We start from the raw sequence: 113135 nt of genomic DNA, 5'->3' as shown, positions 1-113135 counted from the left end.
ATGAACAGCCCGCAGCCCGCCCATCGTTCAACGGCCGCCGTGGTGGTGCAGAGCCTGATGTGGCTCTGGCTGATCGGCCTCAGTGTCCTCGTTGCCCTGGGTTACCAGGCGATGAACGACCAGGCCGACCAGGAGCGCCTCGATTCCCGCCTGCAACGCCTCGAAGCGCAGGCAACAGGCCTGGCCGAGACCATCGAGGCCATCCAGCAGCGTCCGGCCGTCGCAACGGCGGCGGATCTCAAAGACATCCGCCAATTCCTGGAAGCTCGTGCAGCCCAGGTCGAGAAAACGCTGAGCGCCTATGCCGCTGCCGACGACCTTCAGGCGCTGCGCGCCGAAGTCGAGCAGGTCAAGGCGCGGCAGACCGCTGCGCGCGCCGCTACACCCGCCCAGCCGCGCACCAGGAACAAGCCCACCGCCAAGCCCGAACCACCGCCGCTCCCGTTCCGCATCGTCGGGGCCGAACTGCGTGCCGGCGAGCGCAGCGTGTCCGTCGCGCCAAGCAATGGCGACTTCACGCCCGACCAGCTTCAGGTGCTGCTACCCGGCGATGCGGTCGGCCCGTGGCGCTTGCAGGCCGTCGAGGGCAACACCGCCGTGTTCCAGGCCGGCGACCAGACCCGCCGCGTGGCGATCCCCTGACCGGAGCAGATCGCATGAAGCCATCGATCATCCTTTCCGCGCTCTTGCTGGCGTCCACCCAGTGGCCCGCCTGGGCGCAGCAGCCCGCCACAGCCCCCGCCCGCAATGCGCAAAGCCAGGAGCGCCCGCTGGTCGCTCGCGTTCTGGATGACCGGGTGGCGAGCGACTGGGGCCTGCAACCGCAGGAGTGGGCGCGCTACCGCGAACTGATGGACGGGCCGCTGGGCATCTACTCGCCCAACCTGGACCCGCTGTCGGCCCTGGGCATCGAGGCCCGCACCGACGAGGAACGGCGCCGCTACGCAGAGCTGCAGGTGCAGGTCGAAGCGCGCCGCGTGGAGAAGCTGCTTGCCTATCAGCGCGCCTACGACGAGGCCTGGCAGCGCCTGAACCCCGGCATGCAGCGAGTGAACCTGCCGGACGACAAGCCGGTCGCCGGAGCCACGCGCGGCTCCGGCCGCACAGCGGTGTTCGTCAAGGACGGCTGCGATGCCTGCGGCCAGCTCGTGCAGCGCCTGCAATCGGCGGGCACCGAATTCGATCTGTACATGGTCGGCAGCCGCCAGGACGACGGGCGCATCCGCGACTGGGCCAAGCGCGCGAACGTCGATCCGGCGCGCGTGCGCCGCGGCACCATCACGCTCAACCACGACGGCGGTCGCTGGCTGTCGCTGGGCCTGCCCGGCGACTTGCCCGCAGTCGTGCGCGAGGTGAACGGCCAATGGCAGCGCCAGCCGTAGTCGCCACCTCTGTTTCGCAGTTCTTGCGCGCACTGACGCTCGCCGCCGGCCTGTGCGCCTGCGTCGCCCAGGCCCAGGCCCAGGAGGTTCCGCCGCCGGCCTACCAGCTCGCCGCGCAGCGCGCAGGCATCCCCTCGACGGTGCTCTACGCCGTGGCCTTGCAGGAGAGCGGCATCCGCCGCAATGGGCGCATCGTCCCGTGGCCGTGGTCGCTCAACGTCGCCGGCCAGTCGCGCCGCTATGCGACCCGCGCCGACGCCTGCGCGGGCTTGCAGCGGGCGATGCGCTCCACGCCGCACACGCGCATCGACGCGGGTCTGGGCCAGATCAACCTCGGCTACCACCAGCAGCGCTACGCCACCGCGTGCGACCTGCTGGACCCGTACCGCAACCTCGCCATCGCCGCCGAGATCCTGCGCGAGCAGCACACCCCCGGCGAGGACTGGTTGCTCGCGATCGGCCGCTATCACCGTCCTGCGGGCGGTGAGCCCGCCGCCCGCTATCGCCGCAGCGTGTCGCGCCACCTTGCCCGCGTACAGGGCGCGCGCGCAACCGCCGCGGTTCTCGCCGCACGCCAGGAGACATCCCCATGACGACATCCCATCTGGCCTTGCGGGGCCTGCTCGTACTGCTGGCAGGCTTGCCGCTGGCCTCGCTTGCCGGCGAGCCGCTGATCGTGGTCGAAGACCGCGGCGGCGCGTCGGCGCTGCCGTACTACGAAGCCCTGAACCTCCAGCCGCGTGCCAACGCGCCGGCCCGGCCGCCGATCCCGACACCCCAGGTTCCCGCCACGCCGGCGGACGAGGCCGCGATGCTGCCGGTGCGCAGCGCCAAGCTCACGCCCGGCACCGTCGCGCGGCGGGTCATCGAGGCCCCGGGCCTGCGTCCTTTCGTGGTCGTCGGCGACGACGAGGCGTCCCATGCCTGGCTTCGCCGCCAGGCGACCGCGCTGCGCGAGCGTGGCGCGGTCGGCCTGGTGGTCAACGTCGAGACCATGCAGGGCCTGGCGCGGCTGCGCGCACTGGTGCCCGGTGTACCCCTCGCGCCCGCGTCCGGCGACGACCTGGCCGAGCGCCTCGGCTTGCGGCACTACCCGGCGCTGATCACGGCCACCGGCATCGAGCAATGAAGCCATGTCGGGGAAACAGCCGGTCGAGGTACTGCTTCGCCCAGCGGTGGAGCTATACACCGTTGCCGCATGCGCGGGCGCCGCGTTTCTGTCCCTGGTGGCCCCATGGTCGCTCGCGCTGAGCCCGTCCATGGGCGTCGGCAGCGCGCTGGCGTTCGGCGCCTACGGCGCGATCCGCTACCGCGATGCCCGCGTCATCCTGCGCTACCGGCGCAACATCCGCCGCCTGCCGCGCTACGTGATGACCAGCAAGGACGTGCCGGTCAGCCAGCAGCGGCTGTTCGTGGGGCGCGGTTTCCTGTGGGAGCAGAAGCACACCCATAGGCTGATGCAGACGTACCGGCCGGAGTTCCGCCGCTACGTCGAGCCGACGCCGGCCTACCGGCTGGCTCGACGGCTGGAAGAACGATTGGAGTTCGCGCCGTTCCCGCTGTCTGGGCTGTCCGCGCTTACCGGCTGGGACGTGCCTTTCAACCCGGTGCAGCCGCTTCCGCCCGTGGGCGGCTTGCCCCGTCTGCACGGCATCGAGCCCGACGAGGTGGACGTCAGCTTGCCGCTCGGCGAGCGCGTCGGTCACTCGCTGGTGCTGGGCACCACGCGCGTCGGCAAGACCCGGCTGGCCGAACTGTTCGTGACCCAGGACATCCGGCGCGTGAACGCCGCGGGCGAGCACGAGGTGGTGATCGTCATTGACCCCAAGGGCGATGCCGATCTCCTGAAGAGGATGTACGTCGAGGCCAAGCGCGCGGGCCGCGAAGGCGAGTTCTACGTCTTTCATTTGGGCTGGCCGGACATTTCCGCGCGCTACAACGCCGTGGGGCGCTTCGGCCGCATCAGCGAGGTGGCCACCCGCGTCGCGGGGCAGCTTTCCGGCGAAGGCAACAGCGCGGCGTTCCGCGAGTTCGCCTGGCGCTTCGTCAACATCATCGCGCGCGCCCTGGTGGAACTGGGACAGCGACCGGACTACATGCTGATCCAGCGGCACGTCATCAACATCGACGCGCTGTTCATCGAGTACGCCCAGCATTACTTCGCCAAGACCGAGCCCAAGGCCTGGGAGGTGATCGTCCAGATCGAGGCCAAGCTCAACGAGAAGAACATTCCGCGCAACATGATCGGGCGCGAGAAGCGCGTGGTGGCGCTGGAGCAGTACCTCTCGCAGGCACGCAACTATGACCCGGTGCTGGATGGTCTGCGCTCTGCTGTCCGATACGACAAGACCTATTTCGACAAGATCGTCGCCAGCCTCTTGCCGCTGCTGGAGAAGCTCACCAGCGGCAAGATCGCGCAGCTCCTGGCCCCGAACTACTCCGACCTGGCCGACCCGCGCCCGATCTTCGATTGGATGCAGATCATCCGTAAGAGGGCCATCGTCTATGTGGGCCTGGATGCACTCTCCGACGCCGAGGTCGCCGCAGCGGTCGGCAACTCGATGTTCAGCGATCTCGTGTCGGTCGCCGGGCATATCTACAAGCACGGGATCGACGACGGCCTGCCGGGCGCATCGGCCGGTGCGCGCGTGCCCATCAATGTCCACGCCGACGAATTCAACGAGTTGATGGGCGACGAGTTCATTCCATTGATCAACAAGGGGGGTGGCGCAGGCCTCCAGGTCACCGCGTACACGCAGACCCTCTCGGACATCGAGGCCCGCATCGGCAACCGCGCCAAGGCCGGTCAGGTGATCGGCAACTTCAACAACCTGTTCATGCTGCGTGTGCGCGAAACCGCGACCGCTGAACTGCTGACTCGGCAACTGCCGAAGGTCGAGGTCTATACCACCACCATCGTCAGCGGCGCGACCGACAGCTCCGACATTCGCGGGGCGACGGATTTCACGTCGAACACCCAGGACCGCATCAGCATGTCCAGCGTGCCGATGATCGAGCCGTCGCACGTCGTCGGCCTGCCCAAGGGCCAGTGCTTCGCGCTGCTGCAGGGCGGCCAGCTTTGGAAAGTGCGCATGCCGCTGCCGGCCCCGGACCCGGACGAGGTGATGCCGGCAGACTTGCAGCAACTGGCCGGGTACATGCGCCAGAGCTACAGCGAAGCGACGCAGTGGTGGGAGTTCACCAGCGCCCCGGCATTGCAGGACGCAGCCTTGCCTGATGATCTGCTGGATGACGCCGCGCTAGCCGAACCGGCCGCCTTTGGCGCAGGCGATACGGATAGCGACGAGGCAGCGCCATGAGCGACGCGGCCAGCACCACCCAGCGAGAGCAGAACCGCCGTCGGGGTTTGATTATCGGCACGATAACGCTGCCATTTCGGCTGCTCGGGGTGCTGATCGGCTCGCTGCTGTTCTCGATCGTGATGGAGTGCGTCGGCATGCACCTGTTCTGGAAGGATCAGGGCTGGCGCCATTCCCAGCAGATGTTGCAGTACGAGCTGGGGCATCTGTCCAGCCACTTCACGCGCAGCGTCGTCGTACAGGAGCCGGGCCGCACGGCGCACGAACTGGTGGATACCGGCTACGAATGGGTTTTCGTGCGCTCGGGGCTGCTGGAGCGTATGAGCCAGACTGCCGAGCGTGCGCGCACGCCCAGCCAGGGGCAGACGCTCAATTTCCGCTACTACATCAGTCAGGTCTATGTCTGGGCCGAGAACTACCTGATTGCCGCGGCCTTCACCACCCTCACGTTCCTGGTGCGCCTGCTGGTTCTGGTGCTCACGCTGCCGCTGATCTTCACCGCGGCGTTCGTCGGCCTGATCGACGGTCTTGTGCGGCGGGACGTGCGCCGGTTCGGCGCGGGCCGGGAATCCGGCTTCATCTACCACCGCGCGAAGGCGAGCCTGATGCCGCTGGCCGTGCTGCCGTGGATCACGTACCTGGCCTTGCCGATCTCGGTGCATCCACTGCTGATCCTGCTGCCCAGCGCCGCCTTGCTGGGACTGGCCGTGAGCCTGACTGCGGGTAGCTTCAAGAAGTACTTATAACCACACACAGCACCGAATATCGACGTTCGGTGCATATTTAGAACCGAAAGAGATCAAGAGCTCTCCGTCCGGAGCAGCCACTCAATCTGTCGCCGTGCTGTGGAGATGATCTGTCCAAAGATTCGCTCCTCAACATCCGGCTCACGATTTCCAGTAGGAAAGTCGGCAGACCTGCCTCCACCGACCAACAAAACCTGAACAGCAGAGCCAACGTACTTTGTCAGTTCATGCCTATAGCCGATTGCCTGTACGTAATCACCGTGATTCAGCGCGTGGCTTGGCCGTTTGAATTCGATCAATAAGTACTTGCCGCTCAGATTCTCGTTGAGAAGCAGGTCAGGACGTTTGTCGGCCTTGTCTCCCGTATAGACCTTCCCAAGAACATCTTCCACTTGTCGCCGCAATGTGCTGTTTGAGCTGAACAGGGAATACTCCGGACCAAACACCCACAAGTTACGTTCCAGGGCTTTGTGCAAGACGGCCTCGGTAGTTGTTGCGTCACGAACAAGCAGTTCCAGTTGATCAAGAAAAACTTGGCGCGCTGCGGCTTGCTGAACCAGGAATGCCATCTCTGCCAAGCCAAACTCATCCAGCCGCTCGGCCACCACTGCAACGTCGCTCGAAGTTGCTTCCGCAATGTGCTCAAGAAGAATACGGTAATCGGATCGTTCCATTGCCTCCAGCAACACATTCACCACCGGCTCGACCTTGCTCTCCGGTTCGCCGTAATACTTGTCGAGGATTTTCTTGATCGCCCGATCTGCAAAAACCCTTTTGTGTTCCGGCAGCGCTGAGAGTCGAGTAAGGATCGCTTTTTGCAGTCGAGCCTGTGCAAGCTGGATCTCTTGCCGGTACTGCTGCTCATACGCCTCCCGGAGAATGGGCTGGACGTATGCCTCAACCTCCTTCAAAAGTTCACTATTCTCAACGGCAGCATCCCAACCAGCAGTGATGTGATCGCGCAGTCCGTCCGCCTCGACTTCGCCGTAGAGCTTGCGAAGTAACTTGCGCGGGAAGTCATCCCGTTGATCCAAGCCAAAGAATCCTGGCCGCCCCACGGCCTTGCCATCCACGCGCAAGGTAATGCCAGGCTGACGCAATCCTGACTTGCCATCGCTGATAGAGAACCGCAGTTTCACCTTGCCCACATTTGGCAAGGACTGATCCTGCTCTGCATAACGCCCTGATACGTCGTCAACATCCAGACGCTTGTCGTCAACCGTGATCGCGAAGTCATCCTGCCGACCGTAATCCTGTAACAGGATCTGGCGTAGGCGGTTGGCATCCGGGTAAGCCAAACCCTGGTGCAAGTCGTTGAGCGTAATGGTTGTCCCGTGGAGTTCGGGCGCGCACGGTTCGCTGTGCAAGCTGATATCCAACTGCTCGATATCTTCAACGCGCGCAAGGTCATCCAAGCGCAGCGAAATCCGGCACAGGCGGCCGCGCGCACGCGTTTCGAGCATCATGGTGGCCGCCGCCATGAGGCCAGAAAACTTGCCGATGCCTTTTCTGCCCTTGACCGGGCGGCTCTTCCCGGCGGTACGTTCTCCGCGCCGTGAGCGGCGATCGGATGCAATGGCCAAATAATGCCGCCGCAGCTCCTCTTCGGTCATACCGCTTCCATCGTCCTCAATGACGATGGAGCCACCGCTCAGTGGCTTCGGGAGAGTGACAGATACGTGCTCGGCGTCGGCATCCCACGCGTTATCGACGAGCTCCTTCAACGCCCGCTCTGATGACGGGTATTCCTGACTCAGCAATGTGGCGAGTCGGGAATCAACCTGAAAACGCAGCTGGGCACGGCTCATATCAACGCTCCTTCAAATCAGTCCTTCACTTCGAACCGCAGGAAATCGGCCAGCCGCTTCGACTCTGCGATTTCATCGTGTGGCACCAGGATGTATTTCCACGGCTTGCCACCGACGTTTCTGGCGTGATCTGAAGCGTATTTGCACCAGCGCAATGCCGCCGCAGCCTTGGCGACGACTTCATCCGATTTCAGATCGTCGCGCTTCTTGGTCTCGGCCAGCAGGATGAACGCATCCATTTCCACCACGAAATCCGGCACGTACTCCGGCTGCTCGGTGCCGAGCTTGTAGTAGATCTGGAACTGTCCCTTCGCGGGCTTGAACCACTTGTTCGCGTCGCGTTCGAGGATGACGGCGAAGCGGCGCTCGGTGTCCGAGTCGAACTTTTGCAATGGGTAAAGGCACTTGGTGAACCCGCCGAACAGCATCTGCTTGATGCGGCCCACGTCCTCCACCGTTTCGCGGAAATGGCGCGGGGCTTGTCCCGCCGTAGCGGTGTAGTTGCAGGCTTTCAGTTCCGTGAAGCCGCGACTGACCTGCACCTCGAACTCGGTCGCTTCCTCGAAGAAGTGCGCCATCATCTGCGAGTGGATTTCCTTTGCGATGGTCTTGCGCTGCCCATTCAGCACGTTGACCGCCTCGGATTCCGAGAGGTAGCTCTGCAGGTGCCGCACCATCTGGCCCGCCAGGTCATAGAGCAGGTCGGCGTGGGTGAAGTAGTCGATGTCGTCGAAGTCCACCAGCGCGTGGACGATGTAGTCCTCCGGGCGCTGTTCTTTCAGGCCGATTTCCGCCGCCAGCGCAAATTGTTCGTTGGTGCGCAGCATCTGGCCGACGATCTCGCGCTCGCCCGGTTGCAGGCGAAGCTGGCTCACGTCCAGCAAGAACGGGCGAAAGCCGGTCGTGACCTCACCCTTGGGTACAACGGCAATGCGCGGGATGTCGATAGTCTGTTGCACCACGATCTCGGTGGTCTTGGCTACCACTTTGGTCAGATCAATCACCGGTGCCGCATCGTCCGCGCCTGCCAGCAGGTTGCCCTGCATCGGCTTCAGGCGTTCTGCCACCTCCGCTTGAATGACCTTCTGCACCTCGGGCGTGAGCAGTGCGCCACTGGTCGGCACTAGATCACGCTGCGTCTCCAGCTTGCCGATGACTTCGATCACCACGCGCGCCGCTTGCTTCTCGGCCTCGGTGGTGAACACCGGCGTCGGCGCGGGTTTTGCCTCGCCACCATCCGAGTCAGAGTAGGCAGCCGCCGAGGCTGGATCAACTGCGGGCGCGGCATCCGCCAGTCCAAGCCGCGCTGCAGCACCGGAGCCGACCTGCACGCTTACCTTCTTGTCGTCGGCACTGGGCACGTCGAGGATGATCTGCTTCAGGCGAATCGGCGAATCGCCACGGTTGGCCTCGTCGATGATCTCCTGAAACTTGTCGTGGGCAACGATGTTCAGGCGATCCACCGCCGCCACGCCGGTGCGCTTGCCATAAGGCAGGCGCAGGCCGCGCCCGATGCTCTGCTCGATCAGCGTGCGCGCGTTGGCGGCGCGCAGCGGCACGATGGTGTAGAGGTTGGTCACGTCCCAGCCCTCCTTGAGCATGTTGACGTGAATCACGATCTCGGTCGGCTCGTCCACACTCTCCACAGCCAGCAGGCGCGAAATCATCTCTTCCTCTTCCGCGCCGGTGCGGCTGGAATCGACCTGGATCACCTTGCCCGCGTAACGCCCTTCGTAGAAGGCTTCCGATTCCAGAAGTGCCAAAAGACTCGCAGCGTGCGTGGTGTCGCGTGCGATGACGAGCATGAAGGGCTTCACCGGCTTGACACCGTTCTCGCGGGCATAAGTGAGCAGCTCGACCTTCGTGGTTTCGTGCAAGCGCACGCCGTCTTCCAGCTTGGTCTTCTCCACTTCTTCCGGCGTGTGGTCGCTGGCCTTGAAGTTGCGTTGGGTGACAACCGCAGGCTCCTTGACGAAACCATCCTCCATCGCCCGCGCCAGCGGGTAGTCCATCACCACGTTCTTGAACGGCACCGGCCCCTTGCTGCTTTCGACGAACGGCGTCGCCGTTACTTCCAGGCCGAACAGCGGCTTCAGCTCGTTGATGGCACGCACGCCCGCGCTGGCGCGGTAGCGGTGCGATTCGTCCATCAACAGCACCAGATCGGGCAGGTTCGCCAAGTGGTTGAAGTAGCTGTCGCCCAGCACTTCCTTCATCCGCTTGATGCGCGGCTCCTTGCCGCCGCGCACTTCGGAGTTGATCTTGGAGATGTTGAAGATGTTGACGCGCACGTCGTGGGCGAAACCCTGCGGTTGGTCGTCCACCGCTGCGCCAGTCTGGTCGTAGTTGTCACCGGTGATGATCAGCGGTGGCTGCTGCGCAAACTCGGCAATGCCCTTGAACACGTACTTCGGCGTGTTGCGTGTGAAGTCCGTGATCAGCTTGTTGTAGATGGTCAGGTTGGGCGCGAGCACGAAGAAGTTGTTGATGCCATGCGCCAGATGCAAATAGGCGATGAACGCGCCCATCAACCGCGTCTTGCCGACGCCCGTGGCCAGCGCGAAGCACAGCGAGGGAAACTCGCGCTCAAAGTCCTCCAGCGTGGGGAACTCGGCCTTCAGCGTGGAAAGAACGGCGGCGATATCCCGCTCATGGCCCAAGAGGTCAGGCGAGGTTTCGAGCGCGCGAACCAAGCGTTTGAGAGATTCCTCCTGCGGCGGGCGCAGCGACAGACGACCGGTGACGGCGTGCAGGACACGGCTGTTCATTACTCGTTCTCCCCAAACAGACCGCCCTGATTCAAATGCGCAGCGGGCACTTTCCTGCTCTTGGTTTTCTTGTTCGCTCCGGCGGCTGCCGAGGCATCAACGGGATCGGGCTTGGCCATCGGCAGGTTCGCCACGTTGAGGCTGTAGTCGTCGTGGCCCCATTCGCAGCGGGCCAGCACCATCTTCGGAATCTTCTTCAAGGTCAGGTTCGGCCAGCGTTCTGCCGCCTTCGCCGCTGTCACGCCTCGGAAGGCAGAGCAGCAGACCAGCAGGCTCCGGTCGGAACCCACTTCGTCGGAGAGTGCCTGCAACTGGTCGGCAGACAAGTTCTGCGTGGTAACGTAGATGAAGTCGCGCTCGCTGGAGTGGCCGTGCTGCCACCACTGCACCTCGGAGGGTGCGTAGGTAAAACCTTCCACTTTCGCCAGCGCTTCGGCTAGTTGCGCGGCGTTGTATTCAGGATTGATGACCGGGTTGCCCCAGCGGTCGTTGACGATCAGGCTGGGCGCGAGGCTGTAGTAGCGGAAGCCGCCTCCGCCTTGCCAGTTCACGCTTTCCGTGACGCCGCCTTTGTCTTCACCGGCGATGACTTTCTGCAGGCGCGGAATGATGTGCGTGTGACAGTGCTCTCCCAGTTCCACCATGATCCAGCGAAGGCCCATCTTGTGCGCGACCGCGCCAGTGGTTCCAGAGCCAGCAAAGGAATCGAGGACAAGATCCCCGGGGTTAGTAGACATATCAAAAATGCGCTTCAGCATGTCTTCTGGCTTTGGAGTATCAAAAACATCTTCTCCAAACAATGTCTTTTGATGCGCCTTGGTTTGCCGTGTTGTGTCGAGGTCATTCCATATCGTTGGATAAGGCCGCGATGGACTATCCGGTGCAAACTCTCGGGTATACGGAATCCAGCCGGTTTCGCGCTTTTTCCAAATCAACTCGTTTTTTTCAATCAAATCCTCAACAGAGGTTTTCCCCATTGCCCATCGTGCCTCCCTGCCATCATCGTGAATCGGCAGTACTTCCGTTCCGTCAGGAGCGGTTAATGGAAAGAACATCGACGGACGGTCAGAGCGAAGGCTATTCTTGCCGTTCTTTTTCAAGAGACGGTCGCGATACGGTCTGTCAGATTCGGCATCTGGCTTACGGTACGCCGCCAATATCGAATCATCGTATTTCTGTCTGAATGGGCGAGATCCAGGAGTTTTCGTAAAACACAACAAATACTCGTGATCTGGCGTGATTGGTACTTTGTTATCGTTCGGGCTATCTACCTTTTTCCAGATAAACGTCGTGACGAAACAAGCTCGTCCAAACACCTCATCGCACAGCACCTTCAGGTATTGCGCTTCGTTGTCGTCAATAGTGATCCACAGCGAACCATCATCTGCTAGCAATCGCCGAATGATCTCCAGCCGGTCGCGCATCAGCCCCAGCCAAATGGAGTGTTCTAATCCATCGTCGTACTGCTTGAACGCGCTGCCTGTGTTGTAAGGCGGGTCAATGAACACGCACTTCACCTTCCCCGAGAAATCTTGCTCGAGAGCCTTCAGCGCCAGCAGGTTATCTCCGAAGATCAGCCTGTTATCGAAGATATCGTTCTCTGTAACGCGATGCTGGGCGTGGTACGACTTGTCCGGGTCTTCGAGCAGAATGCGCGGCTCCAGCTTGGGGCGCTTTTCCTTGCCGATCCATGTCAGTTCTAGTTTTTGCTTGCTCATGGCATCGCTCTCATAGTTGGGGGGCCTTGCCCGACAAGTAGTCGAGCAGGCGCTTGCGCGGATAGGCATCCGCCGCAGTATCGATATTGCGCAGAGTGGGTAGCGTTGGATCGGCGGTCAGCGCGAAATGCGTTTCCATCAGGTCGGCCATGAACGAGGCGACGCTGCCCTGATTGCGGAAGTAGGCCAGTGGCCCCTCGCCGAGCAGGCGTTGCCGCCCGAGGTCGAAGGTCTGCTGCCGCAACTCGTCGAGCGGCTGGCTGATCAAGCCGGGAATTGCTGCGGCGTCCATGACCGTCGCCGCGCCGATGCGTTGGCGCAGGCGCTTCATCATCACAGCCGTGATGACATGAGTGGCGTGGCGGTAGATCAGCTTTTCTTGGCTGCGCGCCGCCGCCTTCTGCTCGTAGTCGACCACCAGCGTGCGGATGGCCCGGTGGCACAGCACGGCGTTGAGCAGGGCCACGCCGGTCAGGGTGGCCGGGAACAGCGCCTGGTATTCGGCGGATTCCGGATTGGCCAGCCGCGCCGGTTCGCTTTTGAGCCAGACCGCGTAGCGCGGATCGTCCTGGCGCGAGGCGAGCGCGCGCAGCGCCTCGTCGAGCGAAATAGCCTGGAGGCCGGTGGCCGAGGCTTCCGGACGGTAGTGGTAGGCGAAGCCGAGATGCGCGATTTCTTGCCGCAACCGCTCCTGGTTTTCGTCCAGCGAAGCGAAGTTCGCTGTCTGCACTGGGTTCTGGTGGTTGCGCGCCTTGGTGACGCGCTTACCGAACGGGCCGTCCGCCGGGGCCTTGATCAAGGTGAGCATCACCTTGGCATCGTCGATGTTGCTGCCTGGATGCTGGGCCACGAACTCGGCGGCGGACGCGACCGTCTGCGCGCCGTTGATGATCGACAGGCCACGAACCTTGAACTTCCGGAACCCACTGCTGGGGTTCTTTCCCTTCAACTCAATCTCGTCGCAGACCGCCGTCACGCCGTTGTTGAGGTAGAAGAAGCTGCCGGGATCGTCGCGCAGGGTCGTCTTGATGGCCTTGTTGACGTCGGATCGGCTGCTGCCGAGGAAGTAGCGGATGTTGCGCTCGTACAGCGCCTTGCCCTTGTCCTTGTGCAGCGCGACCAGGTCGGTCAAACGGGCGATGCCGTAGTACGTCGTGCGCGGGTTCTCGACCTTCGCGTGCTTCTGCAAGGCGATGTCGGTATGAACCGGCGGATAGGCTTGCTCCGCCAGCAGGTCGCGGGTGATGTCGACTGCCGCGTAGTAGTCCACCTGCTTGTCGAGCCGCTCTTCGTCGAGATCATCGTCGTCCAGCAGCACTTGCAGCGCATCGATGGCCGACTGCGACACACCGTCCCCAGTGTAGGGCACGACCAGTTTGATGCGACTGCACGCATCGAGCGCGCCTTCGATCTCGGCCTTGCGGTTGTGGACGTTCCCATTGAACCCGGTGAAATCCTGCTTCAGCAGCAGCCGGATGCCGGTGCAGAACGATTGTGCTTCATCCTGCTTGAACTGCTCGGATTCCTTCAGCTTGGTTTGCAGGAGGTAGAGCGTTTCCGTGGGGGCGTGGTAGTGGATCGCATCCAGCCCCTTGTCGTTGAAATCGTCCACCACGGAAGCGGCGGCGTCCTTTGGCGTGATGTTGAGCAGCTTGTTCAGGGCGAAGGCGCTGAAGGCACGCGAGAGCTGCTTGGCAGCCTGATCCTCCGGCTTCGCCGCACCCAGGAGGGGCGGAAGGAACGGCACGAAGCGCTCCGCCAGAATCTTCTTCAGGACGGTCATGTGCTGTGGTTCAAGGGCCGCCATGTCAGTGGTACTTCCCGTAGCGGTTCTCGAATGCGGGTTTCGTCCCCTCCAAGATGGTCACGACAGCTTCGTTCAGCCCCGTGTTCTCGATGGCTCCCGATTCGTAGCGGATAGTGGAGTCCGATGCGCGGTCGAATCTTGCGTGGATGATTTGTTCGGCGTCGCACACAACCGCCAAATTGGGGTTGTGCGTGACCATGATGATCTGCCGCTGCTTTTTGGCTTCGGAGAGAACGGGAACGAGCAGACGGAACACCGTCTCGTTGTCAAGATTCTCTTCCGGCTGATCAAGAATGATGGGGGTTTTTCCCTTGTCCACCAGCAAGTAGAAGATCAGCAAGAGCGCGCCACGTTGACCAGGGGACAGTTGCTCGATCTGCGTGTCCTGGAAGAGGAGCGAGTAGCGAGGCTCAAGGAAGTTCAAGCCAAAGATGAGGTCATAGACGGCCGCGGCCGGCTGCCCCTTCTTCAGCAAACTGAATATCCCGGCATCCGAGCCGGAGGCCTTCGCCGCTGCCAAAACCTTCTCCTGCAAGGAGGCAATGAAGGCTAGCGCCCCATCCTTGCTGTTCAGGTCATGGCCATCGAACAATCTTCTGATGGTCGCCGGTGCTTCGTCCTGCCCGCGAAAGTCACCTGCGGTCTGCTTGATCAGAGCAAACAACTGGTCGGCGATGGCGTCGGCGGATGCCGCCAGCGTTGCCTGGAACTGCAGCCTGTAGTCCTCGCGTATCAGGACATTTTTCTGAATCAGGTCTTGCACCGGCTTGAACAGTTCCGCACGTGCACGCCGCTGTGCATCGAGGGTATCGAAGATTTCCCCGGACAACTGCAAACGCCTCGCTTCCAAAACCTTGAGCTGCTGCGGAAGCTCCTCGATCTGCTCGATTCTGGTTTCCAAGCCGACCTTGGTCTCAGGGTCGGTGATTGAGCCGATGAGTTCGTCGCGCTTCGTGTTCCATTCCGCAAGCTGGCGCTGGTAGGCCTCATATTGCTGTTGCGGCGCGTTCAACTTTGCGGTGAAACCTTGCTGGGTTGCAGTGGCGGAATTGAGGACTTCCGCCAGTTTTTCAGCCTCGATCTTTATCTCGCCTTGCTTCGTCGCCAACTCGGTCGATTTTTCTTCCAGAACGGCGGTCTTGATGTCGATGGCGGCAAGATCGGACCAAGCGAAGCCAAGAAGATTGAGATCGTCGGAGACGGTTTTTTCGGCTTGATCGAAAGCACGTTGCAGCAATCTCAACTGCTCACGAATATTTCCTATGGCCTTTTGACGTTTGGCCAGTTCAGTGGTCTCGCCAGCGATCTCTTGGCTGCGCTTTCTGGCAGCGTCCACCTGTTGACTTGCTGCCGCCAAGCCTTCAGCCGCTTGTTTCTGCTCGGGGCTCATAGCTTCGGTCGGCACCGCAACCTCCGCAGGCTTCAGCTTGTCGTGTTCCTCGATCTGCTTGCTCTTCAGCAGGAGCAGATCAGTGAGTTTTTTCAGTTCAATGGGTTGAAGCTGCTCCTCGATGCGAACGATGGTTGCGTTGGTCGATGTCAGTTCCTTGCGGTATTCACCCAATCGGTTCCTGAGCGATTGCTCCTGCTGCTCGGTCAACTGATCGAAGTCGAGTGCGCCAAGCCTCATTTCTTCGCTCGCATGGGAGAAGATCACTGACCTCAGCTCTTTCTCAAATGCGTTCGACTTACCCGATACGTGCTCATTGCAAAGCTCTTCGAAATAGCCCTGCGGGATGTAGCGAACAAGCTCGGCCTTCTCCTCTGAAGGTGACTCATTCAACGGCCTGGACTCGGTGCTTTCGTCTCGCCAGGTTAGCGTTCCGGTGAAGTGGCGAGCGGGCTCGCCGGTCTTGCCCCAAAAGCGATCCCTCTTCAAGAAGCTGAAGTGCTTGGACTGCTTGGAGTTGCCGAGCGTCGCGATGACATCCGCCAATGCACTCTTGCCACTTCCCTTGTTCCCAATAACGGCGACAAGATCGGGGTTCAGCAGGATGTCACAGCCATGCAGCCACCGCCCAACGCCAGCCTTGTCCCCTGTTTTGGTGATCTCGATCGACTCGATGTAGAAGGTCTTGTTGGACTCGACTTCTTGAACCTTGGGCGGCTTGTCACCAATGAAGGAGCGTTTCGCTGGCTCAAGAATGGCTTGCTTGAGGCCGTGGAACGTCGGGTCGGCTTTGATCCACGTCCTTTTCCCGGAGGGGAAGTCGCCATAGCCCCGCTTGTTGTTGTCGCCAGGTGTTCCAACGAAGCAGTGGGCGTCGCTTCCTGAGACTGCCAAGCGCGGAATATTATTCAGACCTGCTTGAAAATTCTTGAACCACTTGGCGTTGCCGGCTGTCTGCTCGCCAACAAATGCGCCACGCAGGTCGGTGTCTCGTGTCTCGAAGATCGGAGAAGTTTGAAAGAGGTTCATGGCATAGGCGTAGTGCTCTTGCCACCCAACCTCGGCCAGTCCGTCATTCGTATCAAACGGCATAAGGCCAATCGCGTGCTCGTTCGGGACCTTCCGAATCGCTTCCCTGTATGAGTCAGCGTTGATCTCCGCAATCACCGCCCCAGCAAGCAGAGCCTTCTCGTCGGAAGCATCTACATCGGCCTTTTTGAAGCCGTGATGCTTCAACTTGTCCTCGCCGACCTTCCTGGCAAGCTCTCTCAACGCAGGCTCGGAAAGTGGCCTGTCCACTAACTCAATGCGCAAGGCAGATATGAAATCCCTGAGCACCTGTTCATCGACCTCGTTCGAGAACAGTACGTGTGCATTCAGTCGCCCCTTCATTGGCGCGGCAAGCCGAAGTTCGATCCCTGGAAGGACGGTTTTTTTCAGGACGGGGGCGTCCTCGTCCTTGAGGCGCTTTCGTAGTGCAAGCCAGCCGTCAAAGGTCCAGTAATCCATGATCGCGAACACAGCCGGTTCTGCCTTGTTCATGGCTTCGATCATTTCATCGACCAGCTTCTTGCTCTTTGCAGAAGAGAGATCGACATCGAACCTATCTCCCGACCAATGAAACGATGCTGGTGTATGGACATGCAGATCCCACTGCCGCCAAATTGCACCCCGAGAAATATCTCTTTTTGTAATCATGTCAGCCCCCACTCGATAGTGAACAGCGTGCGCTCTTCCACCCGTTGATGGAGCTGCACCTCCAACTGACTGATCAAGTCGTTGCGCTGCGCTTCGACCTCATCCTGCCGATTGAACAGTTCCCGCCGCAGCTTGCTGCGCTTGCCTTCCAGTTCGCGCTGCTTCTTCTGCCATGACAGTTTTTCTTCCAGCGTGGGCGAGGTGGCTGCCGTGCGGCGAACTTCCTTGATCTCGCGGTCGATCTCCTTGATTTCTTGCTCAAGGCCGAGTTTCAGGTCATCGGCCCAGGCGTCCAACTTCTGCACTTCCTGCTCGAAGTAGCCAAGGTTGCGTTGGTTGATGTCGCGCAGCAGCTCCGTCTTGCGGGTTGCCACGTTGGCTACCAGCGTGGCGTCGCCTGCGTTATTGAACAGGCTCGCTGCCTGCGTGGTCGCGGGCAGGCGCAGCAGCTTCTCCGGGTCTTCTTCGTCCAGCGACACGCCGTCAGTAGTGGTGGCTGCAACCAAGAGATGCTGCTCCTGATTGCCCAGGGCTTCGACGACAAGCAGCTTGAGCGTGAGCCAACCAGCCTTGCCGCGATACGGCTCCAGGGTGCTGACCTTGCTGCCATAGCCTTCATAATCGAACACCAGCTTGGCCCCATCGAGCGTGCGGGTCTTGGCCTGCTGCGCGATCCACAGCGCCAGCGGATGATTGATGCGGTACAGGTGCGCGTCACCGGAGCGGCGTGGCAGTTCGTAGCGCCCCAGTTCGATGCCTTCAATGCTGCTGCCTTCGATGCCATCCGGCGCGCGCCACAGGTGAAAGCCGTCGTCATCGAAGCTGGCGCAATCGCCCAACTCTGCCCGACTCAAGTCCATCAGCATCCGCTCGAAGCGGCTGCGGGCGCTGCGGCTGTCCTCGGCGCGGACGCGGAGTTTGTCCTGCACTTCCTCATCGAAGTTCTCCAGCAAAATCTGTCGGGTCTTGACCATCGCTTCGCTGATCTCGCCGGAGAGGTCGAGTTGGAGCTGTTCGAAGCTGGCCTTGATTTCGCTCGGGTTGCGGCAGTTCTGATAGATGTCAGCGATGCGGCGTTCAAAGTCCACGCCGGAGCCAATCGTGCCCAGCACTTCATCGCTGGCCCCGAACACGCCGTCGAACAGTTGGAATTTCTGCTCCAGCAGTTCGTACACGCGGGCGTCGGCCTCGTTGCTGCGATCCACGAAGTTGACCACTACCACGTCGTGCTTCTGCCCATAGCGGTGGCAGCGCCCAATGCGCTGCTCAATGCGCTGCGGGTTCCACGGCAGGTCGTAGTTGATGACCAGTGAGCAGAACTGCAGGTTGATGCCTTCCGCGCCCGCTTCGGTGGCAATCATCACCGTGCCGCGTTCCTTGAAGTGCTCGACCAGTGCGGCGCGCGTGTCGGCGGTCTTGGAGCCGGTGATGTGGTCAGTGCCTTCGTGGCGTTTGAGCCAGTCCTTGTAGATGGCCTGCGCGCGGGCGTCGCTGTTGGTGCCGTTGAAGAGGACGATGCCGTCGCCGTAGGACGTGTCCGCCAGCAGGCTCAGTAGGTAATCCTGCGTGCGCCTGGATTCGGTGAAGATGATGGCCTTCTTGGCCGCGCCCAGCCGATTCAGTTCGGCGAATGCTTTGTCCAAGGCCGTGAGTAGCGCCTTGCCTTTGGCGTTGTCGCGGATACTGGTGGCCAGCGTTTTGAAGTGGCGCAGCTCGTCGATCTCGTTGGAGATGGCGGTGCGCTCCTCTTGGCTAGGCCCGGCCGCATCCGCTGCCGGGTCGTCCTCGCCGTCGGCGAAATCCTCTGCGCCGCTTTCGTCAGCAACCTCATCGAGCGACTCGTAGTCCTCGTCCAGCTCGTCCGTCAGATCGACCACCGGCGATGCATCGAGCACGCCTTGCAGGCGCTTGGCCATCGTTTCCAGCGCGCCCGCAATGGCGTGCGTGCTGGACGCGAGCAGCTTCCACAAGACGAGGGAGATCAGTTGCCGCTGGCTTTGCGGCAGCGCTTGCAGGTTGGGGCGGCGCAGGTAGTCGGCGACGAGGCGGGACAGTTCCTGCTCCTCGTTTGACGGGGTGAATTCCTGCACGATGGCCTTGCGCGCCGTGTAGGAGACGTAAGGCTGCACCTGCTTGCGCAGGGTGCGTTTGCAGACGGTGGCCAGCCGTTCGCGCAATGCTCCGAAGGCTTGATCGCGCCCGCTGGAGGTGAATTGCGCGCGGAAGCTGTCAAGGTCGCCGAATACACGATCATCGATAATGCTGACGAGACCATAGAGTTCCACCAGCGAGTTCTGCAAGGGTGTGGCCGTGAGCAGCACCTTGGAATGGACGTGCGCCATTGCGTCCTTGAGCGTCTTGGCGATGACGTTGCTGGTCTTGTAGACGTTGCGCAGGCGATGGGCCTCGTCCAAGACGACCAAGTCCCACTCGATTTCCTTGATATCTTTGGCCTTGGCCTTGGCGAACTGATAGGAGCAGATGATCGGGCCGGATTCCGACAGAAAGGGGGCCTGCTGCCCCTGTTTGCGGGCCGCGTTGTAACTCTTGGCTTCGAGGATTAGCCCCTGCAGACTGAACTTGTCCTGCAGTTCCTGATGCCACTGCTTGCGCAGGTTGGCCGGGACGATGATGAGCACCTTGCGCCGTCTCTCCGCCCAGCGCTGTGAAATCACCAAGCCTGCCTCGATGGTTTTGCCAAGACCCACTTCGTCGGCCAGTATGACGCCACGCGAAAGCGGGTTGCGGCAGGCAAAAAGGGCGGCGTCAACCTGATGCGGGTTGAGATCGACCTGCGAATCGACCAGTGTCGAGGCCAGCGATTCAACGGTGTCGCCCGCCGCGCGACGGGTGAGCAGCCACGCGACGTACTGGCTTTGATACGGCGTCAAAGGTTGCTGCGTCGTCAACGGTGATTCTCCCCTTGTCCTGTCCCGGACTTGATGTGGTGGCAAGTGTGGCAAAAACTCACTCAAGCCCCCGGCTTCTGCTTGTTGGTGCTTTCGGCAATCCAGCGCTCAAGATCAGAACGACAGAAGCGCCAGGTTCCCCCCAGCTTGAACGCGGGAATCTCTCCCTTTTGAGCCAGGCGATAGACCGTCCTTTTTCCTGCTTTGAGGTAAACCGCCACCTCTTCAAGTGTGAGGATTTCGTTTTCGGCATCAGTCATCTGCAAACCTTCTCGGTTGGTCTTTCATAGCCTTAGTTTGCCAAGTCTGCTCAATTCTACTAACGAACACTTGTTGCAGGCCACTATTCAGTTGGCGAGTTTCGAAGCTCTCGATAACCCGGTTACCGCGCAGTTCCTATTGTTTGCAGCATGAAGTCGCCCTGATCTCCACGATCAAGCCATTGCTGATCACACAGGAATGGCGCGATGTTGGCTCCGGTCTGGCAGCGCGCCGCGCATCGCGGCGTGCCCATTTTTCTCGTGACGGCCCTGCTGCTGGGTCAGTCCCCGATGGCGTTGGCCGAGTCCCCCGCACAGCGCCAGGAGCTGGTCGCCGCGCTGCGCCAGCTCGATGCGCTGGAGCGCACCGTAGCCGACAGCGCCGCGCGTGCCCCCATCCAGCCGGGCGAGCGCTACCACTTCGATTACCCGCGGCTGCTGGCTGACCTGGCGCGCGTGCGCGCCGGCATCCAGGCCCATCTCACACCGTCGCGTGCCCAGCCGCGCGACCCCTCCGAACTGGCCGGCGACTACCGCACCGAGCGGGCCGCCTCGCCATCGCCGACGACTACGGAAGCCAAGCAATGAACGGCGCCCAGGTCTCGGCATTTCAAGCCAACAGCGGCATCGCACCTTCGGCGATGGCGACCGTCCTGGTCGGCGTCGTGTTCGCGGTCCTGCTCGTGTGGGGCGTCTGGGCCATCCGAACGGCCTACGTGGGGTGGTCCGAGAGCCGCCTCAACCAACGCCAGTTCCTCGGAGTCTGCATCCGCTTCGTCGCGATGTACCTCGTCCTGAGCTTCTTCCTCCTCTCCTGACCTGAAAGGCACGACCATGCAAAACCGCATCCTCCATTCCCGTCTTGCCCAGCGCGCCGCTGTGGCACTGGGCGCCGCCGCGCTGCCCGCGCTGTCGTTTGCGCAAGGCTTGCCGCAGTTGGAGAACCCGACCCGCGGCACCGGCAACGGCATCATGGAAACGATCAGGAACTACGGCTACGACATCATCATGCTCGTGGCGCTCCTGGTCGTGGCGTCGATGTTTATCGGCGTCTGCTACCACGCCTACGGGACCTACGCGGAAATCCACACCGGCCGCAAGACCTGGGGCCAGTTCGGCCTCACCGTCGCGATCGGTGCCGTGCTGCTCGTGATCGGCATCTGGTTGCTCACCGAAGCCACCGGCATCCTGTAAGGCGAGGCCGGTATGTCCGAGCAGCAGCACGTCCGTGCGGACGGGACGGTCACGTTCCTTCCGCACCGGCTCAACCGCCATCCCGTTGTTGTGCGCGGCCTGACCGCCGACGAGCTGTGGATCTGCTGCGGCCTGTCCGGCGCCGCCGGCCTGCTGGTCGGCGCGCCGCTGTCCTGGGCGTTCCGCACGATCGCCATCGCGCCGACGTTCGTCGTCCTGGGTGTGGCCCTGGGCGTCTTCATCGGCGGCGGCATCCTGCGCCGGCTCAAGCGCGGGCGTCCCGACACCTGGCTGTACCGGCAACTGCAATGGCGCATCGCCACGCGCCATCCGCTGATGGCGGGCTGGGTGAGCGGCCACGTGCTGATCTCGCGCTCCGGCTTCTGGACCACCCGAAGGTCTGCCTCAAGGGGGACACGATGAGCCGCTTCAAGAACGAGATCACCCACCTGCAGGCGCACATCAAGACGCTTCGCCTGGGTGCTGGCGCGCTTGTCATCGTCGCCCTAGTCATGGGCGGTGGATGGTGGAGCGCGCCGCGCGACCTGACCATCCACGTCCCGCCCGACCTGCGCTCCGGCAGTACCCGCAAGTGGTGGGAAGTGCCGCCCGAATCGGTCTATGCGTTCACGTTCTACGTGTTCCAGACCCTCAATCGCTGGCCGACGAACGGCGAAGAGGACTACCCGCGCAACCTCCATACGCTCTCGCCGTATCTCACCCCGTCCTGCCAGGCCTTCCTGCGCGCGGACTACGACTACCGCCGCAGCACGGGCGAACTGCGCCAGCGCGTGCGCGGGATTTATGAAATCCCCGGCCGCGGCTACGGCGACGACCCCACGGCGCGCGTGCGCGTGGTCTCTGACCGCGACTGGGTGGTGACGCTCGACATCACCGCCGACGAGTACTACGGCGCCGAGCAGGTCAAGCGCGCGCTCGTGCGCTACCCGGTGAAGGTCACGCGGGTGGACGTCGATCCCGCCCGCAACCCGTTCGGCCTGGCGCTGGACTGCTACGACGGTGCGCCCCAGCGCATCAGCGCCCCGGAGCCGACGCGCCCGGCGCCTGGCGGCCTGTCTCCGCAAGCGCCCCAAGGAGGAAACACCCCATGAAGCATCCTGTACTCGTGCTGCTGGGGCTGCTGGCCGCGGCCGCGGCACCCGTCTCCCATGCTGTGGAGATTCTGCGCTGGGAGCGCATGCCGCTGGCGGTGCCGCTGAAGGTCGGCCAGGAGCGCATCGTGTTCATCGACCGGAACGTCCGCGTGGGCGTGCCTGCGGGCGTGGGCGAACGCCTGCGCGTGCAGAGCGCGGGTGGCGCGGTGTACCTGCGGGCCAGCGAGCCGATCGAGCCCACACGGCTGCAATTGCAGGACGCCGACACGGGCGCGCTGATCCTGCTCGACATCGCGGCCGAGCCGCCCAAGGACGGCGAAGCCGAGCTGGAGCCGGTGCGCATCGTCGAGGGCAGCAGCACCCTGACGCGCTATGGCGATCAGGCAGGCGGTGCCGATGAGGCCCCGGCGCGCGCCCAGGGCCAGGCAGTCGCTCGGGCTGCGCGGCGCGAGACGCCGATTCCGGTCGTCCTGACGCGCTTCGCTGCGCAGAACCTCTACGCGCCCCTGCGCACCGTGGAGCCGCTGCCCGGCGTCATGCGGGTGAACCTGCGCCGCGACCTCGACCTCGGCACGCTGATCCCGACGCTGCCGGTGCGCGCGGTCGCGCTCGCGTCGTGGCGTCTGGAAGACCAGTGGGTCACCGCCGTGCGTCTGATCAACAGCAGCAGCGGCTGGGTCACGCTCGACCCGCGCGTTCTGCAAGGCGATTTCCTCACCGCCACCTTCCAGCACGAAGCGCTCGGCCCCCGCGGGACGCCCGAGGACACGACCGTCCTGTACCTGGTGACGCGCGGGCGCGGCCTGGCGCAGTCAGTGCTGCCGGCGATCCACCGCTTCGACCCGGCTGCGCACCTGCCACAGCCGGAAGCTGAAGCCGGCGACGGCAAGGAGACCCGCCATGCGCAGTAACGGCTTGCTCAAGTGGCTGATGATCCCGGTCGCCTTGCTGGTGCTGTTCGTTGCCATCCGGCTGTTCTCCGGCGGAAGCACGTCGGCACCGCCCGCCGCGGATGCCGGCTCCAAGCTCACGCCGGAGGAAATGAAGGCGTTGGGCATCGAAGGCGATACCCCCCGCGATACCGTGGCAACGCTCGTCGCCCAGGTGAAGCAGTTGCGCACCGAGCTTCAGACCGCGCTGACCGACAACAAGTCGCAGCGCGAGGAAAACCAGCGGCTGCGCCAGCGCGAGAATTCCATCGATCAGCGCATCAATTCGGCCCTCGAATCCGAGCGCTCCAACCTGCGCCGCGACCAGGAACAGGCGGCCAGTGCGCGCCAGCAGACCGAAGGGCTGCTCGCCGACCTGCAGCGGCGTCTGGACAGCATCGGTGGGCGCGGCGGCGGCCATGCCGATCTGCCCGTGGGCCTGGGGCTGCGCGATGGCGACGAGGCCGGCATGGAAGGCGGCATGCGCTGGGTCGAACCGGATGATGCGAAGAAGGCCGAGGGCCGCAACAACGGTCGTGGCGCGGGCAGCGGCATGAGCTTCCCGACGAGCTTCGGCCCGGCGCAAAGCACGCTGGAAACCACCGCGGAAACCGTGGCGAACGCCGGCGCACGTACGGCAGGCGTCAAGAGCGCCAAGCCGGTCTATACCGTGCCGACCAACTCGACACTGATGGGGTCGGTCGCGATGACGGCGCTGATCGGCCGCGTGCCGATCGACGGGACGGTGAACGATCCGTACCCCTTCAAGGTGCTGGTCGGGCCGGACAACCTCACGGCCAATGGCATCGACATTCCCGACGTGGCCGGTGCCGTGTTCAGCGGAACCGCCTCGGGCGACTGGACGCTTTCATGCGTGCGCGGTCAGGTGCGGAGCATCACCTTCGTCTTCCACGACGGCACGATCCGCACGATCCCCGAAGACCGCGAAGGCAATCAGCAGAACAACCAGCAGCGCGACGGCCTGGGCTGGATCAGCGACCCGCACGGCATCCCCTGCGTCAGCGGCGAGCGGCGCAGCAACGCCCAGCAGTACCTCGGCTCCCAGGCCCTGATCACCGCGGCCGGCGCCGGCGTGGCCTCGCTCATCGAAAGCGACAGCGGCCGCATGTCCTACGTCGGCCCGGACGGCGCCATCGGCACCGTGGGCATCAGCGGCCAGGAAGCAGTCGGCCAGATCCTCGCGGGCGGCGTGCGGGACATGTCGGCCTGGGTCAACAAGCTCTATGGCCAGGCCTTCGCCGCCGTGTATGTGCAGCCTGGCGCCAAGGTCGCCGTCCACCTCGAAAAGCCGCTCGCCATCGATCACGACCCCGAAGGCAGGCGCGTCGATCACCGTGCAGGAGAAAGCCATGCGCTCGAACTCGATTAAGGGCCTCGCGCTGGCCCTCGCCGTCGTCGTGCTCGGCGGCTGCGCCACCAGCAAGGAAGAGCTGCTGACCCATAGCGACCGCACCATGATGGACGTCTGGCAGCAGGAAACGGGTGGCGGCGGCAGTGGCACCGGCCAGGTCGCCCGCCGGCAGTTGCTCGACGCGCGCCAGAGCCTGCGCCGGCCGCTGACCGACGCCAATGTGCAGGCCGCGCCCGCCGAGCAGATGCGCTACACGCGCACGGCGCAGAGCGAGGTCTATCGCCAGTTCCAGCGCCTGCCCAATCCCGATCTCGTCATGTACGTGTACCCGCACCTGGCGGGCACGGACCCCGTGCCGGTTCCGGGCTACACGACGGTCTTCCCGCTGTACCAGCGCGTGCAGTACGCCATGCCCGGTGAACGGCTGGAGGACTATTGATGCGCTGGAAACTTCCCTGGCCGAAGCTGGCCGCATCCGGCACCGGCGACGAAGAGAAGCCGGACGGCTGGCAGCGCCACGTCGAGGCCTTGCGCCAGGCCGGCGTCCCCGAACCCGGTGCAGCGGTCCAGGGCCGCAGGCCGGCGACGGTAGCCGACGAGCAGGCGCTGTACGACGTCGCACCGTCGTTCGCGGAACTGCTGCCTTGGGTGGAGTTCCTGCCGCAGTCGAAGTCCATGCTGCTGGAGGATGGGCAGTCGGTCGCTGCCTTCTACGAGCTGGTGCCGCTGGGCACCGAGGGCCGGGAACCCGGCTGGCTCGCGCATGCCCGCGACGCCTTGGAGAACGCGCTCCAGGACTCATTCGATGAGCTGGACGAAAACCCCTGGGTGCTCCAGCTCTACGCCCAGGACGAGCCCAGCTTCGACCAGTACATGCAGACCCTGCGCGACTACGTGCAGCCGCGCGCCCGCGATACCGCGTTCACCGAGTTCTACCTGCGCTTCTTCGGCCACCACCTGCGCGCGGTCGCCAAGCCGGGCGGCCTGTTCGAGGACACGGTGGTCACGCGGCTGCGCTGGCGCGGCCAGACGCGGCGGGTGCGCATGGTGATCTATCGCCGTGCCACCGGGCAGGCAAGCCGCCGCGGCCAGACGCCCGAGCAGATGCTGAACATCGTTTGCGACCGCCTGTGCGGCGGCCTGGCGAACGCCGGCATCCAGGCACGGCGCATGGTCGCAGCCGACGTCCACGACTGGCTGCTGCGCTGGTTCAATCCGCGCCCCGCGATGCTCGGGCCGAGTGCAGAGGACCGGGAGCGCTTCTACGCGCTGGCGCGCTACCCCGACGAGGCCGAGGACGGCGAAATCGAGCTGGCGAGCGGGCGGGATTTCAGCCAACGCCTGTTCTTCGGCCAGCCGCGCTCCGACGTGGCGCACGGCACCTGGTACTTCGACGGCATGCCGCACCGGGTTCTGATCACCGACCGTTTGCGCATGCCGCCTGGCACCGGACACCTGACCGGTGAGACCCGCAAAGGCGATGCCATCAACACGCTGTTCGACCAGATGCCAGAAGACACCTTGATGTGTCTTACCATGGTCGCCACGCCGCAGGATGTGCTGGAAGCGGATCTCAACCACCTGGCGAAGAAGGCCGTGGGCGAGACGCTGGCGTCGGAACAGACGCTCAAGGACGTGCAGGAAGCTCGCTCGCTGATCGGCAGCGCGCACAAGCTCTACCGCGGGACGCTGGCGTTCTACTTGCGGGGGCGTGACGAAGCCGAGCTAGACCGGCGCGGCCTGGACCTGGCGAACGTGATGCTCAACGCCGGCTTGCAGCCGGTGCGCGAGGACGACGAGGTGGCGCCGCTCAACAGCTACCTGCGCTGGCTGCCGTGCTGCTACAACCCCGGCCAGGACCGGCGCAAGTGGTACACCCAACTGATGTTTGCCCAGCACGCGGCGAACCTGGCGCCGGTGTGGGGCCGTGCCCAGGGCACGGGGCACCCCGGCATCACGATGTTCAATCGCGGTGGCGGGCCGATCACCTTCGACCCGCTCAACCGCCTGGACCGGCAGATGAACGCCCATCTGTTCCTGTTCGGCCCTACCGGCTCGGGCAAGTCAGCGACCCTCAACAACCTCTTGAACCAGGTCACGGCCATCTACCGGCCGCGGCTGTTCATCGTGGAGGCCGGGAACTCCTTCGGCCTGTTCGCAGACTTCGCCCGGCGCCTGGGCCTGACCGTGAACCGCGTCAAGCTGGCTCCTGGCTCGGGCATCAGCCTCGCGCCATTCGCCGATGCGCGCCGGCTGATCGAAACGCCGAGCGACGTGCAGACCCTCGATGCCGATGCGCTGGACGAGGACCTGCCGCCGGATGCTTCGGCCATGGAGGCGGACGAGCAGCGCGACGTGCTCGGCGAACTGGAGATCACGGCACGGCTGATGATCACCGGAGGCGAGGACAAGGAAGAAGCCCGGATGACGCGCGCAGACCGCTCGCTGATCCGCCAGTGCATCCTCGACGCCGCCGAGCACTGCGTGGCCGAGAAGCGCACGGTGCTCACGCGCGACGTGCGCAACGCGCTGCGCGCTCGGGGCCAGGACCCGACGCTACCCGAGATGCGCCGCGTACGGCTGATGGAGATGGCGGACGCGATGGACATGTTCTGCCAAGGCACCGACGGCGAGATGTTCGACCGCGATGGCTCTCCGTGGCCCGAGGCAGACATCACCCTGGTCGATCTGGCGACCTACGCGCGGGAGGGCTACAACGCGCAGCTCTCCATCGCATACATCAGCCTGATCAGCACGGTGAACAACATCGCCGAACGAGACCAGTACCTGGGCCGGCCTATCGTCAACGTCACAGACGAAGGACACATCATCACCAAAAATCCATTGCTTGCGCCCTACGTGGTCAAGATCACAAAAATGTGGCGCAAGCTCGGGGCCTGGTACTGGCTGGCTACACAAAATATCGACGATCTGCCGCGCGCTGCAGAGCCCATGCTCAACATGATCGAGTGGTGGATCTGTCTCAGCATGCCCCCCGATGAGGTCGAGAAGATCGCGCGGTTCCGCGAACTTTCGCCCGCGCAGAAGGCGCTGATGCTGTCGGCACGCAAAGAAGCGGGGAAATTCACCGAGGGCGTCATCCTCTCCAAGAGCATGGAAGTGCTGTTCCGCGCCGTGCCGCCGAGCCTGTACCTCGCGCTCGCGCAGACCGAACCCGAAGAGAAGGCCGAGCGATACCAGCTCATGCAGCAGTACGGCTGCACCGAACTCGAAGCCGCCTTCCGGGTCGCCGAGAGGATCGACCAAGCGCGCGGCATCGAGTCGCCGGCCTTGGAACTGTCGTAAGCCGGAGAGTGCCATGGAGCAGAAACGTCCTTCCATCCCGATGCAGGTCCAAGCGTTCCGTCGCCGCCACGTGCGGCCCCGCTGGCCTTGGGCCTTGGCCGCTGCACTGGTCGCGCTGCTGCTGATCTGGGGCGTGTCCCGGTCGCCCGACGAATCCTCGCCGCAGCCGTCCACGCCGGTCAGCACGGCCCAGGTCGCCGGGCCGCCCTGGCAGATGGGCAACGCCGAAGGCCGCTTCACGCTGACGCTTTATGCCGACCTGGAATGTCCGTTCTGCCGGGAGTACTTCCCGCAGCTCAAGCGCTGGGTCGGCAACAACACCGACGTGGCACTGCAATGGCACCACCAGCCGCTGGCCGCGCACGAGCCCGCCGCGTCGGCCGAGGCGCGCCTGGTCGAGTGCGCCGCCGAAGCGGGCGGACATGCCGCGTTCTGGCAAGCCGTCGAGTGGGTCTATGCCCACACGCGCAGCGATGGCCAGGGCCTGCCCGATGGCCTGCGCTACCCCGAATCGACGCCGGCCGTCGAGCAGTGCCTGGCGAGCGAGCGGGCCGATGCGCTCATCCGCGCCCAGGCCGCGGAAGCCACCAAGAGCGGCGTGAACGCCACGCCGTCGCTGCGGCTGCTCGATCGCCAGACGGGTCAGGCCATCCTGCTGCAGGGGCCGATCGAGGGCGATGCCTTGCTCTCGGCCATGGACATGCTGGCAGCCGAGGACCCGACCAGTGACGTGGCGGCCTCGCCCGCCACCCCCACATCCGAAATGCCTGCCGACGCTGTCGGCGACATGCCCAGGTAGCCCTCGGTCTTGGAGGCTACGGCGCGGCTTGCCACGCTGACCGCGACCCGTTCGCTTCGCATCCTGGCTGCGGACAATCACCGCTGCGCGGTGGTGGATGCACCTTGTTCCGCTATTTCCATCCCCAGGAGGGCTTGCCCTCCCAGGGGGGGCGCCCTCCGTTCACATTCTGGAGGTTTGCCCATGTCTCTCGTCGCCAATGACTCCTGCGTGGAGCCACGTTTTGCACCAGCGTCCCAATCCGATGACTGGATCATCCGGCAAGCCATCGCGCTGCTGGAGCAGCGTGTCTTCAAGAAGGGGCCATCCCTCGAACGGCCCGCCGCCGTCAAGGACTACTTGAACCTGAAGCTGGCAGCCGAGCCCAACGAAGTCTTCGCCATCGTGTTCCTCAACAGCATGCACGAAGTGCTGGCCTACGAACCGATGTTCAAGGGCACGGTCCATTCGACCACGGTGCATGCGCGCCCGATCCTGCAGCGCGCCTTGGAACTGAACGCCGCCGCGGTCATTCTTTCGCACCAACACCCTTCGGGCTGCACGGAGCCGTCAAGCGCGGACCGCGCGTTGACCCAAACGCTGAGGGCTGCGTTGTCGCTGATCGACGTGAGGGTGCTGGATCACCTCATCGTCGGCCAAGGCACGCCGTACTCGTTCGCGGAATCCGGCCTGCTGTAGCAACGGCATCGGCTCCTTGATCCACGCGGAGGCTTCGGCCTCCGCTTTTTCATGGGCGCGAGACAAGCAGGTATGCGGGCGGTGCGCGATGCGCATTGTTTGTTGGGGCCGCATCGGCTTCGCGTTTGACTACTGCTCTGATCAACTTCAAGGGCGCGCGACATGCCAGCATCTCTTTCCAGGTTCGCGTCAGGCTGGCGAACTCTCGGCCTGGCCGTTGCGCTGCCGGCCGCGCTGGCCGTTTTCAGCCCGGCCGCCTTCGCCGCAGACGTGGTGGTCGTCACCGACAGCCGCCACCCGTTCAAGACCATGGGTGGCGAGCGGCTGATCGAGCTGGACGAGCCCCACCGGATTGAAGCGGAGCTTTCAGCGGAGCTGCCCAACGACCCCGAGCAGGCGACGGCCATCGTCAAGCGCCGGCTGTCCAGCGGCGGCACCGACCTCCAGCGCCGCCTCGCTTCCGCGTACCAGGGCGTCACAGACGCTTGGAGCCTGGGCATCACCAGCCTCCCGGCCGTCGTGGTGGACCAGCGCTACGTGGTCTATGGCGAGCCGGACGTGGCCCGCGCCGTCGCGCGCATCGAACAGCACCGGAGGCCTCAGCCATGATCCGAGCATTCGACCTGATGCGCCGCCTGCGCGCTGGCGTGGCGTCCGTGCTGCTGCTCAGTGCCACCGGCAGCTACGCCCTCAACACCGCCACCATCGTCGGCTCGGTGGCGTCGCCCGACTGCCTCGAATACCGCGTCGTCGGCATCTGCTACTGGCTCTACTGCACCTGGACCGGCTGCACGGTGCGCACATCCATCAAGGTGCGCCACTACATCCCCGATGCGGTGGTGTCGTCGTACTCGAACACCGGCGAAAACCCCTGGGTCGAAGTCCGGGCGATGAGCACGCCCAACCCGTCTGCCCAGGCGGGCGGCGACGGGACGACGAACGAGGACCACGAAAACAACCTCGCCAAGTTCAAGAACGCCGACGTGATCGGCCACCCTGGTGTCGAGGTGTTCAACCAGTTTGTCTCATCGTCGGGCTACTTCTGCGAGGGCGCGGGTACGGCGTTCATGCCGTACTTGCTCAGCACCTTGGACACGCTGGCCTGGCGCTACAACGTGCCCGAGATGGCCTACCCGGAAGCGCTGATTCCGGGGCTGCGCGAGGTCGGCGCACGTACCACGATGAACCTCTGGGGCAATGTGTATCCGCGTGGCGGCTTCCTGCACCAGACCGACGACCACAAGGCCGGTGCAGTCGTCGCCCAGCGTGCGGGTGATGTCGTCACGCGCCGCGGGCAGATCCACGTCTATCAGCCGCTGCTCGCCAACTCGCGGCCCGGCTACTGGCCGGCCGGCGCGCTGATGGAAGGCGATGCCTCGACAGGCAAGTGGCAGGAACTCACGCCCGTCCTGTCTTCCTCCTGCACGGTCTTCCCACGCAGCGGCTTCCTGACACAGGCCCAACAAGGCGACTACGCCTGGGCGTTGTGGCGGCCCTATGCGTGCTGCGAACGCCGCGGCCAGGTGTTCCTCGGCAGCGTCGATTTCTATTGAGGGTACGGCAATGAAACGTCCAGAACTGATGAACCTCCCCGCCCAAGCTCGTCGTCTGCTGCGTCCGACAGCGCTGGCCGGGGCGCTCACCTTGGGCTGCGGCCTCGCATGGGCGCAGGCTGGATTCCAGACCAGCGGCCCCATCCTCGGCGACGAGGTGATGTATTCGATCGGCGGCGGCAGCGCGGTGTCGATGGGGCGTGCGGCCGGCATGCGCTCGATCGGTGTCGGCGTTGGCTGGAACAGCAACCTGATCTGCGGCGACATGAGCATCCAGACGACGTTGCGCAACCAGCTCAACGGCATCACCAACGGCTTTCAGCAGATCATGAGCAACGTGATCCAGAGCGCCACAAGCGCCGTGGCGTCGCTTCCCGCACTGATCATCCAGCGGGCCGATCCCGGCCTCTACAACCTGCTCACCAATGGCGTGCTGCAGGCACGGCTGGACTTCGACCGCTCCAAGCTGGCGTGCCGCGCCATGGCCGAGAAGATGGCCGACATGGCAGGTGGCCAGTTGGGCTGGAGCCAGATGGCTGAGGGCATGGCGCTGCGCGACGCGGTGTCGAGCACTGACGCCGTGTCGGCGATCGAACAGGCCGAGACGCGGCGCGGCAACGACGGCGTGCCCTGGGTGGGCGGCAGCAATGCCGGCGGCGCGGGCCAGCGTGCGATCCGGGTGGTCGGTGACGTGACCCGCGCCGGCTACAACCTTGTCAACGGCCGCGGCGTGACGGACACGTCGTCCATCGCGCCAGCCAGTTGCGCAAGCCTGTCCTGCCAGACCTGGACGTCGCCCCAGCAAGCGGTTGAATGGGCGACGCGGGTGCTCGGGGAACAGGAGCAGCGCACCTGCGATTCCTGCACAAAGACCGAGACGGTGCCCGGGGTCGGGCTGACGCCGCTGATCCAGGAGGAATACGAGACGAAGCTGGAAGCCCTTCAGGAGCTGATCTCGGGGACGCGCAACACCACGTTCGAGAACCTGCGCGCGGCCGGCAGCGCGTCGCTGCCCATCACGCGCGGCGTCATCGAGGCGCTGCGCGACGAACCGGATCAGGACCTGCTGGCACGCCGCCTGGCGTCGGAGGTCGCACTGTCGTCCGTCTTGGAGAAGGCATTGCTGCTCCAGCGGACCCTGTTGACCGGGAAGAAGGAACCCAACGTGGCGGCGAACCAGTTGGCGGTCGATGCGGTGAACCACGAGAGCGACACGCTCGACCAGGAGATCCGCAACCTCAAGACCGAACTGGAGTTGCGGCGCGAGTTGGCGAACAACTCGCCGATGGCCATCATCCAGCGCCACGGCACGCGTGCGGCGGGCTCGCGCGGCATCTACGAGGGCGATCCGGTTCCCGACCGCCTCGACCGGCTCCAGAGGGGCAATCCGGGAGGCAACCCATGACCCCGGTGAGTTCCAGTTGGCTGCGGCCGCGCTGGCTGTTCAGCCGGCGCGCGGCGAAGACGCTGCTGTGGACGGCGGTACTCGTTGCCGCTGCCGTGGGCGCCAACATCGTCGGCATCTATCTCGTCGGCAGCGTGGCCGGCTGGGAGCAGTGGCTGGCGGCCGCGTCGGGCTACTTCCTGGTATGGCGGCTGTGCTTGTACGGCGCGACGGCCTGCGGATGGATGTGGATGCGCCGCCGGCTCCTGGCGCGCGAGGGCGACGACGCCCAGGCACGGCGCCGTCTGGTGCGCAGCGAGATCGCCGGCGGCGTCGCCATCGTGGCGCTGGAAATCAGCCTGCTGATGCAGGGCTGAGGGGAGATTGGTGCCATGACGCTTTTTACGACCGACTACCTGGAGTACTACCTGACCCTCGTGTCCTGGATCGTCAACAACGGCATCTGGGCGGTGCTGGTGTCCAGCGGGGTATTCGCGCTGCCTTTCGTCGCCATCATCGTGCAGGAGTGGCTGAAGGCCCGTGCGGAAGGTGCCGACGAAGGCAACAAGGGCTTGCTCTCGGCCGTCCGCATCGAGAACCGGGTCTTCGTCGCCATCGTGGTGGTGATGTTCGCGGGCATTCCGTTCATCGACGTGGACCTCAACACCATCCAGTACGACAGCTCGCGCTCGGCCCAGTGCCAGGTCAGCGTGCCACAGCCCACGGATACCGGCTGGTCACAGTCCTTCAGCACCATCAACAACCAGTCCGCGAAGGTGCCGGTCTGGTGGGCCTTCATGCACGCGCTCTCGCGCGCTGTCACGAGCGCCTCGGTGGCGGCGATCCCATGTGGTACGGACCTGCGGCAAATGCGCATGGAGATCGACGCGACCCGCATTGACGACCCGGTGCTGGCCCAGGAAGTGGCGGACTTCTCGCGGGATTGCTATGGGCCTGCGCGGGCCAAACTGTTCATGCAGCGCCCTCAGCTCGATGAGCAGCAGATGCACGACGTGACCTGGATCGGATCGAGGTTCTTCACCGACACCAACGGCTACTACGACACGTACCGTTCCAGCACGCCGCGCGACGACTGGCCCTACGACAGCAACCGCGATGCCGGGCTTGCGCAGGTGGCCAGCGGCGGCGGCTATCCGAACTGTAGGCAGTGGTGGGCCGATGGCAGCAACGGCCTGCGGGCACGCCTGCTGGGACAGGTGGACCCGAGCCTGCTGAATCGCCTGGCGGGCTGGGCCGGGTTCCTGAGCCGGGCCGAGGTGGACGACTCGGTGATCCGCGCCATCGCCTCCCCGCGGCAGCAGAAGTTGAACCAGGGCAGCGTCTATACGGACTACGGCGGCCAGATCGACAAGACCCTGCCGAACATCGTGACGCGCGCCACGGGCGACGTCGGCATGGCAGTCGGCGCGATTGCCGCGTTTCCTGCCATGGACGTCGTGAGACAGGCTCTGCCCATGGTCCTCGCCTTGCTCAAGATGGCGCTGGTCATCTGCATCCCGCTCGTGCTGGTCATCGGCACCTATGACCTGAAAACGGTCGTCACCGTCAGCGTCGTGCAGTTCGCGCTGTTCTTCGTGGACTTCTGGTTCCAGCTCGCCCGCTGGATCGACAGCACCATCCTCGATGCGCTTTACGGCTGGGGCTTCGGGTGGAATCGGCCGCACACCAACTTCGACCCGCTGGTGGGATTGAACAATGCCTTTGGCGACATGCTTCTGATGTTCGTCATGGGCACCATGTTCATCGTCCTGCCTACGTTCTGGATTGGCGCACTCACCTGGGTCGGTGTACGTGCCGGTGCAATCGCCAACACCTTCGCCACTGCCACAAAGGATGCAGGAAGCGCTGGCGGCAAAGGAGCAGGTGCTGTCTCAGGCGGCAAGCTCAAATGATCGAATGACCTTCGGCGTCAGTCGTCTTGGTACATCTCGTGGGAGGTATCGTTGTACAGGTTGGGATCGTAGCCAGGCGTGGCCCGCAGTTCCTCAATGGTTGGGTACTGCAGTTCAAACCCTTCTTCATCGGGATGGTGCTGATTCATAGCCCATCCTGCCACCACCACGCCCAGCAGCACGAGTGCGAACCAGAAAGCAACGTAGAGCAGCACCCCGAGCACAGCCAGCTTGAAGACCCACACAAGTGCGGTAGCACCAGCTCGCGGCACACCCCTGAATACCAGCCAATTCGACGCCCGCCGTTCGCCGCGCGCATAGGCGCGCCATCCGCGGCCAAAGGCGCGGCCGAGGCGTTCTGCGGTGCTGGTGCGGGTCGTCGTGTTCATGGTCGTATCCTGCTGTTAAGGAATGCCTATTCCAGTTTGCTCCACTTCATTCGGTTTGCGGCTTCAATGTGTTTTCTTGCTGCTTCAGGACGCTTCGTCATCCGGCCCCACCGGGCCGGGGTCAGGTTCAACGCCGATGCGGTAGGTGGCAACAAAATGCGGCCAGTCCACGTGGTCCACCAGGTCGATGTCCTCGATGACGCCAACCTTCGCTCCCGCACGCTCGAACAGGGCGATGCTCTTAGCGGGATAGTTGTTGCGCGACGGATAGAGCACCCCGTCGAACAGCGCCTGGCCGTCATCTGCGAGCATCGCATGCACCTGGGCGGACACCTGCTGCGTGTGCGTGTAGTCGCGGCTGGCCAACTGCTCTAGGTTCAGGCCGAAGTAGCCCGCCATGACGCCCGGCGTCGTGATATCGGCCAGAAGCACGTCGTCCATCACGCCTACTGCGCGCACCATCCGGGCTTGGACTTCTTTCAGCGCGATCGAGCGTTGCGTGTCCGCAAGCCACTGGTGCTTGTGAAACACCGACTCCATCAGCGCCGTGGGCAGGTCGCGCCCCAGGTAGAGCACGCCGTAGGCCCCCGCCGGGTCATCGTAGCGATTCGTGCTGCTGCGGCCATAGTACAGCGGGCTGCCCCGATAGACGACGCGGCTCACATGCTGGAGCAGTTCACCGTCATCGATCAGGAACGAAGGCAGCTCGTGGCTCATGGCGATCTCGCTTCAATGCACCTGGACGCCCAGCACGTTGAACACGGCCTCGGCCACGTCATCGATCGTGCCATGCGTCACCGCATCCACCGGCGAGCGACCGCCCAAGCCTTCGAGCGGCTCGGACAGCGCGCTGTAGATCGTCCAGTGGTCGATGCCCTCGACCTCCTGGAGCACGGTTTGGGTCAACTGCTGCTTCACCGGGTCGAGCTGCCAGTCGGGCAGCTTCTGGCCGCGCGGCCCCACGTTCAGCGCCAGTAGCCGACGGGCGAGGATGTCCTTGTAGATTTGCTGGCGCGACTTGTCCGCCAGCTTGGCGAACTCGGCAGGCGGCAGGTTGTCCGGCTGATTGAAGGCTTCCAGCAGCACGGCGCGGCCTCTCTGGACGTCGGTTTCAGTCGGTGCCCAGCGCGTGTCGGAGCGCAACGCGGCCGCCTTGCGCTGCAAGGCCTGCGCCACCGTTTCACCTTCCAGGTTAGCGGGCAGCGTCACAGCCTCCACGCGCTCGTGGATGAACGCCTGCAACTCGGCCGCGAAAGCCGGGGCATCCCGGATTTCGACGGTATCGGCGAAGCGTCGCACATCCTCCACCGTGACGCGCGGCAGCCGGTCGGCAATGAATTCGATCGCAGTGGGCATGGTCAACTCCCAGGTAGGTTTGAGACAAGACTCACTCTAGTCGCCTTTGTCGCCTTTGTCAACTTGATCGCCTGAGTGGGAGCCCACCTGGCGGTGTAGCGTCCCGGCAGCATAGGCCGGGGCCAGCGCCAATTCGCCGTCCAATCCATTCGTGCGGGTTCCGCATTGACGCTGGAGCCGCAACTCAGGCCCAGCTATACCGAAACGGTGAAAGGCCAAAGGGTCGAAACGGCAAGGGAATGGGATGCAAGGGGAAAGGCCCTATCCCGAAAAGGCAAAAAGGCCTCCCGCCCGGCCCGCTATCAGGACATCGACATGCTCTCCCTGTTCCAGCGAAAACGGCCCCCGGTCGCTGCCGCGCCGTCGCCAGCACCCGCCACCGACCTCCCGAAAGGGTTGATGCGGCCGGAGTCGGCCGCATCGTTGCTCGCCACCCCGCGCCGGCAGAAGCTGCTGGAACACATCTGGCAGCGCACCTCGCTTTCGCGCAAGCAGTTCGCCTCCCTGTACCGCGCGCCGCTGGAGCGCTACGCCGAGCTGGTCCAGGCCTTCCCGGCTTCCGAAGCGCATCACCATGCCTACCCGGGCGGCATGCTCGACCATGGCCTCGAAATCGTCGCCTACAGCCTAAAGCTGCGGCAGTCCCATCTGCTGCCCATCGGGGCCAGCCCCGAAGACCAGGCGGCGCAGGCCGAAGCCTGGACTGCGGCCGTCGCCTATGCCGCACTGCTCCATGACATCGGCAAGGTGGCCGTCGATCTGCACGTCGAGCTGGCCGACGGCAGCACCTGGCACCCATGGCACGGCCCGCTGCGCCAACCGTACCGCTTCCGCTACCGCGACGACCGCGAGTACCGGCTTCATAGCGCCGCGACAGGCTTGCTGTACCAGCAATTGCTCAATCGCGATCTGCTGGACTGGCTCAGTGGCTATCCATCCTTGTGGGCGCCGCTGCTCTACGTCTTGGCTGGGCAGTACGAGCACGCCGGGGTTCTGGGCGAGCTTGTCGTGCAGGCCGACCGCGCCTCCGTCGCCCAGGAGCTGGGCGGCGATCCCGCGCGCGCCATGGCCGCGCCCAAGCACTCGCTCCAACGCAAGCTGGTCAACGGGCTGCGCTACCTGCTCAAGGAAGAGCTGAAACTGAACCAGCCGGAGGCCTCCGATGGCTGGCTCACCGAGGACGCGCTGTGGCTGGTGAGCAAGACAGTCTCGGACAAGCTGCGCGCGCACCTGCTGTCCCAGGGGGTCGATGGCATCCCCGCGAACAACACGGCCGTGTTCAACGTGCTACAGGATCATGCCATGTTGCAGCCCACCGCCTCCGGCAAGGCCATCTGGCGCGCAACTATTACCAGTGAGAGTGGCTGGTCCCATGCCTTCACGCTCCTGCGCCTGGCCCCGGCGCTGATCTGGGAGCCCTCGGAGCGACCCAGCCCATTTGCGGGAACCGTGACCGTGGACAACGCCGGCGAGGCCGAGGACGGGCCGCGCCCGTCCGCACCCGACGCTGCATTGCTACCTGGAGCAGCGGTGGCAACGGAGAAGGAGCCCGCAGCAAGCAGCCGTCCAGATCAGTCGGGCGGAAGTCACGCCATACCTCCCAGCACGCAGCGCAATCCGGCCGACCCACTGGAAAGCATGCTGGCGATGTTCGAGACAACGCCTGAGCCGGAGCAGTCCGTCGAAGCCCCGCCAGAGGGTGCCGACGATGCAGCGGTGCCGCTCGACCCTCCCGCATCGGCCCCAGGTCCTTCGGCGCCGACCGCCGCGCCTGCGCCGCACGATTTCGCCTCATTTACCGGGCGGCCATCGGGCGAGCATTTCATGGCCTGGCTGAAACAGGCCGTCCAGACCCGCAAGCTCATCATCAATGACGCCAAGGCCCTGGTACATACCGTGTCCGACACGGTTTACCTGATCAGCCCTGGTGTTTTCCAGCGCTACGCACAAGAGCATCCAACCATTGGGCCGCTTGCGAAGGACGCGGCCCTGCAGGACTGGCAGTGGGTGCAGAAGCGCTTTGAAAAACTCGGACTCCACAGGAAACAGCCATCGGGTCTGAACATCAGGACGTGCGAGGTCATGGGACCGCGCAAAACGCGCCAGGTGCATGGCTATTTGCTCGAAGACCCATCGCACATATTCGATGCCGTTCCACCGAACAATCCTTATCTGTCGCTCAAATAGCCGACTAAGAGGGGAAGTGCCACACGTTCTGTTTGAACGGGTGGCAAGCTTCAGTCGATCCGAAGAGGCTCGAACGACTTGACGAGTTGGTCCACCGCCTTGACCTGCCGCAGCAGCGGTTCGAGCGTGTCCAGTGGCAGAGCGCTGGGTCCGTCACAACGTGCATGCGCCGGGTCGGCGTGTGCTTCGAGGAACAAACCGCCAATGCCGACCGCCATGCCGGCCCGCGCGAGTTCGGGCAACTGTTGGCGACGCCCACCCGAAGCCAACGCATCCGCTTCTCGCCGCTGCAGGCTATGGGTTACGTCGAACACCAGTGGCAGGCCACTGCTGGCAACGCTCATTTCGCGGAAGCCCAACATGTCCACGACGAGATTGTCGTAGCCGAACTGCGTGCCACGCTCGCACAGCAGGACGCGCGGGTTGCCAGCCTCGTGCAGTTTGTGGACGACATGCCTGATCTGGCCCGGGCTGAGGAACTGCGGCTTCTTGACATTCACTACCCGACCGGTGCGGGCAATGGCGGCCACCAGATCGGTCTGCCGGGCCAGGAAGGCCGGAACTTGCAGTACGTCGGCAACGGCAGCGACCTGCATGGCCTGCTCAACCTCATGCACGTCGGTCAAGACTGGGCATCCGAACCGCGACTTGACCGCATCGAGGACCCGCAGCCCTTCCTCCAGGCCGACACCTCGGAAAGAATGGATCGACGAGCGATTGGCCTTGTCGAACGACGCCTTGAAAACGAAGGGTATCCCCAGCTTGCGCGTCACCTCCGCGAAGTGCTCAGCCGCAGCCAGGGTCGTATCGAGATCCTCGATGACGTTGATGCCGCCGAACAGCACGAACGGCAGGTCGTTGGCGACTGTGATGCCCTCGGAAATGGCGACGTGCAGGGAGGTGGCTGATGATGTCGATCGCATAAAAATTCCTCTCGTGATGTCAACGACCGCAGGCGAAAGCGCCGAGCGTCGTCGGCGAAGAATGCCTCACGGTCTTGAGCTTTGCGTGCAGACGCGTCCACAACAGCGCTTACAGGGTCCGACCGGGGTCCGCACCGGCGACTCCGCCCGTGACCACGGTCTTCCTTCAGCGGCTCACTGAAGACCGAGCGCCTTCATCAGCCTCGGCTTCTGGCTCGCGAAGGTGCCATAGAAGACCTCGTCGCCGACGATCGTGATCGGGGCCACGCGCACGCCGGTTCGTGACTTGGCCTCCGCGGAAATCTTCGGGTCGGTCAGGTCGCGCTCTTCAAACGCGATGCCCTGCTGGGACAACCACTCCTTTAGTGCCCGGCAGTCCGGGCAAGTTGGAGTGCTATAGATGAGGATGCGCGGGGTGTTGGCTTGGTTCATGGTCGTGCCTTCACTTGCCCCGAGCGACAAGCCAACTCTTCATCATGGCGATCTCGCCTTCCTGCGCGGAGATGACCTCCTGAGCCAACTTGCGGACCTCCGGGTTCTTGCCGTACTGCAGCGCCACCTTGGCCATGTCGATCGCACCCTGGTGGTGCGGGATCATGCCGCGCATGAAGTCCACATCGGCGTCGCCGCTGAAGTCGATCATCATGTCCGCATGCATGCGGTCGTTGCCGGCACGGTAGGCGGCCGTCGAGGCATCGCCCGAGCTGCCGGCCGCCGCCTGCTGGCCGTTGTCGCCCAGCCACTTGTTCATCATGGCGATCTCGCCTTCCTGCACGGTGATGACCTCCTGGGCCAGCTTGTGAACCTCCGGGTCCTTGCCGTACTGCAGCGCCACCTTGGCCATGTCGATCGCGCCCTGGTGGTGCGGGATCATGCCACGCATGAAATCGACGTCGGCGTTGCCAGTGAACTGCGCTCCCATCCCGGCGTGCATCTGGTCGTTCACGGCGCGATACGCGGTCGTGGAAGGACTGTCATTGGCCGAGGCGCTGGAGGGCATCGCGTGCCCTTGGTGACCTCCGCCCGCACTGGCCTGCATCGCTTCACCCGACGGGACGACCACCTTCTTCTGGACGGCCATCAGGCCGGCGGCGACCACGACGGCGCCCGCAATGAACAAGAGGCTGAACTTGTTGACCTTCATGAAAAAACTCCTTGAATGAGGTTGATGGGTTCACTGTAGGGCCTCCCATTGTTGGAAGGTCAAGCCCTTATTTCGCCCGTCACTTGGCGCTGCACGGCGGTGTGCCCATGCCCATTTCAGTTGCAAGTAATTCTCAACAAAGGTAGGATGTTAGGACGTTAATAGCGAGAGTCCAGGATCATGTCCCAGCAACCGAAAGTTCACGACACCAGCGATTTCCCCATCGTCCGCTTCGACGGCGCAAGCATCTACAACGGATACAGCAGCGCCTGGTGCGCGGAAATGGATGAACTCGTCGCCTGCGGAAAGCCCTTCGTGCTTATCTACGTCGCGGGAGGGCCAGAAGAGACTCTCGACGATCGCGCTCAGCGCGGCGTCTGGCTGAAGACTCACAAGGAGACGCTTGGCGGCACATTGCTCGCGCTCATCCACGTCGAACCGGATTCGGATAAGCGAGCCCAGTTGGAGGCCATGCTGCCAAAGCTCGTCCAGGCTTTCGGTACACCGCAGTCCACCCGGGCCACCCACGCCGATGCCGAGGCGCTGGCCCGGTATGTCCTGGCGGGTGGTCGCGTCGAAGATTCGATATGAACAGCACCGTCCGGTCGCTGTAGCGCACCAAGGGCCTATCCATGAGGACCGGCTACCGCGTGCTCTCCGGGAAACAACCCGCGTTCCGATCAACGGGGCCGGCGACCGGCTGCTCGATGGAAAGCGGCATTGCCAGCGCGGGAGTCGCGCTCGGATCAACCCGATTTCTCAAGTGCCGCAATCAGCGGAGCGACCACGTTCCGCACAGCCGCCGCAGCTGCTTCTCCATCCTGGCGCTCGATAGCATCCACGATCGCCTCATGGGTCGCGAGACCCGGCTCGGGCAGTTCCTTGTCCTTCAGCGCAGTCAGCGTGTTCATGCGGACCGAGTTCGCGAAGTAGCGGTACAGCTCAGCCAGCGCGCCGTTGCCGCACATCCCGGCGATCGCGCAGTGGAAAGCCGTATCGGCCTCGGCAAAGGCCGCGCTCGATGCGTGTTGCTCCTGCTCGCCGCGGGCCTTCAACAGTCGGCGCAGCAGCCCAACGTCCGCCTTGGACCGATGCACCGCGGCCAACCTGGCCGCCTCGGTTTCCAGCATGCAGCGCAACGCGAAGTGCTCTCGCAAGCCGGAACGCCCGACACGGCGCATGACCTCGGCCGGATCGATATTGGTTCGCACGTAGGTGCCATCACCCTGGCGGACTTCCAGGACCTGGCCGTGCGAGAGCACGCGAATGGCTTCCCGCACCGTGTTGCGGCCAACCTCCAGCATCTCGGCCAGTTCCTGCTCCCTGGGGATGCGCTCGCCGACCTTCCAGGCGCCTCCCTCGATCTGGCCGCGGATCAGCTCAATCGTCGAATCGACGAGCGAACGCCGCGGCGCCTGTGGGAGTGTGAAGCGGTTATTCATCGCGGTTCTCAAATGACGTAGAGACGGGAGCCCATCGGACCTCGATTGTAGCAACTCAGGCCTTATACATAGGATGATTCTATGTATTTGACAAAAGAGCAATTGCCGACGGCCTGTGCTTCGTTGCGCGCGACATGCGATTTTCCACCACGCCCGTGCGAGCGGGATTTTTTTCAACACCTTTTGGAGTATTTCGACCATGAACAACATGCAGCACGCCCTGTCATTCAGGCCCCTTCGTTCTTCAGACGGCTTGCGCTGCCGTCCGGTGCAGGCTTTGGGAGCGATATTCCTCGGGCTGGCTTCACTCGCCTATAGCGTCACGTCGCAGGCGGCAGATGAGCCAGAGAACGTGAAGGTGGTCCGGCAATACCTTGACGCCTGGAATGGCGGGCGAACCGACGCGATGGAAAAAGTGCTCGATTCCAACGTCGTCTATTTCAATACCAGCAATGAAGCGTCCCGCACTGGGCCTCAAGCCATTACCGAAGTCTCGCAGTTTCTGATGAAAATCCTGCCCGACCGAAAAATGAAAATCCGTTCGCAGCCGGTTGCCTCCGGCGATGGTGTGGCGATCGAGTGGGAATTCACCGCCACCAAGAACAGCAATGGCGGGACGTCGCCCTCCAGTTCGACCATCAGTTATTTCGGCGCGAGCTTCTTCCGTGTTTCGAACGGAAAGATTGTCTATGCCAGCGACTACTACAACCACAACACCATGCAGAAGCAGCTTCAGCAGTAACGTAAATCCGCAAACAGGAAATCACCGACATGTCCCGCTTCATCATGCACAAGCCCTCGGCGCCGCCAGCGCAGCGGTGAGGCAAGCGCTTTTCCTCAATCCAAGGTAATTGCGCTGGTGACTTGATGAATATCTGACACGCCGGTTATCGAGCCTTGTCTCGATGAAATAGAAATCCCGAATGAAACTACCAACCACGAAGCAGGAACTCCTTGACAAGGTTCGCGCCAGCCACCGAAAGCTCGGGGTAGAAGCTGCCACCATTCCCGCCAGCCACTACCGGCACACGGCCATGATCTGGCAGGAGCCGCGCCTGCATACCAACGCTGCGATGGTCCTGGTGGACGTCATCGTCTGGAACACGATGATCCTGCAGTTCGCGCATGATCGGACGCCTGGACCTTCGGCGTCCTTTTACTCGCCGAGTGCGATGGCGCAGCGGGCCGAGCGTCTTTCTGCCGGCTTCCAGCGCCGTTTCGCGGGCAGAGACCTTCGCGAGCTGGAAGCCATGCTCACGGAGGGACAGGACCGGGTGCTCGACTGCGTGGCGCACCATTCGAACGCCTCGCTTTTCGATCCCGCGTTGAGCCCGATGAAGACCCTCGGGCGCAAGATCCAGTTCTTCACCTCCACCGCCTACGACGACGCGCTGTCGAGGCTGCGCCAGTGGAAGCAGGTGCTGTAGCGGCCGAGGCGACCCACTGCGCGGAGCGCCTCTTGCACCGCTCCGATCAGACCGGAGCTGGCAGCGCCGGCTTTCGCGCGGCCTGCCACAGCAGCGGCACCAGGATCAGCGCCAGGGCCGGGAAGATCATCCAGTTGACCGCCTGCCAGCCCGAGCTGTGCAGGATCGATCCCGCGAGGAACGACACGGCCGCCGTGGCGGCGAAGACGAAGAAATCGTTCATGCCCTGCGCCTTGCTGCGCTCGGCCGGGGTGTGGCAATCGGTGACCATCGCCGTCGCGCCGATGAAGCTGAAGTTCCAGCCGATGCCCAGCAGCGCCAGCGAGCCCCAGAAGTGGGACAGGCCGAGCCCGCCCAGGGCCACCACCCCGGAGGCGGCGAGCAGCACCATGCCGACGGCGGTCACGCGCTCCTTGCCGTAGCGCACCATCAGTCGTCCTGTGAAAAAGCTCGGCCCGAACATCGCCAGCAGGTGCCACTGTATTCCTAGGGCGGCGTTGTCCACCGAATGCCCGTGGTTGACCATCGCCACCGGCGCGGCCGTCATCACGAACGCCATCACCCCATAGGACACCACGCCCGCAGCCACGGCCAGCAGATAGCGCGGCATCGCCAAGAGCTGCAGCACCGTCCGACCGCTATCGGCGACTGCTTCGGCCTGGGTCTGGCTCGGCGTGCGCAGCATCAGCAGGATCGGCAAGGCGATCAGCGGCAGCAGCGCCTGGCTGAGGAAGCTGCCAACGTAGGGCGTGCCCGCTACCGCATCGCGCGTGAAGATCACCAACTGCGGCCCGATGATGGCGCCCGCGAGACCGCCCACCATGACCCAGGAAATGGCCTTGGCCTTAAGCGCGTCCTCGGCGGTGTCGGCGGCTGCGAAGCGGTAGCTCTGCACATACGCGCCGTAGAAGCCCGCCAGGAAGGTGCCGGCGCAGAAGATCCAGAACGAGGCCAGCATGATGCCCAACGCGGCGATCAGGCCCGAGGCCACGCCGAAGCCGACCCCCACCACGTATCCGTTGCGGCGGCCATGGTGCCGCATGATGAAGGCGGCAGGCAAGGTGCCGATGGCAAGACCCAGGCCGAACAGACTCACGGGCAAGGTGATCCAGGCCGAATTCTTGGCAAGCTGCTGGCCGACCAGCCCACCCAGCGACATCACGATGGGCGCGCTGGCGCCGCCGAGCGCCTGCGCGGCGGTGAGAACGCCGATGTTTCGGCGCGTGATGCTCTGGTCGGTCATGGGCGTCTTTCTTATTCGTTTGTCTGGCCGGAAATATTACACGCATGAATATATATTCAGTTATATGGACATGCGATGCTCACGAACCATCGCGAGCCGGTCCATCCTCGGAAGCCCCGGCGGAAGCAGCACCGTGCAGGGCCAATGCGAGCAGGTGCTCTTTCACCTGGATCAGTTGCTCCATGCGTTCCTCAACACAGGCGAGATGGCCTTGGACAGCCTGCCTTAGCAGCTCAGGTTCCAGGAACCCCTCATGTGCCCAACCCAGTAGGCGGCGCACGTCATCCAGGCCGATTCCCGAGGCACGGTAGTTGCGAATCAGGTGAAGCCGTTCGACATGGGCCGGGCCATAGCGCCGATAGTTGTTGCGTGACCGCTCCGGGGCTTGCAACAGGCCCTCCCGCTCGTAGAACCGAATGTTCTCCGGGGGGGTGCCCGTCAAGCGCGCAAGTTCACCGATCCTCATCCGGTTCTCCGTGCGCAACGATGGGGAACGCCGCCGTTGCGCATAGCCCTTATCCCGGCGACCGGGCGGATGGTTGCCCGGTGGCGCCCGATTGCACCGTGTGCTCAGTCCAGCCGCCACCCAGCGCCTTGTAGAGGTGGATGAGGTTGTTCAGCCGCGTCAGGCGCGTGCGCACCAGGGTCTGCTGCGCACCGTACTGTGTGCGTTGCGCATCGAGCAAGGTGAGGTTGTCGTCCACGCCTTCCTGGAAGCGTTGCTCGGCTAGTTGGTAGGCTTTCTGGCTAGCCGCTACCAGGAGCTGCTCCGAGCGGATCTGCTCATCAAGCGTGCGCTTGCCCGCCAAGCCGTCAGCCACCTCAGCAAAGGCCGCCTGGATAGACTTCTCGTAGTTGGCGATTTCGATCCTCTTTTGTACCTGTGCCACGTCCAGATTGGCTCGCAACGCGCCGCCGCGGAAGATGGGCAGCGTGATCTGCGGCAGGAAGCTCCAGGCCCGCGAGCCCGAATCGAACAGGCCGTCCAGCGAAGCGCTGGCCGTGCCCGCCGAGCCCGTGAGGCTAATCGTCGGGAAGAACGCGGCCCGCGCCGCGCCGATGTTGGCGTTGGCGCCGATCAGCATCTGCTCGGCGGCGCGGATGTCCGGCCGACGCGCGAGCAGTTCGGACGGCAGGCCGCTCGGCAGGTCGGTCGGCACGATGTCGTCCGGCAGCGCCACGGCCTCGTCAAGCTGCCGGGACAGCTCCGGCGTCAGCGGCTGGCCCAGCAGCAGCACCAGCGCGTTGCGGTCCTTGGCCGCCTGCCGCGTGTAGGCGGCGCGGTTGGCCTCGGCGGTGCGCAGCGCGATCTCCGCGCGGCGCAGGTCGAGCTGCGTGGAATTTCCCGCTTCCACCAGTTGGGTGGTCAGGTCATAGGAGCGCTTCTGTGTGGCGAGGGTGTCGCTCGTCAGGCGCAGCAGTTCCTGGTCGGCGCGCAGCGTGAGGTAGGCGCTGGCCACCTCGGACACCAGGCTCATCTGCGTGGCGATGCGGGTCTCGTCGAGGGCCAGGTAGGACGCCAGCGCCCGGTCGTTGAGGCTGCGGATGCGGCCCCACAGGTCCAGCTCCCAGGCGGCCGTCACCCCGGCCACGTCGTAGCGCCGGAGCACGTCGCTTTGCCCCGTGGTACTGAGGTCGGCCGGTACGCGCTCTGACGCGCCGCGGGCGGAAACGCCCAGGTTCGGCAGCATCTCGGCACGCTGGATACGGTACAGCGCCTGAGCCGCCTCCACGTTGAGCGCGGCCTTGCGCATGTCGCGGTTGTTCTCCAGTGAAATGCCGATCAACTGCTGCAGCAGCGGGTCGCGGAAGAAGTCCCGCCAGCCGATCTCGGCCGTGATCGCGTCGTCGGGCGTCGCGGCCGCCGGTTCCACATAGGCCGCGCCCAAGGGATAAGCCGTGTCGATCGGCGCTGCGGGCCGGTCATACTTCGGTGCCATGGAGCAGCCAGTCAACGCCGCCGCGAGGGCGAGCGGCGCCAGCGTCCTGGCGGGTCGTGTGAATGCGAAAGATGTTTTCATGTCGTATGTCCTCCTGGCCGTCATGCGTGCTGGTCGGTCATGCCGCCACGGGCATGGCGCGCTTCGCGGCGCAGCGCCAGCTTGCGCACCACAACGTAGAACACCGGCGTCAGCACCAGGCCGAATACCGTCACGCCCAGCATGCCGGCGAACACCGCGATGCCCATGGCGTGGCGCATCTCGGCGCCCGCACCGCTGGCCAGCACCAGCGGCACCACGCCAGCGATGAAGGCGAACGACGTCATCAAGATCGGGCGCAGCCGCAAGCGCGCGGCTTCGAGCACGGCTGCCAGCGGATCGGCCCCTTCGCTTTCCTTCGCGCGGGCGAACTCCACGATCAGGATCGCGTTCTTGGCAGCCAGGCCGACCAGCACCACGAAACCGATCTGCGTGAAGATGTTGTTGTCGCCCCCAGAGAGCCAGACGCCGGCGATCGCCGAGAGCAGCGCCATGGGTGCAATCAGCAGCACAGCGAACGGCAGCGACCAACTGTTGTACTGGGCCGCCAGGAACAGGAAGGCGAGCAGCACCGCCAGCGCGAAGATGTAGATCGCCGTGTTGCCAACCCGTTTTTCCTGGAAAGTCAGGTCCGTCCATTCGTAGGTCATACCGTCCGGCAGCGATTCGCTCACGATCTTCTCAATCGCGGCGGTGGCCTGGCCGGACGAGTAGCCCGGCGCTGGCCCGCCGCTGATGTCGGCCGAGGGAAAGCCGTTGTAATGCATCACCCGGTCGGGGCCGGAACTGCGCTCGATGGTCGCGATCGCGCTCAGCGGGATCATGTCGCCCGCTGCATTGCGCACCTTGAGCATGCCTATGTCCTCAGCCTGCATGCGGAACTGCGCATCGGCCTGGGCCATGACCCGGTAGGTGCGACCGAAGCGGTTGAAGTCGTTGACGTAGAGCGAGCCAAGGTTGACCTGCAGGGTGTCGAACACCTCGGTCAGCGATACGCCCTGCGACTTGGCCTTCACCCGGTCGATGTCCACCTGCAACTGCGGCGCATTGGTCTGGAAGCTGGCGAGCATGTTCGCCAGCTCGGGCGCCTGCATGGCCTTGCCCATGATCTGGCCCTGTGCCTGCGCAAGCGCCTCGGGACCCAGGCCCGCCCGGTCCTCGATCTGCAGCTTGAAGCCGCCCATCGAACCCAGGCCCGGCACCGGCGGCGGCGGGAAGATGCCAACGAAGCCGTCCGGGATCTGGCTGAACTTGCCCATGAGCTTGCCCTGGATGGCGAAGGCCGACAGCGACGGGTCCTTGCGCTCATCGAAGGGCTTGAGCATGGCGAACATCAGCGCGGTGTTCGGCTGGTTCACCGGTCCATTGACCGACAGGCCCGGGAAGGCCACCACGCTCTCGACGCCCGGCTCAGCCAGTGCGATCTTGGTCATCTCCTTGACGACCGCCTCGGTGCGATCCAGCGAGGCGCCGGTCGGAAGCTGGGCGATGCCCACGAGATAGTACTTGTCCTGGGCCGGCACGAAGCCCGCAGGCACCTTGTGGAAGCCCAGCCAGGTCAGGCCCAGGAAGCCGACGTAGAGCAGCAGCACGATGGCGCTGCCGCGCACCGCGCGGCGCACGCCCCCGACGTAGGAATTCGAGGCGCGATCGAAGAAGCGGTTGAAGCGGCGGAAGAAGCCGCCGAACACGCCGTCGATGATGCGCGTGAGACGATCGGGCTTGGCCGCGCCGTGGTGCGGCTTGAGCAGGATGGCGGCCAGCGCTGGCGACAGCGTAAGCGAGTTGATCGCCGACAGGATGGTCGAGAACGCGATGGTCAGCGCGAACTGGCGATAGAACTCGCCCTGCAGCCCCGACAGGAACGCCGAGGGGATGAAGACCGCTGCCAGCACCGAGGTGATGGCCAGGATCGGGCCAGTCACTTCATCCATCGCCTTGCGCGCCGCATCCTTGGGCGATTCGCCCAGCGCCATGTGGCGCTCCACGTTCTCCACCACCACGATGGCGTCATCCACCACGATGCCGATGGAGAGCACGAGGCCAAACAGCGACAGCGTGTTCAGCGAGAAGCCGAACATGTGCATCACCGCGAACGTGCCGACCAGCGAGACCGGCACGGCGATCAGTGGAATGATCGACGCGCGCCAAGATTGCAGGAACAGCACCACCACGATCACCACCAGGAGGATGGCCTCCAGCAGCGTGACGGCGACGGACTGGAGCGAGGCGCGCACGAAGACTGTGGGGTCGTAGGCGATCTTGTACTCGATGCCTTCGGGGAACTTGGCCTGCAGCCGCTCCATCGTCGCGCGCACCGCGCTGGACGTGTCCAGGGCATTGGAGCCGGGCGTCATCAGGATTTGCAGGCCGACCGCGTTCTCGCCGTCGAGCTGGCCGCGCATGGTGTAGTTGTCCGAGCCCAGTTCCAGGCGTGCGACGTCGCGCAGGCGGGTCACCTGGCCGTTGGCGCCGGCCTTGATCACGATGTCGCCGAACTGCTCTTCGGTGGTCAGGCGCCCCAGCGCATTGACGCTGACCTGGAAGGCGGCCGACGCATTCGGCTGCTGGCCGATCGAGCCGGCTGCGACCTGCACGTTCTGCTCGCGGATGGCGGCGACCACATCGCTGGCGGTCATGCCCCGCGATGCGACCTTCTCGGGGTCGAGCCAGACGCGCATTGCGTACTCGCCTTCACCGCCGATGATCACGTTGGCGATGCCCGGCAGGCGCGCCAGTTCGTCGCGCACGTTGAGCATCGCGTAGTTGGACACGTACAGCGGGTCGTAGCGGTCCCCCGGCGAGAGCATATGCACCACCATGAGAATATCGGGCGCGGTCTTGTCGGTGACCACGCCGATGCGCTGGACCTCGGGCGGCAACCGGGGCAGCGCGCGTGAGACGCGGTTCTGCACCTGGATCTGCGCGACGTCGGGGTCGATGTGCTGCTCGAACGAGATGGTCAGCACCATCCGCCCGTCCGTGGACATCTGGGACTGCATGTACATCATGCCTTCCACGCCGTTGACCGCCTGCTCCAGCGGCGATGCCACGGTGTCGGCGATCACCTGCGGGTTGGCGCCGGGATAGCTGGCGGTGACCTGCACCGTCGGCGGCGTGACCTGGGGGTACTCGCTCAGGGGGAGCTGGAAATAGCTGATCGCGCCCGCGATCAGCATCAGCACCGACAGGACGATGGCGAAGATCGGCCGGTTGATGAAGAAGCGGGGGAAATTCATTTGCGGGCCTCCGCCGAGCCGGCCGCGCCGTCAGCCTTGGCGGGGTCCGCGCCACCGGCCTTGGCAGGCGCCGCAGCGGGAGCCGGAGCGTTTGCCGCAGCCTTGGTCGCGCCGGTCGCGCCGGCGGCCGGTGCCGCGGGCGCCTGCATGGGCACCATGCGCGGCGTGACCGCCATGCCGGGGCGCACGAGGCCCTTGATGATGATCTTCTCACCGGCCTGCAGGCCGCCGTTGATGACGCGCAGCCCGTCCACCACCGGCCCCAGTTCGATGGGCCGGTACTGGGCCTGGTTGTTCTCGCCCACGACCAGCACGTAGTTGCGCCCTTGGTCGGTGCCCACGGCCTGATCGTCGATCAGGACGGCCTCGCGCGCCGCGCCGGTGGACAGCTTGGCCCGGGCGAACATGCCGGGTGCCATGCGCCCATCCGGGTTGGGCACAACGGCGCGCGCGCGGATCGTGCCGGTGCTTCGGTCAATGGTGTTGCCCACGAAGTCGAGCGCGCCCCTGTGCGGGAAACCCTTGTCCGTGGTCAGCCCGACCTGCACGGGCAGCGAAGCCTTGCTACCGGCGCCCGCAGCGGGCCGCGAGCGGCTGACGACGTTGAGATAGGTGGCCTCATCAATGTCGAAGTACACGTGCAACGGGTCGATGGATACGATCGTGGTCAGCAGCGTGGCCGCGCCGGCGCCGCCACCGCTGACCAAGTTGCCCTCGGTCACGAGCACGCGGTCGACGCGCCCGGCGATGGGCGCAGTGACGCGGGCGTAGGACAGGTCCAGCTGAGCCGCAGCAACGGCGGCCTTAGCCGCCTGCACCTGAGCCTGGCGCGCGTTGCGTGCGGAGGCGGCATCGTCATAGGTCTTGCGCGCGACGGCGCCGGTCGCCACCAGGCGCTCGGCGCGGTCAAAGTCGGCCTGGGCCTGGCTGGCCAGCACCTCGGCCTGACGCAGTTGCGCCACGGCCGTGTCGAGCGCAACCTGGAACGGCCTCGGGTCGATCTGGAACAGCAGTTGGCCCTTGCGCACGAGGCTACCTTCGGGAACGCTCACCGCATCGACGGCGCCGCCGACCCGCGAGCGCAGCTCGACGGTCTTGGGCGCGGCCAGGAAGCCGGTGTACTCGGCCGATGGCGCGACCGTGCGGGTAATGACCTCGGCCACGGGCACCTGCGGCGCCATCGGCGCGCCCGCCGGGGGCGCCGCGGCCTTGCCCTCGTCCTTGGCGTCGCGGGCAGCGATCGCTATCCCCCCGACGGCTGCGATGACGCCTGCCACCACAATGATTCTGATTTTTTTACGCATGGAAGTGACCCTTTCTTGGATGCAGGACTCCGGCCCTTCCGAAGCGCTCTGCAGACATTTGTGTGGAGGCTAGGCGTTACAACGACGGCAAGGTCAAGCCCTCTTGTTGCCTCAGCGGGCAGACGGCACGGACAAGGTGGTGGGACGCCCGGCGTCGTCGCCGTGGTTGGCCTCCGGCGCGCCCTTGAAGCGCAGCAGGCGCAGTGCGTTCAGCGTGACCAGGGCCGTGGCGCCGGTGTCGGCCAGCACGGCAACCCACAAGCCGGTGATACCCAACACGGTGGTGACCAGGAACAAGCCCTTGAGGCCAATGGCGAATACGACGTTTTGGTGAATGTTGGCCATCGTCGCCCGCGACAGGGCCACCAGGTGGGCCACGTCCGTGACGCGGCTCTTGAGCAGCGCGGCATCGGCGGTTTCCAGCGCCACGTCCGTGCCGCCGCCCATGGCGATACCCACGTCGGCGGTCGCCAGGGCCGGCGCGTCGTTGATGCCGTCGCCGACCATCGCCACCTTGGCATCACGCTTCATCTCGTTGACCAAGCGCAGCTTGTCCTGCGGCAGCAGCTCGGCCTCCCACTCGATGCCCAGCTTGCCGGCGATCGCCTGCGCGGTGCGGCGGTTGTCGCCGGTCAGCATGACCGAGCGCACGCCCATGGCGTTGAGCTGGGCCACGCCTTCGCGCGCGTCGCGGCGGGGCTCGTCGCGCAGGGCCAGCAGGCCCAGAACGTTCTTGCTGGCTTCGTCGAACAGGACCACCACGGTCTTGCCGCCATCCTCCAGCTTGTCGATTTCCCTGCGGTGCGCGGCTGTCAGCGTGGCCGTCTGTTCCGCATGGGCGGGCGATCCGACAGCGAGCGCACTGCCGTTCACGGTGGCGCGCACCGCCTTGCCGGCAATGGCCGATGCGCCCGTGGCCTGGGGAATCGCCACGTCCAGGCTCTTGGCATGGGCGACAATGGCCTTCGCCAAGGGATGGTTTGAGCCGGACTCGACAGCGGCGGCAAGCGCAAGGACCTGTTGATGCTTGAACAGCCCGAAGGGCAGGACCTCGGTGATGCGCGGCTTGCCCTCGGTCAGCGTGCCAGTCTTGTCGAAGGCAATGGCGCGCACGCGGCCGATGGTTTCCAACGCGTTGCCACCCTTGATCAGCAGGCCCCGTCGCGTGGCCACCGCAAGGCCCGAGGCGATGGCCGCCGGTGTGGAGAGCACCAGCGCACATGGGCAGGCAATCAACAGCAGTGCGAGGCCGCGGTACAGCCAGGTACCCCAGTCGCCACCCATGGCAAGTGGCGGAACCACCACGATCAACGCCGCGATGGCCATGACGGCAGGGGTGTAGTAGCGGCTGAACTTTTCGATGAAGCGAGCCGTGGGCGCCTTGGAGGACTGCGCCTGCTCCACCAGTTGGATGATGCGAGAAATGGTGTTGTCCGATGCCGTCTTCTCGACTTGTACTTCGAGCACGCCATCGACGTTGATGGAGCCGGCGAACACGTCGGCACCGATAGCCTTTTGACGCGGTACGGACTCGCCGGTGATAGGCGACTCGTCCAGGCTGCTTTCACCGCGGAGGATCTTGCCGTCCGCAGGCACCCGGTCACCAGGGCGCACCAGCACGCGGTCGCTCACGCGCAGGGAAGCGGCGGGCACTTCGCGCTGCCCGCCCGCGGCATCGAGCAGTACCGCCGTCTTAGGCACCAGGGAGGCCAGCGCCTTGATGCCGGCGCGCGCGCGGCCGGCGGCCACGCTTTCCAGCAGCTCGCCGATCGCGAACAGGAACACCACGGCAGCAGCTTCCTCGGCCTCGCCTATCACGAGCGCGCCCAGCGAGGCGACGACCATCAGCGTTTCGATAGAGAACGGCGAGCCTGACACAGCCAGCGCGAAGGCTTTGCGAGCGAACGGCAGCACGCCCGCGATCACCGCAGCGGCGAAGATCCATTCAGCGTAGCCAGGAACGAACTGCGCGATCGCGTAGGCCGAGCCCATCAGGCCGCCCAGGCCCAGCACGTGCTTGCCTTTCTTCGTCTGCCACCAGCGCTGATGGCGCGCCGTCGATGCTGCTGCTGGGGCCGCGGGTGCTGAGCCATCATGGCGGCGCACGTCGGAGACGCCGAAGCCCAGGCTCTTGATGGTCTTCTCGATGTGGCCGAGCTGCGTGGGGCCGCCAGACGCGAGCGTCAATTCCAGCGTTTCTGCGGTGAAGTTTATGCGGGCATCGGACACGCCATCCATGCGAGCGAGCGCCGTTTCGATCTTGCCGACGCAACTGGCGCAGTCCATGCCCTCGACGCGCATGGACACGTTGGGGGGCGTGCTGGGTGCTCCACGGGAGGCAGAGGCCGGCGCATGGTCATGCCCGCTGCAGGCCCCGTGATCGTGACCGTGGTCATGGGCATGGGCATGGCCGTGAGCATGGCCATGCCCATGGTCATCACCGCACGCTTTGCCGTGCGAATGATCGTGCCCGTGGTCGTGGGCATGCCCATGGTCATGGTGGCCGCCGCAGCCGGCGTGGTCATGCGCGTGGGCCGCATGGCACGGTGCAGGTGCTGCGGACATTTCGGACGCGGGCAGTGCCTGCACGTCGAAGCCCAGGGACCGGATTTTCTTGGCAATGTCGCGTGCAGTATTTCGGCTACTTGTGCTGCGCGTCAACGTCAGCGTCTCATTTGTAAAATTAACCTGTACATTTGATACGCCATCAATTCGACCAAGCGCTGTTTCAATCTTGCCGACGCAACTGGCGCAATCCATACCTTCGACCCGAAAGCCCAGTTGTTCGTCCTGCGCTCCTGTGCCGTCCAATGTTTCCAAAGACATATCAATCTCCTGGTTCTCTGAGTAATCGCCGTGGCAGGACGCACAAATCAGCGATCGGAATGTTATGCAAACAAATGAACACTTGTTTGTATGTTTATTCAAAAAAAAGAAAGAATCTCTTTCTGGCTGAACCATCCGACCGCTGCTTTATGCAGCTGCCATTAAGTCATTTTTTGTTGCGCAGCATCTGGTAGGTTTCAAATGCGGTGCGGTAGGCATCACTATAGGTATCAGGCGTCTGCTCACCAGCCCAGAATCCAGCCATTCCCGCAACCTGCCAATCTGCCAAATCACTCTTTACTTGAGCACGAGTCAATGCCACCGGAGCCTTGTAAGCCGCACCCAGCTTGAGCTGGAGATAGCTCTCGTAGGCTTGTTGGTAGGCTTGGGTGTGCGAAGCGGTGGTGATTCCGCGCGAGGTGAACGCGTGCATGCCGGAGATTTTCCACAGTTCCAAATCAGCCATCACTTCAGCACGAGTCTTTCCTGCTGAGGGCGCCTGATACATATCACCTTGGGTCAATTGCAAGTAGCGCTGAAAGGCAGCCTGGTATTGAGGGCTGAACGTATCCGGGCCGCTTTCGCCGCGAGACAACGCTTCCAACCCAGATTGCCTCCAAGCAGCCAGATCCTCCTGGACCTGTTGCCGTGTCATATCTGCGGCGAACGGTTGAGCGTTTACTCCAGCAGCAAAAAGTGCGGAAAGCAGAACAGCAAAGCGAATTTTCTTGGACATGGTCAATACTCCTTGACGTTAAAAATAATGGCGTGGTCCTTACGCCTTTCGGATACCCCGTAGACAAATAATAACACACATGAAGATATGTTCAAGTGTTTATTTTTAGAGTGCTTTTTGCTTGGGGTCTTCTAGGCATTCAGCAAGGCGCGCCGGTGTCTCTCTAGATTAATAGCCAAAAAAAGCCTACCCCTTGAAGGCGTAGGCCGGCGCGCACTCACATGTTCAGTCAATCGTCGTGTCTGTCCTCCGAAATGTGAACCGCCATGTCCTGGAGTACCTGGCTGACGTGCTGGTCGGCAATGCCGTAGAAGATGTGCTTGGCTTGGCGCTCGCCGCGCACGAGGCGCGCGCCGCGCAACAGGCGCAGGTGATGGCTGACCAAGGACTGCGACAGGTCTAGCGAGCCAGCAATGTCGCCCACTGCGACCGATCCGCGCATGCACTGCAACAGGATTTTCAATCGCGATTGGTCGCCCAGCAGGCGGAAGGTCTCTGCCAGAACAGCGACGTCACTTTGCGATAGTGCGAGGACATCAGTGGTCGTGCCGTGGTTAGAGGTCGAACATTGCACAATAGCGGCGCTGGTGGTTTTGCGGGATGTCATGGATTCAAACCCTCAAGTGAACTGCGAACCGTCTAGCACGGCCTCAATGCTTGTGACCGGGAGCGGAGTGGTCATGGTCATGATTGTGCTCACTGTGGTCGTGGCCGCTGTGGTCCTGACGGCCTGTCGTGGGTTGCAGGCTGCAGATGTTCTCGTCAGCCTCCGAGTTCCAGTCGATTCCGACTGTGGCGTGTTCGATGCTGAACTGCTCTCGCAGCACCGCCTCGACGCGCTTGACCACAGCTCGCGCCTCCTCGTCCACGTTGGGTCGAACGTGTAGCGTGGCCATCGTGCGACCGGAAGTGAGTTGCCACACGTGAACATGGCTGACAGCCGCCAGGCCGGGCACAGTGCTCATCAGGCCTTGTTCCACCTTTTCCGGCGAAGCGTCCTCTGGCGCACCCTCCAACAGGATATGGATCGACTTGGCCAGGAGCTTCCAGGCGCTGCGCAGAATCAACGCCGCTACTAGAACCGACAGGATGGGGTCGATCGGAGTCCAGCCGGTGAAGTAGATGACGATCGCTGCAACGATGGCGCCGACAGAGCCGAGCAGGTCACCCATCACGTGGAGGATGGCACCTTTCACATTGACGTGATCGGTTTCGCCGCGGGTCATGATCCACAGCACGAGGACGTTGATCAGTAAGCCGAGCACGGCGACGATCATCATCGGGCCGGCGAGGATGACGGGCGGCGCCTGCAGCCGCTCCCACGCCTCGTAGGCGATCCATGCGACGATCGCGAACAGGGTCACGGCGTTCAGGAAGCCGGCGATGACCTCGAAGCGCAGGTAACCGAATGTGCGTTTGCTGTCGGCTGCGCGGCGACCGAATCGGAAGGCAGCGTAAGCCAGGGCAAGTGCCACGGCGTCGGTCAGCATGTGGCCAGCATCGGCAAGTAGGGCTAGCGAGCCCGACAGCACGCCGCCGACAGCTTCCACGAGCATGAAGCCGAAGATCAGGAAGAAGGAAACCAGAACCTTGCGCTCGTTGGCGCTCGTCACTGTGGGGGTGTGGTCGTGATCATGGTCGTGACCATGGTCATGTGCATTGGATTGGGACATGGGCGCCTCTGCTGGTTGAGTGTTTGACTATGGCGAAATATAACACATGAATATGTGTTCATGTGATATATTTTCGCTCACCCTTCTCAGCCTCCGAAGCCATGCGTTGTGATGCCGCAACGAGAAAATGTGCCTATCCTTTCGGCCAGATACGGTGCAGGTCATCCAGAATCAGCTGGTGATGGTGCCTGCCTTGGTCTGCGTGTGTGCGTAAATGAGGGTGATCCGGCGGCAAGCTGGGGTGGTCATGCGCCACGTCAGAAGGGTCGCTGGCCGGCCACAGCCAGAGCGTCAGCGCCACGCCGGCCAAGCCGACCAGGGACATGACAATGAAGGTCGATGGCAAGCCCATGACCGCGCCGAAGCGGCCGGCAAGTGGGTAGCAGATGAGCCAACAGGCGTGCGACAGCGCGAAGTGTGCCGCGAAGATCGCAGGACGGTCCTCGGCATGGGCCGAGCGGCGCAGAAGACGGCCGGATGGCGTTTGCGCCACGCTGTAGCCAAAGCCGATGATCAACCACAGCGGCAGCAACAATGCATAGCTCGGCAGCAGTGCGCCGATCCCCGTGCCCACGACCAGTACGGTAGCGCCGGTGAGCATCGCGGTTCGGTCGGCCACCTTTTCCAGTAAGGATGGCAGAACGAAGGCTGCCACCATCGAACCGCCTCCGAATGCCGCCAGTGCCGACGCCACTTCGACCTCGCCTAGGCCAAAGCGCGCCTTCACGAGAACCACCGTGTTCACGATCACCATGGCGCCCGCCGCCGAGACGGCCAAGCTGATCGCCAGCAGGCCCCGCAGGCGTGGCGTAGCGAGATAGATGCGTGTGCCGCGGGTCGTGCGATCCCAAATGCCGCGGCGCGGTCCGGGAATAGTTGTGGGCAACCGCACGCTGACCACGAGCGCGGCTGAAACGAGGAAACCGAGCACTGTTCCCGCGAACAGGTTGTGAAAGCTGATGACGGTCAGCAGCGCAGCAGCCAGCATCGGGGAAATCAGGCTTTCCAGGTCATAGGCCAGCCGGGACAGCGACAGCGCCTTCGTGTAGTCCTCTTCATCGGGAAGGATGTCCGGGATAGTGGCTTGGAAAGTCGGCGTGAAGCCGGCGGATGCCGCTTGCAGGACAAAGATCAGCAGATAGATCTGCCAGACCTCGGTGACAAAGGGCAAACAGATCGCGACAACCGCTCGTACCAGGTCCAGCGCTACGAGCAATGACCGTCGCGGGAACTGGTCGGCGAAGGCCTGTGCGACTGGAGCGACTCCCACATAGGCCAGCATCTTGATAGCCAGCGCCGACCCGAGCACCGCACCTGCATCGGCCCCGGCCAGCTCGTAGGCAAGTAGGCCGAGCGCTACCGTCATCAGGCCTGTGCCGACGAGTGCGATCACCTGCGCGGTGAACAGGTGGCGGTAGGTGCGGTTCTTTAGGACGGAGAGCATCGAGAGACCTCAGAGCAGTCTGGTTAGCGCCTTCATTTCGGCTAGAACGGAGTCCTCATCATGAGATAGGCAGTGGTCGATGTGGTCATGGATCAGGACGCGCTTGGCCGCTGTGACGGCGCTCTCCACCGCAGCGAGCTGGCGAGCGATGTCCAGGCAGGTTTCTTCTCCTTCGATCATCCCGATGACGTGTCGCAGATGACCCTCGGCGCGCTTGAGCCGTTTCACGAGATCTGGGTGGCTGGTGTGCTTGTGCATCTCTTTCATGCAGCAATCATATCCCCCCCCGGGGGATATGCTCAAGGAGTCTGCATAGCTGTTTGCGCAGTGGATTAGCCCCACCTCGCCTCTCGATGTCTTGCGCCCGACGCCCTCTCTAAGGCGATTGGTGCTCAAAGGATGTAAGGTTTTCTTTCCCATTCATATGAATAGATATACAATTGTTCATATCTAAGCCAGTGAACAGTGGCTTTTCAACGACAAGCACTTGCTCGGAAAGAGAACACCCAGCCGGGGGTAAGTACTGATGCAACACCGATGGAGAATTGAATGCTTCGCAAAGACATACGCAAGGGATGGATATGGGCGGTATCCACGCTTTGGGCCGGCACCGTGCTAGCCCAGCCAGTAGCCGCCCCTCACGTCCCATCCAGACCAGACAGCCACATGGTCGCCCAATTGTGGGAGTCAGCTTGGCAGCGGCAGCCAGAAGCCGCTGGAGAAGGCGCCTGGCAGCAGGCCGCCCAAGCACGCCAAGAGACGGCCGGCAGTTGGGTGGCAGGTCCGATGGCGCTGGAAGCCTCCACCAAAACTGATCGGTTCAACAACCGCAACGGACAGCGCGAATATGAAGTCGGGGTGGCTATTCCCCTTTGGATGCCTGGTGAGCGCGCCTCGTCGGCACGCTGGGCGGACGCGGAAAGCCTCGCGCTATCCAGCCGGATGCTGGCCGCCAAGCTACGCACGGCCGGACAGGTTCGCCAGGCATGGTGGGCATGGCAGCGTGCCCAGGCCGAATTGGTGGCGGCGCAGGATCGCACCCGCAGCGCGGACGAGTTGGCGCAAGATGTGGCTCGCCGGGTTCGCGCGGGCGACCTGGCGCAAGCCGACAGAAACCAGGCCGATGGCGCCTTGGCGTCGGCTCGTAGTGCCCTGGCCATTGCTCAGGCCGAAGAAATCACGCAGCGCGAGGCGTTGTTGGCACTGACCGGCATCGAGAGTATCCCGTCGCAGGCCGATTCCGCGCAGCCGGAGCAGTCAGGTGTCCGAGTTCAACCGGCATCGGCACAGCCGTCCGGCGCGTTGTTGGGTAACCACCCTGCGCTGCTGGAACTGCAGCACAAGGCGCTGGCGGCCCGCCGCTCTGCGGAACTGGTGTCCCATCAGAAGTACGCCAACCCCGAACTGACCCTGGCGACCACGCGGGATCGGGGCGGCTACGGCGAACGCTACAACCAGACGATCACGGTGGGTGTGCGCATTCCCTTCGGTACGGGTAGCCGTCATACCGAGCAATTGTCCAGCGCCAATGCGCAGGCACTGGAGGCTGAGTCGGCACTCGCGGCCCAGCGCACCCGGCTACTCTCGGAAATTCGAACTGCCCAATCGCGCGAACTGGCAACCAGCACCCAGATGCAGGCCGCTTCGGAGCGCCAGCGACTAGCCCAACAAACGCGCACCTTCTACCAAAAGTCGTTCGCGATGGGCGAGACGGACATGCCGACACGCCTTCGCATCGAGCAGGAGGCCACCGAGGCCGAGCGCGCGGCGCTGCTCGCCAAGGTGGAGCATGCCGCGGCCATCTCGTCCCTGTTGCAGGCACAAGGCACGCTGCCGCAGCCGACCGAGACTTTCACTGACATCTCCGGCACGCGCTGATCGGCGCGCGCTCAACCATCCTGGAACCTTAGAAATGTCGCAATCCTCTTTCTGGCGTGCAGCTGCCTTGTCCAGCCTCCTGCTTGGCAGTAGCGCAACGTGGGCCGGCGACGGCCATGACCATGGCGAAGCCGCTCCTGCCCCCGCAGCGGCCGCGCTTCCGCGCTTTGCCGCAGTTTCCGATGACTTCGAACTGGTGGGTGTGCTGAACGGCCAGCGTCTCACACTCTACCTCGACCATGCTGCCGACAACCGGCCGGTGACCGATGGCGAGCTGACCCTCGAGCTGGGTGGTCAACAGGTAAAGGTCAGCTCACACGGGGTTGGAGAGTTCGAGGCCGATCTGACTGAGCCGCTATCCGATGGCGAGACCTCAATCATGGCCACTATTACTGCGCAGGGCCAATCGGACCTGTTGACGGGCGTTCTCGATGTTCATAGCGAAGACGCCGAACACGAGCATGCCGTCGCATCCGGCCGTGTGGTCGTACTAGGTGGCGGTGCCGCAGTCCTCGGCGTCGGTGTCCTAGCGTGGGCGCTGCGCAGACGTACACGCACCAACGGTGCACTGCGAGGTGCAGCATGAAGCGCAACTTCCGTTTCCTAATGACGACGGCCATGGCGGCTGCATTGGCTCTGGCTGCTCCCGCGTTCGCTCACGACGGCCATGACCACGGCGACGAAGCGCCGGCTGCGTCTTCCAATGGCCCCCAGCGCCAGCCTGATGGCAGCGTGTTTCTTCCGAAACCGTCGCAACGTCAGATCGGTGTACGCACCCAGCTGATCAAGCAGGAGCCCTTGGCCCGCAGCCATGAACTGGCTGGCAAAGTAATCATGGACCCGACGACAGGCGGCAAGGTCCAGGCAATGGTAATGGGCCGGCTGGTGCCCGGGCCGGATGGTCTGCCGCAGATCGGCCAATCCGTGCGCAAGGGCCAGGTGCTGGCTTACATCGAACCGGCCAGCGGTGTGCTGGAGCGCTCAGGCCAGATGGCCCAGGTTGCCGAGCTGCGTGCGGGCCAAGCGCTCGCGCAGAAGCGCTTGGCCCGGCTGCGCGAGCTGTCGGAGACCGTGCCCCGCAAGGAGATCGAAGCAGCCGAAAGCGAAGTGAACAGCCTGACCGAACGCGCCCGCGCCTTGAGCGGGGGCCTCGCCGGCAGGGACGTACTGAAGGCCCCAGTCAGCGGCGTCATCGCATCCAGCCCCGCAGTTGCCGGGCAGGTCGTGGATGCGCGCGAACTGGTGTTTGAGGTGGTCGATCCGACCCAACTGCGCATCGAGGCGCTTGCCTACGATCCGGCAATGGCACAGAACCTGGCCGGTGCTGCACTCGCAGTAGGCGGTCAGAAGGTGCCGCTGAGCTTCGTCGGTGCCGCCAGCAGCCTGCGCGAGCAGGCCCTGCCCATGCTGTTCAAGGGCACCAGCGAAAGCCTCTCGCGCTTGGCGGTCGGTATGCCGGTGGTGGTCTTCGTGCAAGAGGCGACGACGGTACCTGGCTACCGCGTGCCTTCCGGTGCGCTGATGAAGAACCCTGCCAACCAGAACATCGTCTGGGTCAAAGACCAGGCCGAGCGCTTCGAGCCGCGTGTCGTGAACATCACTCCTTTGGATGGTGCATCCATCGCTGTCACTTCGGGCCTGGCGGACGGCGACCGCGTGGTTGTCGAGGGCGCGTCCCTGATCAATCAAGTTCGTTGAGGGGCACCATTCCATGTTCAAGTGGCTTCTCGAAAATAGCTTACGAAACCGGCTCCTGGTCATCATCGGGGCGCTGGTGCTGATGGCGTATGGCGCGTTCACCCTGACGCGCACGCCGGTAGATGTCTTTCCCGATCTCAACAAGCCGACCGTCACTCTCATGACGGAGGCTGGCGGCATGGCTGCCGAAGAAGTCGAGCAACTCATCACGTTCCCGCTCGAAACGGCCATGAACGGCCTGCCCAGCGTCGAAAGCGTGCGCTCGGTCTCCAGCGCCGGGCTTTCCTTCATCTACGTGACATTTGACTGGAAGACCGACATCTTCCGGGCGCGCCAGATGGTCTCCGAACGCCTGACGTCCATGGAGGAAGGGCTAGCCCCGGGCGTGACGCCCACTATGGGGCCAATCAGCTCAGTGATGGGCGAGATCATGCAGATTGCAATCCCCATCGGTGCCAAGCCCTCAGGGCAGAAGAACGCAGCCCCGCCGCTGTCGGCCATGGACACTCGCGAGTACGCGGACTGGGTGCTACGCCCCCGGCTGATGGCCATACCTGGTGTTGCCCAAGTCATCCCGATCGGAGGCGAGGTCCGTCAGTTCCAGGTCCAGCCCAACACCACGCGAATGTCAGAGCTGGGCGTGACTGCGTCCGATCTGGATGCGGCTCTCAAGGGCTTCTCCGCGAACACTTCCGGCGGCTTCCTGGAGATCAATGGCCGCGAGTACCTGATCCGCAACCTGGGCCGCACGTCCCGACTCGACGACCTGCGTAACCTGCCTCTCGCGGTGCGTGCGGGCCAACCCATCCTGCTCCACCAGGTCGCCGATGTTCAGTTTGCGCCAGCCATCAAGCGCGGCGATGCGGGCTTCGAGGGCCTGCCAGCCGTGATCCTGGGCATCCAAAAGCAGCCCACGGCCGATACGATTGCACTGACCCGCTCGATCGAGTCAGCGTTGGCGGACATGAAGGGCTCACTGCCGGCTGGCATGGCCGAGCCACAGGTGACCTTCCGACAAGCCAACTTCATCGAGGCGTCCATCAGCACGCTGCAAGGCAAGCTCATCGGCGCATCGGTCTTCGTGGCGGTGATCCTGTTCTTCTTCCTGGGCACTTTGCGCCCCCTGGTGATCGCGTTGACCGCGATTCCTGCCTCGATCTTCGTGACCGGGCTGGTGTTCCACTATTTCGGCCTATCAATCAACACCATGACGCTCGGTGGGCTGGCGATCGCCATCGGCGGTCTCGTGGACGATGCTGTGGTCGATGTGGAGAACATCATGCGGCGGCTCAAGGAGGACCGCACCCGCCACCCTGAGAACCGGCTGACGCCCCTGGTCATCGTTGCCAGGGCCTCGATGGAGGTTCGCTCGGCGATTCTCTACGCCACGATGATCATTGTGCTGGTGTTCCTGCCCCTGTTCGCGCTGCCGGGGATGGAGGGGCGCTTGTTCGTGCCGCTGGGCATCGCCTTCATCGTCTCCACGCTGGCCTCGCTGCTGGTCTCTGTGACGGTCACTCCGGTGCTTTCGTACTACCTGCTGCCCAAGATGAGGACGCTGGACCATGGCGACACTCGGCTTCTAGCCTGGTTGAAGACGCGCTATCAGGGCGGCCTGCAGCGGGTCTTGCAGCGGCCGCGTGCCGCCCTTGGCATGGCCGCTGTGGCTGTCACACTGGCTGTCGCCGCGGTGCCATTCTTCCCGACCACGTTCCTGCCCCCGTTCAATGAAGGAACGTTGCTGGTGGGCCTGCGCCTGAATCCCGGTGTGACGCTGGCCGAATCTTCGGCGCTTGCCCAGCAAGCCGAGCTGCTGGTCGCGCAGGTGCCAGAGGTGCAGCACGTGGGCCGGCGCAGCGGACGGGCCGAGCTGGACGAGCATGCCGAAGGCGTGCATGTCAGCGAGCTGGACGTGGGCCTGCTGCCCGCCTCGGAGCTAAAGCGCTCGATGGAGGAGATCACCGCCGACATCCGTTCGCGTCTGGCTCACTTGCCCGGCTCCATCGGCATTGGCCAGCCGATCTCGCACCGCATCGACCACATGTTGTCGGGGGTGCGCTCGCAGATCGCCATCAAGGTGTTCGGCGAGGACCTGGACGTCCTGCGCGGGCAGGCGGATCTGCTGCGCGCCAAGCTGGCCGGAATTCCGGGGCTTGCTGACCTGGAGATCGAAAAGCAGGTCCTAGCGCCGCAGATCAAAATCCGCGTGGATTATGCGGCGGCGGGACGCTACGGCGTGGCCGCACCGCAAATTCTGTCCACGCTGCAAAGCCTGGTCGAAGGCGAAAAGATCACCGAGGTCATCGAGGGCAACCGCCGCTTCGCGCTGGTGGTTCGCCTGCCCGAGCAGGCGCGGTCGATTGAGGGCTTGAGCCGCATCCTCATCGACACGCCCATGGGTCGGGTCCCGTTGTCGCGCCTTGCCACCATCGAAGACAGCGACGGCCCCAACCAGGTCAGCCGCGACGATGGCCGTCGACGCATAGTTTTGTCGGCCAACGCTCAGGGACGGCCGCTGTCCGAAGTAGTGGCCGACATACGCAGCGTCGTCCAAGAAGTGCGCTTGCCCGAAGGCTACTTCATCACGCTGGGCGGCCAGTTCCAGGCACAAGAGGAAGCCTCGCGACTGGTGGGCCTGCTGTCCATCGTCTCCCTGACGCTCATGTTCGTGGTGTTGTACACGCGCTACAAGTCGGTCGTCCTATCAGCGCTCATCATGGTGAACATTCCATTGGCCCTGGTCGGCGCCGTGTTGGGGCTGTGGCTGTCTGGCCAGCCGTTGTCCGTGGCCGCCCTGGTCGGCTTCATCACGCTCGCGGGTATTTCTGTGCGCAACGGCATCCTGAAGGTGAGCCACTACCTCAACCTCATGCGCATGGAGGGCGAGGACTTCGACCAGAAGATGATCGTGCGTGGCTCGCTCGAACGGCTTTCCCCGGTTCTGATGACCGCGCTGGTCACGGCCTTCGCGCTGGCCCCGCTGCTGTTCGAGGCGTCCCGACCCGGTACTGAGATCCTGCACCCCGTCGCGGTGGTGATCTTCTCGGGGCTGGTCAGCTCCACGCTGCTAGACACCTTCCTTACACCCGCCATGTTCTGGCTGTTCGGCCGCAAGCCTGCCGAACGCCTGCTGGACGACCGCGACGCGGAGGCATTCTGATGCAACGCCTTCTGTCACCCGATTTCAACCACCGTAACCCTATAGGAGCTTTCATGTCTGTTCGATTTCGTTCCCTCACGGCCGGCACCGCCCTCGCCCTGGCATCCGTCACCGCCTTCGCCGCAGGCGACCATGACCACGCGCATGACCACAAGCCGCTGCATGGTGGCGTCGTGACCGAAGTCCGGGACGTGGACTACGAGTTGGTCGTTCAGCCCGCAGCAGCGCAACTCTACCTGCGCGACCACGGCAAGCAGGTCAATGTAAGCAACACCAAAGCCAAGCTCACACTGTTGACCGGCTCACAAAAGCAGGAGGTGCAACTCACGCCTGCCGCGGACGGAAGCCGCCTCGAAGGCAGCGGGACCTTCGCCGCAGCCAAGGGCACGAAGGCCGTCGTCCAAGTCGAACGTGGGGGCAATACCGCGAGCGCCCGGTTCGTTCTGCCGTAGTGTTCAACGTGATCGTCAGGGAACGAGCTGTAATCTGGCGACCACCTGACAAAAGGCGCGACATAGGCGCTCACTATTTCCTCAAAAACTTTGGAGATGTAAATCATGGAAATGCATTTCGACGTCATTGTTATCGGTGCCGGCCCAGGCGGATACATCGCGGCCATTCGCGCTGCCCAATTAGGCATGAAGGTCGCTTGTGTAGATGCCTGGAAGAACAAGGACGGAAAGCCAGCACCTGGCGGCACCTGCAACAACATCGGTTGTATCCCTTCGAAAGCGCTACTGCAGTCGTCAGAGAACTTTGAACAAGCCAAGCACCACTTTGGCACGCACGGCATCTCCACGGGTGATCTGCGCATGGATGTGACCACGATGTTGGAACGTAAGAATCAGGTCGTGAAGTCCAGCAACGAAGGCATCCTTTATCTGTTCCGCAAAAACAAGGTCCAGTTTTTCAACGGCCTGGCGTCTTTCACCAGGACTGTCGATGGTGGCTTCGAGGTGAGCGTCGCCGCCGATGAGGCTGTTACCTTGGTGGGCAAGCAGATCATCGTTGCCACAGGCTCCAACGTGCGGCCACTCCCCAACCTACCGTTCGATGAGCGGGTCGTGCTCTCCAACGACGGCGCGCTGGACATCGCGGCCGTGCCCGATCGGTTGGCCGTCATCGGTGCCGGCGTGATCGGCCTGGAGCTGGGCTCCGTTTGGCGCCGCCTGGGGGCGGATGTCACGATCCTCGAAGGCTTGCCCAGCTTCCTGCCAATCGTCGACCAAGCCATCGCCAAGGAGGCGAAGAAGGCGTTCGACAAGCAAGGCCTGAAGATCGAACTAGGTGCGAAGGTTCGCGAAGTCAATGCAACCGAGGCTGGCGTGACTATTCACTACACCGACAGCCAGGGCCAGACGCAGTCCTTGCAGGCAGACAAAGTGATCGTGGCTATCGGCCGTGTGCCCAACACCGAAGGCCTGAATCCGGCCGCCGTGGGACTCCAACTGGATGAGCGCGGCGCCGTGCTGGTGGACGATGAATGCCGCACCAGTGTGCCCGGCATCTGGGCCATCGGTGACGTGGTGCGTGGCCCGATGTTGGCGCACAAGGCGGAAGAGGAAGGTGTCGCAGTGGCCGAGCGCATTGCCGGCCAGCACGGTCACGTCGATTTCAATACGATCCCCAACGTCATCTACACCAGCCCAGAGATTGCCTGGGTAGGCCGCACCGAGCAGCAGCTCAAAGAGCAGGGCACCGCCTATCGAATCGGTTCCTTCCCGTTCATGGCCAATGGCCGCGCGCGTGCGCTGGGCGACACGCCGGGCCTCGTCAAGGTGATCGCCGATCCTGCCACTGATGAGATACTCGGCGTGCATGTGGTCGGCCCGCAGGCCAGTGAACTGGTGGCCGAGGCCGTGATCGCCATGGCGTTCAAGGCCAGCAGCGAAGACATCGCCCGCATCTGCTTTGCCCATCCGACCCTCTCCGAGACGTTCAAAGAGGCCTCGCTGGCCGTGGACAAGCGCGCGCTCAACTTCTGATTGATCGGAAGCGGCATCCAAACCACCTCACCGAACGCAGCTGCGGGCGGTGGGGCGCATATCGCCATGGAACGTAGGCCACGCCGCAACGGCATGCTATGCCCAACAGTTACTCGTCGTTGTGGTCTTCCGCGATGTGGGTGGCCATATCCAGCAGCACCTGGTTCACGTGCTTGTCCGCCACCTCATAGAAGATCTGTTTGGCTTGGCGCACGCCCTTGACCAGGCGAGCACCGCGCAGCAGCCGCAGGTGGTGGCTCACCAGCGACTGCGAGAGTTCGAGGGTTTCAGCGATGTCCCCGACCGAGGAAGAGCCTTTCATGCAGCACAGCATGATTCTCAGCCGGGACGGGTCACCCAGGAGGCGGAATGTCTCAGCCAAGATGGTCACGTCATTCTGTGACAGCGATTCCAAATCGGCGCTGGGACCCTTCGGTGGGGTACTGAATGGCTTACTTGTATTCATTTTTAAAATATTTCCTAACCTCGAATGGCTGTTTTCGCCCTTCAGAATTAACAAGGCAGCGGCCGCTTAGGCGCGCGCAGCAAAGAACCAGTGCGAGCCTGGCAGGCAAGGCCTCCGTTCCCCGTGCACCGGGTCATTTCTGAAACCTGACAGCATCCGAAAAAGCGCTTGACCTTCCCACGATGGTAAACCCTAAGCTCCCTCCATGTCGAATTTCAACTATGGGAAGCACACCATGAGCATGGCAACAACGAGTAGTGCTGGCGGCCAAGCAGCGGCAATCAGCCTGCCCATCGAGGGCATGACCTGCGCAAGCTGCGTCGGCCGAGTCGAGGCCGCCCTTGCCAAGGTCGAGGGCGTGGCAAGCGTGTCTGTCAATCTCGCCACCGAGCGAGCGGACATTCGCCTGAACCGTGCTGTCGATCGCATGGCGCTGATCCAGGCGATCGAGAAGGTAGGGTACGACGTGCCTCAGGGCACCATCGAGCTGGCGATCGGAGGCATGACCTGCGCTTCGTGCGTGGGCCGCGTCGAGAAGGCGCTCAAGGCGGTGCCGGGCGTCACTGAGGCTGTGGTCAATCTGGCGACCGAGCGCGCTACCGTGCGTGGTGTGGCATCCGTGCAGGATCTAATCGCGGCTGTCGATAAGGTCGGCTACGAGGCCAGCCCTGTCGATACCAGCATGCAGGCCGACGAGGAAGCCGCCGAGAAAAAGGACGCCGAGCGCGCCGAACTCAAGCGCGACCTGACCCTGGCCGCCGTGCTGGCGCTGCCTGTGTTCGTGCTCGAAATGGGCTCGCACATGATTCCCGGCATGCACGAGTGGGTGGCTTCCACCATCGGCATCCAGCAGAGCTGGTATCTGCAGTTCGTGCTGACCCTGCTGGTGCTCGCCATTCCGGGCTGGCGCTTCTACGAGAAGGGCTTCCCGGCGCTGTTCCGCCTGGGTCCCGACATGAACTCGCTGGTCGCGGTCGGCACGGCCGCGGCCTTCGGCTATTCGATGGTCGCCACGTTCGCGCCCAGTCTGCTGCCGGCCGGCACGGTGAACGTGTACTACGAGGCGGCCGCCGTCATCGTGGCGCTGATCCTGCTGGGCCGCTTTCTTGAGGCACGGGCCAAGGGCCGCACCTCCGAGGCCATCAAGCGCCTGGTCGGCCTACAGGCCAAGGAGGCGCACGTGCTGCGCGACGGCCGCATCGTGGACATCCCGATCAACGACGTGGCGCAGGGCGACATCGTGGAAGTGCGCCCCGGCGAGCGCGTGCCGGTCGATGGTGAAGTGACCGAGGGCCGCAGCTTCGTGGACGAGTCGATGATCACCGGCGAGCCGATTCCCGTCGAAAAGGCGGAAGGCAGCACCGTGGTCGGCGGCACCGTCAACCAGAAGGGTGCGCTGACGCTGCGTGCCACCGCCGTGGGCGGTCAGACCATGCTGGCGCAGATCATCCGCATGGTCGAGCAGGCGCAAGGTTCCAAGCTGCCGATCCAGGCCGTGGTGGACAAGGTGACGCTGTGGTTCGTGCCCGCCGTCATGCTGGCCGCCGTGCTGACCTTCCTGGTCTGGCTGGTGTTCGGCCCGTCGCCCGCGCTGTCCTTCGCGCTGGTCAATGCCGTGGCGGTGCTGATCATTGCCTGCCCGTGCGCCATGGGTCTGGCGACGCCGACCTCCATCATGGTCGGCACGGGCCGGGGCGCTGAGATGGGCGTGCTGTTCCGCAAGGGTGAAGCCCTGCAACTGCTCAAGGACGCCAAGGTGGTGGCCGTGGACAAGACCGGCACGCTGACCGAGGGCCGCCCGGTCCTGACCGACCTGGAGATTGCCGACGGCTTTGACCGCAACCAGGTGCTGGCGAAGGTCGCCGCCGTGGAATCGCGCTCGGAGCATCCGATCGCACGCGCCATCGTCGAGTCGGCCGTGGAAGGTGGCATCGCGCTGCCGACGATGACAGACTTCGATTCGGTCACGGGCATGGGCGTGCGCGCCACCGTGGACGGCGCGCGTGTCGAGGTCGGTGCCGATCGCTTCATGCGTGAGCTGGGGTTGGACGTGGGCGGCTTCGCTCGCACGGCCGAGCGCCTAGGCAACGAGGGCAAGTCGCCGCTGTACGCCTCGATCGACGGCCGGCTGGCCGCCATCATCGCGGTGGCCGATCCGATCAAGTCCAGCACGCCCGCGGCCATTGCCGCGCTGCACCAGCTCGGCCTGAAGGTGGCGATGATCACCGGCGACAACGCGCGTACCGCGCAGGCCATCGCCAAGCAACTGGGCATCGACGAGGTGGTGGCCGAAGTGCTGCCCGAGGGCAAGGTCGAAGCCGTGCGCCGGCTGAAAGCCAGCCACGGCCAGATCGCCTACGTGGGCGACGGCATCAACGACGCCCCGGCGCTGGCCGAGGCCGACGTGGGCCTGGCCATCGGCACCGGCACCGACGTGGCGGTGGAGTCGGCCGACGTAGTGCTGATGTCGGGCAACCTGCAGGGCGTGCCCAACGCCATCGCGCTGTCCAAGGCGACCATCGGCAACATCCGCCAGAACCTGTTCTGGGCGTTTGGCTACAACACGGCCCTGATCCCGGTGGCCGCTGGCGTCCTGTACCCCGCATACGGTGTGCTGTTGTCGCCGATCTTCGCGGCTGGCGCGATGGCGCTGTCCAGCGTGTTCGTGCTCGGAAACGCGCTGCGCCTGCGCCGCTTCCAGCCGCCGCTGGCGGCGGATACCGCTCATTGAGAAAGGAGGAACACCATGAACATCGGTGAAGCATCCAAGGCCTCGAAGGTCTCGGCCAAAATGATCCGCTACTACGAGCAAATCGGTCTGATCCCTCCGGCTGACCGCACCGATTCGGGCTACCGCGCCTATACCCAGGACGACGTTCACCGGTTGCATTTCATCCGGCGTTCGCGCGACCTCGGCTTCTCGGTAGCCGAGATCACGGACTTGCTGGGACTGTGGAATGACAAGTCGCGCCAGAGTGCTGATGTAAAGCGTCTGGCCCAGCAACACATCGACGAGTTGGACCGGCGCATCGAGAGCATGCTGGAGATGGCCGCGACGCTCAAGGCGCTGATCCGGTGTTGCGCCGGCGACGAACGGCCCGACTGCCCGATCCTGCACACGCTGGAGCAGCCCGATACCAGTGACAACAAGCCCGAAGCGCGCACTGGCGCAGTGCCGCGCCGCGCGCGAGCCAACGCAGCAGGAAAAAAGCCGCGTGCGCACTGAGCAGCCAGGAGAGATATGCCCAAAATCACAGTCTTGCCCCATCCTGAACTGGCTCCCGAGGGAGCCGAACTGAACGTGCCAGCAGGCACTTCGATCTGCGAGGCCCTGCTGGACAACGGCATCGAGATCGAGCATGCCTGCGACATGAGCTGTGCCTGCACGACCTGTCACTGCATCGTGCGCAAGGGGTTTAATTCTCTAAACGAAGTCGAGGAGTGCGAGGATGATCTGCTCGACCGGGCCTGGGGACTGGAGGCGCAGTCGCGGCTGAGCTGCCAGGCCATCGTTGCGACCGAAGACCTGACCGTCGAGATCCCCAAGTACACGATCAACCATGCCAAGGAGAACCACTAGGAGCCTGCGTGCTGCCTCAGGCGCACCGGCCTGCGGCAGGGTTGCTCTGGCAGATGGAGGACTGACGGCATTGCAGCCAGATAACCAACCCGTGGGCCAGACCAACCCGCGAGCCAGGTGTCTACACTCCCTTTGCACGGTCGTCGGTTAGGCTGGAAAGGTCATCAACGTCCTTAAATCCGTGACGGCCGGCCCATGGAAAGTCACACAGGAGAAGTCCTGCATGTCTGCGCCCAAGCTAGCCACGCTCTACCGAATGGTCATGCCCGGCCATACCTGCCCCTACGGGCTGAAGTCGCTCGATCTGCTCAAACGCAAGGGCTACGAGGTCGAGGACAAACACTTGGCGAGCCGCGAGCAGACGGATGCGTTCAAGAAGGAGCATGGCGTCGAGACCACGCCCCAGGTCTTCATAAACGGGCGGCGCGTGGGCGGCTACGACGACCTACGCAAATTCTTCGGCATGTCCGTGAAGGACAAGAACGCCGTGACCTACACCCCTGTGATCGCGCTGTTCGCCATGGCGGCCGCGATGGCGCTGGCGGCGAGCTGGGCGGCCTTCGGCCAGCTCTGGAGCATTCAGGCGGCAGAGTGGCTCGTGGCCTTTGCCATGTGTCTCCTGGCGCTGCAGAAGCTCAAGGACGTGGACGGCTTCGCGACGATGTTCCTCAACTACGACCTGCTGGCCAAGCGCTGGGTTCGGTATGCCTATTTCTACCCGTTCGCGGAGGCCATCGCAGGCGTCCTGATGGTCGCGGGCGTGGGGATGTGGGTGTCGATTCCGTTGGCGCTGTTCATCGGGACCGTCGGGGCCGTGTCGGTTTTCAAGGCGGTCTATGTCGATCGCCGGGAACTCAAGTGCGCCTGCGTGGGCGGGGACAGCAACGTGCCGCTGGACTTCGTGTCCCTGACCGAGAACCTGATGATGGTGGCGATGGCCCTGTGGATGTGGGCCAAGGTCGCCTACCTTGGGATGCACTGAGCGCCGCGCCAGATATGGCGCAGCGCACGTGCTCGCATCGGCCGTCCTGTGTGCATGCCGGCCACGACGCGGTGTTACTGCGCGCGCGGCGGGAAGCCAGCTTCGCTCAGGGCCGCGGCGATCTGCTCTTGCGAGGCCGAGGTCTGGACCTCGACACGGCGGGTCGGCGGGTCCGTAACGATCTTGGCGTTGGGGTCGATCGTTTGGATCGTTTTCGTCACAGTGCGGGCGCAGCCGCCGCAGGTCATGTCTTCGAGATGGAATTGCATGGAAAACTCCTTTCGGGTTGGGATGCTTAAAGTTTGATCCTTGCCACGGTTGGAAGGTCAAGCGCTATTTGCATCCCCGCCACACCAACCTGCCGAATGTTCATAGGGGCAAGGCCGTGGTGCTCTTCACGCGGTCCAGCACGAAGCTGGTCTTGCAGTCTTGCACGCTGGGGTGCTTGAGCAGCGTATCGAGCACGAAGCGGGAGTAGTGGGCCATATCTCTGACGACCACCCGCAACAGGTAGTCCATGTCGCCGGTCAGCGCGTGGCACTCCACCACCTCGGGCCAGTTCTGAACCGACGCGCGGAACACGTCCATGGGGTTGCGCTTGTGCGAATCAGAGTGCTTTTCGAGGCGCACGTTCAGGTAGGCCGTGAGGGTGAGGCCGATGCGTTCGGGGTGCACCAGGGCCACATAGCCGGCGATGACGCCAGCCTCTTCGAGGCGGCGCACCCGCCTCAGCGTGGCCGAGGACGACAGGCTTGCGTGTTCGGCCAGTTCGTCGAAGGTGGACCTTCCATTGCGTTGCAATGCATCAATAAGGCGTCTATCCGTACCATCAAGGACTATTTCTGTGCTCATTTCTTTCACCACGCAGGAATCAGGCATCAAGAAGTCTATTTGCAATTGATTTTGCAGAAATGATGTGCGGGCTTTTTCTTACCATCTAGGGTGTCCAGATTTCCACCCCAAACCCAAGAGAGACACCCCTGATGACCGACCTTTTTGACAACCCGATGGGCCTGTGCGGCTTTGAATTCGTCGAGTTCGCCTCGCCGACGCCCGGCGTGCTGGAGCCGCTGTTCGAGAAGCTCGGCTTCACCGAGGTGGCCCGGCATCGCTCCAAGGACGTATCGCTCTACCGCCAGGGCGACATCAACTTCATCGTCAACCGCGAGCCTAAAAGCCAGGCGGCGTATTTCGCGGGCGAGCACGGCCCCAGCCCCTGCGGGCTGGCGTTCCGCGTCAAGGATTCGCACAAGGCCTACCACCGCGCGCTGGAGCTGGGCGCGCAGCCGATGGACATTCCCACTGGCCCGATGGAGTTGCGCCTACCGGCGATCAAGGGCATCGGCGGCGCGCCGCTGTACCTGATCGATCGCTTCGAGGACGGCAAGTCCATCTACGACATCGACTTCGAATTCCTACCCGGTGTGGATCGCCGTCCCAAAGGCCACGGCTTCTCGATCGTCGATCACCTCACACACAACGTCTATCGCGGCCGCATGACGTACTGGGCCGACTTCTACACGAAGTTCTTCAACTTCCAGGAGATCCGCTACTTCGACATCAACGGCGAGTACACCGGCCTGGCTTCCAAGGCGATGAGCGCGCCGGACGGCCTGATCCGCATCCCGCTGAACGAGGAAGCACGCCAGGGCGGCGGCCAGATTGAGGAATTCTTGATGCAGTTCAGCGGCGAGGGCATCCAGCACATCGCCCTGCTGTGCGACAACCTACTCGATGCGCTCGACCGCGTGCAGATGGCCGGTATCCCGCTGCTGACCGCCCCCAACGACATCTATTACGCAAACTTGGAAAAGCGCCTGCCCGGCCATGGCCAGCCCGTGCCCGAGTTGCAGGCGCGCGGCATTCTGCTCGACGGCACGACCGAAGGCGGCCAGCCCCGCCTGCTGCTGCAGATATTCTCCGAGCCGCTGCTTGGCCCGGTGTTCTTCGAGTTCATCGAGCGCAAGGGCAACTACCGCGAGGGCTTCGGCGAAGGAAACTTCGGCGCCTTGTTCGAGTCGATGGAACGCGACCAGATCAACCGTGGCTCGTTGGAAATCAACCCGGCCTGATTTGGGCTTTTCCATGAAGGCAGAGCGCCTTCGGTCCTACATCTCGCGAGCCCCTCTGTGGGCTCGCGCTACTTTGGCGTCAGTACGGCCTTAGCCGCTCAAGCATTGAGCGGGTTGGGTTCGGCGTCACGTTCCGAAACAGTTGCTACCACTCTTGACTTGAGTTAATATATGAACATATGTATTCTTATTCAGATACACCGATGGCCTTTTTCCTCGCCCTGAAGAGGGACCCAGCACTACCTCGCCCCCTCTAAGCGCACTTCGGCAGCAATGCGCCGTGGCCAACCCAATGACCAGGATTGCTGAAGGACGTGCCCATGGAACTTCGTCATTTGCGCTGCTTCGTGGCTCTCGCCGAAGAGCTGCATTTCACCCGTGCTGCGGAGCGCTTGCACATCGAGCAGCCGCCGCTGTCCCGCACGATCAAGGAATTGGAAGACGAACTGGGGGTGCTGCTCTTTGACCGCGATCGGCGGGGAACGCGGTTGACGCCAGCGGGTACCACCTTCCTTCAGGACATTCGCCGGCTGTTCACCAACCTGGAGCAGGCACGAGAAAACGTCAGGGCGATCGCCGCAGGCCTAAGAGGCAGCGTGCGCATCGCCATCTCCGATGGCGCCATCGACCCGCGGCTGTCTGCACTTCTTGCCCTGTGCCGCCAGGAGGAGCCGGAGATCGAAATACGGCTCTCCGAGGTCACCCTGGCGGAACAGTTGCGGGGGCTGCGATCCGGCGACTTCGCGATCGGTTTCGCACACACTGCGGACGTCGGCGACGGACTGGTGACGGAGCCCATCTGGCAGGACCCGCTGGTGGTGACCTTGCCGATCCGGCACCCGTTGCTGGCCCACAAGGAAGTGTCGCTACGTGAACTCGTGAGTTACCCGCTGGTGATGTGCGATCCGCAGCTTTGCGAGGGCTACTGCCGCGAATTGACCCGGCTGCTACATCCCCTGGAGCGCGAGTCCACCATCGTTGAGCATGTCTCGTCGCTGGACATGATGCTCACGTTGGTCGGAGCTGGTTACGGCATCGGCTTCGCAACGGCGACCCGAATCGCGGTATGCCAACGTCCCGACGTGGTGATCCGGCCGTTGGCGCTCGATTCGGCCGTCATCATCACCTACCTGCTTCGGCCCGAAGGCGGTAGCGGACTATCCGTTCCCGTAGAGCGCTTCATCGAGCGTTTGCGTTCGCCAAAGAGCGATTAGCTACGGCGCCTGCGCCACACCCGGCGTCACGCATCGCCCTGAAGGTAGAGGTTGCGCTCCGTGGCCGTCATCAGTTCGGCCGAGCTGATCTTGAGAGCCAGGGAAATTTTTAGAATGAGAGCGAGTGTCGGCATGTGCTCGCCGCGCTCAATCTTGCCCATGTGCGAACGCGCGATCCCCGCCAAGCCCGCGAACTCATCCTGAGCAATCCCCTGATCCAGGCGAGCGGCTCGCACCGCTTGCCCGAACGCCAACGCCGGTGCGGACTCATAGGTGGTTACTCCGGCGGGCCGTCCAGGCCGAATAGTGCGCTTCTGCATTCGCAGAAGCGTCATGGAATCACTGATCTTTAACCACGTTAAAGATATCTCTTTAGTATGATGTCGGTAGATCTTTTCGATCCCCTCCCGCCGCCTCTTTGGGGGTATCCATGCATGACGTCATCAGTCCGCCCCCGAATTTCACACTCGCCATAGCGCCAGGTGTACCGTCTTCACGGCTGTCGGCGCTGCTTGCACTGCAGCGAGCGCAGGAGCCGGGCGTCGCGATGGCCGTGCGTGAAGTTTCGGATCAAGAGTTGATGACGGGCCTGCAGGAGGGCCGCTACGACGCGGGACTATCTCTTAGCGGTGCGGGGGATCACCTGACGAGTAGCCGGAGGCTATGGTGCGAAAGCATGGCCGTTGCGATACCACCGCGGTCCCGCTTAGTTAACCAGGCGAAGCTCACCATCTCAGATCTTCAGGATTATCCAATCTATCGCTGGCGGGTGGAGGCTTGCCCCTTGCTGGACGAGAGGTTGGCCTCCCTCATGCCAGTGGACCAAGAGAACATCCTGTCTGCAACTTCATTCGAGATGATGGCGCTGTGGGTCTCATCCGGCTACGGCATCGGCGTATGCGCGCAATCGCGCATCGAGCGTGCCCATCAATGGGGGATCGGCATGCGACCGCTCGCCGATGGCCCCTACAATATCGTGACGTACCTCCAACGGCCCCACGCGCAAGCCGATTCTGCTGCCAAGCGGTTCGAGCGTAGAGCGCTACAGATTGCTGGGGAAGGTGCAAGGTGATGGGCCTACGGCCGGAAGCGTCATCCCGGCCATAGGCTGACCCGTGGATTAGGTTCCCTCGATCACCACAGCGCTGTCCACTAGCCTACGAACGCTCTGCCGCACATCTTCCGGGACGGGCTGCGGGGCGACGGCCTTGGGCACATCCTCGTGATGCTGGTAGTCGCCCATGATGACCCGTACGATCGCCGGCACGTTGGTCGGCGTGACCGCATCGATGGCGGCGCGATCGCCCAGGTCAGGGTGCGGCTGGGTCAGCATGCGGTAAAGTCCCCAAGAATCCGCGTGCGGGCACTGGTTCATGAGCACCTGGGCCAGCCTGTGTTTGAGCGGCACCAGTTGCCAGTCCGGAACACGCTGTCCCCGATTGCCAAGGCTGATAGCCAGCAACTTTCCGGCTTTCAGTTCGCGGTTGATCTGGTCCTTGGACTTCCCGGCCAGCTTGCCGAACAACGGGACCGGCAGGCTGTTCGGCGACTCATAGATAGCCAGCATTTCCTCGCGCTCGCGCTGGATCGCGGACACTTCCGGCTCTGGGACATGCACCGGAGGCGGCGGCAGATGCGACAGTCTCCGGAACGTGATTCCGCCGCTGCTCGAAGTGACGACAATGGGCGTTGCGACAAGGGACTGCACGCCGGGCACAGGGGGCTCGGCCACGATGGGGGCCGCACCCACCGCCTCTTCCACTTCTGCCATCGCAGGCACCCCATCGATGCGGATGGTCAGGTGTGCGCTCGCAGCTTCTACCTCGCCCTGTTCGAGCAGGTCGAGGCGATCGGCCCAGTCCTGCATCATCCGGCGCCTCGGCTCCACGTATTTGGCGTGGTTGTAGGCCGAGCTGACCTTGTTGGGGTCGGAGTGCGATAGCTGTGCATCCACCCAAATTTTCGGATAGCCGATTTCGTTGAGCGCCGTCGAGATGGTGCCGCGGATGCCGTGCCCGGTCAGGCGCCCCTCGTAACCCATGAGCTGCAAGGCCTTGTTCAGCGTATTTTCGCTGATGCGCTTCTTGAGTTCGCTGGTATGAGCCAACAAGTACTTCTGCGCCGGCCGCATCGCGCTCAGAAGATAGCGCACGATCTCGATGGCCTGCAGAGAGAGGGGCACGATGTAGGGCGGCACGTCCTGCGGCCGCTTACCGGCCTTGCGCATTTCGTCCTGGAGCTGCTTGACGAATTGTGGCGGGATGATCCACAAGCCGCGGTCGAGGTCGAACTGCTCAGGCTCGGCCAGCCGCAATTCGCCCGTCCGCACCCCAGTTAACAACAGCAGCCGCACACCAAGCTGGGTCTGCCAGCCGCGGGGGGTGTAGAGCCGAAGCTTCTGAAGGAACTCGGGCATCTCGGGCAGGTGCAGATAGGGATTGTGGGTCACCGGGGGCTTGGGTTCGGCCACCACATCCAGGTCAGCAGCAGGGTTGACCTCCAAGCCCTCGGCAACGACCAAGGCATAGCGGAACATCTGGTTGAACCAGGTGCGAACCTTCTCGGCGGTGGTGAACGCTTTGCGCTTCTCGATCGCCGCCAGAACTCCCAGGAGCTGAGGGCGGCGAATGTCGTAGATCGACATCTTCCCTAAGGCGGGCAGCACGTCCTTGTTGAAGATGCGCAGAATCTGCGACAGGGTGCTCTGGCGGCCTTCCTTGAGTTCCTTGCGGCGATGCTCGACCCAGGCATCAAAAACGTTCCTAAAGGTGTATTCACCCGCCAATTTGGCCGCGTGCCGGCGCTGGTCACGCTCGATTTGCGGATCAACCCCCCTGGCAAGCAGGGCTTGGGCCTTATCCCGCTCGGCGCGGGCCTCGCGCAAGCTGAGGGCAGGATATCCGCCCAGGGACATACGTTTTTGCTTGCCCAGCCAGTAGTAGCGAAACATCCACGACTTACCGCCTGCAGCAGAGACCATCAGGCCCAGGCAGTCATTATCGGAGAGGGTGTAGCGTTTTCCGGTGGTTCTTGCCTGCCGGACGGTCAGATCAGAGAGTGCCATTTCGAGGCTCCTAAGTAATGACTTAGGCCCTATGCTCGTCATGGTTCCCGCTCAGCCCCAGCAACTATCCGGTAGCCGTCCCACCCGTATTCTTGTGCCTCAATTGGTCACTCAAAAACGGTAGCTGTGGGTGGATTTCCGTGGCGCTCGCTGGAATGGAAAAAGGGGCCGAAGCCCCTTTTTTCAATGACTTACAGACGTCAGTAGAAGTCTGTAGATCATAATTTGGAGCGGGAAAAGAGTCTCGAACTCTCGACCTCAACCTTGGCAAGGTTGCGCTCTACCAACTGAGCTATTCCCGCATTTACCGAAGCCTCACATTGTACAACGTTTGCATCGATGGGATGAATTGTAGCGCAATTTTTAGGTCGCTCAACAATTTTTCGAACAGATGAAGATCAGTGCTTCACGGAGTCCGGAGCGCCCGCCTGCGGCTTGTCCACGGCCGCGGTCGCCACGGCCGCCGCAGCAGCCACCTCTTCGTCCGTCAGCGCGATGGGCTTGCGCTCGAGGGCTACTTCCAGCACCTTGTCGATCCAGCGCACCGGAACGATGTTCAGCCCCTGCTTCACGTTGTCGGGAATCTCCTGGAGATCCTTCACGTTCTCTTCGGGGATCAGCACCGTCTTGATGCCGCCGCGCAGAGCCGCCAGCAGCTTCTCCTTGAGGCCACCGATCGCCGTCACCTCGCCGCGCAAGGTGATCTCGCCGGTCATGGCCACGTCGCCGCGCACCGGGATACCGGTCAGCGCCGACACGAAGGCCGTCGCCATCGCGGCGCCGGCGCTCGGACCGTCCTTGGGCGTGGCGCCGTCAGGCACGTGGATGTGGACATCACGCTTTTCGAAGGCTTCGTCGCGGATGCCCAGCTGGCGTGCGCGGCTGCGGACCACGGTGCGCGCGGCCTCCACCGATTCCTTCATCACGTCGCCCAGCGACCCGGTGCGGGTGATCACGCCCTTGCCGGGCATGGTCGCCGCCTCGATGGTCAGCAGATCGCCGCCCACTTCGGTCCAGGCGAGGCCGACCACCTGGCCGACCTGGTTCTGCTCCTCGGCGCGGCCATAGGTGTACTTGCGCACGCCCAGGTAGTCGGGCAGGTTGTCGGCCGTGACCACCACCTGCGGCTCCAGCTTCTTGAGCTGCAGGCCCTTGACCACCTTGCGGCAGATCTTGGAGAGCTCGCGCTCCAGCGAACGCACGCCGGCTTCGCGGGTGTAGTAGCGCACCACGTCGCGCACGGCCTCTTCGGTCACGCGCAGCTCTTCGTCCTTGACGCCGTTGTTGGTCAGCTGCTTGGGCAGCAGGTAGCGCATGGCGATGTTGGTCTTCTCGTCCTCGGTGTAGCCCGAGAGGCGGATGACCTCCATGCGGTCCAGCAGCGCCGGCGGGATGTTCATCGAGTTCGACGTGGCGACGAACATCACGTCCGACAGGTCGAAATCCACCTCGACGTAGTGATCGCCGAACTTGTGGTTCTGCTCCGGGTCCAGCACTTCCAGCAGCGCGCTGGAGGGGTCGCCGCGGAAATCAGTGCCCAGCTTGTCGATCTCGTCGAGCAGGAAGAGCGGATTGCGCGTGCCGACCTTGTTCAGGCTCTGCAGCACCTTGCCCGGCATGGCGCCGATGTAGGTGCGGCGGTGGCCGCGGATCTCGGCCTCGTCACGCATGCCGCCCAGCGCCATGCGGACGTACTTGCGCCCCGTGGCCTTGGCGATCGACTGGCCGAGCGAGGTCTTGCCCACACCCGGTGGGCCGACCAGGCACAGGATGGGCGCCTTGACCTTGTCCACGCGCTGCTGCACCGCGAGGTATTCGAGGATGCGGTCCTTGACCTTGTCCAGGCCGTAGTGGTCTTCGTTGAGCACTTCCTCGGCATTGGGCAGGTCGTGCTTGATCTTGGTCTTCTTGCTCCACGGCAGGCCCGTGAGCACGTCGATGTAGTTGCGCACCACGGTGGCCTCGGCCGACATGGGCGACATCAGCTTGAGCTTCTTGAGCTCGCCTTCGGCCTTCTTGCGCGCCTCGGCCGGCATCTTGGCGGCCTTGATCTTCTTCTCGACTTCTTCGATGTCGGCGCCCTCTTCGCCTTCGCCGAGTTCCTTCTGGATGGCCTTGACCTGCTCGTTCAGGTAGAAGTCGCGCTGGTTCTTCTCCATCTGCCGCTTCACACGGCCGCGGATCTTCTTGTCCACGTTGAGGATGTCCACCTCACGGTCGAGCTGTTCGAAGAGGTTTTCCAGGCGCAGCTTGACGTCGGCGAGGTCCAGCACGGCCTGCTTGTTCTCGAGCTTGAGCGGCAGGTGCGCGGCGATGGTGTCGGCCAGACGGCCCGGGTCGTCGATGCTGGAGATCGAGGTCAGGATCTCCGGCGGGATCTTCTTGTTCAGCTTGACGTACTGGTCAAACTGCTGCATCACGGCGCGGCGCAGCGCCTCGATCTCGCTGGGCTTGTGGCCGTCATCGGTCGCCTCGACCGGGCTGACAGTGGCGGTGAAGTGGGTCTCGGCGTCCTCGATGGACTTCACCACGGCGCGCTGCTGGCCTTCCACAAGTACCTTCACGGTGCCGTCGGGCAGCTTCAGCATCTGCAGGATGGTGGAGACGCAGCCCACGTCGAACATATCCGACACCAGCGGCTCGTCCTTGGCGGCAGCCTTCTGCGCCACCAGCATGATGCGGCGGTCGCCGTCCATGGCCAGTTCCAGCGCCTTGATGCTCTTGGCACGCCCGACGAAGAGCGGGATCACCATGTGGGGAAAGACCACCACGTCGCGCAGGGGCAGGAGCGGCAGATCGAGTGGGGATGAAGGCAGGGGGGTGTGTCCGGACATGGAAATCCTCATGAAGCTCTGTGGAAGGTGGTCCGCAGACGTAAATTTTCAACCCTCGGCATGACGGCATGTCTCCAATACCGCCGCCGAAGGCTCATGCAGGGGGCACACCCGGGGGCCCCGCAGCACGATGGCGTCAGGCCTTCTTGGCCGCCTCGCGATAGACCAGCAGCGGCGGCTTGTTCTCGTCGATGGTCGATTCATCCACCACGACCTTCTCGACGTTCGTGGCATTGGGCAGGTCAAACATGGTGCCGATCAGCGACTGCTCCAGGATGGAACGCAGGCCGCGGGCGCCCGTCTTGCGCGCCAGCGCCTTGCGGGCGATAGCCTTGAGCGCGGCCGGGCGGATCTCCAGATCCACGCCTTCCATCGACAACAGCCGGCTGTACTGCTTGACCAGCGCGTTCTTGGGCTCGGTCAGGATCTCGACCAGCGCGTCTTCGCTGAGCTCGGCCAGGGCCGTGACGACCGGCATGCGGCCGACCAGTTCGGGAATCAGTCCGAACTTGATCAGGTCTTCCGGTTCGATCTCGGTGAAGACTTCGGTCAGCGAACGCTGCTTCTTGCTCTTGACCGATGCGCCGAAGCCGATGCCGGAGGCTTCGGTACGGTTCTCGATCACCTTCTCGAGGCCAGCGAACGCGCCGCCGCAGATGAACAGGATGTTGGTCGTGTCGATCTGCAGGAAGTCCTGATTCGGGTGCTTGCGCCCGCCCTGGGGCGGCACGCTGGCCATGGTGCCTTCGATCAGCTTGAGCAAGGCCTGCTGCACGCCTTCGCCCGACACGTCGCGCGTGATGCTGGGGTTGTCGGACTTGCGCGAGATCTTGTCGATTTCGTCGATATAGACGATGCCGCGCTGGGCGCGCTCGACCTCGTAGTTGCAGCTCTGCAGCAGCTTCTGGACGATGTTCTCGACGTCCTCGCCTACATAGCCGGCCTCGGTCAGCGTCGTGGCGTCGGCCATGACGAAAGGCACGTCCAGCATGCGCGCGAGGGTCTGGGCGAGCAGCGTCTTGCCGGAGCCGGTGGGGCCGATCAGCAGGATGTTGCTCTTGGACAGCTCGACGTCGTCCTTACCGGCCTTGTCCTTGTGGCGCAGGCGCTTGTAGTGGTTGTAGACCGCCACGGCCAGCGTGCGCTTGGCGACATCCTGGCCGATGACGTAGTTATCCAGGTTGGCCTTGATCTCTGCGGGCGTGGGCAGATCGCCGCGCGTGTCGCGCACGCAGTCGCCTGCGGGCAGCTCATCGCGAATGATCTCGTTGCACAGGTCAATGCACTCGTCGCAGATAAAGACAGACGGACCGGCGATCAGCTTCTTCACTTCATGCTGGCTTTTGCCGCAGAAAGAGCAGTAGAGGGTTTTTTCGCTGGAGGAGCCTTTTTTCTCGGCCATGGGGGCAATGCCTTATGACAGGGGAAGTGTCAAGATGATAACGAAATAAAAAGCGGCGCCTCCCCTCGTGGGGAAACGCCGCTCTCGACGGTGAGGGGCGATCAGGGACGCTTGGCGATCACCTGATCCACCAGGCCGTAATCCTTGGCTTCGTCGGCGGTCAGGAAGTAGTCGCGCTCGGTGTCGGCCTTGACCTTCTCCAGCGGCTGGCCGGTACGTTCAGCCAGGATACGGTTCATCTGGTCCTTCGTACGCAGGATATCCCGTGCATGGATCTCGATATCCGTGGCCTGGCCGCGCGCGCCGCCCAGCACCTGATGGATCATGATCTTGGAGTTGGGCAGCGAGAAGCGCTTGCCCTTGGCGCCGGCCGCCAGCAGGAAAGCGCCCATGCTGGCTGCGAAGCCCACGCACATGGTGGACACGTCGGGCTTGATGAACTGCATGGTGTCGTAGATCGCCATGCCGGCCGTCACGCTGCCACCGGGGGAGTTGATGTAGAAGGAGATGTCCTTATCGGGGTTCTCGCTCTCCAGGAACAGCAGCTGCGCCACCACCAGGTTGGCGGTTTGGTCATTGACCTCGCCCACCAGGAAGATGATCCGCTCCTTGAGCAGGCGCGAGTAGATGTCGTAGGACCGCTCGCCGCGGCCCGACTGCTCGATGACCATGGGCACCATGCCCAGAGCCTGTGTTTCCAGTGCGCTCATGTTTACTCAACCCTTGTTTGTGCGGTCGGACAATACTGTATCCAGAAATGATTTGGGGCTTGCGCCGCAAAGCACAAGCCCCTTCCAAACGGCGTCAGCCCGGAGCAGAACCCTGGGCGATGCGCCGCTTCATCAGCCCTGCTGGCCCATCAGCTCGTCGAACGAGACGGCCTTCTCGGACACCTTGGCCTTGCTCAGCACGAAGTCGGTCACATTGTTCTCGACCACGACGGCTTCCACTTCAGCCAGACGCTGACGGTCGCCGAAGTACCAGCGCACCACATCTTCCGGCTTCTCGTAGCTGGCAGCCAGCTCATCGACGTGAGCCTTCAGCTGCTCGGGCTTGGCATGCAGGTCGTTGGCGCGGACCAGTTCGGCCACCACCAGGCCCAGGCGCACGCGGCGCTCGGCTTGCGGGCGGAACACGTCATCCGGGATCTCGGCCTTGTCGGCGTCCTTGATGCCGCGCTGCTTCAGGTCGGCACGGGCACCTTCCAGCAGGCGGGCGATTTCGGCCTGCACGCTGGCGTTGGGCAGGTCCAGTTCGGACTTGGACACCAGCGCGTCCATCACGGCTTGCTTGTTGCGGGCCAGGATGCGGAACTTGACTTCGCGCTCCAGGTTCTTCTTGATGTCGGCGCGCAGGCCGTCCACGGTGCCGTCGGCGATGCCGAGCGACTTGGCCAGCTGTTCGTTGACTTCGGGCAGGTGTGCGGCTTCGATGTTCTTCACGGTGACCAGGAAGTCAGCCGTCTTGCCGGCCACATCCTTGCCGTGGTAGTCAGCGGGGAAGGCCAGCGGGAAGGTCTTGCTTTCACCGGTCTTCATGCCGCGCACGGCGTCTTCGAATTCCTTGAGCATCTGGCCTTCGCCGACCAGGAACTGGAAGTCTTCGGCCTTGCCGCCCTGGAAGACTTCACCGTCGATCTTGCCTTCGAAGTCCACGGTCACGCGGTCGCCATCTTCGGCGGCCGAGCCCATGGCGCGCTGCGCGAAGGTGCGACGCTGCTTGCGCAGGATGTCCACGGTCTTGTCGATGGCGCTGTCGGTCACTTCGGCCGTGAGCTTCTCGACTTCGGCTTCAGACAGGTCACCGATCTTGACGTCGGGGAACACTTCGAAGATGGCGTCGAAGGTCACCTGGCCTTCGGGAGCGCCTTCCTTCTCGGTGATGCGGGGCTGGCCGGCCACGCGCAGGTTGGCTTCGTTGGCAGCCTGGGCGAAGGCTTCGCCGACCTTGTCATTCAGCACCTCGTACTGCACGGAGTAGCCATAACGCTGGGCGACAACGTTCATCGGCACCTTGCCAGGACGGAAGCCGTCCATCTTGACGGTGCGGGCCAGGCGCTTGAGGCGCGCGTCCACTTCGGACTGGATGCTGGTGACGGGCAGGCTCAGCGTGATCTTGCGCTCGAGCTTCTCAAGGGTTTCAACAGTAACTGCCATGGCTCTTCCTAGATTTGAATGGATGAACGCGTGCGGCCGCCTCGTTGCGGCGGCCGCTTGCGTGGTGCGCGGGGGGGGACTCGAACCCCCACACCATTGCTGGCGTCAGGACCTAAACCTGGTGCGTCTACCAATTTCGCCACCCGCGCATTTCTTCAGACAAACAGGCGGCAGGCAGTGCCAGCCATCTGTGTGAAATTGGTTAGCCCACGATTTTAGCCTTGTCGGCGCGAGGCCGGCTCAAACGGCCCGCGCGGACTCGTCTTCGGGCCTGCGCACGCGGAACCAGGCGGCATACATCGCGGGCAACGCGAGCAGCGTGAGCACGGTCGCCACGATCAGCCCGCCCATGATGGCCACGGCCATAGGCCCCCAGAACACGCTGCGCGAGAGCGGGATCATCGCCAGCACGGCCGCCGCCGCGGTGAGCACGATGGGCCGCAGCCGGCGCACGGCGGATTCGACGATGGCATCCCACGCGGGCACGCCGCGCGCGCGGTCGCTCTCGATCTGGTCAATCAGGATCACCGAGTTGCGCTGGATCATGCCCATGAGCGCGATCACCCCCAGCAGGGCCACGAAGCCGAAGGGCCGGCCAAGCACCAGCAGGGCGCCGGCCACGCCGGCGATGCCCAGCGGCCCGGTCAGGAAGACCAGCATCGCGCGGCTGAAGCTCTGCAGCTGCAGCATGAGCAGCGTGAACACGATGAACAGCATGGCCGGCAGCCCGGCCACGATGGAGGCCGAGCCCTTGGAGCTCTCTTCCACCGCACCCGCCACCTCGATGCGGTAGCCGCCCTGGCCTGCGGCATGCCAGCCGGCTTCGAGTTGGCGCAGCGAAGGCAGCAGCGCATTGGTGACCGTGGCGCCCTGCAGCCCCTCGATGACGTCGCCCTGCACGGTGATGGCGTAGTCGCGGTTCTCGCGCCACATCACGCCCGGCTCCCAGGTGAACACCGGCTTGGCCACCTGGGTGAGCGGCACCGAGCGCCCCGAGGCAGTGGGCAGGTAGGCATTGGCCACGTCGGTGATGGCGCGGCGCTCGTCCAGGGGCTGGCGCAGCACGATGTCGATCAGCCGATCGCCCTCACGGTACTGGCCCACGGTGCTTCCAGCGAAGGCCACGCGTGCGGCCTGGGCGATGGACTGGCTGGTCACACCCAGGGCGCGTGCCTTGTCCTGGTCCACCTCTAACCGCATGACCTTGATGGACTCGTTCCAGTTGTCGTTCACGCCGCGCATCTGAGGATGCTCGCGCATCAGCTTGCGCACTTCATCGGCGTGCTGGCGCAGCACCCCAGGGTCGGGCCCGATCACGCGGAACTGCACGGGGTACGCCACAGGCGGGCCGTTGGGCAGCAGCTTGGTGCGAGCACGCGCTTCGGGGAATTCCCGCGCCAGCAGCTGCGGCAGCGACTGGCGCAGCTGCTCACGCGTGGTCAGGTCGCGTGGCACCACGATGAGCTGCGAAACGTTGGACTGCGGAAAGATCTGGTCCAAAGGCAGATAGAACCGGGGCACGCCCGACCCCACCCAGGTGCTGACCGTGTTGACGCCGGACTCCTGGAGCACCCGTTGCTCCACGCGCCGGGTGACCTCTTCGTTGGCCTCAAACGAGGTGCCCTCGGGGAACCACAGGTCCACCAGGATCTCGGGCCGGCTCGAATCCGGGAAGAACTGCTGCTGCACGCGTCCCATGCCGACGATGCCCAGCGCGAAGGTCAGCAGCGTGGCACCGATGGTGATCCAGCGGTGCCGCACGCACCAGTTCACCATGCGGCGGAAGCGGTTGTAGAAGGGGCTGTCGAACACGTCGTGGTGGACATGGCCATGCTCTTGGGCCCCGGCCCCCTCGACAGCTTCGGCGGTGCCTGCGGCCGGAGCGTGATGGGCCGGGCGGCGCAGCAACAACATGCCCAGGTAGGGCACGAAATAGACCGACGCGAACCACGAAATCACCAGCGCGATCACGGTGACCGCAAAGATGGCGAAGGTGTATTCGCCCGTGATCGACTTGGCGATGCCGATGGGCAGAAAGCCCGCGGCCGTGATGAGCGTGCCCGTCAGCATGGGCATGGCGGTGATCTCATAAGCGAAGGTGGCCGCGCGCAGCTTGTCGTAGCCCTCCTCCATCTTCAGCACCATCATCTCCACCGCGATGATGGCGTCGTCCACCAGCAGGCCCAGGGCAATGATGAGCGAGCCCAGCGAGATCTTGTGCAGCCCGATGTTCCAGTACCACATGGCCAGGAAGGTGACCGCCAGCACCAGCGGAATGGTGATGCCCACCACCAGCCCCGGGCGCACGTCGAGCGTGTAACGGCGCCAGAGAGGCTGCGGGCCGGGGCGCTTGTGCAGCCCCAGGCTCAGGAAGCTCACGGCCAGCACGATGACCACGGCCTCGATCAGCACCTTGACGAATTCGCCCACCGAATCGGACACGGCGCGGGGCTGGTCCTGCACGTTCACCAGCCGCACGCCGGCCGGCAGCGTCTTTTCGATGCGCGCCGTGGCTTCGTGCAGCGCCTTGCCCAGGCGCACGATGTCGCCGCCCTTGGCCATGGAAACACCCAGCGCGATCACCTCGCGCCCCTGGTGGTGCACCTTCTGCGTGACCGGGTCCACATAGCCGCGCCGGACTTCGGCGATATCGCCCAGCCGCAGCTGCGCGCCCGAGGCGCCGCGGATCGGCATCGTGCGCAGCTGCTCGACCGAATTGAACTGCCCGCCCACGCGCAACTGCACCTGATCGAGCGGCGTCTGGATAGAACCCGCGCTCTCCACCGCGTTCTGCTGGCCCAGCTGCGCCAGCACCTGGTTCATGTCCAGCCCCAGTTGCGACAGGCGGCTCTGCGAGATCTCGATGTAGAGCTTTTCGTCCTGCACGCCGAACTGCTCGACCTTGGCCACGTCGCGCACGCGCAGCAGCTGCTGGCGCACCTCGTCGGCAAAAGCCTTCTGCTCGGCATAGCTGAAGCCGTCGGCCTCCAGCGCGTAGATCACGCCATAGACGTCGCCGAAGTCGTCGTTGAAGAACGGCCCCTGCACGCCCTGCGGCAGCGTGTAGCGCATGTCACCGATCTTTTTGCGCACCGTGTACCAGACGCCCGCCACCTCGGCGGGCGGTGATGAATCCTTCAGGTTCAGGATGATCATCGACTCGCCCGGCTTGGAATAGCTGCGGATCTTGTCGGCGTAGGGCACCTCCTGCAGCGTGCGTTCGAGCTTGTCGGTGACCTGCTCGGCCACCTGCTGGGCCGTGGCGCCGGGCCAGTTGGTGCGCACCACCATCGCGCGGAAGGTGAAGGGCGGGTCCTCGTCCTGGCCCAGCTGGAAATAGGCCCCCACGCCCAGCAGCAGCAGGGCGACCATGAGGTAGCGCGTGAGCGCCACATGCTCCAGCGCCCAGCGCGAGAGGTTGAAGCGCTTGCGCTCGGGAGGGGGTGCGGAAGGCGAATGGGCGTCGGCGCCGTGCGCCGGATCGGGCAGCTGCGTCATGCGGCGCTCCTATCGGCTGGCCGCCGGTGCGGCGGCAGCAGCTGCGGATGCAGCGGCATCGGAGGCTGCTGCGTTTTTCATAGCAGGCTGCGCTTGCCCTGCCTGGGCTCGATCCTGTTTCGACTCATAGACCGACACCTTTTGCCCCGGCGACAGCACATGCACGCCCGTGGCCACCACCTGCTGGCCGGGCGTGAGACCCGCGGCAATCACGACGTCGTTGCCGTCGGCCGTGGCGATCTGCACGGGCTGCGAGCGCACGGTGCTGGTGGCGGGATCGAACACCCACACCGCCGTATGGCCGCCTTCCTGGCGCAGCGCGCTGGTGGGCAGCTTCAGGGCCTGAACGCCCTCGCGGCCCAGCGCCTTGGGGCGGACATAGGCCGTGGCGCCCAGCGGCGGCATCTCCGGGCCTTCGATGGCCACCTTGACCAGAAAGGTGCGCGTCACTGGGTCGGCACTGGCCGCCACCTCGCGCACCCGCCCGGTAAAGGACTCGGCATCGCTCCAGATGCGCACGCCCACCGGCTGGCCCGGCTTCAGCGCGGCGAACCGGTCCTCGGGCACCGAGAACACCACATCGCGCGGCCCATCCTGCGCCACGCGCACCACCGGGGTGCCGGCGGCCACCACCTGTCCCGGCTCGGCATCCACCGAAGTGACCACGCCGGCCGCATCGGCCACCAGCCGCGTGTAGCCCGCCTGGTTGCCCTGCGAGGTGAGCTGCGCCTGGGCCTGGTCCAGCGTGGCCTGAGCGGATTTGAGCGTGGCCTCGCGGCGCTCCAGCTCCGCCCCGCTGATGAAGTTCTGCGCCTTCAGCGCGGCGTAGCGCTGCAGGTCCGCCGCGGCCAGATCGCGCTGGGTGCGCGCGGATGTCACCTGCGCGCGGGAGGCATCGGCCGCCAGCTGGTAGTCGCGCGGGTCCAGCTGCGCCAGCACCTGGCCGGCCGCCACCCGCTGGCCCAGCTGCGCCTGCCGCTCGGCGATCTTGCCGGCCACACGAAAGCCCAGGCGCGACTCGACACGGGCGCGCACCTCGCCCGCGTATTCGAGCTGCGCATGCAGCGGCGCGGCGCCCACGGTGATGAGCTTGACCGACCGCATCGGCTCGGGCGCGGGCTCCTTGGGCGAGCACCCCGCCAGCAGCGCCAGCGACAAGGCCCCCGCCAGGGCCACGGCCAGAGGAATGGAACGCACACCGGCGGATCGTGCGACCCGCAGGGCGGGCTGCCGCGCAAGAAGTGAAGTCATGGGAAGGCTTTCGCGAATGCAATTACTGACTGACTGGTTAGTAATCTAGGCGAGCCGTCCCGCCGTTGTCAAGGTGAGAATCACGGGCGTGAAGCCCTCCACCCCCTCTCCTGCAGCAGCCCCCCAGGCAGCCCCGCTGGCACCGCCGGTCACCCATTACGAGAACTTCCCGGTGGCCTCGCTGCTCTGCCCGCCGCGGCTGCGCCCGCCCATCGCCGCCATCTATGCCTTTGCCCGCGCCGCGGACGACCTGGCCGACGAGGGCGACGCCAGCGCCGGCGAGCGCCTGGCCGACCTGCAGGCCTACCGGGCCGAGCTGCACGCGGTGGCTGCAGGCGCGCCCCCGGCGCCGCGCTGGGCGGCGATCTTCGCGCCGCTGCAGGCCGTGCTGCAAAGCCACGCCCTGCCCGTACCGCTGTTGGACGACCTGCTCGACGCCTTCCTCCAGGACATCGCCAAGACCCGCGACGGCGGCACCTACGCCGACCGCGCCGAACTGCTGGATTACTGCCGCCGCTCGGCCAACCCCGTGGGCCGGCTGCTGCTGCACCTCTACGGCGAGGCGCGCCCGGCCGCCCTGGCCGAAAGCGATGCCATCTGCAGCGCGCTGCAGCTCATCAACTTCTGGCAGGACCTGAGCGTGGACCTGCCGCGCGGCCGCCACTATCTGACCGATGCCGACTGCGCCGCCCACGGCGTGGACCGGGCGCAGCTGGCGGCCGGCCGCCGCAGCGCGGCCACCGACGCACTGGTGATGGACTGCGCCGCCTGGGCCCGCGCGACCATGCTCGCGGGCGCGCCCCTGGTGCATCGACTGCCGGGGCGCATCGGCTGGGAGCTGCGCCTGGTCGTGCAGGGCGGGCTGCGCATCCTGGACAAGGTGCAGGCCCTTGACGGCGGCAGCCTGCTCACGCGCCCCGTGCTGCGCGCCGCCGACGGCCCGCGCCTGCTCTGGCGCGCCTTCAGGATGTAGCCCTGCATCGAGCAGCCAGCGCTCAGGCCGCCTGCCGCCAGGGCTCGGGCTGCGGGCGCTGCTGGGCCTGCGCCAGGATGCGCGCCAGCACGGCCGGCACCTCGAACGCTGCCTGGTTGCGCTGCCGCGCCACCGCGGCCTGAAAGCGCGGCAGCTCGGCCTGCAGCGCCTGCACGGCCTCGGCCACCCGGGCAAAGCTGGGCAGCACCAGGCCCAGGCCGTTGTCCCGCACCCAGTCGGTCACGTAGCGTTCCTGCGGCATGGTCCAGCTGTTGCGGGTGACGATGGGCGGCAGGCCCATCTGCACGGCTTCGCTCAGGCTGCCGCTGCCGGGCTTGCCGATGAAGAAGTCGGCCAGCCGCATGTAGTGCGGCATGTCGCGGGTGAAGTCCAGCACCAGCCGGGGCGCGCGGGCCGGCAGCGCGCGCAGTGCGCGGGCCAGCGCGGCATTGCGGCCGCAGGCCAGGATGAGCGGCGTATCGGGCAGTTGCCGGGCGATGGGCAGCATGGCCCGCGAGCCCTCGCCGCCGAACAGCACCAGGCCCACGGGCCGCTGCGGGCCGAAGCCGAGCTGGGCGCGCCCGGCGGCCCGGTCCAGCGCGGGCAGATCGTGGAAGGCCGGGCTCAGCACCATGCCGGAGGTGGCGTGGATGCGCGCCTCGTCGCAGCCCAGGGCGCGGGCCTGCTCCACGGCGCGGGGCGAGCCGCAGACCAAGTGCTGGCCCGCCACCTCGGGTTCGATCCAGAAGTGCGGCGGGCAGTCGGCCAGGTCGGTCAGCACGGTGACGAAGGGCACGCCCGGCAGCGTAGCCGCCACCGAATCGCCCAGCGAGCGATTGAAGTTGGGCACCAGCGAGACGACCATGTCGGGCGCCGTGGCTTGCCAGTGCGCCGCCAGCCGCCGCACCAGCGCCTTGCGGCTCCAGCGGATCATGCCCTGCAGCAGGCGCAGCTCCTGGCCCAGGCCCAGCGTCCAGCCCCGCGCCAGGCGGCGGTTGTAGATGTCTTCGGGCTCCATGCCCGTCCACTGGCGAAAGCGCGCCGTGGGGTCCAGCACCTCGAAGAGATGGGTCAGGCGCACCGCCCACGGCAGGCCGGCGCGGGCGATGGCCGCCTCCAGCGCCAGGGCGGAGGCCCGGTGGCCGCTGCCGGCGTTGAAATAGATCAGCTCCACCACCGGCCGGCGGGTGGCGGGCAGCGCCGCTGCGGCGGCCCGCTCAAACATGCTGTGCGGTCTTGGCCGCGGCGGCTGCCTTGCGGGCGGCCTTGTGGCGCGACGCCGGCAGGAATTCGCTCCACTGCAGGATCTGCAGCGTGCCGTCGGCCTGCTCGGCCAGGGCCGTCAGGCTTTCCACCCAGTCGCCGTCGTTGGCGTAGAGCGTGCCGCCGATGTCGCGCAGCTCCGCATGGTGGATGTGGCCGCAGACTACGCCCTGCAGGCCGCGCTTCTTGGCCTCGCGGGCCACGGCGTTCTCGAAGTCGTCCACGTAGCTCACCGCGCGCTTGACGCGGCGCTTGAGGTATTGCGAAAGCGACCAGTACGGCAGCCCCATGCGGGCGCGCAGCGTGTTGAGGTGGCGGTTGAGCCGCAGCGTGAATTCGTAGAGCGAATCACCCACGTGGGCCAGCCACTTGGCGCACTGGATCACGCCGTCGAACAGATCGCCGTGGATCACCCAGAGCTTGCGGCCGTCGGCCGTTTCATGCACCCAGTCCTCGGCCACGGTGACGCCGCCGAAGTTCAGATGCAGGTAGCGCCGCGCGAATTCGTCGTGGTTGCCGGGAATGAAGATCACCCGCGTGCCCTTGCGCGCCTTGCGCAGCAGCTTCTGCACCACGTCGTTGTGGGCCTGCGGCCAGTACCAGTTGCGGCGCAGCTGCCAGCCATCGACGATGTCGCCCACCAGATAGAGCGTCTCGCATTCAGTGTGGCGGAGAAAGTCGAGCAAGGCCTCGGCCTGGCAGCCGGGCGTGCCCAGGTGCAGGTCGGAGATCCAGAGCGTGCGGTAGCGCTGCACCGGCCGCCCGGGCACCGGTCCCGCGCCCGTTTCGTCGTCCACAGGAGTGCCGGCGGTGCGCCAGGCGTTCAGGAAAGCGTCGTCGCGTTGCATGAACCGGAATGCTCTGCCTGCGCCGTGGCAGCGGCGTGACAGGCGCATGTCGGGCGCGTGACGACGCGGCCGCGCCACGGCCGCCAGGCCCCGGCCCCATGGGACAATCCGGCCCCTATGACACCGGAACAGTACGTCCAGCAAAAAGCCGCCGGCTCCGGCAGCAGCTTCTATTACGCCTTCCTGTTCCTGCCGGCAGCGCGCCGCGCCGCCATCACCGCCTTCTATGCCTTCTGCCGCGAGGTGGACGATGTGGTCGATGAAGTCTCGGACGCAGGCGTGGCCCGCACCAAGCTCGCCTGGTGGCAGGCCGAAGTCGCCAAGTCCTTCGCGGGCCAGGCCACGCACCCGGTGATGCAGGCGCTGATGCCGCACACCGCCGCCTACGGCATCGAGGAGCGGCACCTGCAGGCCGTGATCGAAGGCTGCCAGATGGATCTGGAGCAGACCCGCTACCTCGACTTCGCGGGCCTCTCGCGCTACTGCCACCTGGTGGCCGGCGTGGTGGGCGAGGTGGCCGCGCGCATCTTCGGCCAGGCCGAAGCCGCCACCACCGAATACGCCCACCGCCTGGGCCTGGCCTTCCAGCTCACCAACATCATCCGCGACGTGGGCGAGGACGCCATGATGGGCCGCATCTACCTGCCCGTCTCGGAGCTGCAGCAGTTCGATGTGAAGGCGCACGAGATCCTCAAGCGCCAGTATTCGGACCGATTCACCGCGCTGATGCGTTTCCAGGCCGAGCGCGCCCACCGCCTCTACGACGAGGCCCTGGCCCTGCTGCCCGACGCCGACCGGCGTGCGCAAAAGCCCGGCCTGATGATGGCCAGCATCTACCGCACGCTGCTGCGCGAGATCGAGGCCGAGAACTTCCAGGTGCTGCACCAGCGCATCGCGCTCACGCCGCTGCGCAAATTCTGGCTGGCCTGGAAGATGCAGGCGCTGGGGCGCATGTAGCCATGCGCGTCGCCGTCGTCGGCGCCGGCTGGGCGGGCCTGGCGGCCGCGCTGGGCGCGGCCCGGGCCGGGCACGGCGTGACCGTCTTCGAGGCCGCCCGCACCCTGGGCGGCCGGGCCCGCGCCCTGGCGGCCGAAGGCGATGGCGGCCAGCCCCTCACCCTCGACAACGGCCAGCACATCCTGATCGGCGCCTACGCCGAATGCCTGGCGCTGATGCGCTCGGTGGGCGTGGCCGAATCGCCTGCGCTGCTGCGCCTGCCGCTGGCGCTGCGCTATGCCGACGGCTCCGGCCTGCAGCTGCCCGACTGGGCACCGCCCTGGGATGCGCTCTGGGGCATCGCCCGCGCGCGCGGCTGGGCCTGGCGAGAGCGCGCGGCGCTGCTGCGCACGGCGGCGGCCTGGCGGCTGGGCGGCTTCGCCTGCGCGCCCTCGGCCAGCGTCGCGCAGCTGTGCGCCCATCTGCCGCGGCGGCTGCAGGAAGAATTCATCGACCCGCTCTGCGTTTCCGCGCTGAACACGCCGGCCCACCAATCCAGCGGCCAGGTGTTTCTGCGCGTGCTGCGCGACAGCCTGTTCAGCGGGCGCGGCGGCTCGCACCTGCTGCTGCCGCGCGCCGACCTGGGCGCCCTCTTCCCGGAACCCGCCGCGCAGTGGCTGCGCGCACACGGCCACGCGGTACGCAGCGGCGAGCGGGTGGCTGCGCTGCATCCCGCGCAGGGCGGCGGCTGGCAGGTCGAGACCCGCCAGGGCAGCGAGGTCTTCGACGCGATGGTGCTGGCCACGCCCGCGCCGGAGGCCGCCCGGCTGGTGCGCGGTGCAGCCCCCGCCGGCGATGCCGCCGCCCTGCATGCCTGGGCCGACGGCGCCGACGCGCTGCGCCACACGGCGATCGCCACGGTCTATGCGCAGCAGGCCGGCGCCCCGGGCCCGCTGCTGCCCGCGCCCATGCTGGCGCTGCGCGCCAGGGCCGACCGGCCCGCGCAGTTCGTGTTCGACCGCGCCCGATTGGGTGGGCCGGCCGGGCTGCTGGCCTTCGTGGTGAGCGCCTTCGAGGGCGAACGCGAGGCGCTGGAGCGCCAGGTGCTGCAGCAGGCCGCCGAAGAACTCGACCTGCCGGGCCTGCGCGTGCTGCGCACCGTGGTGGAAAAGCGCGCCACCTTCGCCTGCACGCCCGGCCTGCAGCGCCCCGCGCAGGCCATCGCCCCGCGCCTGCTGGCCTGCGGCGACTATGTGCAAGGGCCTTATCCGGCGACGCTGGAAGGGGCGGTACTCAGCGGCTCGGCGGCGGCCCGGCAGCTGCAGACTTCAGATCAAATCACCCCGCAGCCCTTGTGGATCAACGGCATTGAGCTATCAAATAGATAGCATCAAGCCACACCGGCATAGAGCGGGCGTGGCGCCCGGGGCAGCACGTCGGCCAGCTTGATGACCTCCAGCCCCGCATTGCCCCAGAAGCGCTCCAGGCTCTCGGCCCGCTCGATCAGCAGGCGTTGCACCAGCGGCTCCAGCGGGGTGCTTTCCGGATCGGCCACCAGCACGTAGCGCGGCTCGGCGCTTTCGGGCGCGCCGGCGGCGGCCTCGTTCACCTGCACGGTCCAGTCCAGCGCCGTGAGCACCTGCAGCACAGGTTCGAGCTGCAGCACGTCCACCCGCAGCGCCTGCGCCAGCCGCGCAGCCGGCCAGCCCCGCTCGGGCGCTGCCCGCGCCGCATGCAGCAGCTGCAGCACCTCCACCGCCAGCTGGAAGGTCCAGCCCTGGCCGCTGGCGCTGCGCGCCACCCCCGCCAGCAGGCTGGGCAGGTAGGCCGCCACCACGGCGCCCAGCAGGACGATGACCCAGGCCACATACACCCACAGCAGCAGGATGGGCAGCGTGGCAAAAGTGCCGTAGAGCACGGAATAAGTCGGCACCGAGGCGATGTACAGACCCAGCACCTTCTTGGCCAGCTCGATGCCGAAGGAGACGAAGACCCCGCCCGCCCAGGCATGCCGCCAGCTCACCTGCGTGTTGGGCACGTAGCGGTACAGCGCTGCGGTGCCGGCCGCCAGCACGAAGAACTCGATGGAGTCGAACAGCAAGCGCGCGCCGCCGGGCAGCGTTTCGCCGATGCCGCGCGAGGCGGCCGACGCCACAGAAGTGGTCAGTGCCAGGCTGCTGGCCAGCACCAGCGGCCCGAGCGTGATGACCGCCCAGTAGATCAGCACCCGCTGGCCCAGCGGGCGCAGCCGGGGCACGCGCCAGATGTTGTTGAGGGTGCGGTCGATGGTCAGGATGAGCGCCAGCGCGGTGACCAGCAGAATGGAGAAGCCCGCCACGCCCAGCCCGCTGGCCTTGGCCGCGAACTGCGTGAGGTAGCCCAGCACGGGCCGGGAGATGCTGTCGGGCACCAGGCTTTCGACCAGCCAGCGCTGCAGCGTGAACTGCATCTTCCCGAAGATGGGTAAGGCAGTAAACAGCGCCAGCGCCACCGTGAAGAACGGCACCAGCGCCAGCAGCGTGGTGAAGGTAAGGCTGCTGGCCGTGAGGCCCAGCCGGTCTTCGCGGAAACGCTCGCGCAGCGTGTGCGCCGTCGTCCGCCACGGAAAGTGGGACAGCTGCGCCAGCCACGCCTCGAAGCGCAGCACGGCGGCCTGCAGGGAAATGCTCATGGCCGATATGATCCTTGATTCCACCCGCCGCGCCGCCGGCACCCGGCTCTGCAGCCGCATTCGCCGGCGCATCGCCCGCCTTCCCACAACGCCCACCGCACACGCGCATGCCCTCTTCTCCGCATCTCCCCACCCAGGACGTCGCCGCCACCCGCTGGCTTGCGGTGGGCAGCCTGCTGGGCCTCATCGTGCTCAGCCTGGCCTGGGAGCTGTGGCTCGCGCCCCTGCGCCCGGGCGGCTCGTGGCTGGCGCTCAAGGCGCTGCCGCTGGCCTTTCCGCTGGCGGGGCTGCTCAAACGGCGCATGTACACCTACCGCTGGGTCAGCCTGGTGGTGTGGCTCTATTTCACCGAAGGCGTGGTGCGCGCCTGGAGCGACGCCGGCACCGGGCGCTGGCTGGCGCTGGCCGAGGTGGCGCTGTGCCTGCTGCTCTTCACCGCCTGCGCGCTGCACGTGCGGCTGCGCCAGCGCCATGCGCGTGCGGCCGGCACGGCGGCGGCGGCCGGCGCGCCCTGATTGCTGAATCTGCAGAACAAAAAATAACGACGACGACGAACGGCCCGGCCCCACGCCCGCCCCTCACCGCATCCACCTACCGTTTTTTCGCGAGAGACCGAGAACGCCATGTCCCATCCGCTGATCGACACCCTGCGCCAGACCGTCGGCGCCGCCCATGTGCTGACCGAAGGCGACCTCACCGCCTGGGAGCAGGACTGGCGCCGCCGCGCGCGCGGCAAGGCGCTGGCCGTGGTGCGCCCGGCCAGCACGCAGGAAGTGGCCGCCGTGGTGCGCGCCTGCGCCGCAGCGGGCGCGGCCATCGTGCCGCAGGGCGGCAACACGGGCCTGTCGGTGGGTTCGATCCCCGACGCCTCCGGCACCCAGGTGCTGCTGAGCCTCGCGCGGATGAACGCCGTGCGCGCCGTGGATGCCGACAACCTCACGCTGACCGTGGAGGCCGGCGCCATCCTGCAGAACGTGCAGGACACGGCGGAAAAGTCCGGCCTGCTCTTTCCCCTGAGCCTGGCTGCCGAAGGCAGCTGCACCATCGGCGGCAACCTGGCCACCAATGCCGGCGGCACGCAGGTGCTGCGCTACGGCAATGCGCGCGAACTCTGCCTAGGGCTGGAAGTGGTCACGCCCCAGGGCGAGATCTGGGACGGCCTCAAGGGCCTGCGCAAGGACAACACCGGCTACGACCTGCGCGACCTCTTCATTGGGAGCGAAGGCACGCTGGGCATCATCACCGCGGCGACGATGAAGCTCTTTCCCCAGCCTGCCGCCAGCCTCACCGCCTGGGCCGCCGTGCCGTCGATGGAGCACGCCGTGCAGCTGCTGGCGCTGGCGCACAAGCACCTGGGCGCGGGCCTGACCGGCTTCGAGGTGATGGGCCGGTTCGCCCTGAGCCTGGTCGCGCGCCACATGCCGCAGCTGCGCGTGCCCTTCATCGACCAGGCCGACGTGCCCTACGCCGTGCTGCTGGAAAACAGCGACAGCGAATCCGAGGACCACGCCCGCGCGCGCTTCGAAGCACTCTTGGAAACCGCCTTCGACGCCGGCTGCGTGAGCGACGCCGTGGTGGCCGAGAACCTGGCGCAGGCGCACCAGCTCTGGCACATCCGCGAGAGCATTCCGCTGGCCCAGGCCGAGGAAGGGCTGAACATCAAGCACGATATTTCCGTGCCGATCTCGCGCATCCCGGCCTTCGTGGACTATGCCGATGCGCTGCTGCAGCGCGAGATTGCGGGCGTGCGGCTGGTCAACTTCGGCCACCTGGGCGACGGCAACCTGCACTACAACGTGCAGGCCCCGGCCGAGGGCGACCCCAAGGCCTTCCTGCGCGACGAGGAAGCCCGCGTGAACGATCTGGTCTATGAGGCGGTGGCGAAGTTCGGCGGATCGTTCTCGGCCGAGCACGGCGTGGGCGCGCTCAAGGTGGACAAGCTGCAGCAGTACCAGTCGCCCGTGGCCCTCACGATGATGCGCGCCATCAAGGGCGCCCTCGATCCGCAGGGCCTAATGAACCCGCAGTGCCTGCTGCCGGTGACGGCCCCGCAGCCTCAGCCGCAGGGTTGAACAACCGGCCCGGGCAGGGCCTCAGCCCCCGCGGGCGTTCTGCATGAACTGCCGCACCTCGGCCGGCAGCGGCACGGCCGGGCCGGCGTCCTGCACGTCCCATTCCTCGTCGCCCGTCTGCAGCCAGGCGCGCATGGCGTCGCGCTTGGGGTCCAGCACCATGGCGGCAGACTCCTCGCCGCCCTGGTTCGGGCGGTGGCCCATGATGTAGAAGAGCGAGCCCTCTTTGCGCAACGGGCCGCTGACGCCCATGTTCTTCACGAACACCGGGTAGTTGACGGGACCGAGCAGCCCCTGGAGGCGATCTGCGATGGGGCCGGTGCGCAGGAAGTCCACCCCATCCGACGGAAGAGTGCCCACCAGCGCCGGCACGCCGGCCCAGGGGTCGGCGGCCGGTGCGGCTGTGGCCCGAGGTGTCTGCGCAGCCTGTGCGGCAGGCGCGGCGGGCGCGGCAGGCGTGAGAGGAACGTTGCTGGCGCAACCCGCCAGCACGGCGGCGAGAGAAGCCAAAACAAGGGGCGACTTGGCGAAAGACATCGTGGCAAGGCCGGCCCGGCCGGTCGTGGAATGGATGATCGCCCGAGCTTAGCGCCTTCGCCACCCAGGCCCTTGCACGGCCATCGGCAGGCCTGCAGGCTCGCGGCCTAAAATCGCGGCCTTTCCAACGTTGCGAACGCGCTGCCCAAGCGCCCTCCGCCCATGACCGACACCTCCCGCCCCGTACGCTGCCAGTACGAAGATTTCATGCGCCACGTCTATACCCAAGGCGTGTCCAAAGGGGACCGCACCGGCACCGGCACCCGCAGCGTGTTCGGCTACCAGATGCGCTTCGATCTGAACGAGGGCTTTCCGCTGGTCACGACCAAGAAGGTCCACCTGCGATCCATCATCACCGAGCTGCTGTGGTTCCTCACCGGCTCCAGCAGCAACCTGTGGCTCAAGGAGCGCGGCGTCACCATCTGGGACGAATGGGCGCGCGAAGACGGCGACCTGGGCCCGGTCTACGGCGTGCAATGGCGCAGCTGGCCCACGCCGGACGGCGGCCACATCGACCAGATCAGCCAGGTGGTGCAGACGCTCAAGACCAACCCTGACTCGCGCCGCATCATCGTGAGCGCCTGGAATGTGGCTGACCTGGACAAGATGGCGCTCATGCCCTGCCACGCTTTCTTCCAGTTCTATGTGGCGCCGCCGCAGGCCGCAGGCGAGCGCGGCAAGCTCAGCTGCCAGCTCTACCAGCGCAGTGCGGACATGTTCCTGGGCGTGCCCTTCAACATCGCCAGCTACGCGCTGCTGACGCACATGGTGGCGCAGCAATGCAACCTGGACGTGGGCGACTTCATCTGGACGGGCGGCGACTGCCACATCTACAGCAACCACTTCGAGCAGGTGGAACTGCAGCTGTCGCGCGCGCCGCACCCCTATCCCACGCTGCACATCCTGCGCCGTCCGGAGAGCCTGTTCGACTACCAGTTCGAAGACTTCGAGGTGCGCGGCTACGAGCACCATCCGGCCATCAAGGCGCCGGTCGCGGTCTGAAGCGCCCGGGCGGTGCCCGGGCCTCTTCCTCTTCCTCCACTTTCCAGCGATCCCACCCCATGTCCTCCCACGGCTTCCACGTCCATGGGCCGCACGACCACGCGGTCGAGCATGCGGCCCAGCACGCCCACTCCACCGACGCCGACAACGGCTCGATGACCAACCGCATCGCCATGGCGACGGCCATCATCGCCACGGTGGGCGCCATCTTTTCCTACATGGGCGGCGCCACGCAGGCCAATGCCGGCCTGATCAAGAACGACGCCGCCATCAAGAAGACCGAGGCCGCCAACCAGTGGGCCTACTACCAGTCCAAGAGCACCAAGCAGTCCGTGACCGAGCTGGCCCGCGATCTGGCCGCGGACCACCGCAAGCCCGAGCTGCAGGCCAAGCTGGACCGCTACGAGCAGGAAAAGAACGACATCAAAAAGAAGGCCGAGGCCCTGGAAGCCCAGTCGCAGGCGCTGGACGAGCAGAGCGAAGCGCAGATGCACCAGCACCACCGCTGGGCGCAGGCCACCACGGTGCTGCAGGTCGCCATCGCGCTGGCGGCCATCGCGCTGCTCACGCGCCGCAAGTGGCTGCAGTGGGGCATGTACGGCGTCGCGGGCCTGGGCATGGCCCTGGGCGTGGTCGCGGCCATGCACTTGTGATGCCCGTCCAACGAACCCAGCAACCCCCACCATCATGACCTTGCGACTCATCTACGCACGCGCTGCCAACGGCGGCATCGGCCTGAACAACGCCATGCCCTGGCACCTGCCGGAAGACCTGGCGCATTTCAAGCAGCTCACGATGGGCGGCACGGTGATCATGGGGCGCAAGACCTGGGATTCGCTGCCCGCACGCTTCCGCCCGCTGCCCGGCCGCACCAACATCGTGGTCACGCGCCAGGAAGCGTGGCAGGCCGAGGGTGCGCTGCGCGCCTCCAGCCTGGAACACGCGCTGGAACAGGCCCGGTCGCACGGCGATGCCGTCTGGGCCGTGGGCGGTGCGCAGATCTATGCCCAGTCCCTGCCGCTCGCCGACGGCGTGGAGGTGACCGAAATCCATCAGGACTTCGCCGCCGACGCCTTCGCCCCCGAGCTCGGCCCCGAGTGGCGCGAAACCGCCCGCACGCCCGTGCAGCAGTCCGCTGCCGGCGGCCTGCCGTTCTCCTTCGTCAGCTACCGGCGCGGCTGACCGCACCGCCACGCCCTCCTCCCTAACCTGAATCGTCCCGCCATGAAGCTTGCCACCTGGAACGTCAATTCCCTCTCCGTCCGCCTGCCCCAGGTGCTGGCCTGGCTGGCCGAGAACCCGGTCGATGCCATCGGCCTGCAGGAACTGAAATTGGTGGACGAAAAATTCCCCGTGCAGGCGCTGCAGGAGGCCGGCTACCACGCCGCTGCCTTCGGCCAGAAGACCTACAACGGTGTGGCTATCCTGAGCCGCTCGCCGCTGCGCGACGTGGTGCGCAACATTCCCGGCCATGAAGACGTGCAGGCCCGCGTCATCGCCGCCACGCTGGACACGGCCGATGGACCGCTGCGCCTCATCAACTGCTATTTCGTCAACGGCCAGGCGCCAGGCTCGGACAAGTTCGCCTACAAGCTGCAGTGGCTGGACGCCCTGCACCGCTGGGTGCAAAGCGAGCTGCAGGCCCACCCGCGCCTGGTGCTGGTGGGAGACTTCAATGTGGCGCCCGAAGACCGCGACTCGTTCGACCCCGTGGGGCTGAAGGACACCATCCACCACACGGTGGAAGAGCGCGCGCACTTCCAGTCGCTGCTGCAGTTGGGCATGACGGACACCTTCCGGATGTTCGAGCAGCCTGAAAAGAGCTTCTCGTGGTGGGACTACCGCATGCTCGGCTTCCAGAAGAACCGGGGCCTTCGCATCGACCACATCTTGGTGAGCGACGAGCTCAAAGCCCAGGTGCGCGCCTGCCATATCGACCGCGCGCCGCGCAAGAACCCGCAGCCCAGCGATCACGCGCCGGTCGTGGTGGAACTGGGCTGAGCCCAGCACGACTCACCAGCCCCGGCAACGCGATCACCCACCATGAAAAAGCCGCGTGGCCCCCTAAGGGCCCGCGGCTTTTTGCATGGGGCGCCGGCGCCGGGACTTTCCGGCGCTCAGCGAGTGAACGGCTTCAGTGGCAATCAGCGATCGACCGCCCGTGCGCGGTCACGCAGCGCACGCACCTCGTCGTGGTTGCGCTGGGCGCCCTGGGCCTGGCGTTCGACGATGGAGCGCACATGGGCCGGCAGGGGCGACTGCAGCGCCTTGCGGTAGCGGGCCACGGCGGCATCCTCGCCGCGCTCGCACTCTTCCAGCACGGCCTTGTCGTCATTGGAGGAAAGCGCCGCCTTCACCGACACCCAGCCGCGATGCAGCGCGCCAGACATGGTGCCGCCCGACGAGGGCTCTCCGCCGTGGTTGCGCACCTCGCGCTCCAGCTCGGCCGCAGCGGCAGCGCATTCGCTGGCATGGCGCAGGAACAGCGTCTTCAGCTCCGGCGATTCGGCACGCTCAGCCGACGCACGAAAGCCGTATTCACCATCGCGGCAGGATTCGAGCAGATCGTCCAGCACATCCACCACATCGGCGTTGTCCACCACCGCGCCGCCTGCTGCGTGGCGCTCGACGCTGCCACGCTCCACACGGTCCCAGGCCGCCCGTGTGGCGGGGCGGGCGGTCTCCCATTCCAGCGGGCTGCTGGCGCGGGCCTGGCCCCAGTCGCGCGCCAGATGCGGCTCCACGGCGTCGAAGTCCTGGCCCTGGTAGCGGTCGCGGGCGGACCAGCCCAGTTCATAGGCGGGACGGTATTCGTCATAGGTGCGGCCGCTCTCGTAGTAGGGCTCGCGGTCGTAAGTGCTGCGCCAGTAGGCGTCTTCCGCCGTCGGGTTGACGGATTCAGCGGCGGCCTTGCCAGCCAGGCCGCCGGCCACGGCACCGGCCACGCCGCCGATCGCCGCGCCGATCGGCCCGCCCAGCGAGCCGGCAGCAGCGCCCGCGACGGCGCCGCCGGTGGCGCCCAGGCCCGTTCCGACGGGATGGGCTCCGGGTTCGTTGGTCAGCGGATCGCGGTTTGCACTTTTGGTATCGGCCATGAAAAAGCTCCTGTGGGTTGAACGATGAAACGATTCTCAAAGTCCACCTACCGAAGCCCGGGTCGGCTCATGCGCGGCAAGGCTGTAGGACAGCCACGCGCACCCGGGTTGAAGAAAGGCCTGCGTATCGCAGGCCTTTTTTGCTACCAATTCAATAGCATATACCGCTGACTGTGCCTGCGCTGGAGGGCTGAATCACGCTTCGTCAGGAGCATCCAGGCCGAGTTCCTGGATCTTGCGGGTAATGGTGTTGCGGCCGATGCCCAGGCGCTGCGCAGCTTCCATGCGGCGGCCATGCGTGGCATGCAGTGCCGTGCGGATCAGCCGCGACTCGAAGCGGCGCGTGAGTGCATCCCACACCTCGGCCTGGCCACCCAGCAGCATGCGCTGCGCCTCGGCTTCCAGCGCCTGCTCCCAGCCGGCCTGAACGCCTGCTGCCGATGCGCCGAGCGTGGCCGGCATGCCATCAGCCACGGGATGCGATACCGGGGCCACGGGGGCAGATAAAGCGCCCGGCGCGACACCTTGCGCAAAGGCCGTGGCGGCAGGCACAGGCGCCGCAGCCGCGTAATCGGCGACGTGTGTCGCACTTGCCTGCAGGTGCTGGTCGGGCACAGCCAGCCCGGCCGGTGCCGCAACGCCGCCGCTCAGGGACTGGGCCTGAATCAGGGGAGCGTCCAGCACCTCGGGCGGCAGATCCTGCGCGGAGATGACCTGGGCCGGCGCCATCACGGTCAGCCAGTGGCAGATGTTTTCCAGCTGCCGCACGTTGCCAGGGAACGAGAACTGCTCCAGCCGCGCCAGGGCAGCATCCGCGATGCGCTTGGGCTCCACGCCCAGCTGCCGCGCACTCTGCTGCAGGAAGTGGCGCGTGAGCATGGGCACATCTTCATGCCGCTCGCGCAGCGCCGGCAGGCGCAGGCGGATGACGTTCAGGCGGTGGAACAAGTCTTCGCGGAAGACGCCGTCCTTCACGCGCTGTTCCAGATTCTGGTGGGTGGCGGCAATGACGCGCACATGCGACTTGACCGCCGCATGCCCCCCCACGCGGTAGAACTGGCCGTCGGACAGCACGCGCAGCAGCCGGGTCTGCAGATCGAACGGCATGTCGCCGATTTCATCGAGAAACAGCGTGCCGCCCTCGGCCTGCTCGAAGCGGCCACGGCGCTGCGTCTGCGCGCCCGTGAAGGCGCCGCGCTCATGACCAAAGAGTTCGGATTCGAGCAGATCCTTGGGAATGGCGGCGGTATTGATGGCAACAAAGGGGCCGCCCGAGACCGGCGAATGCTTGTGAAGCGCGCGTGCCACCAGTTCTTTGCCGGAGCCCGACTCCCCCGTGATGAGCACCGTCACCTGGCTCTGGCTGAGCCGGCCGATGGCGCGGAACACGTCCTGCATGGCGGGCGCCTGGCCCAACATTTCAGGAGTGGCGGTCTGGCGCTCTTCGATCACCTCCTCACGCTGGCTCTCTTCCACGGCGCGGCGGATCAGCTCCACGGCCTTGGGCAGATCGAAAGGCTTGGGCAGATACTCGAAGGCCCCGCGCTGGAAGGCGGACACGGCGCTGTCCAGGTCGGAATAGGCCGTCATGATGATGACCGGCAGGCCGGGCTGCTGCTGGCGCACCTGCTCAAGCAGTTGCAGGCCGGAACCGCCGGGCATGCGGATGTCGCTCACCAGGGCTTGCGGGCCCTGGCGGGCCGGATCGCCGGCGGCGATGTCGGCCAGTGCGTCCAGCACTTCTCGCGGGTGGGTGAAGCTGCGCGTGGGCAGGTTTTCACGAGCCAGCGCCTTCTCGAGGACGAAGCGGATCGAGGGGTCGTCATCTACTATCCAGATCGGCTTCATGTGTTGCATCTACCTTGTGCCCGTCAGGGTCGCTGTTTTCAAAAATCGTCTCGCGGAACCTCAGGGCAAGGGGATCAGGATGCGGAAGTCGGTTCGCCCCGGAACACTGTCACATTCGACGAGTCCGTGGTGCTGCTGCACGAAGGTTTGCGCCAGCGTCAGCCCGAGTCCCGATCCACCGTCCCGGCCCGTCACCAAGGGATAGAAGATCCGCTCCTTGATGGCCTCGGGCACGCCCGGTCCGTTGTCGATGACATGCAATTCCAGTGCCAGCCGGTACCGCTGACGCCCGAAGGTCACCTGGCGCGCGACGCGCGTGCGCAGCACGATCTCGGCATCGCCTCGCGCGATGCGCTCGGCCAGTGCCTGGGCCGCGTTCTGCACGATGTTCAGTAGCGCCTGGATGAGCTGGGCGCGATCGCCGCGGAATTCGGGGATCGACGTGTCGTAGTCGCGCTGCACACGCAGGCCGTGTGGGAACTCGACCAGCACCAGCGATCGCACGCGCTCGCACACCTCATGGATGTTGACGTCGCCCACCAGGTGCGGGTGGCGATGGGGAGCCAGCAGACGGTCCACCAGACTCTGCAGGCGATCGGCCTCGTGGATGATGACCTGGGTGTATTCGGTCAACTCGCGGCTTTGGAGCTCCATCTCCAGCAACTGCGCCGCGCCACGGATGCCACCCAGCGGGTTCTTGATCTCGTGCGCCAGGTTGCGGATCAGCTCCTTGTTGGCCAGCGCCTGCTCGCGCAGGCGCTCTTCGCGGTCCTGGCGCGCCTGGGCTTCGAGCGGCCAGAGTTCGAGCAGCACCTCGCCGGTATGTTCGGCAACGGACAGGCTGGTGTGGACCGGCAGCGGCTCCTGCGGCGGACGGCGCAGCCCGGCCTCGAAGCGCAGCGCGGCGAAGTCCTGCCCGCGAGCGCCCGCCAGCGCAGTCTGCAGCAGCGCGGGGTCGGTAAAGAACGTGCTGAAGTCGGCGCCCTCCAGCGTGCGGCGCGACAGACCCAGGCAGGTTTCCAGGGCGGCATTGGCGAACTGCACCGCGCCGTCGGGGCGCAGCACGGCCACCAAGGTGGAGAGCAGATCCAGCGCGGGGTAGCGCGCGATGTCGGTCTTGGGCAGACGATTCCCTTTCTGGCGATCGTGACGGGGCGGGAAGCACAGGCGCATTCAGCGATAGCGGGCCTGCGGCTCCCGCAGCGAATCAGTTGGCTGGCGACAGGCGGGCCAGTTCGCGCTTGATGCCAGCCACGTCGCTGTCGGCGCGAGCGAGGCTGGCCTTGAGCGAGGCAATCCGGTCCTGATAGGCCTGCGTGTTGCGCAGCTCCAGCGCCGTGCGTTCGGGCGCGCCGTTGTTGTATTCGCGTGCCAGTTCGGCCTGGCGGGCCTCGGCCTTGCGCAGTTCGGCCTCCAGGATGGCACGGGCATCTGCATCGCGGGCGCGCTGGTCCGATGTGCCGACGCGGGGCGTATTGGACGGCGAGGTGGTGGGTCCGGTGCTCGCGCTGCCCGACGAGGAACTACCCGCTGGCCGGCTGCTTTGCAGCACGGTCACGTTGCCGCCTTCGACGACCTTGCAGCCACGCTCCTTGGCCTGCGTGGCGTTGTTGGTGTATTCGTTGCCGCAGCGATAGATGCGGTCCTGCGACCAGGCTGCCGGCAGGCAGGCGCACAGGGTCAGCAATGCGGTGAGACTCTTCTTCATGGATTCCTCGGAAGGCATGCATCGGGGCACGCTAGGGGTATCGGGGAGTATCCCCCAATCGTCTTGCAGCGCCAATTCAGCCCCGCATTCAGGGGCGGTGAAGCCCCATCCCCCAGTGGACGGTGCACTTCTCAGGCACAAACGCCCCAGGCAAGTTCCGGACGGGCATGAAAAAAGGCGGCTCGCGCCGCCTTTTCGGACCACTGCCTTGTGCAGACAGGCGCTGCAGCCCCGAGGCCGCCGCGCCCGGCCCATCACAGGGAGTAGTACATGTCGTATTCGACAGGGTGAGGAGCCATGCGGAAGCGCGTGACTTCGCCCATCTTCAGCTCGATGTAGGCATCCAGCATGGAGTCGGTGAACACGCCACCCTTGGTCAGGAAGCTGCGGTCCTTGTCCAGGTATTCCAGCGCCTGGTCCAGGCTGTGGCACACGGTGGGCACCAGCTTGTCTTCTTCGGGCGGCAGGTGGTAGAGGTCCTTCGTGGCGGCTTCGCCCGGATGGATCTTGTTTTCCACGCCGTCCAGGCCAGCCATCATCAGGGCAGAGAAGGCCAGGTAGGGGTTGGCGGAAGGATCGGGGAAGCGCGCTTCGATACGGCGGCCTTTCGGGTTGGCGACGTAAGGAATACGGATCGAGGCGGAACGGTTGCGGGCCGAGTAGGCCAGCTTCACCGGAGCTTCAAAGCCGGGCACCAGGCGCTTGTAGCTGTTCGTGCCAGGGTTGGTGATGGCATTCAGGGCACGGGCGTGCTTGATGATGCCGCCGATGTAGTACAGGGCGAAGTCGGACAGGCCTGCATAGCCGTCGCCGGCGAACAGGTTCTTGCCGTCCTTCCAGATGGACTGGTGCACGTGCATGCCGGAGCCGTTGTCGCCCGCGTAGGGCTTGGGCATGAAGGTTGCCGTCTTGCCGTAGGCGTTGGCCACGTTCCACACCACGTACTTCAGGACCTGGGTCCAGTCGGCGCGCTCGACCAGCGTGCTGAACTTGGTGCCGATTTCGTTCTGGCCTGCGCCCGCCACTTCGTGGTGGAACACTTCGACCGGGATGCCCAGGGATTCGAGGATCAGGGACATCTCAGCGCGCATGTCTTGCGTGCTGTCGACCGGGGGCACGGGGAAGTAGCCGCCCTTGACGGTGGGACGGTGGCCGCGGTTGCCGCCTTCGAGCTTGGCGCCCGAGTTCCAAGGAGCTTCGTACTCTTCGATCTCGAACATGACCTTGCCGGGCTCGTTGCTCCAGCGCACGCCGTCGAAGATGAAGAATTCGGGTTCCGGACCGAAGTAGGCCGTGTCGCCCAGGCCGGAAGCCTTCAAGTAGGCTTCTGCGCGCTTGGCGATGGAGCGGGGATCGCGGTCATAGGCCTTGCCGTCGCCCGGCTCGATCACGTCGCACTGGAGGAACAGCGTGGTTTCTTCGAAGAAGGGGTCGATGTTGGCCGTGTTCGGGTCGGGCATGAGCTGCATGTCCGACGCTTCAATGCCCTTCCAGCCTGCCACCGACGAGCCGTCGAAGGCGTGGCCCGACGAGAACTTGTCTTCGTCGAAGTGGGACACCGGCACGGTCACGTGCTGTTCCTTGCCACGGGTATCGGTGAAGCGGAAGTCAACGAACTTGACTTCGTTCTCCTTCACCATCTTCATCACGTCTGCAACGGTCTTGGCCATCAGGATCTCCAGGATTAAGCGCTTGTTAAAAACGTCGAAAGAAAAGCAGGTTGCATGCCAACGGCAGGCCTCCATGCACTAAGGCAGAGCACGGCGAGCGTTCTCACCGCACCTGCAGAAACACCCCAAAACAGTGCACCACACGCCACAACGCTGACCGTCAGGTATTGCGCACCACCTCGGGGCCCATGCTTGCACCAATATCGTGCAACGCCCTTTGCAAAGCGATCCACGCCGTCGGAACGAGCACAGTGGGCCCTTTCACCCCGAGCTCGATGTGGCGGCCATGCTCGGGATGGTCCACGCTCGGCAGACTGAAAACGCGCACCGGTGCATGGTCCCGCTCGATGCGCTCCATGAGCGGCGTCAGCGTGGCTTCCATTGAACCGTACACCACCACGGAGTGTTCTGTCTGCGGCTGCCGGTTGAAACAGTGCGCATAGTGGGTGTCGAGCACCCACTCGATCATCGGCCAGGCCATGACGGGAAAGCCCGGCACGAAATGCACATGGGAGCCCCCTTTGCCTGCGCAGGAAAAGCCCGGGATCTTGTTGTACGGATTGGGGATGATGGCAGAGCCTTCGGGAAATACCCCCATATTCAGCCGGTGGACGTTGTCCGCACGGTCGGGTTCGTAGGGCACCCCCTGTTCGCGGGCCGCGTCCTGCATACGCTCCTCGATCAGCGCCTTGGCCTGCGGATGCAGTGCCAACGGGAGGCCAAGGGCCCGGCCTGCGCATTGCCGCGTGTGATCGTCCGGAGTGGCGCCGATGCCGCCGCAGGAGAACACCACGTCGGCCGAGGCAAAGGCGCGCTGGAGCGTGGCGGTGATGCGGTCGGGATCGTCGCCCACATAGTCGGCATAGGCAAGGCCCAGACCGCGCGCGGCCAGCAGTTCGATGACCTTGGGCATGTGCTTGTCCGCACGCTTGCCCGAGAGAATTTCATCGCCCACGATGATGAGGCCGAAGGAAGGGATCATGGCTGAGTCGCAAAAGGTGTGTTGGAAGGGCTGGGCGGCGCTGGCAACGCAGCCGAGGGAGTGGCCGAAGACGCGGCGTCGGCCACGGGCGCGGCAGCCGGCGGCTCACCCCGCTCGCGCCGCAGACGCTCCAGCGCGGACAGGGCGTAATGCGTGAACCATAGCGAGGAAAACGCGAACACCAAGGTGTAGATCCAAACGGCGACAGGCACCAGCACGAAGAAAGCCGCGGCAAACACCACACCTGACGCCCAGACGATCCCTGGTGCAGCGCCCAGATAGCCGCACACGACGCCCATGGTCAGCAAGGACACGTGGTGCCGCTTCAGCAGCAGCACACGCTCTTCCTTGCTGGCATGGTCAGCAAGTGCATCGAAGCTCATCACACGGTAGGTCAGCCATCCCCAGATGAGCGGGGGGAGCACCAGCACCAGTGGGGGAACCAGCCAAAGCGGCATGGATACCACCATGGCCAGCAGGGCGGCCGCCGTGGAGCCCAGCGACCAGACCAGACTGCTCACCAAAGAACTTCCGCGCTTGCGCACCAGCGTCGGAAAGCGTCGTGCTGCAACAAGGCGCACCAGAGCGGGCGTCATCATCAGTGCCACAGCCAGCACCGCGACCAGCACGATGACCGGGGTGGCAGCCACGATCACCAGCAGGGGTGCCAACACGGAAGGCGCATCGGCGATGCCGAACTGCCGCAGCCATCCCCAGAGCAAGCCGAGCCAGCCAGAGGTCTGCAGCGACTCCTGCACGGCTGCCACCGAAGACGACCACCACAAGGCGCCCGCGCCCCAGGCCAGCAGAGCGATCAGCAGCAGGGGCAGCAGCGACAGCGCGATGACTCGCGGACGCAGACAGTAGGCCGCGGCCCGCCAGAATGAATCGATCAACAGTCCCATGGCCCCAAGCATAGCGCCAGCGCATGTCCGCGCTCAGGCGCGCCCCCGCAAACGCTGGAGCCCACGCCACTGCTGCATCCAGAAGCCGCGGCCGTAGTCGCGCACCCGGCCGTCAGGGCCAGGCTCCACCTGATCGCGCACGCCAGTGGCCTCATAGCGCAATTCGAAGTTGGCGGTGCGGAACAGCATGTCCCACCATGGCAGCAACACGCCGAAGTTGTGGCCGCCCAGCACAGGCTTGTGGACGCTTGGGGCGGGCTGCGATTCATGGCCGATGCCGATGGCGTGGTGCAGCCGGTGGAAGCGGGGACTCACCCAGAGCCGTTCGCCGAAGCGGCCGAACCACATACGGATGTTTGCGTGCTGAAAATTCTCGCTCAACTGGGTAATCGCAACGATGACCACAAACTGCCCTGGGGCCACACCGATGAGCTGCGCGACATTGACCACGATGAAGGAGTGCAGCAGATCGTCGAGCAGGTGGTTACGGTTGTCGGTCCACATGGTCATCTGGCGCTGCGAATGGTGCAGCGAATGCAGCTTCCACCACCATTCAAAGTGATGCTGGCCACGGTGGATCCAGTACTCGAGCGCATCGAACACCACCAGATAGATCAGCAGGCTGACGACGGGCAAATCGGTCACGCCGGGCCAGAGATTGTCCAGGTGCCAAGTGCTGACGCCATGCATGCGCAGCGTGCCCCACAACGCGTCCCAGAGCGGCGTAAAGGCAAAGAACAGCCCCAGGCGGAAGAGCCCCAGCCGGTGGATGAGCGTATAGATCACGTCAACACGGATGGCCGCGCGATCCGTCACGGGCTCCACGGGTCGCCAGCGCTGCAACGGCGCGATCAGCGCCAGCATGACCACCAGCTGCAACAGGCCGACCAGCAACCACCCCGTGGCGTCGTAGCCGTCCTCCAGCAAGTTGGCCATACCGAAAGAGAACATCAACGGCTGAACGACGGCCTCGAAGAGCCATTGCTGCGCCAGATCGAACCAGTTGACCAGGGTATCCATCTCAGAAATCCTCAGCGACAGCGACCGTTCTACGTCGCCCGTTCACGGTCTGTGCTGCGCGATCCAATCGCGATAATCCGGGTGATCGCGCAGTGTCCTGAAGCAAAAGCCTCGCTCTTTCAAGCCCACGATCAACGGCTCGAGGTTGGCTGGCGCCCACGGGTCCTTGCGCGACCAGATGCCGAGATGCGCCAACAGGACATCGCCAGAGCGAATGGAACCCAGCGCCTTCTGTAGCAGCGCCTTGTTGCTGTACTTTTCGCTGGGCAGCTCGTCACCCAGGAAGCCGGCCGGCGACCAGCCCACATGCGCGTATCCGCAGGATTTCGCCGCAGCCAGCAGCTGTGGCGAAGTCTTGCCACCTGGCGCGCGGAACAGCGGCAGCGGCGTCTTGCCTGTCATGAGCTTGAGCCGATCCGCTGCGCGGGAAATCTCCTGGCAGTACTGGGCAGCCGTCATAACGGACTCCTGCCCAGCATGCGATCCCGCGGAAGGCCGGATGCGGAAGGCCGGTGCGCTGGGCGTGCCGGCATCGCCCCGCCAGTAGGCGTGATCCATGGTGTGCGAGGCAAACTCATGTCCCTCGGCGGCGCGGGCCTTCCACCACGGTGCCCAGTCATCAGAAAGGCTGCCCTCGCCTACCTGGGTCGGCTCGTTGGCCGCAAAGAAGGTCACCTTGACCTGCTGGCGCTTGAGCACGTCGGCCACCAGCTGGGCGATGCCCATGTGGCCGGTGTCAAGGGTCAGATACACGGGCTTCGTGCAATCACTTTGAGCGTTTGCGCCCGTCGCTCCGGCACATGCAGCTATCATAAAAATAGCAAACTGCTTGCGCGTGATCATCGCGGCTGAAGGCATGTAAGGCGCTCCAGAAAAAGGGATGTGCTCGAATGGATGAATACGACCCGCATTAACGGCCGGCGTGTTGCAGGGTCCAGACGCCGTGCGGCGACTTGCCTACGCTCACCTTCTGAACCACCTTGCGTTCCTTGGTATCGATCACCAACAACTTCCGGGCCCAACGGGCGCTGACATAGATCCAACGGCCATCGGGGGACACATCCATGCAGTCCGGGCCGCCAGGCGCCGGATACACATCCACCACTTTCTTGTCGACCATGTCGATCTTGCTGATCGTATTGGCCACCCGATTGCTGACGAAGATGTGCCGGCCATCTCCCGCGGCACGGAAAGCGTGAGCCCCCGCGCCCGTCTTGATCCGCTGCACGCTGCGTGGTTCCGAGCCCGAGATGTCGAACACCTCGACACTGTCGCTCCCCGTCAGGCCGACGAACAAGAAACGGCCATCGGCGCTGCCATAGATATCGGCAGGCATCGGGCCGGTTTTGGTGCGCCACATGATCTTGCGCGTCGCCACATCGATGGCCACCAGCTCGTCGCTGTCCTGCATCGACGAATACACCGTTCGGCTCTGGCTGTCGATCCAGAGGTGGCTCGGCGTCTTGCCCGTGGACACGCGCTCCACCAGGGCGAGGTCCTTGCCGTCCCACCGATAAAAATCGACATGGTTCAACCGATTGGCCGCTGTCACCAGCCACTTCATGTCCTGGGAGAAGCGCAGGTGGTAAGGGTCCACGATGCCCCGTACCACGCGCTGGACTTGCGCCGTCTTGGGATCGACGAACGTCAGCGAGTCACCGAGCGCGTTGGCAATGACCAGAGACTTCTCGTCCGGCGTCAGGTACATGTGATGCGGCTCTTTTCCCGTAGAGATGCGGGTCGTTTCCGTCCACGTCCCGGGATCGATGACGCTGATGTCGGCATCCAGGGAATTGAGCACAAAGACCGGGGGCAAGGGATTGTTTGCATGCGCATTCCCAGCCAATGCACACAGCGCCACCAGCACAGCGCCAAAGCGCCCCAACAACGAGAATTTCACTTAATCCAACTTTCGGAAAGGATCAGGCCAGCCCACCGGGGCACCATGCCGCCGGAACAACAGGCGATTAGACGCCAAAAAAAGCTCTCTATGGCGTCATCAGAGGTCCGCTACGTGCGCCAAAGTTCCTTTGGGTCACGTAAAGACACATTCACCTCAGCAGTGCCAGATCTTCTGCGGCCAGCCAGCGCCACGCCCCGGGGGCAAGATCGACAGGCAATTCCAACTGCCCGATGCGCGAACGGTGAAGTCCTTCCACCCTGTTACCCACGGCAGCCAGCATTCGCTTGACCTGGTGATACTTGCCCTCTGTTAGGGTGAGCGCCAACGCGGCGTCGCCGGTTTGAACACAGGCCGCAGCGCGCACAGGCTTCGGATCATCATCCAGTATCACGCCGTCCAGCAGCCGTTGCACCTGTGCGGTATCGACCGGGTGCTTGGTAGACACCTCGTACACCTTGGGCACATGCTTTTTCGGCGAACTCATCTTGTGGATGAACTGTCCGTCATCACTCAGCAGCAGCAGCCCAGTGGTGTCTTGGTCCAAGCGCCCTACGGCCTGGACTCCGACGACCGCAGTCTTGCTAGGTCGCTGACGTAGTGGCGAGGGCAGCAGCGTGTAGATGCTCGGATACGTGGAAGGCTTCTGCGAACACTCGGTACCAGCAGGCTTGTGAAGCATCACGTAGGCCTTCACGTGATAGGGCCACTCCACGCCCTGGACCTTGAGTACGGCGCCTCGCTCAACTACCTCTGCCGTGGCATCGGTCTCCCGCCGGAAGTCGCCTTCCAAGGCCTCCCTGACTTCCACCCAACCTTGCTGAATCAGTCCGGCACATACTCTCCGCGTACCGAAACCTTGCGAGTAAAGAATATCCTGAAGTTGCATGGCTGAGCTTTATTGATTCGGGAGTTTCGCCAATCGGACGAGCATCCGAAAATTCATCCGGATATAAGCACCTCAGATCTGAGGTCGGAAATTACACCAAGATCCCTGGTTTGATGTCCCTCCGCTTTCCCATCTCCAAAAGCAAAGCGCCCCGAGTACTTTCGTACGCGGGGCGATTTGGGCTGTAAGAGCCTGACGATGACCTACTTTCACAC

Annotated in this window: 99 protein-coding genes, 2 tRNA genes and 2 pseudogenes (1 of these 103 running past the window's edge); 50 read left to right on the top strand and 53 right to left on the bottom strand. The window is 64.6% G+C overall.

Annotated features, from left to right (window positions below; all coding sequences use genetic code 11):
• Positions 1-4, top strand: the end of a protein-coding gene (gene pilL2, locus AC3A84_RS04315; RefSeq protein ID WP_023095504.1) for a PFGI-1 class ICE element type IV pilus protein PilL2. The gene continues 596 nt to the left of window position 1, outside the view; the window shows 4 of its 600 coding nt (coding positions 597-600); its start codon lies beyond the left edge, outside the window; it ends in the stop codon at positions 2-4.
• Entirely contained in the window at positions 1-642 is a 642-nt protein-coding gene (locus AC3A84_RS04310) for a hypothetical protein (RefSeq protein WP_023095503.1), read from the top strand. The genes pilL2 and AC3A84_RS04310 overlap by 4 nt, the downstream gene beginning before the upstream one ends.
• A gap of 14 nt (positions 643-656) precedes the next feature.
• Entirely contained in the window at positions 657-1382 is a 726-nt protein-coding gene (locus AC3A84_RS04305) for a TIGR03759 family integrating conjugative element protein (RefSeq protein ID WP_033999121.1), read from the top strand.
• Entirely contained in the window at positions 1364-1975 is a 612-nt protein-coding gene (locus AC3A84_RS04300) for a transglycosylase SLT domain-containing protein (RefSeq protein ID WP_033999119.1), read from the top strand. Before AC3A84_RS04305 ends, AC3A84_RS04300 begins: the two co-directional genes overlap by 19 nt.
• Complete coding sequence (locus AC3A84_RS04295) at positions 1972-2511, top strand: integrating conjugative element protein (RefSeq protein WP_023095500.1); 540 nt, start codon at positions 1972-1974, stop codon at positions 2509-2511. Before AC3A84_RS04300 ends, AC3A84_RS04295 begins: the two co-directional genes overlap by 4 nt.
• A 4-nt stretch (positions 2512-2515) precedes the next feature.
• Positions 2516-4702 carry a type IV conjugative transfer system coupling protein TraD gene (gene traD / locus AC3A84_RS04290; RefSeq protein WP_023095499.1) on the top strand — a complete coding sequence of 729 codons (2187 nt, stop codon included), beginning with the start codon at positions 2516-2518 and terminating at the stop codon, positions 4700-4702.
• Positions 4699-5448 (top strand): TIGR03747 family integrating conjugative element membrane protein, encoded by a 750-nt coding sequence (locus AC3A84_RS04285; protein WP_023095498.1) that lies wholly within the window; start codon positions 4699-4701, stop codon positions 5446-5448. The genes traD and AC3A84_RS04285 overlap by 4 nt, the downstream gene beginning before the upstream one ends.
• 53 nt (positions 5449-5501) lie before the next feature.
• Here the strand turns inward: AC3A84_RS04285 and AC3A84_RS04280 are convergent, their stop codons facing one another.
• From AC3A84_RS04280 to AC3A84_RS04250, 7 genes are all read right to left on the bottom strand, one after another.
• On the bottom strand, positions 5502-7256 hold the full coding sequence (locus AC3A84_RS04280) for an ATP-binding protein (protein ID WP_023095497.1): 1755 nt from the start codon (positions 7254-7256) through the stop codon (positions 5502-5504).
• Positions 7257-7273: 17 nt separating this feature from the next.
• On the bottom strand, positions 7274-10024 hold the full coding sequence (locus AC3A84_RS04275; RefSeq protein WP_023095496.1) for a DEAD/DEAH box helicase family protein: 2751 nt from the start codon (positions 10022-10024) through the stop codon (positions 7274-7276).
• Positions 10024-11742 carry a site-specific DNA-methyltransferase gene (locus AC3A84_RS04270; protein ID WP_023095495.1) on the bottom strand — a complete coding sequence of 573 codons (1719 nt, stop codon included), beginning with the start codon at positions 11740-11742 and terminating at the stop codon, positions 10024-10026. Before AC3A84_RS04270 ends, AC3A84_RS04275 begins: the two co-directional genes overlap by 1 nt.
• Before the next feature lie 10 nt (positions 11743-11752).
• Complete coding sequence (locus AC3A84_RS04265; protein ID WP_228383604.1) at positions 11753-13525, bottom strand: AIPR family protein; 1773 nt, start codon at positions 13523-13525, stop codon at positions 11753-11755.
• A 25-nt stretch (positions 13526-13550) separates the two neighbouring features.
• Entirely contained in the window at positions 13551-16637 is a 3087-nt protein-coding gene (locus AC3A84_RS04260) for a TrlF family AAA-like ATPase (protein ID WP_033999115.1), read from the bottom strand.
• Positions 16634-19546, bottom strand: coding sequence for an SNF2-related protein (locus tag AC3A84_RS04255; protein ID WP_033999112.1), 2913 nt, complete (start codon positions 19544-19546; stop codon positions 16634-16636). The genes AC3A84_RS04260 and AC3A84_RS04255 overlap by 4 nt, the downstream gene beginning before the upstream one ends.
• Positions 19547-19608: 62 nt before the next feature.
• Complete coding sequence (locus tag AC3A84_RS04250) at positions 19609-19806, bottom strand: helix-turn-helix domain-containing protein (RefSeq protein WP_023095491.1); 198 nt, start codon at positions 19804-19806, stop codon at positions 19609-19611.
• 207 nt (positions 19807-20013) lie between these two features.
• Between AC3A84_RS04250 and AC3A84_RS04245 the strand changes: the two genes are divergently transcribed.
• From AC3A84_RS04245 to AC3A84_RS04170, 16 genes are all read left to right on the top strand, one after another.
• Positions 20014-20394, top strand: a complete 381-nt coding sequence (locus AC3A84_RS04245) for an integrative conjugative element protein, RAQPRD family (RefSeq protein ID WP_033999109.1) — start codon at positions 20014-20016, stop codon at positions 20392-20394.
• Complete coding sequence (locus tag AC3A84_RS04240) at positions 20391-20624, top strand: TIGR03758 family integrating conjugative element protein (protein ID WP_003050225.1); 234 nt, start codon at positions 20391-20393, stop codon at positions 20622-20624. The genes AC3A84_RS04245 and AC3A84_RS04240 overlap by 4 nt, the downstream gene beginning before the upstream one ends.
• 16 nt (positions 20625-20640) lie before the next feature.
• On the top strand, positions 20641-21000 hold the full coding sequence (locus AC3A84_RS04235) for a TIGR03745 family integrating conjugative element membrane protein (RefSeq protein ID WP_023095489.1): 360 nt from the start codon (positions 20641-20643) through the stop codon (positions 20998-21000).
• A gap of 12 nt (positions 21001-21012) precedes the next feature.
• Positions 21013-21423, top strand: coding sequence for a TIGR03750 family conjugal transfer protein (locus tag AC3A84_RS04230; protein WP_023095488.1), 411 nt, complete (start codon positions 21013-21015; stop codon positions 21421-21423).
• Positions 21420-22112: a PFL_4703 family integrating conjugative element protein gene (locus tag AC3A84_RS04225; RefSeq protein ID WP_003821110.1), complete on the top strand. Its 693-nt coding sequence runs from the start codon at positions 21420-21422 to the stop codon at positions 22110-22112. Before AC3A84_RS04230 ends, AC3A84_RS04225 begins: the two co-directional genes overlap by 4 nt.
• Complete coding sequence (locus AC3A84_RS04220; RefSeq protein WP_033999106.1) at positions 22109-23026, top strand: TIGR03749 family integrating conjugative element protein; 918 nt, start codon at positions 22109-22111, stop codon at positions 23024-23026. Before AC3A84_RS04225 ends, AC3A84_RS04220 begins: the two co-directional genes overlap by 4 nt.
• Positions 23016-24434 (top strand): TIGR03752 family integrating conjugative element protein, encoded by a 1419-nt coding sequence (locus tag AC3A84_RS04215; RefSeq protein WP_033999105.1) that lies wholly within the window; start codon positions 23016-23018, stop codon positions 24432-24434. Before AC3A84_RS04220 ends, AC3A84_RS04215 begins: the two co-directional genes overlap by 11 nt.
• Entirely contained in the window at positions 24415-24855 is a 441-nt protein-coding gene (locus tag AC3A84_RS04210; RefSeq protein WP_033999104.1) for a TIGR03751 family conjugal transfer lipoprotein, read from the top strand. The genes AC3A84_RS04215 and AC3A84_RS04210 overlap by 20 nt, the downstream gene beginning before the upstream one ends.
• Positions 24855-27722 (top strand): conjugative transfer ATPase, encoded by a 2868-nt coding sequence (locus AC3A84_RS04205; RefSeq protein ID WP_056930805.1) that lies wholly within the window; start codon positions 24855-24857, stop codon positions 27720-27722. Before AC3A84_RS04210 ends, AC3A84_RS04205 begins: the two co-directional genes overlap by 1 nt.
• Positions 27723-27735: 13 nt before the next feature.
• A complete protein-coding gene (locus AC3A84_RS04200) occupies positions 27736-28521 on the top strand; it encodes a DsbA family protein (protein ID WP_056930806.1) in 786 nt (261 codons plus the stop codon).
• 183 nt (positions 28522-28704) lie between these two features.
• The gene (locus AC3A84_RS04195) at positions 28705-29199 is read left to right on the top strand and encodes a JAB domain-containing protein (RefSeq protein ID WP_056930807.1); all 495 of its coding nucleotides are present in this window, start codon (positions 28705-28707) and stop codon (positions 29197-29199) included.
• A 162-nt stretch (positions 29200-29361) separates the two neighbouring features.
• Positions 29362-29808, top strand: coding sequence for a TIGR03757 family integrating conjugative element protein (locus AC3A84_RS04190; protein WP_056930808.1), 447 nt, complete (start codon positions 29362-29364; stop codon positions 29806-29808).
• Positions 29805-30752, top strand: a complete 948-nt coding sequence (locus AC3A84_RS04185) for a TIGR03756 family integrating conjugative element protein (RefSeq protein ID WP_056930809.1) — start codon at positions 29805-29807, stop codon at positions 30750-30752. Before AC3A84_RS04190 ends, AC3A84_RS04185 begins: the two co-directional genes overlap by 4 nt.
• Before the next feature lie 10 nt (positions 30753-30762).
• On the top strand, positions 30763-32157 hold the full coding sequence (locus AC3A84_RS04180) for an integrating conjugative element protein (RefSeq protein ID WP_056930810.1): 1395 nt from the start codon (positions 30763-30765) through the stop codon (positions 32155-32157).
• The gene (locus AC3A84_RS04175; protein WP_056930811.1) at positions 32154-32513 is read left to right on the top strand and encodes a hypothetical protein; all 360 of its coding nucleotides are present in this window, start codon (positions 32154-32156) and stop codon (positions 32511-32513) included. Before AC3A84_RS04180 ends, AC3A84_RS04175 begins: the two co-directional genes overlap by 4 nt.
• A 15-nt stretch (positions 32514-32528) precedes the next feature.
• Positions 32529-34049, top strand: a complete 1521-nt coding sequence (locus AC3A84_RS04170; protein WP_047219618.1) for a conjugal transfer protein TraG N-terminal domain-containing protein — start codon at positions 32529-32531, stop codon at positions 34047-34049.
• 17 nt (positions 34050-34066) lie between these two features.
• On the opposite strand, the gene AC3A84_RS04165 is transcribed toward AC3A84_RS04170, so the two are convergent.
• From AC3A84_RS04165 to AC3A84_RS04155, 3 genes are all read right to left on the bottom strand, one after another.
• Positions 34067-34438 (bottom strand): DUF3742 family protein, encoded by a 372-nt coding sequence (locus AC3A84_RS04165; RefSeq protein ID WP_058130706.1) that lies wholly within the window; start codon positions 34436-34438, stop codon positions 34067-34069.
• A gap of 84 nt (positions 34439-34522) precedes the next feature.
• On the bottom strand, positions 34523-35155 hold the full coding sequence (locus AC3A84_RS04160; protein ID WP_058130708.1) for an RES family NAD+ phosphorylase: 633 nt from the start codon (positions 35153-35155) through the stop codon (positions 34523-34525).
• A 12-nt stretch (positions 35156-35167) separates the two neighbouring features.
• On the bottom strand, positions 35168-35794 hold the full coding sequence (locus AC3A84_RS04155; protein WP_047219624.1) for a hypothetical protein: 627 nt from the start codon (positions 35792-35794) through the stop codon (positions 35168-35170).
• Positions 35795-36109: 315 nt separating this feature from the next.
• Here AC3A84_RS04155 and mobH point away from each other — a divergent pair.
• Together mobH and AC3A84_RS04145 are read left to right on the top strand one after the other, a co-directional pair.
• Positions 36110-37255, top strand: a pseudogene (mobH, locus tag AC3A84_RS04150) (MobH family relaxase); the annotation flags it as partial.
• Between the two features lie 342 nt (positions 37256-37597).
• Positions 37598-37981, top strand: a pseudogene (locus AC3A84_RS04145) (conjugal transfer nickase/helicase domain-containing protein); the annotation flags it as partial.
• A gap of 50 nt (positions 37982-38031) precedes the next feature.
• Here the strand turns inward: AC3A84_RS04145 and kdsA are convergent.
• From kdsA to copM, 3 genes are all read right to left on the bottom strand, one after another.
• Positions 38032-38877 carry a 3-deoxy-8-phosphooctulonate synthase gene (kdsA, locus tag AC3A84_RS04140; protein WP_024082531.1) on the bottom strand — a complete coding sequence of 282 codons (846 nt, stop codon included), beginning with the start codon at positions 38875-38877 and terminating at the stop codon, positions 38032-38034.
• Positions 38878-39078: 201 nt separating this feature from the next.
• Positions 39079-39336, bottom strand: a complete 258-nt coding sequence (locus AC3A84_RS04135) for a glutaredoxin family protein (RefSeq protein ID WP_003821132.1) — start codon at positions 39334-39336, stop codon at positions 39079-39081.
• A 10-nt stretch (positions 39337-39346) separates the two neighbouring features.
• Positions 39347-40048: a CopM family metallochaperone gene (copM, locus tag AC3A84_RS04130; RefSeq protein ID WP_003821133.1), complete on the bottom strand. Its 702-nt coding sequence runs from the start codon at positions 40046-40048 to the stop codon at positions 39347-39349.
• A gap of 180 nt (positions 40049-40228) precedes the next feature.
• Between copM and AC3A84_RS04125 the strand changes: the two genes are divergently transcribed.
• Positions 40229-40639 carry a hypothetical protein gene (locus AC3A84_RS04125; protein ID WP_012614065.1) on the top strand — a complete coding sequence of 137 codons (411 nt, stop codon included), beginning with the start codon at positions 40229-40231 and terminating at the stop codon, positions 40637-40639.
• Between the two features lie 155 nt (positions 40640-40794).
• Here the strand turns inward: AC3A84_RS04125 and AC3A84_RS04120 are convergent, their stop codons facing one another.
• Positions 40795-41490, bottom strand: a complete 696-nt coding sequence (locus AC3A84_RS04120) for a FadR/GntR family transcriptional regulator (protein ID WP_003821135.1) — start codon at positions 41488-41490, stop codon at positions 40795-40797.
• 199 nt (positions 41491-41689) lie between these two features.
• Between AC3A84_RS04120 and AC3A84_RS04115 the strand changes: the two genes are divergently transcribed.
• Positions 41690-42232: a nuclear transport factor 2 family protein gene (locus AC3A84_RS04115; protein WP_015912832.1), complete on the top strand. Its 543-nt coding sequence runs from the start codon at positions 41690-41692 to the stop codon at positions 42230-42232.
• Between the two features lie 181 nt (positions 42233-42413).
• Complete coding sequence (locus AC3A84_RS04110; protein WP_003821138.1) at positions 42414-42917, top strand: ClbS/DfsB family four-helix bundle protein; 504 nt, start codon at positions 42414-42416, stop codon at positions 42915-42917.
• A gap of 46 nt (positions 42918-42963) precedes the next feature.
• On the opposite strand, the gene AC3A84_RS04105 is transcribed toward AC3A84_RS04110, so the two are convergent.
• The 11 genes from AC3A84_RS04105 to AC3A84_RS04055 all read right to left on the bottom strand — a co-directional run bounded on the left by AC3A84_RS04105 (position 42964) and on the right by AC3A84_RS04055 (position 57628).
• Positions 42964-44160 carry an MFS transporter gene (locus AC3A84_RS04105; protein ID WP_021204989.1) on the bottom strand — a complete coding sequence of 399 codons (1197 nt, stop codon included), beginning with the start codon at positions 44158-44160 and terminating at the stop codon, positions 42964-42966.
• A gap of 79 nt (positions 44161-44239) precedes the next feature.
• On the bottom strand, positions 44240-44626 hold the full coding sequence (locus AC3A84_RS04100) for a MerR family transcriptional regulator (protein WP_015912830.1): 387 nt from the start codon (positions 44624-44626) through the stop codon (positions 44240-44242).
• Positions 44627-44675: 49 nt separating this feature from the next.
• Entirely contained in the window at positions 44676-46181 is a 1506-nt protein-coding gene (locus tag AC3A84_RS04095) for an efflux transporter outer membrane subunit (protein ID WP_090520095.1), read from the bottom strand.
• Between the two features lie 20 nt (positions 46182-46201).
• A complete protein-coding gene (locus AC3A84_RS04090) occupies positions 46202-49378 on the bottom strand; it encodes an efflux RND transporter permease subunit (protein WP_012614062.1) in 3177 nt (1058 codons plus the stop codon).
• Complete coding sequence (locus AC3A84_RS04085; protein WP_003821145.1) at positions 49375-50682, bottom strand: efflux RND transporter periplasmic adaptor subunit; 1308 nt, start codon at positions 50680-50682, stop codon at positions 49375-49377. The genes AC3A84_RS04090 and AC3A84_RS04085 overlap by 4 nt, the downstream gene beginning before the upstream one ends.
• 111 nt (positions 50683-50793) lie before the next feature.
• Positions 50794-53643, bottom strand: coding sequence for a heavy metal translocating P-type ATPase (locus tag AC3A84_RS04080; protein WP_487968447.1), 2850 nt, complete (start codon positions 53641-53643; stop codon positions 50794-50796).
• 31 nt (positions 53644-53674) lie between these two features.
• Entirely contained in the window at positions 53675-54244 is a 570-nt protein-coding gene (locus AC3A84_RS04075) for a DUF4148 domain-containing protein (RefSeq protein WP_003821150.1), read from the bottom strand.
• A 229-nt stretch (positions 54245-54473) separates the two neighbouring features.
• Positions 54474-54851: an ArsR/SmtB family transcription factor gene (locus tag AC3A84_RS04070; RefSeq protein WP_003821152.1), complete on the bottom strand. Its 378-nt coding sequence runs from the start codon at positions 54849-54851 to the stop codon at positions 54474-54476.
• Between the two features lie 43 nt (positions 54852-54894).
• Positions 54895-55917: a cation diffusion facilitator family transporter gene (locus AC3A84_RS04065; protein ID WP_003821153.1), complete on the bottom strand. Its 1023-nt coding sequence runs from the start codon at positions 55915-55917 to the stop codon at positions 54895-54897.
• Between the two features lie 133 nt (positions 55918-56050).
• Positions 56051-57361, bottom strand: coding sequence for an MFS transporter (locus AC3A84_RS04060; protein ID WP_003821155.1), 1311 nt, complete (start codon positions 57359-57361; stop codon positions 56051-56053).
• 9 nt (positions 57362-57370) lie between these two features.
• Positions 57371-57628, bottom strand: a complete 258-nt coding sequence (locus AC3A84_RS04055) for a metal-sensing transcriptional repressor (protein WP_003821156.1) — start codon at positions 57626-57628, stop codon at positions 57371-57373.
• A gap of 399 nt (positions 57629-58027) precedes the next feature.
• Here AC3A84_RS04055 and AC3A84_RS04050 point away from each other — a divergent pair, with 399 nt between their 5' ends.
• From AC3A84_RS04050 to lpdA, 6 genes are all read left to right on the top strand, one after another.
• The gene (locus tag AC3A84_RS04050; protein ID WP_223656232.1) at positions 58028-59239 is read left to right on the top strand and encodes a TolC family protein; all 1212 of its coding nucleotides are present in this window, start codon (positions 58028-58030) and stop codon (positions 59237-59239) included.
• Positions 59240-59273: 34 nt separating this feature from the next.
• Complete coding sequence (locus tag AC3A84_RS04045; RefSeq protein WP_015912829.1) at positions 59274-59825, top strand: hypothetical protein; 552 nt, start codon at positions 59274-59276, stop codon at positions 59823-59825.
• Positions 59822-60937 carry an efflux RND transporter periplasmic adaptor subunit gene (locus tag AC3A84_RS04040; RefSeq protein WP_003821159.1) on the top strand — a complete coding sequence of 372 codons (1116 nt, stop codon included), beginning with the start codon at positions 59822-59824 and terminating at the stop codon, positions 60935-60937. Before AC3A84_RS04045 ends, AC3A84_RS04040 begins: the two co-directional genes overlap by 4 nt.
• A 13-nt stretch (positions 60938-60950) precedes the next feature.
• Positions 60951-64097 carry an efflux RND transporter permease subunit gene (locus AC3A84_RS04035; protein WP_012614056.1) on the top strand — a complete coding sequence of 1049 codons (3147 nt, stop codon included), beginning with the start codon at positions 60951-60953 and terminating at the stop codon, positions 64095-64097.
• 53 nt (positions 64098-64150) lie between these two features.
• Positions 64151-64549: a hypothetical protein gene (locus AC3A84_RS04030; protein WP_015912828.1), complete on the top strand. Its 399-nt coding sequence runs from the start codon at positions 64151-64153 to the stop codon at positions 64547-64549.
• Between the two features lie 105 nt (positions 64550-64654).
• Positions 64655-66082, top strand: coding sequence for a dihydrolipoyl dehydrogenase (lpdA, locus tag AC3A84_RS04025; protein WP_015912827.1), 1428 nt, complete (start codon positions 64655-64657; stop codon positions 66080-66082).
• A 109-nt stretch (positions 66083-66191) separates the two neighbouring features.
• On the opposite strand, the gene AC3A84_RS04020 is transcribed toward lpdA, so the two are convergent.
• Complete coding sequence (locus AC3A84_RS04020) at positions 66192-66548, bottom strand: ArsR/SmtB family transcription factor (RefSeq protein ID WP_015912826.1); 357 nt, start codon at positions 66546-66548, stop codon at positions 66192-66194.
• Between the two features lie 241 nt (positions 66549-66789).
• On the opposite strand from AC3A84_RS04020, the gene AC3A84_RS04015 reads away from it, so the two are divergent.
• From AC3A84_RS04015 to AC3A84_RS04000, 4 genes are all read left to right on the top strand, one after another.
• Positions 66790-69279, top strand: a complete 2490-nt coding sequence (locus AC3A84_RS04015; RefSeq protein ID WP_085967106.1) for a heavy metal translocating P-type ATPase — start codon at positions 66790-66792, stop codon at positions 69277-69279.
• A 15-nt stretch (positions 69280-69294) separates the two neighbouring features.
• Complete coding sequence (gene cueR / locus AC3A84_RS04010) at positions 69295-69774, top strand: Cu(I)-responsive transcriptional regulator (protein ID WP_003821164.1); 480 nt, start codon at positions 69295-69297, stop codon at positions 69772-69774.
• A gap of 15 nt (positions 69775-69789) precedes the next feature.
• Positions 69790-70128 (top strand): ISC system 2Fe-2S type ferredoxin, encoded by a 339-nt coding sequence (fdx, locus tag AC3A84_RS04005; protein ID WP_003821165.1) that lies wholly within the window; start codon positions 69790-69792, stop codon positions 70126-70128.
• Between the two features lie 223 nt (positions 70129-70351).
• Positions 70352-71110: a MauE/DoxX family redox-associated membrane protein gene (locus tag AC3A84_RS04000; RefSeq protein ID WP_017642570.1), complete on the top strand. Its 759-nt coding sequence runs from the start codon at positions 70352-70354 to the stop codon at positions 71108-71110.
• A 74-nt stretch (positions 71111-71184) separates the two neighbouring features.
• On the opposite strand, the gene AC3A84_RS03995 is transcribed toward AC3A84_RS04000, so the two are convergent.
• Together AC3A84_RS03995 and AC3A84_RS03990 are read right to left on the bottom strand one after the other, a co-directional pair.
• Positions 71185-71379, bottom strand: coding sequence for a heavy-metal-associated domain-containing protein (locus AC3A84_RS03995; protein WP_003821167.1), 195 nt, complete (start codon positions 71377-71379; stop codon positions 71185-71187).
• Positions 71380-71479: 100 nt separating this feature from the next.
• Positions 71480-71962, bottom strand: coding sequence for an Lrp/AsnC family transcriptional regulator (locus AC3A84_RS03990; protein ID WP_033471055.1), 483 nt, complete (start codon positions 71960-71962; stop codon positions 71480-71482).
• Between the two features lie 131 nt (positions 71963-72093).
• Between AC3A84_RS03990 and hppD the strand changes: the two genes are divergently transcribed.
• On the top strand, positions 72094-73182 hold the full coding sequence (gene hppD, locus AC3A84_RS03985) for a 4-hydroxyphenylpyruvate dioxygenase (RefSeq protein WP_003821169.1): 1089 nt from the start codon (positions 72094-72096) through the stop codon (positions 73180-73182).
• A 320-nt stretch (positions 73183-73502) separates the two neighbouring features.
• Positions 73503-74396: a LysR family transcriptional regulator gene (locus AC3A84_RS03980; RefSeq protein WP_003821171.1), complete on the top strand. Its 894-nt coding sequence runs from the start codon at positions 73503-73505 to the stop codon at positions 74394-74396.
• Positions 74397-74422: 26 nt separating this feature from the next.
• On the opposite strand, the gene AC3A84_RS03975 is transcribed toward AC3A84_RS03980, so the two are convergent.
• On the bottom strand, positions 74423-74731 hold the full coding sequence (locus AC3A84_RS03975; protein ID WP_017642573.1) for a helix-turn-helix domain-containing protein: 309 nt from the start codon (positions 74729-74731) through the stop codon (positions 74423-74425).
• A gap of 95 nt (positions 74732-74826) precedes the next feature.
• Here AC3A84_RS03975 and AC3A84_RS03970 point away from each other — a divergent pair, with 95 nt between their 5' ends.
• Positions 74827-75468 (top strand): substrate-binding domain-containing protein, encoded by a 642-nt coding sequence (locus tag AC3A84_RS03970; protein ID WP_023110687.1) that lies wholly within the window; start codon positions 74827-74829, stop codon positions 75466-75468.
• Between the two features lie 48 nt (positions 75469-75516).
• Here the strand turns inward: AC3A84_RS03970 and AC3A84_RS03965 are convergent, their stop codons facing one another.
• From AC3A84_RS03965 to AC3A84_RS03925, 9 genes are all read right to left on the bottom strand, one after another.
• Positions 75517-77460 carry a tyrosine-type recombinase/integrase gene (locus AC3A84_RS03965; RefSeq protein ID WP_017642575.1) on the bottom strand — a complete coding sequence of 648 codons (1944 nt, stop codon included), beginning with the start codon at positions 77458-77460 and terminating at the stop codon, positions 75517-75519.
• Positions 77461-77686: 226 nt separating this feature from the next.
• Positions 77687-77762 (bottom strand) — tRNA-Gly (locus AC3A84_RS03960).
• A 96-nt stretch (positions 77763-77858) separates the two neighbouring features.
• Entirely contained in the window at positions 77859-80294 is a 2436-nt protein-coding gene (gene lon, locus AC3A84_RS03955) for an endopeptidase La (RefSeq protein ID WP_487968445.1), read from the bottom strand.
• A 136-nt stretch (positions 80295-80430) separates the two neighbouring features.
• Positions 80431-81696 carry an ATP-dependent Clp protease ATP-binding subunit ClpX gene (gene clpX, locus AC3A84_RS03950; RefSeq protein WP_487968444.1) on the bottom strand — a complete coding sequence of 422 codons (1266 nt, stop codon included), beginning with the start codon at positions 81694-81696 and terminating at the stop codon, positions 80431-80433.
• A 101-nt stretch (positions 81697-81797) separates the two neighbouring features.
• The gene (gene clpP / locus AC3A84_RS03945; protein WP_092940345.1) at positions 81798-82406 is read right to left on the bottom strand and encodes an ATP-dependent Clp endopeptidase proteolytic subunit ClpP; all 609 of its coding nucleotides are present in this window, start codon (positions 82404-82406) and stop codon (positions 81798-81800) included.
• A gap of 132 nt (positions 82407-82538) precedes the next feature.
• The gene (tig, locus tag AC3A84_RS03940) at positions 82539-83852 is read right to left on the bottom strand and encodes a trigger factor (protein WP_487968443.1); all 1314 of its coding nucleotides are present in this window, start codon (positions 83850-83852) and stop codon (positions 82539-82541) included.
• Positions 83853-83914: 62 nt separating this feature from the next.
• A tRNA-Leu gene (locus AC3A84_RS03935) sits at positions 83915-84001 on the bottom strand.
• Positions 84002-84092: 91 nt separating this feature from the next.
• Positions 84093-87224 (bottom strand): efflux RND transporter permease subunit, encoded by a 3132-nt coding sequence (locus AC3A84_RS03930; protein ID WP_487968506.1) that lies wholly within the window; start codon positions 87222-87224, stop codon positions 84093-84095.
• Positions 87225-87359: 135 nt separating this feature from the next.
• Positions 87360-88601 (bottom strand): efflux RND transporter periplasmic adaptor subunit, encoded by a 1242-nt coding sequence (locus AC3A84_RS03925; RefSeq protein ID WP_487968442.1) that lies wholly within the window; start codon positions 88599-88601, stop codon positions 87360-87362.
• 88 nt (positions 88602-88689) lie between these two features.
• Between AC3A84_RS03925 and hpnC the strand changes: the two genes are divergently transcribed.
• Positions 88690-89574 carry a squalene synthase HpnC gene (hpnC, locus tag AC3A84_RS03920; RefSeq protein WP_487968441.1) on the top strand — a complete coding sequence of 295 codons (885 nt, stop codon included), beginning with the start codon at positions 88690-88692 and terminating at the stop codon, positions 89572-89574.
• Positions 89575-89596: 22 nt separating this feature from the next.
• Here hpnC and AC3A84_RS03915 read toward each other — a convergent pair whose 3' ends face one another.
• Together AC3A84_RS03915 and AC3A84_RS03910 are read right to left on the bottom strand one after the other, a co-directional pair.
• Complete coding sequence (locus tag AC3A84_RS03915; protein WP_487968440.1) at positions 89597-90799, bottom strand: glycosyltransferase family protein; 1203 nt, start codon at positions 90797-90799, stop codon at positions 89597-89599.
• On the bottom strand, positions 90792-91685 hold the full coding sequence (locus AC3A84_RS03910; RefSeq protein ID WP_487968439.1) for a UDP-2,3-diacylglucosamine diphosphatase: 894 nt from the start codon (positions 91683-91685) through the stop codon (positions 90792-90794). Before AC3A84_RS03910 ends, AC3A84_RS03915 begins: the two co-directional genes overlap by 8 nt.
• A gap of 117 nt (positions 91686-91802) precedes the next feature.
• Between AC3A84_RS03910 and hpnD the strand changes: the two genes are divergently transcribed.
• The gene (hpnD, locus tag AC3A84_RS03905; protein WP_487968438.1) at positions 91803-92642 is read left to right on the top strand and encodes a presqualene diphosphate synthase HpnD; all 840 of its coding nucleotides are present in this window, start codon (positions 91803-91805) and stop codon (positions 92640-92642) included.
• Between the two features lie 2 nt (positions 92643-92644).
• Positions 92645-94009 carry a hydroxysqualene dehydroxylase HpnE gene (hpnE, locus tag AC3A84_RS03900; RefSeq protein ID WP_487968437.1) on the top strand — a complete coding sequence of 455 codons (1365 nt, stop codon included), beginning with the start codon at positions 92645-92647 and terminating at the stop codon, positions 94007-94009.
• Positions 94010-94011: 2 nt separating this feature from the next.
• On the opposite strand, the gene AC3A84_RS03895 is transcribed toward hpnE, so the two are convergent.
• Complete coding sequence (locus AC3A84_RS03895) at positions 94012-95292, bottom strand: YihY family inner membrane protein (protein WP_487968436.1); 1281 nt, start codon at positions 95290-95292, stop codon at positions 94012-94014.
• Between the two features lie 107 nt (positions 95293-95399).
• On the opposite strand from AC3A84_RS03895, the gene AC3A84_RS03890 reads away from it, so the two are divergent.
• Entirely contained in the window at positions 95400-95807 is a 408-nt protein-coding gene (locus tag AC3A84_RS03890) for a DUF2069 domain-containing protein (protein WP_487968435.1), read from the top strand.
• Positions 95808-95915: 108 nt separating this feature from the next.
• Positions 95916-97364 carry an FAD-binding oxidoreductase gene (locus tag AC3A84_RS03885; protein WP_487968434.1) on the top strand — a complete coding sequence of 483 codons (1449 nt, stop codon included), beginning with the start codon at positions 95916-95918 and terminating at the stop codon, positions 97362-97364.
• Between the two features lie 21 nt (positions 97365-97385).
• On the opposite strand, the gene AC3A84_RS03880 is transcribed toward AC3A84_RS03885, so the two are convergent.
• Positions 97386-97874 (bottom strand): Ivy family c-type lysozyme inhibitor, encoded by a 489-nt coding sequence (locus tag AC3A84_RS03880; protein ID WP_487968433.1) that lies wholly within the window; start codon positions 97872-97874, stop codon positions 97386-97388.
• 189 nt (positions 97875-98063) lie between these two features.
• Here AC3A84_RS03880 and AC3A84_RS03875 point away from each other — a divergent pair, with 189 nt between their 5' ends.
• The 4 genes from AC3A84_RS03875 to xth are packed head-to-tail and all read left to right on the top strand — an operon-like array spanning position 98064 to position 100904.
• Positions 98064-98903 carry a thymidylate synthase gene (locus tag AC3A84_RS03875; protein WP_487968432.1) on the top strand — a complete coding sequence of 280 codons (840 nt, stop codon included), beginning with the start codon at positions 98064-98066 and terminating at the stop codon, positions 98901-98903.
• A 59-nt stretch (positions 98904-98962) separates the two neighbouring features.
• Positions 98963-99556 (top strand): DUF4337 domain-containing protein, encoded by a 594-nt coding sequence (locus AC3A84_RS03870; protein ID WP_487968431.1) that lies wholly within the window; start codon positions 98963-98965, stop codon positions 99554-99556.
• A gap of 34 nt (positions 99557-99590) precedes the next feature.
• The gene (locus AC3A84_RS03865; RefSeq protein ID WP_487968430.1) at positions 99591-100085 is read left to right on the top strand and encodes a dihydrofolate reductase; all 495 of its coding nucleotides are present in this window, start codon (positions 99591-99593) and stop codon (positions 100083-100085) included.
• 42 nt (positions 100086-100127) lie between these two features.
• Positions 100128-100904 carry an exodeoxyribonuclease III gene (xth, locus tag AC3A84_RS03860; protein ID WP_487968429.1) on the top strand — a complete coding sequence of 259 codons (777 nt, stop codon included), beginning with the start codon at positions 100128-100130 and terminating at the stop codon, positions 100902-100904.
• Positions 100905-101047: 143 nt separating this feature from the next.
• Here xth and AC3A84_RS03855 read toward each other — a convergent pair whose 3' ends face one another.
• The 11 genes from AC3A84_RS03855 to AC3A84_RS03805 form a co-directional block, all read right to left on the bottom strand.
• Entirely contained in the window at positions 101048-101998 is a 951-nt protein-coding gene (locus AC3A84_RS03855; RefSeq protein ID WP_487968428.1) for a ferritin-like domain-containing protein, read from the bottom strand.
• A 195-nt stretch (positions 101999-102193) separates the two neighbouring features.
• Entirely contained in the window at positions 102194-103846 is a 1653-nt protein-coding gene (ntrC, locus tag AC3A84_RS03850) for a nitrogen regulation protein NR(I) (RefSeq protein ID WP_487968427.1), read from the bottom strand.
• A 60-nt stretch (positions 103847-103906) separates the two neighbouring features.
• On the bottom strand, positions 103907-105019 hold the full coding sequence (glnL, locus tag AC3A84_RS03845; RefSeq protein ID WP_487968426.1) for a nitrogen regulation protein NR(II): 1113 nt from the start codon (positions 105017-105019) through the stop codon (positions 103907-103909).
• A gap of 34 nt (positions 105020-105053) precedes the next feature.
• Positions 105054-105554: a hypothetical protein gene (locus AC3A84_RS03840; protein WP_487968425.1), complete on the bottom strand. Its 501-nt coding sequence runs from the start codon at positions 105552-105554 to the stop codon at positions 105054-105056.
• Between the two features lie 254 nt (positions 105555-105808).
• Complete coding sequence (gene glnA / locus AC3A84_RS03835) at positions 105809-107224, bottom strand: type I glutamate--ammonia ligase (RefSeq protein WP_092939571.1); 1416 nt, start codon at positions 107222-107224, stop codon at positions 105809-105811.
• A gap of 160 nt (positions 107225-107384) precedes the next feature.
• Positions 107385-108206, bottom strand: a complete 822-nt coding sequence (locus AC3A84_RS03830; protein ID WP_487968424.1) for a competence/damage-inducible protein A — start codon at positions 108204-108206, stop codon at positions 107385-107387.
• On the bottom strand, positions 108203-109111 hold the full coding sequence (locus AC3A84_RS03825; RefSeq protein ID WP_487968423.1) for an EI24 domain-containing protein: 909 nt from the start codon (positions 109109-109111) through the stop codon (positions 108203-108205). The genes AC3A84_RS03830 and AC3A84_RS03825 overlap by 4 nt, the downstream gene beginning before the upstream one ends.
• Before the next feature lie 33 nt (positions 109112-109144).
• Entirely contained in the window at positions 109145-110131 is a 987-nt protein-coding gene (locus tag AC3A84_RS03820; RefSeq protein WP_487968422.1) for a sterol desaturase family protein, read from the bottom strand.
• 42 nt (positions 110132-110173) lie between these two features.
• Positions 110174-110989 (bottom strand): polysaccharide deacetylase family protein, encoded by an 816-nt coding sequence (locus AC3A84_RS03815; RefSeq protein WP_487968421.1) that lies wholly within the window; start codon positions 110987-110989, stop codon positions 110174-110176.
• 52 nt (positions 110990-111041) lie between these two features.
• A complete protein-coding gene (locus tag AC3A84_RS03810; RefSeq protein WP_487968505.1) occupies positions 111042-111998 on the bottom strand; it encodes a YncE family protein in 957 nt (318 codons plus the stop codon).
• 184 nt (positions 111999-112182) lie between these two features.
• A complete protein-coding gene (locus tag AC3A84_RS03805) occupies positions 112183-112920 on the bottom strand; it encodes a 16S rRNA pseudouridine(516) synthase (protein ID WP_487968420.1) in 738 nt (245 codons plus the stop codon).
• Positions 112921-113135 lie beyond the last annotated feature (215 nt).

This window comes from Paracidovorax sp. (assembly GCF_057642795.1).
Note: the sequence above shows the minus strand (reverse complement) of the source record. Positions and strands in the feature narration are given on the sequence as shown.

Excerpts from the sequence above, each read along its gene's own strand:
- AC3A84_RS04310 (WP_023095503.1), top strand. The coding sequence starts at position 1 with ATGAACAGCCCGCAGCCCGCCCATCGTTCAACGGCCGCCGTGGTGGTG.
- AC3A84_RS04305 (WP_033999121.1), top strand. The coding sequence starts at position 657 with ATGAAGCCATCGATCATCCTTTCCGCGCTCTTGCTGGCGTCCACCCAG.
- AC3A84_RS04300 (WP_033999119.1), top strand. The coding sequence starts at position 1,364 with ATGGCAGCGCCAGCCGTAGTCGCCACCTCTGTTTCGCAGTTCTTGCGC.
- AC3A84_RS04295 (WP_023095500.1), top strand. The coding sequence starts at position 1,972 with ATGACGACATCCCATCTGGCCTTGCGGGGCCTGCTCGTACTGCTGGCA.
- traD (WP_023095499.1), top strand. The coding sequence starts at position 2,516 with ATGTCGGGGAAACAGCCGGTCGAGGTACTGCTTCGCCCAGCGGTGGAG.
- AC3A84_RS04285 (WP_023095498.1), top strand. The coding sequence starts at position 4,699 with ATGAGCGACGCGGCCAGCACCACCCAGCGAGAGCAGAACCGCCGTCGG.
- AC3A84_RS04280 (WP_023095497.1), bottom strand. The coding sequence starts at position 7,256 with ATGAGCCGTGCCCAGCTGCGTTTTCAGGTTGATTCCCGACTCGCCACA.
- AC3A84_RS04275 (WP_023095496.1), bottom strand. The coding sequence starts at position 10,024 with ATGAACAGCCGTGTCCTGCACGCCGTCACCGGTCGTCTGTCGCTGCGC.
- AC3A84_RS04270 (WP_023095495.1), bottom strand. The coding sequence starts at position 11,742 with ATGAGCAAGCAAAAACTAGAACTGACATGGATCGGCAAGGAAAAGCGC.
- AC3A84_RS04265 (WP_228383604.1), bottom strand. The coding sequence starts at position 13,525 with ATGACCGTCCTGAAGAAGATTCTGGCGGAGCGCTTCGTGCCGTTCCTT.
- AC3A84_RS04260 (WP_033999115.1), bottom strand. The coding sequence starts at position 16,637 with ATGATTACAAAAAGAGATATTTCTCGGGGTGCAATTTGGCGGCAGTGG.
- AC3A84_RS04250 (WP_023095491.1), bottom strand. The coding sequence starts at position 19,806 with ATGACTGATGCCGAAAACGAAATCCTCACACTTGAAGAGGTGGCGGTT.
- AC3A84_RS04245 (WP_033999109.1), top strand. The coding sequence starts at position 20,014 with ATGTTGGCTCCGGTCTGGCAGCGCGCCGCGCATCGCGGCGTGCCCATT.
- AC3A84_RS04240 (WP_003050225.1), top strand. The coding sequence starts at position 20,391 with ATGAACGGCGCCCAGGTCTCGGCATTTCAAGCCAACAGCGGCATCGCA.
- AC3A84_RS04235 (WP_023095489.1), top strand. The coding sequence starts at position 20,641 with ATGCAAAACCGCATCCTCCATTCCCGTCTTGCCCAGCGCGCCGCTGTG.
- AC3A84_RS04230 (WP_023095488.1), top strand. The coding sequence starts at position 21,013 with ATGTCCGAGCAGCAGCACGTCCGTGCGGACGGGACGGTCACGTTCCTT.
- AC3A84_RS04225 (WP_003821110.1), top strand. The coding sequence starts at position 21,420 with ATGAGCCGCTTCAAGAACGAGATCACCCACCTGCAGGCGCACATCAAG.
- AC3A84_RS04220 (WP_033999106.1), top strand. The coding sequence starts at position 22,109 with ATGAAGCATCCTGTACTCGTGCTGCTGGGGCTGCTGGCCGCGGCCGCG.
- AC3A84_RS04215 (WP_033999105.1), top strand. The coding sequence starts at position 23,016 with ATGCGCAGTAACGGCTTGCTCAAGTGGCTGATGATCCCGGTCGCCTTG.
- AC3A84_RS04210 (WP_033999104.1), top strand. The coding sequence starts at position 24,415 with ATGCGCTCGAACTCGATTAAGGGCCTCGCGCTGGCCCTCGCCGTCGTC.
- AC3A84_RS04205 (WP_056930805.1), top strand. The coding sequence starts at position 24,855 with ATGCGCTGGAAACTTCCCTGGCCGAAGCTGGCCGCATCCGGCACCGGC.
- AC3A84_RS04200 (WP_056930806.1), top strand. The coding sequence starts at position 27,736 with ATGGAGCAGAAACGTCCTTCCATCCCGATGCAGGTCCAAGCGTTCCGT.
- AC3A84_RS04195 (WP_056930807.1), top strand. The coding sequence starts at position 28,705 with ATGTCTCTCGTCGCCAATGACTCCTGCGTGGAGCCACGTTTTGCACCA.
- AC3A84_RS04190 (WP_056930808.1), top strand. The coding sequence starts at position 29,362 with ATGCCAGCATCTCTTTCCAGGTTCGCGTCAGGCTGGCGAACTCTCGGC.
- AC3A84_RS04185 (WP_056930809.1), top strand. The coding sequence starts at position 29,805 with ATGATCCGAGCATTCGACCTGATGCGCCGCCTGCGCGCTGGCGTGGCG.
- AC3A84_RS04180 (WP_056930810.1), top strand. The coding sequence starts at position 30,763 with ATGAAACGTCCAGAACTGATGAACCTCCCCGCCCAAGCTCGTCGTCTG.
- AC3A84_RS04175 (WP_056930811.1), top strand. The coding sequence starts at position 32,154 with ATGACCCCGGTGAGTTCCAGTTGGCTGCGGCCGCGCTGGCTGTTCAGC.
- AC3A84_RS04170 (WP_047219618.1), top strand. The coding sequence starts at position 32,529 with ATGACGCTTTTTACGACCGACTACCTGGAGTACTACCTGACCCTCGTG.
- AC3A84_RS04165 (WP_058130706.1), bottom strand. The coding sequence starts at position 34,438 with ATGAACACGACGACCCGCACCAGCACCGCAGAACGCCTCGGCCGCGCC.
- AC3A84_RS04160 (WP_058130708.1), bottom strand. The coding sequence starts at position 35,155 with ATGAGCCACGAGCTGCCTTCGTTCCTGATCGATGACGGTGAACTGCTC.
- AC3A84_RS04155 (WP_047219624.1), bottom strand. The coding sequence starts at position 35,794 with ATGCCCACTGCGATCGAATTCATTGCCGACCGGCTGCCGCGCGTCACG.
- AC3A84_RS04135 (WP_003821132.1), bottom strand. The coding sequence starts at position 39,336 with ATGAACCAAGCCAACACCCCGCGCATCCTCATCTATAGCACTCCAACT.
- copM (WP_003821133.1), bottom strand. The coding sequence starts at position 40,048 with ATGAAGGTCAACAAGTTCAGCCTCTTGTTCATTGCGGGCGCCGTCGTG.
- AC3A84_RS04125 (WP_012614065.1), top strand. The coding sequence starts at position 40,229 with ATGTCCCAGCAACCGAAAGTTCACGACACCAGCGATTTCCCCATCGTC.
- AC3A84_RS04120 (WP_003821135.1), bottom strand. The coding sequence starts at position 41,490 with ATGAATAACCGCTTCACACTCCCACAGGCGCCGCGGCGTTCGCTCGTC.
- AC3A84_RS04115 (WP_015912832.1), top strand. The coding sequence starts at position 41,690 with ATGAACAACATGCAGCACGCCCTGTCATTCAGGCCCCTTCGTTCTTCA.
- AC3A84_RS04110 (WP_003821138.1), top strand. The coding sequence starts at position 42,414 with ATGAAACTACCAACCACGAAGCAGGAACTCCTTGACAAGGTTCGCGCC.
- AC3A84_RS04105 (WP_021204989.1), bottom strand. The coding sequence starts at position 44,160 with ATGACCGACCAGAGCATCACGCGCCGAAACATCGGCGTTCTCACCGCC.
- AC3A84_RS04100 (WP_015912830.1), bottom strand. The coding sequence starts at position 44,626 with ATGAGGATCGGTGAACTTGCGCGCTTGACGGGCACCCCCCCGGAGAAC.
- AC3A84_RS04095 (WP_090520095.1), bottom strand. The coding sequence starts at position 46,181 with ATGAAAACATCTTTCGCATTCACACGACCCGCCAGGACGCTGGCGCCG.
- AC3A84_RS04090 (WP_012614062.1), bottom strand. The coding sequence starts at position 49,378 with ATGAATTTCCCCCGCTTCTTCATCAACCGGCCGATCTTCGCCATCGTC.
- AC3A84_RS04085 (WP_003821145.1), bottom strand. The coding sequence starts at position 50,682 with ATGCGTAAAAAAATCAGAATCATTGTGGTGGCAGGCGTCATCGCAGCC.
- AC3A84_RS04080 (WP_487968447.1), bottom strand. The coding sequence starts at position 53,643 with ATGGTTCAGCCAGAAAGAGATTCTTTCTTTTTTTTGAATAAACATACA.
- AC3A84_RS04075 (WP_003821150.1), bottom strand. The coding sequence starts at position 54,244 with ATGTCCAAGAAAATTCGCTTTGCTGTTCTGCTTTCCGCACTTTTTGCT.
- AC3A84_RS04070 (WP_003821152.1), bottom strand. The coding sequence starts at position 54,851 with ATGACATCCCGCAAAACCACCAGCGCCGCTATTGTGCAATGTTCGACC.
- AC3A84_RS04065 (WP_003821153.1), bottom strand. The coding sequence starts at position 55,917 with ATGTCCCAATCCAATGCACATGACCATGGTCACGACCATGATCACGAC.
- AC3A84_RS04060 (WP_003821155.1), bottom strand. The coding sequence starts at position 57,361 with ATGCTCTCCGTCCTAAAGAACCGCACCTACCGCCACCTGTTCACCGCG.
- AC3A84_RS04055 (WP_003821156.1), bottom strand. The coding sequence starts at position 57,628 with ATGAAAGAGATGCACAAGCACACCAGCCACCCAGATCTCGTGAAACGG.
- AC3A84_RS04050 (WP_223656232.1), top strand. The coding sequence starts at position 58,028 with ATGGTCGCCCAATTGTGGGAGTCAGCTTGGCAGCGGCAGCCAGAAGCC.
- AC3A84_RS04045 (WP_015912829.1), top strand. The coding sequence starts at position 59,274 with ATGTCGCAATCCTCTTTCTGGCGTGCAGCTGCCTTGTCCAGCCTCCTG.
- AC3A84_RS04040 (WP_003821159.1), top strand. The coding sequence starts at position 59,822 with ATGAAGCGCAACTTCCGTTTCCTAATGACGACGGCCATGGCGGCTGCA.
- AC3A84_RS04035 (WP_012614056.1), top strand. The coding sequence starts at position 60,951 with ATGTTCAAGTGGCTTCTCGAAAATAGCTTACGAAACCGGCTCCTGGTC.
- AC3A84_RS04030 (WP_015912828.1), top strand. The coding sequence starts at position 64,151 with ATGTCTGTTCGATTTCGTTCCCTCACGGCCGGCACCGCCCTCGCCCTG.
- lpdA (WP_015912827.1), top strand. The coding sequence starts at position 64,655 with ATGGAAATGCATTTCGACGTCATTGTTATCGGTGCCGGCCCAGGCGGA.
- AC3A84_RS04020 (WP_015912826.1), bottom strand. The coding sequence starts at position 66,548 with ATGAATACAAGTAAGCCATTCAGTACCCCACCGAAGGGTCCCAGCGCC.
- AC3A84_RS04015 (WP_085967106.1), top strand. The coding sequence starts at position 66,790 with ATGGCAACAACGAGTAGTGCTGGCGGCCAAGCAGCGGCAATCAGCCTG.
- cueR (WP_003821164.1), top strand. The coding sequence starts at position 69,295 with ATGAACATCGGTGAAGCATCCAAGGCCTCGAAGGTCTCGGCCAAAATG.
- fdx (WP_003821165.1), top strand. The coding sequence starts at position 69,790 with ATGCCCAAAATCACAGTCTTGCCCCATCCTGAACTGGCTCCCGAGGGA.
- AC3A84_RS04000 (WP_017642570.1), top strand. The coding sequence starts at position 70,352 with ATGTCTGCGCCCAAGCTAGCCACGCTCTACCGAATGGTCATGCCCGGC.
- AC3A84_RS03995 (WP_003821167.1), bottom strand. The coding sequence starts at position 71,379 with ATGCAATTCCATCTCGAAGACATGACCTGCGGCGGCTGCGCCCGCACT.
- AC3A84_RS03990 (WP_033471055.1), bottom strand. The coding sequence starts at position 71,962 with ATGAGCACAGAAATAGTCCTTGATGGTACGGATAGACGCCTTATTGAT.
- hppD (WP_003821169.1), top strand. The coding sequence starts at position 72,094 with ATGACCGACCTTTTTGACAACCCGATGGGCCTGTGCGGCTTTGAATTC.
- AC3A84_RS03980 (WP_003821171.1), top strand. The coding sequence starts at position 73,503 with ATGGAACTTCGTCATTTGCGCTGCTTCGTGGCTCTCGCCGAAGAGCTG.
- AC3A84_RS03975 (WP_017642573.1), bottom strand. The coding sequence starts at position 74,731 with ATGACGCTTCTGCGAATGCAGAAGCGCACTATTCGGCCTGGACGGCCC.
- AC3A84_RS03970 (WP_023110687.1), top strand. The coding sequence starts at position 74,827 with ATGCATGACGTCATCAGTCCGCCCCCGAATTTCACACTCGCCATAGCG.
- AC3A84_RS03965 (WP_017642575.1), bottom strand. The coding sequence starts at position 77,460 with ATGGCACTCTCTGATCTGACCGTCCGGCAGGCAAGAACCACCGGAAAA.
- lon (WP_487968445.1), bottom strand. The coding sequence starts at position 80,294 with ATGTCCGGACACACCCCCCTGCCTTCATCCCCACTCGATCTGCCGCTC.
- clpX (WP_487968444.1), bottom strand. The coding sequence starts at position 81,696 with ATGGCCGAGAAAAAAGGCTCCTCCAGCGAAAAAACCCTCTACTGCTCT.
- clpP (WP_092940345.1), bottom strand. The coding sequence starts at position 82,406 with ATGAGCGCACTGGAAACACAGGCTCTGGGCATGGTGCCCATGGTCATC.
- tig (WP_487968443.1), bottom strand. The coding sequence starts at position 83,852 with ATGGCAGTTACTGTTGAAACCCTTGAGAAGCTCGAGCGCAAGATCACG.
- AC3A84_RS03930 (WP_487968506.1), bottom strand. The coding sequence starts at position 87,224 with ATGGTCGCCCTGCTGCTGCTGGGCGTGGGGGCCTATTTCCAGCTGGGC.
- AC3A84_RS03925 (WP_487968442.1), bottom strand. The coding sequence starts at position 88,601 with ATGACTTCACTTCTTGCGCGGCAGCCCGCCCTGCGGGTCGCACGATCC.
- AC3A84_RS03915 (WP_487968440.1), bottom strand. The coding sequence starts at position 90,799 with ATGTTTGAGCGGGCCGCCGCAGCGGCGCTGCCCGCCACCCGCCGGCCG.
- AC3A84_RS03910 (WP_487968439.1), bottom strand. The coding sequence starts at position 91,685 with ATGCAACGCGACGACGCTTTCCTGAACGCCTGGCGCACCGCCGGCACT.
- hpnD (WP_487968438.1), top strand. The coding sequence starts at position 91,803 with ATGACACCGGAACAGTACGTCCAGCAAAAAGCCGCCGGCTCCGGCAGC.
- hpnE (WP_487968437.1), top strand. The coding sequence starts at position 92,645 with ATGCGCGTCGCCGTCGTCGGCGCCGGCTGGGCGGGCCTGGCGGCCGCG.
- AC3A84_RS03895 (WP_487968436.1), bottom strand. The coding sequence starts at position 95,292 with ATGAGCATTTCCCTGCAGGCCGCCGTGCTGCGCTTCGAGGCGTGGCTG.
- AC3A84_RS03890 (WP_487968435.1), top strand. The coding sequence starts at position 95,400 with ATGCCCTCTTCTCCGCATCTCCCCACCCAGGACGTCGCCGCCACCCGC.
- AC3A84_RS03885 (WP_487968434.1), top strand. The coding sequence starts at position 95,916 with ATGTCCCATCCGCTGATCGACACCCTGCGCCAGACCGTCGGCGCCGCC.
- AC3A84_RS03875 (WP_487968432.1), top strand. The coding sequence starts at position 98,064 with ATGACCGACACCTCCCGCCCCGTACGCTGCCAGTACGAAGATTTCATG.
- AC3A84_RS03870 (WP_487968431.1), top strand. The coding sequence starts at position 98,963 with ATGTCCTCCCACGGCTTCCACGTCCATGGGCCGCACGACCACGCGGTC.
- AC3A84_RS03865 (WP_487968430.1), top strand. The coding sequence starts at position 99,591 with ATGACCTTGCGACTCATCTACGCACGCGCTGCCAACGGCGGCATCGGC.
- xth (WP_487968429.1), top strand. The coding sequence starts at position 100,128 with ATGAAGCTTGCCACCTGGAACGTCAATTCCCTCTCCGTCCGCCTGCCC.
- AC3A84_RS03855 (WP_487968428.1), bottom strand. The coding sequence starts at position 101,998 with ATGGCCGATACCAAAAGTGCAAACCGCGATCCGCTGACCAACGAACCC.
- ntrC (WP_487968427.1), bottom strand. The coding sequence starts at position 103,846 with ATGAAGCCGATCTGGATAGTAGATGACGACCCCTCGATCCGCTTCGTC.
- glnL (WP_487968426.1), bottom strand. The coding sequence starts at position 105,019 with ATGCGCCTGTGCTTCCCGCCCCGTCACGATCGCCAGAAAGGGAATCGT.
- AC3A84_RS03840 (WP_487968425.1), bottom strand. The coding sequence starts at position 105,554 with ATGAAGAAGAGTCTCACCGCATTGCTGACCCTGTGCGCCTGCCTGCCG.
- glnA (WP_092939571.1), bottom strand. The coding sequence starts at position 107,224 with ATGGCCAAGACCGTTGCAGACGTGATGAAGATGGTGAAGGAGAACGAA.
- AC3A84_RS03830 (WP_487968424.1), bottom strand. The coding sequence starts at position 108,206 with ATGATCCCTTCCTTCGGCCTCATCATCGTGGGCGATGAAATTCTCTCG.
- AC3A84_RS03825 (WP_487968423.1), bottom strand. The coding sequence starts at position 109,111 with ATGGGACTGTTGATCGATTCATTCTGGCGGGCCGCGGCCTACTGTCTG.
- AC3A84_RS03820 (WP_487968422.1), bottom strand. The coding sequence starts at position 110,131 with ATGGATACCCTGGTCAACTGGTTCGATCTGGCGCAGCAATGGCTCTTC.
- AC3A84_RS03815 (WP_487968421.1), bottom strand. The coding sequence starts at position 110,989 with ATGCCTTCAGCCGCGATGATCACGCGCAAGCAGTTTGCTATTTTTATG.
- AC3A84_RS03805 (WP_487968420.1), bottom strand. The coding sequence starts at position 112,920 with ATGCAACTTCAGGATATTCTTTACTCGCAAGGTTTCGGTACGCGGAGA.